Source organism: Mesorhizobium sp. M1328 (assembly GCF_040318075.1).
Classification (GTDB): domain Bacteria; phylum Pseudomonadota; class Alphaproteobacteria; order Rhizobiales; family Rhizobiaceae; genus Mesorhizobium.
On sequence record NZ_JAMYLO010000003.1, the window covers coordinates 217,846 to 331,590 of the forward strand.

The 113,745-nt window shown below is 63.0% G+C and carries 108 protein-coding genes and 1 pseudogene (2 of these 109 cut by a window edge); 58 read left to right on the plus strand and 51 right to left on the minus strand.

All coding sequences use genetic code 11. The features are described from left to right. The 3 genes in view from NKH23_RS09590 to NKH23_RS09600 are tightly spaced (at most 28 nt apart) and all read left to right on the plus strand, a layout consistent with a single transcriptional unit that may run on beyond the window. Positions 1-351 carry the final stretch of a carbohydrate ABC transporter permease gene (locus NKH23_RS09590; RefSeq protein ID WP_352911168.1) on the plus strand. 576 nt of this gene lie to the left of the window's left edge, so the window shows 351 of its 927 coding nt (coding positions 577-927); its start codon lies off the left edge, out of view; its stop codon occupies positions 349-351. Further along, positions 351-1,208 (plus strand): carbohydrate ABC transporter permease, encoded by an 858-nt coding sequence (locus tag NKH23_RS09595; RefSeq protein ID WP_352911166.1) that lies wholly within the window; start codon positions 351-353, stop codon positions 1,206-1,208. Before NKH23_RS09590 ends, NKH23_RS09595 begins: the two co-directional genes overlap by 1 nt. Positions 1,209-1,236: 28 nt before the next feature. Next, positions 1,237-3,219 carry a glycoside hydrolase family 127 protein gene (locus NKH23_RS09600; RefSeq protein WP_352911164.1) on the plus strand — a complete coding sequence of 661 codons (1,983 nt, stop codon included), beginning with the start codon at positions 1,237-1,239 and terminating at the stop codon, positions 3,217-3,219. On the opposite strand, the gene NKH23_RS09605 is transcribed toward NKH23_RS09600, so the two are convergent. After that, the gene (locus tag NKH23_RS09605) at positions 3,206-3,952 is read right to left on the minus strand and encodes a gamma-glutamylcyclotransferase (RefSeq protein WP_352911162.1); all 747 of its coding nucleotides are present in this window, start codon (positions 3,950-3,952) and stop codon (positions 3,206-3,208) included. The two genes, NKH23_RS09600 and NKH23_RS09605, sit on opposite strands and share 14 nt — an antisense overlap. A gap of 92 nt (positions 3,953-4,044) precedes the next feature. On the opposite strand from NKH23_RS09605, the gene NKH23_RS09610 reads away from it, so the two are divergent. The 3 genes from NKH23_RS09610 to NKH23_RS09620 are packed head-to-tail and all read left to right on the plus strand — an operon-like array spanning position 4,045 to position 6,195. Continuing rightward, positions 4,045-4,395: a hypothetical protein gene (locus NKH23_RS09610; protein ID WP_353025002.1), complete on the plus strand. Its 351-nt coding sequence runs from the start codon at positions 4,045-4,047 to the stop codon at positions 4,393-4,395. 17 nt (positions 4,396-4,412) lie between these two features. After that, positions 4,413-5,576, plus strand: coding sequence for a putative hexosyltransferase (locus NKH23_RS09615; RefSeq protein ID WP_353034600.1), 1,164 nt, complete (start codon positions 4,413-4,415; stop codon positions 5,574-5,576). Continuing rightward, positions 5,563-6,195, plus strand: coding sequence for a hypothetical protein (locus tag NKH23_RS09620; protein WP_352911155.1), 633 nt, complete (start codon positions 5,563-5,565; stop codon positions 6,193-6,195). The genes NKH23_RS09615 and NKH23_RS09620 overlap by 14 nt, the downstream gene beginning before the upstream one ends. On the opposite strand, the gene NKH23_RS09625 is transcribed toward NKH23_RS09620, so the two are convergent. The 4 genes from NKH23_RS09625 to NKH23_RS09640 form a co-directional block, all read right to left on the minus strand. Then, entirely contained in the window at positions 6,192-6,647 is a 456-nt protein-coding gene (locus NKH23_RS09625; RefSeq protein WP_353025004.1) for a GtrA family protein, read from the minus strand. The genes NKH23_RS09620 and NKH23_RS09625 overlap by 4 nt on opposite strands. After that, positions 6,625-7,317 (minus strand): class I SAM-dependent methyltransferase, encoded by a 693-nt coding sequence (locus tag NKH23_RS09630; RefSeq protein ID WP_352911152.1) that lies wholly within the window; start codon positions 7,315-7,317, stop codon positions 6,625-6,627. Before NKH23_RS09630 ends, NKH23_RS09625 begins: the two co-directional genes overlap by 23 nt. Then, positions 7,292-8,332 carry a glycosyltransferase family 2 protein gene (locus tag NKH23_RS09635; RefSeq protein ID WP_352911149.1) on the minus strand — a complete coding sequence of 347 codons (1,041 nt, stop codon included), beginning with the start codon at positions 8,330-8,332 and terminating at the stop codon, positions 7,292-7,294. The genes NKH23_RS09630 and NKH23_RS09635 overlap by 26 nt, the downstream gene beginning before the upstream one ends. Positions 8,333-8,809: 477 nt before the next feature. Beyond that, positions 8,810-10,192, minus strand: coding sequence for an FAD-binding oxidoreductase (locus NKH23_RS09640; RefSeq protein WP_352911146.1), 1,383 nt, complete (start codon positions 10,190-10,192; stop codon positions 8,810-8,812). A 226-nt stretch (positions 10,193-10,418) separates the two neighbouring features. Here NKH23_RS09640 and NKH23_RS09645 point away from each other — a divergent pair, with 226 nt between their 5' ends. After that, positions 10,419-11,426: an AraC family transcriptional regulator gene (locus tag NKH23_RS09645; RefSeq protein ID WP_352911144.1), complete on the plus strand. Its 1,008-nt coding sequence runs from the start codon at positions 10,419-10,421 to the stop codon at positions 11,424-11,426. A 143-nt stretch (positions 11,427-11,569) separates the two neighbouring features. On the opposite strand, the gene efp is transcribed toward NKH23_RS09645, so the two are convergent. Beyond that, entirely contained in the window at positions 11,570-12,136 is a 567-nt protein-coding gene (gene efp / locus NKH23_RS09650) for an elongation factor P (protein ID WP_292661679.1), read from the minus strand. Between the two features lie 114 nt (positions 12,137-12,250). On the opposite strand from efp, the gene epmA reads away from it, so the two are divergent. Then, on the plus strand, positions 12,251-13,312 hold the full coding sequence (gene epmA, locus NKH23_RS09655) for an EF-P lysine aminoacylase EpmA (RefSeq protein ID WP_352911141.1): 1,062 nt from the start codon (positions 12,251-12,253) through the stop codon (positions 13,310-13,312). A gap of 314 nt (positions 13,313-13,626) precedes the next feature. Next, positions 13,627-14,301, plus strand: a complete 675-nt coding sequence (locus NKH23_RS09660) for a DUF8692 domain-containing protein (protein WP_352977375.1) — start codon at positions 13,627-13,629, stop codon at positions 14,299-14,301. An 82-nt stretch (positions 14,302-14,383) separates the two neighbouring features. On the opposite strand, the gene NKH23_RS09665 is transcribed toward NKH23_RS09660, so the two are convergent. Genes NKH23_RS09665 through NKH23_RS09680 form a run of 4 tightly spaced genes read right to left on the minus strand, consistent with a single transcriptional unit; the run spans position 14,384 to position 18,721 of the window. After that, on the minus strand, positions 14,384-15,208 hold the full coding sequence (locus NKH23_RS09665; RefSeq protein ID WP_352911135.1) for an ABC transporter permease: 825 nt from the start codon (positions 15,206-15,208) through the stop codon (positions 14,384-14,386). A 2-nt stretch (positions 15,209-15,210) separates the two neighbouring features. Beyond that, the gene (locus NKH23_RS09670) at positions 15,211-16,491 is read right to left on the minus strand and encodes an ABC transporter permease (protein ID WP_352911132.1); all 1,281 of its coding nucleotides are present in this window, start codon (positions 16,489-16,491) and stop codon (positions 15,211-15,213) included. A gap of 5 nt (positions 16,492-16,496) precedes the next feature. Then, a complete protein-coding gene (locus tag NKH23_RS09675) occupies positions 16,497-17,546 on the minus strand; it encodes an ABC transporter substrate-binding protein (RefSeq protein ID WP_352911130.1) in 1,050 nt (349 codons plus the stop codon). 5 nt (positions 17,547-17,551) lie between these two features. Further along, positions 17,552-18,721, minus strand: coding sequence for an ABC transporter ATP-binding protein (locus tag NKH23_RS09680; RefSeq protein WP_352911128.1), 1,170 nt, complete (start codon positions 18,719-18,721; stop codon positions 17,552-17,554). 310 nt (positions 18,722-19,031) lie between these two features. On the opposite strand from NKH23_RS09680, the gene NKH23_RS09685 reads away from it, so the two are divergent. The 8 genes from NKH23_RS09685 to lpxK all read left to right on the plus strand — a co-directional run bounded on the left by NKH23_RS09685 (position 19,032) and on the right by lpxK (position 27,517). Then, positions 19,032-20,420, plus strand: coding sequence for an aminotransferase-like domain-containing protein (locus tag NKH23_RS09685; RefSeq protein ID WP_352911126.1), 1,389 nt, complete (start codon positions 19,032-19,034; stop codon positions 20,418-20,420). A 9-nt stretch (positions 20,421-20,429) separates the two neighbouring features. After that, positions 20,430-21,680: an NAD(P)/FAD-dependent oxidoreductase gene (locus tag NKH23_RS09690; protein WP_352911124.1), complete on the plus strand. Its 1,251-nt coding sequence runs from the start codon at positions 20,430-20,432 to the stop codon at positions 21,678-21,680. 252 nt (positions 21,681-21,932) lie between these two features. Beyond that, positions 21,933-23,276 (plus strand): TldD/PmbA family protein, encoded by a 1,344-nt coding sequence (locus tag NKH23_RS09695; protein ID WP_352911121.1) that lies wholly within the window; start codon positions 21,933-21,935, stop codon positions 23,274-23,276. Then, positions 23,263-24,069, plus strand: coding sequence for a 3'(2'),5'-bisphosphate nucleotidase CysQ (locus tag NKH23_RS09700; protein WP_352911118.1), 807 nt, complete (start codon positions 23,263-23,265; stop codon positions 24,067-24,069). Before NKH23_RS09695 ends, NKH23_RS09700 begins: the two co-directional genes overlap by 14 nt. Positions 24,070-24,143: 74 nt before the next feature. Then, the gene (locus NKH23_RS09705; protein ID WP_352911116.1) at positions 24,144-24,389 is read left to right on the plus strand and encodes a DUF4170 domain-containing protein; all 246 of its coding nucleotides are present in this window, start codon (positions 24,144-24,146) and stop codon (positions 24,387-24,389) included. 5 nt (positions 24,390-24,394) lie between these two features. Beyond that, positions 24,395-25,174: a lysophospholipid acyltransferase family protein gene (locus NKH23_RS09710; RefSeq protein WP_352911113.1), complete on the plus strand. Its 780-nt coding sequence runs from the start codon at positions 24,395-24,397 to the stop codon at positions 25,172-25,174. Continuing rightward, positions 25,171-26,487, plus strand: coding sequence for a lipid IV(A) 3-deoxy-D-manno-octulosonic acid transferase (gene waaA, locus NKH23_RS09715; protein ID WP_352714994.1), 1,317 nt, complete (start codon positions 25,171-25,173; stop codon positions 26,485-26,487). The genes NKH23_RS09710 and waaA overlap by 4 nt, the downstream gene beginning before the upstream one ends. Position 26,488: 1 nt before the next feature. Then, positions 26,489-27,517 carry a tetraacyldisaccharide 4'-kinase gene (gene lpxK, locus NKH23_RS09720; RefSeq protein ID WP_352911110.1) on the plus strand — a complete coding sequence of 343 codons (1,029 nt, stop codon included), beginning with the start codon at positions 26,489-26,491 and terminating at the stop codon, positions 27,515-27,517. Between the two features lie 251 nt (positions 27,518-27,768). Here lpxK and NKH23_RS09725 read toward each other — a convergent pair whose 3' ends face one another. Then, positions 27,769-28,002 (minus strand): DUF2093 domain-containing protein, encoded by a 234-nt coding sequence (locus NKH23_RS09725; RefSeq protein WP_353034603.1) that lies wholly within the window; start codon positions 28,000-28,002, stop codon positions 27,769-27,771. A 235-nt stretch (positions 28,003-28,237) separates the two neighbouring features. Beyond that, positions 28,238-29,164 carry a LysR family transcriptional regulator gene (locus NKH23_RS09730; protein WP_352911107.1) on the minus strand — a complete coding sequence of 309 codons (927 nt, stop codon included), beginning with the start codon at positions 29,162-29,164 and terminating at the stop codon, positions 28,238-28,240. 90 nt (positions 29,165-29,254) lie between these two features. On the opposite strand from NKH23_RS09730, the gene NKH23_RS09735 reads away from it, so the two are divergent. Continuing rightward, a complete protein-coding gene (locus NKH23_RS09735; RefSeq protein ID WP_352911105.1) occupies positions 29,255-30,148 on the plus strand; it encodes a DMT family transporter in 894 nt (297 codons plus the stop codon). A 241-nt stretch (positions 30,149-30,389) separates the two neighbouring features. Here NKH23_RS09735 and mutL read toward each other — a convergent pair whose 3' ends face one another. Beyond that, a complete protein-coding gene (gene mutL / locus NKH23_RS09740; RefSeq protein ID WP_352911102.1) occupies positions 30,390-32,249 on the minus strand; it encodes a DNA mismatch repair endonuclease MutL in 1,860 nt (619 codons plus the stop codon). 80 nt (positions 32,250-32,329) lie between these two features. Next, a complete protein-coding gene (locus NKH23_RS09745) occupies positions 32,330-33,232 on the minus strand; it encodes a LysR family transcriptional regulator (RefSeq protein WP_352911100.1) in 903 nt (300 codons plus the stop codon). 103 nt (positions 33,233-33,335) lie between these two features. Between NKH23_RS09745 and NKH23_RS09750 the strand changes: the two genes are divergently transcribed. After that, entirely contained in the window at positions 33,336-34,325 is a 990-nt protein-coding gene (locus NKH23_RS09750) for a zinc-dependent alcohol dehydrogenase family protein (RefSeq protein ID WP_352911097.1), read from the plus strand. A gap of 17 nt (positions 34,326-34,342) precedes the next feature. Here NKH23_RS09750 and NKH23_RS09755 read toward each other — a convergent pair whose 3' ends face one another. After that, positions 34,343-35,245: a LysR substrate-binding domain-containing protein gene (locus NKH23_RS09755; protein WP_352911095.1), complete on the minus strand. Its 903-nt coding sequence runs from the start codon at positions 35,243-35,245 to the stop codon at positions 34,343-34,345. Between the two features lie 92 nt (positions 35,246-35,337). On the opposite strand from NKH23_RS09755, the gene NKH23_RS09760 reads away from it, so the two are divergent. The 5 genes from NKH23_RS09760 (at position 35,338) to NKH23_RS09780 (ending at position 40,907) form a co-directional block, all read left to right on the plus strand. Then, positions 35,338-36,888, plus strand: coding sequence for a trimethylamine methyltransferase family protein (locus tag NKH23_RS09760; protein WP_352911092.1), 1,551 nt, complete (start codon positions 35,338-35,340; stop codon positions 36,886-36,888). A 41-nt stretch (positions 36,889-36,929) separates the two neighbouring features. Beyond that, complete coding sequence (locus tag NKH23_RS09765) at positions 36,930-38,579, plus strand: ABC transporter substrate-binding protein (RefSeq protein ID WP_352911089.1); 1,650 nt, start codon at positions 36,930-36,932, stop codon at positions 38,577-38,579. Between the two features lie 105 nt (positions 38,580-38,684). After that, positions 38,685-39,164, plus strand: coding sequence for a DUF3828 domain-containing protein (locus tag NKH23_RS09770; protein ID WP_352977377.1), 480 nt, complete (start codon positions 38,685-38,687; stop codon positions 39,162-39,164). Positions 39,165-39,168: 4 nt separating this feature from the next. Continuing rightward, entirely contained in the window at positions 39,169-39,711 is a 543-nt protein-coding gene (locus tag NKH23_RS09775; protein WP_352911086.1) for a hypothetical protein, read from the plus strand. 11 nt (positions 39,712-39,722) lie between these two features. Further along, positions 39,723-40,907: a mandelate racemase/muconate lactonizing enzyme family protein gene (locus NKH23_RS09780; protein ID WP_353034605.1), complete on the plus strand. Its 1,185-nt coding sequence runs from the start codon at positions 39,723-39,725 to the stop codon at positions 40,905-40,907. 29 nt (positions 40,908-40,936) lie between these two features. Here NKH23_RS09780 and queF read toward each other — a convergent pair whose 3' ends face one another. Then, complete coding sequence (gene queF / locus NKH23_RS09785) at positions 40,937-41,398, minus strand: preQ(1) synthase (protein ID WP_023674394.1); 462 nt, start codon at positions 41,396-41,398, stop codon at positions 40,937-40,939. A gap of 114 nt (positions 41,399-41,512) precedes the next feature. Between queF and NKH23_RS09790 the strand changes: the two genes are divergently transcribed. Beyond that, positions 41,513-43,558 (plus strand): oxidoreductase, encoded by a 2,046-nt coding sequence (locus tag NKH23_RS09790; protein ID WP_352911083.1) that lies wholly within the window; start codon positions 41,513-41,515, stop codon positions 43,556-43,558. A 140-nt stretch (positions 43,559-43,698) separates the two neighbouring features. Here the strand turns inward: NKH23_RS09790 and NKH23_RS09795 are convergent, their stop codons facing one another. Then, positions 43,699-44,067, minus strand: a complete 369-nt coding sequence (locus tag NKH23_RS09795; RefSeq protein WP_292656273.1) for a hypothetical protein — start codon at positions 44,065-44,067, stop codon at positions 43,699-43,701. A gap of 156 nt (positions 44,068-44,223) precedes the next feature. Between NKH23_RS09795 and NKH23_RS09800 the strand changes: the two genes are divergently transcribed. Beyond that, on the plus strand, positions 44,224-44,652 hold the full coding sequence (locus NKH23_RS09800) for a MarR family winged helix-turn-helix transcriptional regulator (RefSeq protein WP_352714969.1): 429 nt from the start codon (positions 44,224-44,226) through the stop codon (positions 44,650-44,652). Positions 44,653-44,680: 28 nt separating this feature from the next. Continuing rightward, positions 44,681-44,913 (plus strand): annotated as a pseudogene (locus NKH23_RS09805) (type II toxin-antitoxin system Phd/YefM family antitoxin). 5 nt (positions 44,914-44,918) lie between these two features. Here NKH23_RS09805 and NKH23_RS09810 read toward each other — a convergent pair. Then, positions 44,919-46,991 carry a putative bifunctional diguanylate cyclase/phosphodiesterase gene (locus tag NKH23_RS09810; RefSeq protein ID WP_352911081.1) on the minus strand — a complete coding sequence of 691 codons (2,073 nt, stop codon included), beginning with the start codon at positions 46,989-46,991 and terminating at the stop codon, positions 44,919-44,921. Between the two features lie 264 nt (positions 46,992-47,255). On the opposite strand from NKH23_RS09810, the gene NKH23_RS09815 reads away from it, so the two are divergent. Both NKH23_RS09815 and tdh read left to right on the plus strand, forming a co-directional pair. Beyond that, positions 47,256-48,443, plus strand: a complete 1,188-nt coding sequence (locus NKH23_RS09815) for a glycine C-acetyltransferase (RefSeq protein WP_353034607.1) — start codon at positions 47,256-47,258, stop codon at positions 48,441-48,443. Between the two features lie 67 nt (positions 48,444-48,510). Continuing rightward, positions 48,511-49,545 carry an L-threonine 3-dehydrogenase gene (gene tdh / locus NKH23_RS09820; protein WP_352911078.1) on the plus strand — a complete coding sequence of 345 codons (1,035 nt, stop codon included), beginning with the start codon at positions 48,511-48,513 and terminating at the stop codon, positions 49,543-49,545. Between the two features lie 206 nt (positions 49,546-49,751). On the opposite strand, the gene NKH23_RS09825 is transcribed toward tdh, so the two are convergent. Then, positions 49,752-50,195 (minus strand): MarR family winged helix-turn-helix transcriptional regulator, encoded by a 444-nt coding sequence (locus tag NKH23_RS09825; RefSeq protein WP_352911075.1) that lies wholly within the window; start codon positions 50,193-50,195, stop codon positions 49,752-49,754. Positions 50,196-50,348: 153 nt separating this feature from the next. On the opposite strand from NKH23_RS09825, the gene hmgA reads away from it, so the two are divergent. From hmgA to NKH23_RS09855, 6 genes are read left to right on the plus strand one after another with little or no spacing between them, the layout of a single operon-like run. Beyond that, positions 50,349-51,662 carry a homogentisate 1,2-dioxygenase gene (gene hmgA / locus NKH23_RS09830; protein ID WP_352911072.1) on the plus strand — a complete coding sequence of 438 codons (1,314 nt, stop codon included), beginning with the start codon at positions 50,349-50,351 and terminating at the stop codon, positions 51,660-51,662. Positions 51,663-51,672: 10 nt separating this feature from the next. Continuing rightward, positions 51,673-52,560: an MBL fold metallo-hydrolase gene (locus NKH23_RS09835; protein ID WP_352911070.1), complete on the plus strand. Its 888-nt coding sequence runs from the start codon at positions 51,673-51,675 to the stop codon at positions 52,558-52,560. After that, positions 52,557-53,579, plus strand: a complete 1,023-nt coding sequence (locus NKH23_RS09840; protein WP_353034610.1) for a fumarylacetoacetate hydrolase family protein — start codon at positions 52,557-52,559, stop codon at positions 53,577-53,579. Before NKH23_RS09835 ends, NKH23_RS09840 begins: the two co-directional genes overlap by 4 nt. A gap of 44 nt (positions 53,580-53,623) precedes the next feature. Next, a complete protein-coding gene (locus NKH23_RS09845; protein WP_352911065.1) occupies positions 53,624-53,869 on the plus strand; it encodes a hypothetical protein in 246 nt (81 codons plus the stop codon). A gap of 30 nt (positions 53,870-53,899) precedes the next feature. After that, positions 53,900-54,187, plus strand: coding sequence for a hypothetical protein (locus tag NKH23_RS09850; protein WP_352911062.1), 288 nt, complete (start codon positions 53,900-53,902; stop codon positions 54,185-54,187). A gap of 1 nt (position 54,188) precedes the next feature. Next, positions 54,189-54,749: a DinB family protein gene (locus NKH23_RS09855; RefSeq protein ID WP_352911059.1), complete on the plus strand. Its 561-nt coding sequence runs from the start codon at positions 54,189-54,191 to the stop codon at positions 54,747-54,749. Here the strand turns inward: NKH23_RS09855 and NKH23_RS09860 are convergent. The 3 genes from NKH23_RS09860 to hppD form a co-directional block, all read right to left on the minus strand. Continuing rightward, the gene (locus tag NKH23_RS09860; protein WP_352911057.1) at positions 54,728-55,102 is read right to left on the minus strand and encodes a type II toxin-antitoxin system VapC family toxin; all 375 of its coding nucleotides are present in this window, start codon (positions 55,100-55,102) and stop codon (positions 54,728-54,730) included. The two genes, NKH23_RS09855 and NKH23_RS09860, sit on opposite strands and share 22 nt — an antisense overlap. After that, positions 55,099-55,326 carry a type II toxin-antitoxin system Phd/YefM family antitoxin gene (locus NKH23_RS09865; RefSeq protein ID WP_352662998.1) on the minus strand — a complete coding sequence of 76 codons (228 nt, stop codon included), beginning with the start codon at positions 55,324-55,326 and terminating at the stop codon, positions 55,099-55,101. Before NKH23_RS09865 ends, NKH23_RS09860 begins: the two co-directional genes overlap by 4 nt. A gap of 69 nt (positions 55,327-55,395) precedes the next feature. Then, on the minus strand, positions 55,396-56,511 hold the full coding sequence (hppD, locus tag NKH23_RS09870) for a 4-hydroxyphenylpyruvate dioxygenase (RefSeq protein WP_353034612.1): 1,116 nt from the start codon (positions 56,509-56,511) through the stop codon (positions 55,396-55,398). Between the two features lie 141 nt (positions 56,512-56,652). Here hppD and NKH23_RS09875 point away from each other — a divergent pair, with 141 nt between their 5' ends. Next, positions 56,653-57,120, plus strand: coding sequence for an Lrp/AsnC family transcriptional regulator (locus NKH23_RS09875; protein WP_023674409.1), 468 nt, complete (start codon positions 56,653-56,655; stop codon positions 57,118-57,120). Between the two features lie 13 nt (positions 57,121-57,133). Here NKH23_RS09875 and NKH23_RS09880 read toward each other — a convergent pair whose 3' ends face one another. The 4 genes from NKH23_RS09880 to aztA form a co-directional block, all read right to left on the minus strand. Further along, positions 57,134-57,472 carry a protein tyrosine phosphatase family protein gene (locus tag NKH23_RS09880; RefSeq protein ID WP_023674411.1) on the minus strand — a complete coding sequence of 113 codons (339 nt, stop codon included), beginning with the start codon at positions 57,470-57,472 and terminating at the stop codon, positions 57,134-57,136. Between the two features lie 185 nt (positions 57,473-57,657). Next, the gene (gene aztC, locus NKH23_RS09885; protein ID WP_352911050.1) at positions 57,658-58,599 is read right to left on the minus strand and encodes a zinc ABC transporter substrate-binding protein AztC; all 942 of its coding nucleotides are present in this window, start codon (positions 58,597-58,599) and stop codon (positions 57,658-57,660) included. Between the two features lie 22 nt (positions 58,600-58,621). Continuing rightward, positions 58,622-59,497, minus strand: coding sequence for a zinc ABC transporter permease AztB (gene aztB, locus NKH23_RS09890; RefSeq protein ID WP_254817491.1), 876 nt, complete (start codon positions 59,495-59,497; stop codon positions 58,622-58,624). Next, positions 59,497-60,303 carry a zinc ABC transporter ATP-binding protein AztA gene (gene aztA, locus NKH23_RS09895; RefSeq protein WP_352911047.1) on the minus strand — a complete coding sequence of 269 codons (807 nt, stop codon included), beginning with the start codon at positions 60,301-60,303 and terminating at the stop codon, positions 59,497-59,499. The genes aztB and aztA overlap by 1 nt, the downstream gene beginning before the upstream one ends. 212 nt (positions 60,304-60,515) lie before the next feature. On the opposite strand from aztA, the gene NKH23_RS09900 reads away from it, so the two are divergent. Then, complete coding sequence (locus tag NKH23_RS09900; protein ID WP_352714942.1) at positions 60,516-60,860, plus strand: RidA family protein; 345 nt, start codon at positions 60,516-60,518, stop codon at positions 60,858-60,860. A gap of 124 nt (positions 60,861-60,984) precedes the next feature. Here the strand turns inward: NKH23_RS09900 and hutC are convergent, their stop codons facing one another. After that, positions 60,985-61,746, minus strand: a complete 762-nt coding sequence (hutC, locus tag NKH23_RS09905) for a histidine utilization transcriptional repressor HutC (protein ID WP_352911045.1) — start codon at positions 61,744-61,746, stop codon at positions 60,985-60,987. Next, positions 61,743-63,095, minus strand: a complete 1,353-nt coding sequence (locus NKH23_RS09910) for a formimidoylglutamate deiminase (protein ID WP_352911043.1) — start codon at positions 63,093-63,095, stop codon at positions 61,743-61,745. Before NKH23_RS09910 ends, hutC begins: the two co-directional genes overlap by 4 nt. Before the next feature lie 98 nt (positions 63,096-63,193). Here NKH23_RS09910 and hutI point away from each other — a divergent pair, with 98 nt between their 5' ends. The 8 genes from hutI (at position 63,194) to NKH23_RS09950 (ending at position 81,572) form a co-directional block, all read left to right on the plus strand. After that, positions 63,194-64,429 (plus strand): imidazolonepropionase, encoded by a 1,236-nt coding sequence (gene hutI, locus NKH23_RS09915; protein ID WP_352911041.1) that lies wholly within the window; start codon positions 63,194-63,196, stop codon positions 64,427-64,429. Continuing rightward, complete coding sequence (hutH, locus tag NKH23_RS09920; RefSeq protein ID WP_352911039.1) at positions 64,426-65,961, plus strand: histidine ammonia-lyase; 1,536 nt, start codon at positions 64,426-64,428, stop codon at positions 65,959-65,961. The genes hutI and hutH overlap by 4 nt, the downstream gene beginning before the upstream one ends. A gap of 421 nt (positions 65,962-66,382) precedes the next feature. After that, a complete protein-coding gene (hutG, locus tag NKH23_RS09925; RefSeq protein WP_352977379.1) occupies positions 66,383-67,201 on the plus strand; it encodes an N-formylglutamate deformylase in 819 nt (272 codons plus the stop codon). A gap of 32 nt (positions 67,202-67,233) precedes the next feature. Next, the gene (hutU, locus tag NKH23_RS09930) at positions 67,234-68,904 is read left to right on the plus strand and encodes a urocanate hydratase (protein ID WP_352911035.1); all 1,671 of its coding nucleotides are present in this window, start codon (positions 67,234-67,236) and stop codon (positions 68,902-68,904) included. Positions 68,905-68,912: 8 nt separating this feature from the next. Then, a complete protein-coding gene (locus NKH23_RS09935; protein ID WP_352911032.1) occupies positions 68,913-69,500 on the plus strand; it encodes a HutD/Ves family protein in 588 nt (195 codons plus the stop codon). A 267-nt stretch (positions 69,501-69,767) separates the two neighbouring features. Further along, a complete protein-coding gene (locus NKH23_RS09940; protein WP_352911030.1) occupies positions 69,768-78,338 on the plus strand; it encodes a glycoside hydrolase family 94 protein in 8,571 nt (2,856 codons plus the stop codon). A 364-nt stretch (positions 78,339-78,702) separates the two neighbouring features. Further along, positions 78,703-80,472 (plus strand): glucan ABC transporter ATP-binding protein/ permease, encoded by a 1,770-nt coding sequence (locus NKH23_RS09945; RefSeq protein ID WP_352911028.1) that lies wholly within the window; start codon positions 78,703-78,705, stop codon positions 80,470-80,472. Between the two features lie 344 nt (positions 80,473-80,816). After that, a complete protein-coding gene (locus tag NKH23_RS09950; RefSeq protein ID WP_352911025.1) occupies positions 80,817-81,572 on the plus strand; it encodes a heme ABC transporter permease in 756 nt (251 codons plus the stop codon). A gap of 13 nt (positions 81,573-81,585) precedes the next feature. Here NKH23_RS09950 and NKH23_RS09955 read toward each other — a convergent pair whose 3' ends face one another. Further along, positions 81,586-82,644 carry a D-TA family PLP-dependent enzyme gene (locus tag NKH23_RS09955; protein ID WP_352714927.1) on the minus strand — a complete coding sequence of 353 codons (1,059 nt, stop codon included), beginning with the start codon at positions 82,642-82,644 and terminating at the stop codon, positions 81,586-81,588. 141 nt (positions 82,645-82,785) lie between these two features. On the opposite strand from NKH23_RS09955, the gene NKH23_RS09960 reads away from it, so the two are divergent. Continuing rightward, positions 82,786-83,472, plus strand: coding sequence for a D-lyxose/D-mannose family sugar isomerase (locus NKH23_RS09960; RefSeq protein ID WP_352714925.1), 687 nt, complete (start codon positions 82,786-82,788; stop codon positions 83,470-83,472). A 750-nt stretch (positions 83,473-84,222) separates the two neighbouring features. Here the strand turns inward: NKH23_RS09960 and NKH23_RS09965 are convergent. The 6 genes from NKH23_RS09965 to NKH23_RS09990 form a co-directional block, all read right to left on the minus strand. Beyond that, positions 84,223-85,011 (minus strand): RDD family protein, encoded by a 789-nt coding sequence (locus NKH23_RS09965; RefSeq protein WP_352911023.1) that lies wholly within the window; start codon positions 85,009-85,011, stop codon positions 84,223-84,225. A 64-nt stretch (positions 85,012-85,075) separates the two neighbouring features. After that, positions 85,076-86,107: a stage II sporulation protein M gene (locus tag NKH23_RS09970; RefSeq protein ID WP_352911021.1), complete on the minus strand. Its 1,032-nt coding sequence runs from the start codon at positions 86,105-86,107 to the stop codon at positions 85,076-85,078. Next, positions 86,104-87,411 (minus strand): DUF58 domain-containing protein, encoded by a 1,308-nt coding sequence (locus NKH23_RS09975; protein WP_352911019.1) that lies wholly within the window; start codon positions 87,409-87,411, stop codon positions 86,104-86,106. The genes NKH23_RS09970 and NKH23_RS09975 overlap by 4 nt, the downstream gene beginning before the upstream one ends. After that, complete coding sequence (locus NKH23_RS09980; RefSeq protein WP_352911017.1) at positions 87,408-88,364, minus strand: AAA family ATPase; 957 nt, start codon at positions 88,362-88,364, stop codon at positions 87,408-87,410. Before NKH23_RS09980 ends, NKH23_RS09975 begins: the two co-directional genes overlap by 4 nt. After that, a complete protein-coding gene (locus NKH23_RS09985; RefSeq protein ID WP_353034615.1) occupies positions 88,351-89,550 on the minus strand; it encodes a DUF4350 domain-containing protein in 1,200 nt (399 codons plus the stop codon). The genes NKH23_RS09980 and NKH23_RS09985 overlap by 14 nt, the downstream gene beginning before the upstream one ends. Continuing rightward, the gene (locus NKH23_RS09990; protein WP_352911012.1) at positions 89,547-90,179 is read right to left on the minus strand and encodes a DUF4129 domain-containing protein; all 633 of its coding nucleotides are present in this window, start codon (positions 90,177-90,179) and stop codon (positions 89,547-89,549) included. The genes NKH23_RS09985 and NKH23_RS09990 overlap by 4 nt, the downstream gene beginning before the upstream one ends. A gap of 145 nt (positions 90,180-90,324) precedes the next feature. Between NKH23_RS09990 and NKH23_RS09995 the strand changes: the two genes are divergently transcribed. Beyond that, the gene (locus tag NKH23_RS09995; RefSeq protein WP_352911009.1) at positions 90,325-91,104 is read left to right on the plus strand and encodes a hypothetical protein; all 780 of its coding nucleotides are present in this window, start codon (positions 90,325-90,327) and stop codon (positions 91,102-91,104) included. A 46-nt stretch (positions 91,105-91,150) separates the two neighbouring features. Here NKH23_RS09995 and NKH23_RS10000 read toward each other — a convergent pair whose 3' ends face one another. The 3 genes from NKH23_RS10000 to NKH23_RS10010 are packed head-to-tail and all read right to left on the minus strand — an operon-like array spanning position 91,151 to position 93,887. Then, positions 91,151-91,930, minus strand: a complete 780-nt coding sequence (locus tag NKH23_RS10000; protein WP_352911006.1) for an N-formylglutamate amidohydrolase — start codon at positions 91,928-91,930, stop codon at positions 91,151-91,153. After that, positions 91,930-93,243, minus strand: a complete 1,314-nt coding sequence (locus NKH23_RS10005) for a type I glutamate--ammonia ligase (protein WP_352911004.1) — start codon at positions 93,241-93,243, stop codon at positions 91,930-91,932. Before NKH23_RS10005 ends, NKH23_RS10000 begins: the two co-directional genes overlap by 1 nt. Next, complete coding sequence (locus tag NKH23_RS10010) at positions 93,240-93,887, minus strand: cysteine hydrolase family protein (RefSeq protein WP_352911001.1); 648 nt, start codon at positions 93,885-93,887, stop codon at positions 93,240-93,242. Before NKH23_RS10010 ends, NKH23_RS10005 begins: the two co-directional genes overlap by 4 nt. A 152-nt stretch (positions 93,888-94,039) precedes the next feature. Between NKH23_RS10010 and NKH23_RS10015 the strand changes: the two genes are divergently transcribed. Both NKH23_RS10015 and NKH23_RS10020 read left to right on the plus strand, forming a co-directional pair. Further along, positions 94,040-94,762, plus strand: a complete 723-nt coding sequence (locus tag NKH23_RS10015) for a LuxR family transcriptional regulator (RefSeq protein ID WP_352789657.1) — start codon at positions 94,040-94,042, stop codon at positions 94,760-94,762. 84 nt (positions 94,763-94,846) lie between these two features. Next, positions 94,847-95,506, plus strand: coding sequence for an acyl-homoserine-lactone synthase (locus tag NKH23_RS10020; RefSeq protein ID WP_352910998.1), 660 nt, complete (start codon positions 94,847-94,849; stop codon positions 95,504-95,506). Between the two features lie 295 nt (positions 95,507-95,801). On the opposite strand, the gene NKH23_RS10025 is transcribed toward NKH23_RS10020, so the two are convergent. The 3 genes from NKH23_RS10025 to NKH23_RS10035 all read right to left on the minus strand — a co-directional run bounded on the left by NKH23_RS10025 (position 95,802) and on the right by NKH23_RS10035 (position 99,420). Next, a complete protein-coding gene (locus NKH23_RS10025) occupies positions 95,802-96,848 on the minus strand; it encodes a hypothetical protein (protein WP_352977380.1) in 1,047 nt (348 codons plus the stop codon). A 635-nt stretch (positions 96,849-97,483) separates the two neighbouring features. After that, on the minus strand, positions 97,484-98,629 hold the full coding sequence (locus tag NKH23_RS10030; RefSeq protein WP_353025021.1) for a tyrosine-type recombinase/integrase: 1,146 nt from the start codon (positions 98,627-98,629) through the stop codon (positions 97,484-97,486). A gap of 2 nt (positions 98,630-98,631) precedes the next feature. Then, the gene (locus tag NKH23_RS10035; RefSeq protein WP_352910991.1) at positions 98,632-99,420 is read right to left on the minus strand and encodes a hypothetical protein; all 789 of its coding nucleotides are present in this window, start codon (positions 99,418-99,420) and stop codon (positions 98,632-98,634) included. 104 nt (positions 99,421-99,524) lie between these two features. Here NKH23_RS10035 and NKH23_RS10040 point away from each other — a divergent pair, with 104 nt between their 5' ends. The 5 genes from NKH23_RS10040 (at position 99,525) to NKH23_RS10060 (ending at position 101,304) form a co-directional block, all read left to right on the plus strand. Next, positions 99,525-99,731 carry a helix-turn-helix domain-containing protein gene (locus tag NKH23_RS10040; RefSeq protein WP_287322029.1) on the plus strand — a complete coding sequence of 69 codons (207 nt, stop codon included), beginning with the start codon at positions 99,525-99,527 and terminating at the stop codon, positions 99,729-99,731. Next, positions 99,728-100,297 carry a hypothetical protein gene (locus tag NKH23_RS10045; protein WP_236391415.1) on the plus strand — a complete coding sequence of 190 codons (570 nt, stop codon included), beginning with the start codon at positions 99,728-99,730 and terminating at the stop codon, positions 100,295-100,297. Before NKH23_RS10040 ends, NKH23_RS10045 begins: the two co-directional genes overlap by 4 nt. Before the next feature lie 85 nt (positions 100,298-100,382). Continuing rightward, positions 100,383-100,670: a DUF6074 family protein gene (locus NKH23_RS10050; protein ID WP_352910988.1), complete on the plus strand. Its 288-nt coding sequence runs from the start codon at positions 100,383-100,385 to the stop codon at positions 100,668-100,670. A gap of 110 nt (positions 100,671-100,780) precedes the next feature. Beyond that, complete coding sequence (locus tag NKH23_RS10055; RefSeq protein ID WP_353025022.1) at positions 100,781-101,089, plus strand: hypothetical protein; 309 nt, start codon at positions 100,781-100,783, stop codon at positions 101,087-101,089. Then, positions 101,077-101,304, plus strand: a complete 228-nt coding sequence (locus NKH23_RS10060; RefSeq protein WP_353034618.1) for a hypothetical protein — start codon at positions 101,077-101,079, stop codon at positions 101,302-101,304. The genes NKH23_RS10055 and NKH23_RS10060 overlap by 13 nt, the downstream gene beginning before the upstream one ends. 493 nt (positions 101,305-101,797) lie before the next feature. On the opposite strand, the gene NKH23_RS10065 is transcribed toward NKH23_RS10060, so the two are convergent. After that, a complete protein-coding gene (locus tag NKH23_RS10065) occupies positions 101,798-102,067 on the minus strand; it encodes a hypothetical protein (protein ID WP_352910982.1) in 270 nt (89 codons plus the stop codon). Between the two features lie 266 nt (positions 102,068-102,333). Then, entirely contained in the window at positions 102,334-102,900 is a 567-nt protein-coding gene (locus NKH23_RS10070) for an NnrU family protein (protein WP_352910979.1), read from the minus strand. Positions 102,901-103,715: 815 nt separating this feature from the next. Between NKH23_RS10070 and NKH23_RS10075 the strand changes: the two genes are divergently transcribed. From NKH23_RS10075 to NKH23_RS10090, 4 genes are read left to right on the plus strand one after another with little or no spacing between them, the layout of a single operon-like run. Beyond that, positions 103,716-104,165 carry a thiosulfate oxidation carrier protein SoxY gene (locus NKH23_RS10075; protein ID WP_352910976.1) on the plus strand — a complete coding sequence of 150 codons (450 nt, stop codon included), beginning with the start codon at positions 103,716-103,718 and terminating at the stop codon, positions 104,163-104,165. Positions 104,166-104,186: 21 nt separating this feature from the next. After that, the gene (gene soxZ / locus NKH23_RS10080) at positions 104,187-104,513 is read left to right on the plus strand and encodes a thiosulfate oxidation carrier complex protein SoxZ (RefSeq protein WP_352903451.1); all 327 of its coding nucleotides are present in this window, start codon (positions 104,187-104,189) and stop codon (positions 104,511-104,513) included. Positions 104,514-104,566: 53 nt separating this feature from the next. Next, positions 104,567-104,908: a c-type cytochrome gene (locus NKH23_RS10085; protein ID WP_352910974.1), complete on the plus strand. Its 342-nt coding sequence runs from the start codon at positions 104,567-104,569 to the stop codon at positions 104,906-104,908. Between the two features lie 6 nt (positions 104,909-104,914). Then, positions 104,915-106,183 carry an NAD(P)/FAD-dependent oxidoreductase gene (locus NKH23_RS10090; protein WP_352910972.1) on the plus strand — a complete coding sequence of 423 codons (1,269 nt, stop codon included), beginning with the start codon at positions 104,915-104,917 and terminating at the stop codon, positions 106,181-106,183. Between the two features lie 8 nt (positions 106,184-106,191). On the opposite strand, the gene NKH23_RS10095 is transcribed toward NKH23_RS10090, so the two are convergent. From NKH23_RS10095 to NKH23_RS10130, 8 genes are all read right to left on the minus strand, one after another. After that, positions 106,192-108,318 carry a heavy metal translocating P-type ATPase gene (locus NKH23_RS10095; RefSeq protein ID WP_352910970.1) on the minus strand — a complete coding sequence of 709 codons (2,127 nt, stop codon included), beginning with the start codon at positions 108,316-108,318 and terminating at the stop codon, positions 106,192-106,194. Positions 108,319-108,374: 56 nt separating this feature from the next. Beyond that, a complete protein-coding gene (locus tag NKH23_RS10100) occupies positions 108,375-109,103 on the minus strand; it encodes a sulfite exporter TauE/SafE family protein (RefSeq protein WP_352910967.1) in 729 nt (242 codons plus the stop codon). A gap of 30 nt (positions 109,104-109,133) precedes the next feature. Continuing rightward, positions 109,134-109,256, minus strand: a complete 123-nt coding sequence (locus NKH23_RS10105; RefSeq protein ID WP_352450399.1) for a hypothetical protein — start codon at positions 109,254-109,256, stop codon at positions 109,134-109,136. Between the two features lie 153 nt (positions 109,257-109,409). Beyond that, positions 109,410-109,634 (minus strand): hypothetical protein, encoded by a 225-nt coding sequence (locus NKH23_RS10110; protein WP_023718671.1) that lies wholly within the window; start codon positions 109,632-109,634, stop codon positions 109,410-109,412. 151 nt (positions 109,635-109,785) lie between these two features. Further along, the gene (locus tag NKH23_RS10115; protein WP_352910963.1) at positions 109,786-111,450 is read right to left on the minus strand and encodes a cbb3-type cytochrome c oxidase subunit II; all 1,665 of its coding nucleotides are present in this window, start codon (positions 111,448-111,450) and stop codon (positions 109,786-109,788) included. Continuing rightward, positions 111,447-112,889, minus strand: coding sequence for a cbb3-type cytochrome c oxidase subunit I (locus NKH23_RS10120; RefSeq protein WP_023718669.1), 1,443 nt, complete (start codon positions 112,887-112,889; stop codon positions 111,447-111,449). The genes NKH23_RS10115 and NKH23_RS10120 overlap by 4 nt, the downstream gene beginning before the upstream one ends. A 147-nt stretch (positions 112,890-113,036) precedes the next feature. Then, positions 113,037-113,498 carry a c-type cytochrome gene (locus NKH23_RS10125; RefSeq protein ID WP_352910958.1) on the minus strand — a complete coding sequence of 154 codons (462 nt, stop codon included), beginning with the start codon at positions 113,496-113,498 and terminating at the stop codon, positions 113,037-113,039. A gap of 11 nt (positions 113,499-113,509) precedes the next feature. After that, a protein-coding gene (locus tag NKH23_RS10130; RefSeq protein ID WP_352450402.1) for a metallophosphoesterase family protein crosses the window boundary here: on the minus strand, positions 113,510-113,745 show its end. 910 nt of this gene lie beyond the right edge of the window; 236 of the gene's 1,146 nt are visible here — the last part of the coding sequence; its start codon lies off the right edge, out of view — the gene reads right to left on this strand; it ends in the stop codon at positions 113,510-113,512.

Consider the following 113,745-nt stretch of genomic DNA (forward strand, 5'->3'; position numbering starts at 1 on the left):
ACCGGGCTGCAGTCGATCCCGCCGGATCTGCAAGAGGCGGCGATGATCGACGGGGCAGGGCCATTCGCGCGTTTCCGCGCCATCACCTTGCCGCTGATGCGCCGCACGCTGGCGCTGGCGCTGATCCTGTCGGTGGCCGGCTCGATCCTCGCCTTCGACCAGTTCTACATCATCCTGCGCGGCGGCCCGCGCAACCAGACGCTGACCGCCGTCTACTGGATCTTCAACCAGTCCTTCGTGTCGTTCAAGCTCGGCTACGGCGCGGCCCTTTCGATGATCCTGCTGGTCATCCTGGTGGCGCTCAGCCTCATCCAGCTGCGGCTGCTGCGCCAGCCAGAGGGGGTCGACTGATGGCGCAGGCAAGGAGCCGCAAACGCCGCATCGGCATGCAGATCGCCGAGCATGCGACCGGCATCACCGCATCCATTCTGTTCCTGGCGCCGATCGCCTGGACTGTGCTTTCGGCCTTCAAGCCGGCGCAGGAGGCGCGCCAGCCGCCGCTGCCGCCCTGGCCGACGACTGGGTTTTCGCTTGAGAACTACGCCACGCTCAACACCTTCGGCGATGGCCTGTGGCTGCCGGCGCAAAACAGCATCTATGTCTCGGTGATGACGGTGGTGCTGTCGGTGATCGTCAGCGTGCTCGCCGGCTACGGTTTTTCGCGCTTCCGCTTTCCGCTGAAGAACCTGCTGTTCGTCGTCATCCTGTCGACGATCATGATCCCGTTCCAGTCGATCCTGACGCCGATCTTCCTGGTGCTGACAAAAATCGGCCTGCACAACACACTGACCGGGCTGGTCTGCGTCTACGTCACGCTGCAGCTGCCGTTCTCGATCTTCATGATGCGCAACGCCTTCGACGCGGTGCCGCGCGAGATCGAGGAGGCCGCGCGCATGGACGGCGCCAACAATGTCACCATGCTGCTCAGGGTGATGCTGCCGCTGGTCTGGCCGGGCATCGTCACCATCGCGCTGTTTGCCTTCCTCGGCGCCTGGAACGAGTTTTTGGCAGCCCTGGTGCTGATGACCGACCAGTCGAAATTCACGCTGCCGATCATGATGACCGCACTGCAGTCCGGCCGCTTCGGCGCCATCGACTGGGGCGCCGTGCAGGCCGGCGTCACCGTCATGATGGTACCGTGCCTGGTGCTCTTCCTGCTGCTGCAGCGCTTCTACATCCGCGGCCTGATGGCAGGGGCCGTCAAGTGACCACAAGAAATCGAACCGGAGTAAATTGATGACCGCATCGCAATCCGCCAGTCAGGGCGCCAAGCCGAAACTCGCCTTCCGCCCGCTGCCGGTGCCGCAGGTCGATGTGCGCGGCTTTTGGGGCGACCGCGTCGATGCAGTCGCGAGCAAAACCGCCGGCATCCTCTACGACCGCTGCGTCGAGGCGCGCATGCTCGAGCAGATCGACCCGGACCGGCCATCGCCCGGCGTCGTCATTCCGTTCCACTCACCCTCACCGGACGAGGCGGCAACCGCCGGCAACGAGTTCACCGGATCGACGGTGACCACGCAGATGTTCTGGGACTCGGACTGGGGCAAGACCATCGAGACCGCCGCCTATTCGCTCTACCGCCGCCGCAACGACGAGCTCGAGAAGAAGATCGACGCCGTCATCGACATGTACGGCAAGCTGCAGCAGCCCGACGGCTATCTGTCGAGCTGGTACCAGCGCATCCAGCCCGGCCTGCGCTGGACCAATCTGCGCGATTGCCACGAGCTCTATTGCGCCGGCCACCTGATCGAAGGCGCGGTCGCCTATTACCAGGCCACGGGCAAGCGCAAGCTGCTCGACATCATGTGCCGCTATGTCGACCATATCGCCGAGACGTTCGGTCCCGAGCCCGGCAAGAAGAAGGGCTATTGCGGCCATGAGGAGATCGAGCTGGCGCTGGTCAAGCTGGCGCGGGTGACGGGCGAGCGCAAATACATGGAGCTTGCCAGATACCTCATCGACCAGCGGGGCCAGCAGCCGCATTATTTCGACGAGGAGGCGCGCGCCCGCGGCGCCGACCCCAAGGCCTATCATTTCAAAACCTACGAATACAACCAGTCGCACAAGCCGGTGCGCGAGCAGGACAAGGTCGTCGGCCACGCGGTGCGTGCGATGTACCTCTATTCGGGCATGGCCGACATCGCCACCGAATATGGCGACGACACGCTGCGGGTGGCGCTCGACCGGTTGTGGGACGATCTCATGACCAAGAACCTCTACGTCACCGGCGGCCTCGGGCCGTCCTCGCACAATGAGGGTTTCACCGCCGATTACGACCTGCCCAACGATACCGCCTATGCCGAGACCTGCGCTTCGGTCGGCCTGGTGTTCTGGGCAAGCCGCATGCTCGGCATGGGTCCCAATGCGCGCTACGCCGACATCATGGAGCGGGCCCTCTACAACGGCTCGATCTCCGGCCTGTCGCTGGACGGCTCGCTGTTCTTCTACGAAAATCCGCTCGAAAGCCGCGGCGCCCACCACCGCTGGAAATGGCACCGCTGCCCGTGCTGCCCGCCCAATGTCGGCCGCATGGTCGCCTCGATCGGCAGCTATTTCTACGGCCTGTCGGACACAGCACTTGCCGTCCATCTCTATGGAAACGGCACGGCTCGTTTCGATATCGCCGGGACGCAAATAGAGCTCACCCAAACCAGCAACTATCCCTGGGACGGCGCGGTCTCGATCTCCGTCGAACCGGAAGCTCCGACCGAGTTCACCTTGCATCTGCGGCTGCCGGCCTGGTGCCGCAAGGCGGCGCTTAAGGTCAATGGCGCCGATGTCCATCTGGATGCTATCACCAGCGACGGCTATGCCGCGATCCGCCGCGAATGGCGCAAGGGCGACCGCGTCGAGCTCGACCTCGAAATGGCCGTCGACCGCCTCTACGCCAATCCGCAGGTGCGGCAGGATATCGGCCGTGTCGCACTGGCACGCGGACCGCTGATCTATTGCGTCGAGGAGACCGACAATTCCAGCCAGCTGCACCGCATCGCCCTGCCGCGAACGGCCGACATCGAGGCGCATCAGCAGCCGAACCTTTTGGGCGGTGTCGTCACGCTTTCGGCGATTGCCAAAAAGGAGGCTTTGGAAAACTGGGAAGAGGGGCTCTACCGCACCGAACCGCCGGCGGTCGAGGAAGCAAAAATCACCGCCGTGCCGTATTTCGCCTGGGACAACCGCGACCCCGGCGAGATGCTGGTCTGGCTCAGGGACGAATGAAGCCCGACGGCGGCGCCCGACCGATCTCCTCGGCCACAAGCTCCTGCAGCTGCCAGAGATTGCGGTCGCGGATGCCGCACGCGTCGAGATGGCGAATGGTCTCGAACAGATATTCGGCGCCTGAACCCCAATGGCCGACGGCCGTGGCCAGGGTCGCCGCTATCGCTCGCTTTTCGAGCTTGCCGGCATAGCGCGGATTGGCGGGATCGACAACGAAACCAAGCGCTTGGCCCATGCCGTCGCCCGTCCTGACCTGCAGCCAGCGCGGCACGTTGACGGCCGGCAGGATGGTCATCTCACGGCGCAGCAGCGCTTCGAGATTGGCCGCCACGGGCTCGGCGATCTCGAACACCATGCCCTGACATTGGCCGCCGCGGTCGAGCGCCATCATCAGGCCGGGCTGCTCGACGGTGCCCCTGAAGCGTTGCACCGTAAAACAAAACGAACGGTGCCAGCCCGTCGCCACGGCCCGTTCGCCACCCCTGACCTCGCCGGCCGGCTTCCACAGCAGCGAACCATAGGCGAACAGCTTCACCGGCCCGGCCGGCGCGCCGGCCAGCACCTCGTCGCGAATGCGCGCGTAATCGGCATCGGTCATGTAGACCATGCCCGGCGTCGGCCCGGCGTCCTCGACCGCCCGCAAGGTGCGGGCGACCAGCGCCTCGGTCAGCGCCATCGGTGACTTGCGCGGCGCCGACCGACGCCGCGATGCGGCGGAAATGACCTTACTCATCCTCATGCTCTCAGCTTTGCCGCCATGTTGCCGAAGGCTGGAGGATTCTCAAGGGCCGAATACACCGGCGCGGTATCGGGATTGGAACCGTCATGTACAACAGCTTGCGCGTCGAATTCCAGCCACGGCACCGCATCGCTCTGCCGCGAACCGCTGAGATCGAGACACACAAGCAGCCGAACCATCTGGGCGGCGGCGTCACGTTTTCGGCAATTGCCAAAGAGGAGGCTTTCGAAAACTGGGAAGAGGGGTTCTACCGCACTGAACCGCGGGCTGTGGAGGAAGCGAAAGTCACCGCCGTGTCGTATTTCGCCTGGGACAACCGCGACCCCGGCGAGAGCTGGTCTGGCTCAGTGACGCCGGATAGGCGGTATCGCCAATTTGAGCCGCGCGCACGGCTTGAATTCGCCGGGGGGCGCGTCATAGTGGCGCCTGCCATTTGAACGGGTGGAGGCAGATTTTGGCGCTCGAAGCTGTCGCGCGTCCGAACGCCGGTCGCCGCTTTGTTGCGGTAGCCGTCGTCGCGGTGCCGTTGGCGTTCGTCGTCAGTGGGCTGGCCATTCGCTATGCCGCATTTGCTTCGGTTTCGGCAGAACCCGGCTTCGCGGCCTATGCCCAGGCGCTCTGCCGCTGGGATTGCGCGTGGTATGTCGGCATTTCCGAACACGGCTATGAGCGCTTTCCCATTCCAGGCCAGAGCAATGTCGGACGCTGGGGCTTCTTCCCGCTCTATCCGATGCTGGTGGCGGCCATCCGGTCTGTTTTCCCTTTCCCGACCATCCTGGTCGCATCGATCACATCGATTGCGTGCAGCTATGCCGCCTGCCTGGTGGCGTGGCCACTGCTCGAGAAGAACATGCGCGCTTATGTGCTGTATTGCGCCTTCCTGCTCAGCGGCCCGTTCTCCTATCACTTCACGACTTTCCTGACCGAACCTCTTTTCGTGCTCCTGACTTCGTGCGTTTTTCTGGCGCTCAAACGCTCCAGCTATCTGGCTGCTGGACTGTCATCGGCTCTCCTGTCGGCAACCAGGCTCGTCGGAGTGCTTGTTGTATTCGCGACCGTCATTCAGATGTTCAGGGATTACCGCGCAAAGGGCGGGCCGACGCTGTCGTTCCCGCGTTGGCTGCTTGGCCGACCGGATCTGCTCGTCGCGATCTTCATCTCGCCTGCCGGTCTATTCGCCTACGTCCTGTTCCTCCATCTGACCCTCGGCGACGGCTTTGCCTTCCTGCATGTCCAGCGCGCGTTTGGACGGGTGGCGGGCAATCCGCTCGCTTTTGTATGGGATGGGCTCTCGGTCCTTCCGACAACTAGATGGCTGCCTACGGCGCCGCAATGGAGCGCGCTCGCCGCACTCATAGGACTGGCGCTATCGGCGGTTCTGGCGGTTCGCAGGCAGTATGGCGCCGCGTTGTTCTGCGCCTGCTGCATCATCCTGCCGCTGATCACGAACCTGGCGTCGATGGTCAGATACGTCGTCGGGCTTGCGCCTCTGACAATGTTGCTAGCCATGCTGCTGTCCGTGTCGAAGCTGACTTATCTCGCGGCTCTGGGCCTCTTCCTAAGCGCCTGTTATTTCATGACCGTGGCATGGATCGGAGGCTATCTTGCCCTGGTCTAGCTTTCCGGAGCCATATCGGCGCTCCGCCTCGTTCGGCGGCTACGCGCTGGCGGCGGTTCTGGCGGGAACAGAAACCGTCATTCTTGCGCTTGCTCTTAATCCGAATGTCAACGCCGATTATCGCGCCTATTACATTGACCGGACGACGACCTGCCTCAATCGCGATGCGGTCGGCAGCTATACCCTAGGCGAGACGGTGTCGTTCCGGTCCGACGGCGCCAAAAAGGCAGCCGGCATGAGGGTCTGCGGCTGGTCGGGGCCCGTTGCCGACGGCACCCATTCCCTGGGCGAGACCTCGCGGCTTCGCCTGAAGATACCGCCGCTCCGCGACAGCGTGACGGCCACGCTGCAAATGGCCGCCGTCATTCGCCCGCCGCAGGTCACGCAGCGGGTTATGATTTCGGTGAATGGCGTTCGGGTGCATGCGGTGACGCTGTCCGGCAAAGAGCCGCGAACGGTCTCGTTCGTCGTTCCAACGGCGGCCCTCGCCGAGGCCAGGATACTCGATGTCGCCTTCAACTACCTCGACGGCATTCCGCCAAGTCCGGCCGCCAGCAACATCTACAAGCGCGCCATCAAATTGTTGTCGTTCCGGCTCGATCCTATTGAGCCGGGTTAGGGCAGGCGATCGCGTTGCTTGCCGGGTCTTCGCTGCGCAAAAACCCAGCGATCGAGCACGAGAAAATTGACCGCCGGAACAAGCAAGCATGTAACCAGAATGGCAATGATCGGCGGCAGGCCGAGTTTGGCCGTCAAAAGCGCCGGCGCCGCGTAGGCGACGGCGAAGCCTGTCGCCGTCAGCAAGAAAAAACGCGGAGCTTCCGATCGATGCGATCCGCTCGACGCGAAGGTCACGAACTTATGCGCGAGATAAGAAAACAGGGCGGCTGCGGTGTAAGCCGCGAGCGAGGCACCGACCGGCGAGAGGCCGAACCGTTGCCATTTTACCAAAGCGGTGGCCATCACTGCATAAAGGATCGTTGCGGCGATGCCGACCGACCCGAAGCGCGCCAGCAGCCTCAGCCCGGCGTCGCTGGTCGAACGGCCCTCAGACATGCGCACTGCACGCATACTGCGCTCCAAGCGGCAAAGGCGCGAATACCCGCTCGACCCTTCTGGCCAAGGGCTTTGCCGACGGCAGCAGCAGGAAATGCTCGGATCGGATGTCTGTGAAGCCGGCCTGCTGAAACAGGTACGCTGCGTTGGCGGAGTTGAGCAGGACCGCGTCGTGGTCGAACGGACACCGGAACACAGCAAGGCGCGTCAGTGGATTATAGGGATTGTGCTCGATGATGCAGGCGACGCCGCCCGGCCGCACGACGCGCCGCATTTCTAGGAAGAAATCGAGCCAGGAGGAGGACGGAACGTGATGGACGACGCAACTGGCGAAAGCCAGATCGAACGCGCCATCCTCGTAGGGCAGGCTCGGCGTGGTACAGGCCCTGTAGGTCACACCTGGATTGTCCTTGCCGGCGCGCAAAATTGATTGCTCCGACACGTCGCAACCATCGAGGCTGTCGAAAGCGCCGTCGAGGTGGGGGTGGAGCGAACCGACGCCGCAGCCAACATCCAGCGCTCTTACAGCCGACCCACCCTCCCGAAGCTTTCGCTCGAAGACCAGACGCCGCAGCAGATCCGCCTTGGCGACAAGGAAGAAGTCGTGGCTGAGTCCGGAAAACCGGATGGACCCTTCGACCGCCTCGCCATAGTGGGATTTATAGCTGTCGAAGAGTTCGGCCATTGGCGGGGACTCCACTCCTGGGCTTGTGAAATGACCGGCGGCGCTCACCGGAGCCGGCACGCATCGCCTCGTCGAAGCCGGTGAGCCGATCGATCACATAAAGCGGGCGGCGTTTCACCTCGGCATGGATGCTGCCGACGTAGAGTCCGACCACGCCGGTCATGAAAAGATTGATCCCGCACAGGAGCGACACGATCACCACCGTGGATGTCCACCCGGCAATGATACCGGTTTCAAAAAACCAGGCAAAGATGGCGTAAGCGCCAAAGGCCCCCGCAAGCGCGGAAATGGCCAATCCGCCCCAGAGCGCCAGGCGCAACGGCTTCTCGGAGAAGCTGACGATGCCGTGAACTGCGAGGTGCATCATTTTCCAGAATGGGTATTTGGTCTGGCCCAGGGTTCGCGCGGGGCGCTCAAATGGCACAGCCGTCTGCTTGAAGCCCATCCAGCCGAACATGCCCCTGACGAAGCGGTCATGTTCAGGCATACGCTTGAAGGTTTCCAGCGCCTTGCGGCCGACCAAGCGGAAGTCACCGACGTCGCGCGGAATATCGACCGAGGTCATTTGCTCCAGCAGTCGATAGAATAGACTTGCCGTAAAGACCTTGAACCAGGATTCGCCCTCGCGCTTGACTCGGCGAGCATAGACGATCTCAAAGCCTTCCTTCCACTTAGCCACCAGATCGAGAACGACTTCCGGCGGGTCTTGCAGGTCGGCATCCATGACGATGACGGCATCGCCCGCAGCGGCGTCCATACCGGCGGTAATCGCCACCTGGTGGCCGAAATTGCGGGAAAATTCGATCAGCCGAAAGCGCGGCTCGGCGGCGACCACTTTTTGAAGGTATTCGACGCTTCCATCGACGCTTCCGTCATCGACGAAGATGGCCTCCGTTTCGCCGTCCAGCCTGCCGATAAGCGAACTGATGCGCTCGATAAGCCGAGGCAGCACCTGTTCTTCATTGTATATGGGCAAGACCAGCGAATAGCGCGGCGGTGACCTGTTCACCGTCATTCCAGCCCCTTGGACCACAGACTCTCGCATGCGGTTGAAAATGGAACGCAAGCTACAAAGTTCCAAGGTCACTTAAGAAACTGCTAATTTAGCTAATTCTGAAGGGGATACCGGTCCTCGAGGAGGACTGAAGGGTGTCGTGGTGACGTCGGACGTCCGCATCGAAGCGTGGAATTATCGGTAGGCTGCCGGCGCGATCGGCCTGAAGGGAAGCAGCCGCTGAGGCATAACCCTTTGACCGCATTGCCTCTCCCGGACTTGCCGGTTGAAGCAGCGCTACGGGTGACCTGAGCGTGCGGCCGACCGCTTTTGCTGCATGTCAGACGTGGCTCATGGAACATGGTCGCCGAGCCCGGCCGAGTATCGCGCTTGCAAGGCCGGCGAGCGTCCTGACCGGCAACCTATCGTACCGGGCTGGGCCTAAGCTGGCCGCAGCCGGTACGACACAACGCTTTGCCGGCCTGACGAGGACCGCCGTCAAGCAGCAGGCCGGATGTTTTGGTTCACCCGGAAGAGGTTGTTCGGGTCGTATGTCTTCTTCAGCGAGGCCAGGCGCTCGTAGTTATCGCCATAAGCCGCCTTGAGCCGTCCCTCACCCTCGTCATCCATCATGAAGTTCAGGTAGGCGCCACCCAGATCGAACGGATGCACGGCTTCCCAGTAGGCCTTGGTCCAGCGCGTCACCGGCCCCGCTTTCTGTGGGTCCGGATCGATCCCGGCGATGACCATCGACCAGGTCGCATCACGGTAATTCCAGGGTGTCTCGTCCTTGCCGACGCGATGGACCGCGCCGTCGATCGGATAGAGATGCATGAGCGATAGCTCGCTCGGTGTTTTCGCCGCCTGCTTGAGATGAGCGTCGATCGCCTCGTCGGACAACGTCTTGACGAAATCGCCCCGCCAATACCACTGCATCCCCTTCGGGTAGAGCCCATCGAACATGCTCTGCACCGCGGGATAGGGCATCGTTCCCATCCAATTGAACCAGGGCGCGGGCAGCGCATCGAGCAGCGGAGCCAGCGCCTCTCTGCCCTTTTCCTCAGGGCCGTTGTAGCAGCACATCAGCAGACACATCCGCTTTCCCCAAAACTCTTCCGGGAACGGTGCGCTCGACAGGATGGTCTTGAGCCCGAGAAAGATCCCGAGTTCTTCGGGCGCGTTCGGCAGGAACTCGCGATAATGATGCATGATGGTACGGGCGTGGCGCTGATCCCATGCGATCGGCCCCGCAAAGACCATGCTGACCTGGTGGAGCTTGAACACGAAGCTGGTGACGATGCCGAAATTGCCGCCGCCGCCGCGAAGCGCCCAGAACAGGTTGGGGTTTCGCTCCTTGCTGGCTGTGACGAAGCTTCCGTCGGCAAGCACGACATCGGCCTCGACCAGATTGTCGATGGTCAGGCCATATTTGCGCGTCAGATAGCCATGGCCGCCGCTCAGGGTCAGTCCGGCGACCCCGGTGGTCGAGATGATGCCCGCCGGTACGGCCAGGCCAAAGGCATGGGTGGCATGGTCGAGGTCGCCCTGAGTGCAACCCGGGCCTACCCGCGCCGTACGGGAATCCGGATCGACGCGCACGCCGTTCATCGCCGACAGGTCGATCACCAGACCGTCGTCGCAGCTCCCCAATCCTGGTCCGTTATGGCCGCCGCCACGTACCGCAACCAGCAAATTGTTGTCGCGGCCGAAATTCACCGCTGTGATCACGTCGGCGACGTCGACACAGCGGGCGATGATCAGCGGCCGCTTGTCGATCATGCCGTTGTAGAGCTTGCGGGCCTCGTCATAGCTGGCGTCGCCGGCGCGGATGACTTCGCCCCGCAGGCTTGCTGCGAATTTGGTGATGTCTTCATCGTTCATGACATTCCTCCCTGTTATTGGACCTGTCGGCCGGCCGACGAAACGCTAGTCCCGTCCGCTGCTCCCGCAAATGTCACATCGTCCATTTCTGTTGCCCGATCGTTCAGACTAGGATTAGACCGGATGGGTAGTTGCTCGGGCGGCTGTATTGCCGGATAGTTCGAGATGCCTGGCCGAAAACCTCGTTGTCAAAGGGAGTAGCCGATCGTTTCCGGAGGTGTAGTGCATGGATGTCCTTTCCGATGTGCTCCGAGCCGTTCGCCTCACCGGTGCGATCTATTTCGACGTCGACGCTAGCTCTCCCTGGGTCGGCGAGTCGCCGGGCACGGCCGACATTGCCGCCGCCATCATGCCGGAGGCAGAGCACATCATTTCTTTTCATGCCGTGATGTCGGGCTCGTGCTGGGCCGCGCTGGGAGACGATTCGGTGCCCCCGGTGCTCGTGAACGCCGGTGATGTCGTTGTCTTCCCCGGTGGTGTTCCGAATGTGTTGAGCTCCTCGCCCGGGGCACGGGGCGAACCCAATATGGCGATGTATTATCGACCGATAGACGAGAGCCTGCCGTTCGCGGTGATCCATGGTGGCGGCGGAGACGAGCGGACCCGGTTCATTTGCGGGTATCTTGGCTGCGATGCACGTCCCTTTAATCCTCTCCTCGCCGCATTGCCGGCCATCCTGTGTGCCCGCAAGCCCGCCGATGGAAGCAGCTGGGTTATCGACCTTTTTCGGCTGGCGCTGGCCGAAGGTGGCAGTGGGCGGGCGGGCTGTGAAACGATCCTCGCCAAGCTGAGCGAGCTGATGTTTGTCGAGATCATCCGCCGCCATCTCGAGACCCTCCCCAACGATTCGCGCGGCTGGCTGTCAGGCCTACGGGATCCACATGTCGGCGAGGCGCTCCGGCTCATCCACGCTCGCCCCAGAGAGGAATGGACATTGGACCGGCTCGCCCGCGAAGTAGGGCTCTCGCGCACAGCATTTGCGAGCCGCTTTACCCACTATGTCGAGGTCTCGCCCATGCACTATCTTGCTCGCTGGCGTCTGCAACTGGCAGGACGTTTGCTCGAACGGCCCGAAATGAGCATCGCGCAAGCGGGTGCCGAGGTCGGCTACGAGTCGGAAGCCGCCTTCAATCGCGCCTTCAAAAAGTTCGTCGGCATTCCACCTGGCACCTGGCGAAAGGGACGGTCGGCGTTGCTCGAGGCTCAGAGATTGCCCGCTGGCACCGTCCAATAGGAAAGAATTGGCAGGGCGTTGACGCTTCAGTTTGCGTGCCGCGTCGATATCGTCCCAGAATTCGAAACCCGCTGCTGGCACAAAGCGGTAGACGATGACCGGCCGCCTCGACGCTTTCGGCGAGGCGTTTCAGGCTTCGCGCCTCAATCCTTCGCGCGCTCGACATAGGCGGCATCGGCCGTCATCACCACCACGCGGGTGCCGGCGCTGATGTGTGGCGGCACCAGGGTGCGCACGCCGTTGGACAGCGTTGCCGGCTTGTAGGATGACGACGCCGTCTGGCCCTTGGTCACCGGCTCGGTCTCGACCACCTCGAACGTGGCGCGCTGCGGCAGCACCAGCGAGATGGCGATGTTGTTGTATTGCGAGATCTGTACCGGCATGCCTTCCACCAGATAAGGCGCCATGTCGCCGACCACACTTTCCGGCACCGCGACCTGATCGTAGGTCTCCGGGTTCATGAAGTGAAAGCCTTCGCCGTCGCGGTAAAGGAACGTGTGCTCGCGTTCTTCGACATAGGCGCGCTCGACCTGCTCGGTGGTGCGGTAACGCTCGGAAACCTTTACCCCGTCGGAGATACGCCGCATGTCGAGCTGGGTGACCGGCGTACCCTTGCCAGGATGAATGTTTTCGGCAAAGAGGATCACATAGAGCTTGCCGTCCTTTTCGACGACGTTGCCTTTGCGTAAGGAGCTGGCGATGACCTTCACGGGTTTCCATCCTGATAAAATTTGTTGGCGCAAATCGGCTGGAGAGGCCGTTGCGTGCGGCCTAGCGCATCTTGGCCGCAATCGCCAGCCCTCTGTGCAATTCCCCTGAAGCCGATGACCGCCGCCTCGCCGTGGTGGACGCCGCATGTCCATGCCGACCGCCGGCCGCGGCTGATCCTGCGCAATGCCATTGCCGCCGGCATGCGCGATTGGTTCGCCCGCGGCGACTTCGTCGAGGTGGAGACATCGGCCCTGCAGGTCTCGCCCGGCAATGAAGCGCACCTGTCGGCCTTTGCCACCTTGGCGATCGGGCCCGACGGCGCCCGCCAGCCGCTCTACCTCCACACGTCACCGGAATTCGCCTGCAAGAAGCTGCTTGCCGCCGGCGAGGAGCGCATCTTCAGCCTCGGGGCTGTCTGGCGCAACCGCGAGCGCGGCCCCTTGCACCATCCGGAGTTCACCATGCTCGAATGGTACCGCGTCGGCGAGACCTATGAGAGCCTGATGCGCGATTGCGCCGAGCTCGTCGCGCTGGCGGCCGAACGGGCCGGAGCGAAACGTTTTAGCTTCCGCGGCCGCGAGGCCGACCCGTTTGCCGAGCCGGAACGGTTGAGCGTCGCCGAAGCCTTCATGCGCCATGCCGGCATCGATCTGCTGGCGACGGTTGCAGCCGACGGCAGCACCGACCGCGCGGGCTTGCATGCCGCCCTGGTCCAGGCCGGATTGCGGACCGCGCCCGACGACAATTGGGCCGACCTGTTCAGCCGGGTGATGGTCGAAAAAATCGAACCGGCGCTGGGGCAGAGGCGCGCCACCATTCTTTTCGGATATCCGATCTCGGAGGCGGCATTGGCCCGGCCGAGCGCCGACGATCCGCGCACCGCCGAGCGCTTCGAGCTTTATTGCTGCGGCGTCGAGCTGGCCAACGCCTTTGGCGAGTTGACGGACCCGGCCGAGCAGCACCGACGCTTTGCCGCCGAAATGGACGAAAAGCAGCGTGTCTATGGCGAACGCTACCCGATCGACGAGGATTTCCTCGCCGCGCTTGCCATCATGCCGCAGGCGAGCGGCGCGGCGCTCGGCTTCGACCGGCTGGTGATGCTCGCCACCGGCGCGCTCCGGATCGACGACGTGATCTGGACGCCGGTGGTCGGTTCTGACGATAGGTTTTGCTGACCGGCGCGTCAGATCTGGAACCAATTACATGGTCAGGCCAAGCCTCCGCTGGCGGCGTCGGCCAGAAGATTAGCGAGGACGAGCAGGATGATCGAGAGATCCATCATCAGCGTGCCGGCGGCGGTGATTGCCAGGAGAGCTTTTCGCGCAGGCCGTTGGCATTGCCAGGAACTCCACCACGACGACCTCATCGTGGGCGAAGCGCTGCAACCGTTCCGTGTGTTGCCGCCATCATGGCGGGCCGGCATAGTGCTGGCGGAGTGCTCGGCGCAGCGGAGCTACCGGCCGTCGTACTCAGAATGGGCTTCGGCACAATGCCAGACAAGAATGCGCTGGACACAAAGCATGGCGGCGAATGGAGGATGTCCTGGCGCTTGGTCATGCTTGCGGCCGCAGCGATTAACGTTGTGATGCTCTTGGCCGCGCTGTTCGCCGCGCAAAGTCTTAGTCTGGACGCTACGATCTTCTATCGAGATCCATCTGCAGCCGCCGATGTCGGCTTCTATACGGGGTGGATTTCGTCCCTAGGTGCTTCGCTATGGATCGGCACCGGTGCGGCGACCCTGTTTGCTGGTCTGCTCACGCGCCGATGGGATTGCACGTTTCTCGGCGGCCTTACCCTGGTCATGGGCCTCGATGACCTGTTGTTGATCCATGAGGACGTGCTGCCCGTTTTTGCGATACCAGAGATTGTTACGATGATTGCCTACGCCGTCGCAGGGTTGTTCTGGTTCTTTCGGCTGCGACGGAAGACATTCGACGGCACGATCGTGTTTGTGGCCGCGGGCTCCCTACTCGCGATGTCAGCAGCGATCGACCAGCTGGGAGAGCTGTTTCCTACCCCGGGTTCGGCGGTCGACATCGCCGAAGACGCCGTCAAAGAGCTTGGCATTTTCCTTTGGGCGGCAGGTGCCGTTGGGTACGCGGCGATGGTGACACGATTGGGTCACCCGTGGGTGGACCCAGCCGATCCCAACTCTACAGGCTGACTGTCGCACACGCCGCATCTTCGACTAGCGCCGACGCCTGACAGGGCTCGTATGCCTTCACCCGACCGCCGCAAGGACATTCCTACTCAATGCGCGGTCGCTGCTTGCCACGGCGAGCCAGAAGATTAGCGACGACGAGCAGGATGATCGACAGCCCCATCATCAGCGTGGCGGCGGCGGTGATTGCCGGGGAGAGCTTTTCGCGCAGGCCGATGAACATTTCGAGCGGCATGGTGCGTTGATTGGCACTGGCCAGGAACTGCACCACGACGACCTCGTCGAACGAGGTGACAAAGGCGAAGGCGGCCCCTGACAGCACGCCGGGCAGGATCAGCGGCAGCATCACCCTGAAGAATGATGTGATGGGCTTTGCTCCGGAGATGGCGGCAGCGCGCATCAGATTGCGGTCGAAGCCGGTGAGGCTCGCTCCCACCGTGACAACGACGAACGGGCTGGCGAGCGCCGTGTGCGCCAGGATGATGCCGGCATAGGTGCTGGCTAGGCCGACGCGGGCATAGAACAGATAAGAGCCGACGGCGGTGATCACCACCGGCACGATCAGGGGCGACAGCAGCAGCGGCATGACGATGCGGCGGCCGGGAAACTTTTCGTCGGAAAGCGCAATCGCTGTCAACGTGCCGAGTATCGTCGCGATCAGCGTCGTCCCGAACGCAACGATCAGGCTGTTGCCGATCGCGGATTGCCAGCGTTGGGTGCCGAGCACGACCGCGTACCAGCGCGTCGAAAATCCCTCCAGCGGAAAGATGAAGAAGGCGCCGCTGTTGAACGACAAGGGAACCGGAACGAGGATCGGCACGAGGAGGAACAGGATCACCATGCCGCACCACAGCCAGAGCAGGGTGATGCGGATTCTTTCGCCTGTCGTCGGATAGGGAGACAGCAGCATGGCTACACCAGCTTGAGACGGTCGAGGCCGAGGATGCGGGCGAAGATACCGAACAGCGCCAGGGTGAAGACGAGCAGGATGAAGCTCAGTGCTGCCGCCATCTCCCAGTTCAGCTCGACATTGACGTAGTTGGCGATGAAATTGCTGATCAGCTGGTCGCTTGCCCCGCCGATAAGCGCCGGCGTGATGTAGTAGCCCAGGCAGAGAATGAAGGTGAGCAGGCAACCGGCCATGACGCCCGGAAAAACCTGTGGAAGATAGACGCGGCGGAACGCGGTGAAGGGTTTTGCGCCGAGCGAATAGGCGGCCTTCATCTGCGAGGCCGGGATCGTGCGCATGACGCTATAGATCGGCAGCAACGTGAACGGCAGCTGGATGTGGGTCATGGCGATGATCAGGCCTATGCGGCTGTACATCAGGTCGAGCCGGTCGTCGGCAATCCCGAGCCACAACAGCAAATCATTGACCAGGCCGAATTTCTGCAGGAGCACTGTCCACGCCGCTGTTCGCACCAGGATTGACGTCCAGAATGGCAGTAGCACCGCGACGATGAGGATGGCGGCGAGGCCCTTGGGCACGGAGGCGATGAGGTAGGCGAGGGGGAAGCCCAGTATCAGCGTGGCCAGCGTCACCGCCGCGGCGACGAAGAATGTGCGCATGAACACCTGCAGGAAGATCGCCTGTTCCGGCGGCACCTTTTCAATGCCGCCGTCGGCATTCCAGCGCAGATCAAGCGCGCTCAGCAGGTAGAACGACGTCACGCTGTGGGTGCCGCTCTCGATGACCGGCCACGTGCCGGGCGCCGACCAGAACGGCACGGCTTTCATCACCTCCAGCGGCGGCCTGTCGGCAGCCTCCAGTTGGCGTACCGTCTTGAGCACCTGGCTGCGCGCACCGGGCAGGCGGGCGTTCAGGCTTTTGGCGAGTTCATATGCCGTGCCCCTGGCCTGATTGTCCCTGAGGTCGGCGGCAAGGGCCAGGAAGGCGGCATCGCCTGGCAGTCCCGCGCCGTTCCAGCCGCGCAGCGCCTGGCTGGTCTGCGGCAGGGCGTCGGCAATCGTCGGATCATAGACGGCGCGCGACAGCAGCAGGACGATCGGGATGCCGAAGCTCAGCGCCAGCAGCACAAGCAAAGGTGCCGCCAGCGCCAGCGACCGCAGCCGGTCGCCAAACTCGGCGCGCCGAAGTTTTGCCGTGACGGATTTCGCCGCCTTGGCATCGGCGGCCGACCGGTCGCGCTCGATGCGCGGCCGATCCAGTTCCGTGGGCTCAAGCGCCGTCATTTTTCCTACTGCGCGAGCCAGGCGTTGAAGCGCTTGACCAGATCCTCGCCATAGTCGCCCCAGAATTCGGTGTCGGCGACCAGATAAGCGCTCATATGGTCGGGCGCGTTCGGCAATTTGGGCAGCGCGTCCGGCGCGACAAAGGCAGCTGCATCGGTGCGCACCGGCCCGTAGGTGATGTAGCTGGCGAGCTTGGCGTTGTTTTCCGGCTGGCTGATATAGGCAAGATATTTGTAGGCCAGCTCTGGGTTCTTGGCGCCCTTCGGAATGGCGATCATGTCGTATTCGAGGATCTGGTTGTTCCAGACGATCTTGAATGGCGCCCCGTCCTTGTCGATCGCATTCTGGATACGGCCGTTCCAGGCGGTGGTCATCACCACTTCCTTGGATGCCAGGAGCTGCGGCGGCTGTGCGCCGGCATCCCACCACACGATGTCTTTCTTGATGGTGTCGAGCTTCTTGAAGGCGCGGTCGACGCCTTCCGGCGTTGCCAGCACCTTGTAGACATCGGCCGGCGCGACGCCATCGGCCATCAGCGCCCATTCCAGATTCTGCGCCGGGAACTTGCGCATCGCGCGCTTGCCCGGAAACTTGGTCGTGTCGAAGATATCGAGCACCGAGGTCGGCGCCTCTTTCAGCACGTTGGGGTCATAGGCGAGCACGTCGCCATAGGCGTCGAGGCCGACGCCGCAGTCGAGCGCGGAGCCTTCAAGGAATTTTTCGCGCGGCGCGATCTTGGAATAGTCGAGGCGCTCGAGAATGCCGGCGTCGCAACCCTGCAGCACGGTCGCGGTCTCGACCGTCACCAGGTCGATCGGCACGTTGCCGGTGTCGACCATGGCTTTGACCTTGCCGAGATCGCCAAGATATTCCTGCTCGACGATCTTGGCACCGGTCTCCTTGCTGAACGGCTCGAACCATGCCTTGCGCTGGGCATCCTGCCAGGCGCCGCCGCTGGCCATGATCGAAAGCTCGTCGGCGAAGGCGACATGTCCTGAGGTGATGAATGCTGTGGCTGCCGCAAAGGCGAACAGCCGTGCTTTGGTGATTTTCATTGTTGTTATTCCCCTGTTTTCGAGATGGAACCGCCCGTTCCGGCATCTGCCGGAAAGGCGCGGCAGTCGTTGGGCGTGCAGGAAACCGTGACCGGTTCCCCGTTGCCCATGGTCGCTTCGGGGCCGACCTTGACGGTCAGCACCTGTCCGTTTTCCAGCTTGGCCAGAAGACGCTGGTGGTCGCCGAGATAGATGCGGCCATCGACCGTGCCGGCCAACGCATTTGCTCCGTTCGAAGCGGGCGCAAGCTTCAGCCGCTCCGGGCGGATAGCGACATGGCAGGCCGCGCCCTCCGCAACACCGATGGCCAGCGCGGTTACCGAACCGCCGCCGTCCAGCGCAACGCGGCACTCCTTGCCAGAGACGCGGTCGACCTTGCCGAGCAGCGTATTGTTCTCGCCGATGAAGCTTGCGACAAACGAAGTTTGCGGCGCGTTGTAGAGATCATCCGGCGAACCGAGCTGGGCAATCCCGCCATTGTTGAAAACGGCGACGCGGTCCGACATGGTCAGCGCCTCGCTCTGGTCGTGTGTCACATAGACGATGGTGACACCGAGCATCGTGTGCAGTTGCTTGATCTCGAGCTGCATATGCTCGCGCAGCTTCTTGTCGAGCGCACCGAGTGGCTCGTCCATCAGCACCAGGCTCGGCTCGAACACCAGCGCGCGGGCAAGCGCGACACGCTGCTGCTGGCCGCCCGAGAGTTGTGCCGGCCGCCGGTCGCCGAACTGCCGCAGACGCACCATGTCGAGCGCGCGGCCGACGCGGGATGCAACGTCCGTCTTGGTGATCTTGCGGACGGAGAGCGGGAAGGCGACGTTCTCCTCAACGCTCATGTGCGGAAACAGCGCGTAGTTCTGGAACACCATGCCGATGTTGCGTTCGTAGGGCGGCAGCCTGTCGACCGACCGGCCCTCAAGCGTGATGACGCCGCTGGTCGGCCGTTCGAACCCTGCAAGCATGTTGAGCGTCGTCGTCTTGCCCGAACCGGAGGGTCCGAGAAGGGTAAGGAACTCGCCGCGCGCAACGCCGAGGTTCAGCCGCGTTACCGCGAAGGTGCGGCCGTCATAGGATTTCTCGACATCGATGAATTCGACAAATCCATGGCTGCCGGCATCGGCTGCCCGTGCAGGCTCGGCACTGTCGCGTGACAAGGCTGTCGCTTCGGCGGTCACGGACGGAAATCCGTCGAGCTGCGGCAGAGGCTGCTTGTTGAAACGAGGTGATGCTTGCCGTGCATGTGTCGGTCTCGCGTGACGCTGCCGCACAAGGCGGCAAACCAAACTTGTATGCTCACACAATCGATCTCTAAAGGACCATAGATGCAGACAAGTTTGGCCGTCAAGCGGCTTTCGTCGGGATTGTGTGAGATTTTTCAGCCGGATTTTGGAAATATGTACCGGACAAGTACTATTGTCCGGAGCATTGTCTTATGCTAGATGCGCCGGTAGCCAGAGCGTCAACACACCGAATCCGCCAATCCGCATGCTTCAGGACCTGCAACTCGCCTCGGATGAAGGCCCGGTCTACCGGCGCCTTGCCGACGCTATTGCCGAACGGATCACGGCTGGCACACTTGCTGTTGGAGACCGGCTGCCGCCGCAGCGCGAGATCGCCCGCGCACTGGGCATCAATGTCACCACGGTGACGCGCGCACTGTCGACGCTGCAGCAGCGCGGCCTGCTCGAAGCGCGGCCCGGACGCGGCACAACGGTCGCGGCCCGCAATGGCGGCGAAAGGCCAGGTTTCGTGTCGGCGCCGAGCGACGACACCGGCGTTATCGACCTCTCCGTCAACAGACCTGCGACCTCGGCCTATCTCGATGCGCTCGGGCTGCTGCTGCCGCGCCTGTCCAAGGACCGGCACTATGCCACGCTTCAGGACTATCATCCGCCGGAGGGGCCGCTTTGGGCGAGGACGGCAATCGCCGAGTGGATGCGCCCGGTGGCGGGGGAAGGCGATCCCGGCCGTGTGGTGCTGGCGGCGGGCGCCCAGCATGGGCTGGATTGCGTGCTTGGCGCGGTGACCAGGCAGGGCGAGGTCGTGCTCGCCGACGAAGTGACCTATCAGGGCATCAACGCGCTGTGCCGGGTGCATGGGCTCGACCTCAGAGGCGTCGCGATGGACCGTGGCGGCATGCGGGCCGACGCGTTCGACGCGGCCTGCGCGCAGCTCCGCCCACGCGCGGTCTTCCTGGTCCCGACCCTGCACAACCCGACGACCATCACGCTATCCGAAGAGCGCCGGCACGAGCTGATAGCTGTCGCCCGCCGCCACAACGTCCTCATCATCGAAGATGACGTCTACCGCCCCCTGGCAGACAATCCGCCGCCATCGCTTGCCAGCCTCGAGCCCGAACTGACGATCCATATCGGCGCCATGTCGAAATGCCTTGCCCCAGGACTGCGCCTCGGTTTTGTGATCGCGCCACGCGCCATAGCCGGCCAGGTCGCAGCGGCTTTGCGCATCAACTGCTGGAGCATCAGTCCTTTGACTGCACTGATCGGCGCGCGGCTGATAGAAGAGGGCTTGGCGGCGCGCATCATAGAAACGCAGAAGCAGGAGCTTCGCCAGCGCCAGGCCATCCTCACCGAAATCCTCGGCCGCTACGATGTCCAGAACCACCCCACTTCGACGCATGCCTGGCTGCGCCTTCCGGAGCCGTGGCGGGGCGCGGGTTTCGCTCGCACCTGCCTGGAACGTGGCGTTGCCGTGCTCCCGGGTGATGCCTTCGCGGTTGGGCGCGAGCCGGTACAGCACGGCGTGCGCATCAATGTCGGCGCCGCGCGCTCGCTCGACGATCTGCGCACGGCCCTGAACACCATGGCCGAATTGCTATCGGCCGGCCATCTGCAATTGCCTGGCTTCGTCTAGGATCTAATGATGGCAACGTCGGAAACGGTCGAAATCGCCATTGTCGGTGCCGGCGTTGTCGGACTTGCGACGGCACTCCGGGTCGCAGTTGAGGGTCGCGAAGTCCTGCTCATCGACCCCAATGAGCCGGGCTCCGGGGCCTCGTTCGGCAATGCCGGAACGATTGCCGAATATGCCTGCATGCCGGTGGGCAATCCGGCTGTGCTGCGCGCGCTGCCAAAGCTGCTTCTCGATCCCGAAAGCCCTTTTTCCTTGCGCTGGCCGGCGCTGTTGCAGCTTGCGCCATGGCTGGTTCAATTCGTGCGGCAGTCGCTTCCGGCGGCCACCCGAGCCAATGCGCTGGCGCTCGCCAGGCTTCTGGCTGAGGCCCTGCCGGCTTGGGTGGAGATGGCGAAGGAGGCTGACATGGCAGACCTGCTGCGCCGCAACGGCTGTCTCTACCTGTATCGTCGCGAGAGCGATTTCGCCAAGGCCGCCGGGGGCAGGGCGCTGCGCGCCGGGTTTGGCGTCCATCAAGAGGTTCTGACACCGGAAGAGGTCGCCGCGCTGGAGCCTGGCCTGCCCGCGACGGGGGCCAGCGGTCTATACTTCCCGGACTCGATGAATGTCACCGATCCCAAGACAGTGATGCGGCGGCTGCTCAATGCCGCGACCGTCCGCGGCGTGTCGGTGGCGCAGGCTGAGATAACCGGACTGCGGGTCGAGGCGGACGGTGTCAGGCTCAGCGGTTCCGGCTTTCGCATCAAGGCGAACACGGTTGTGATCGCCGCGGGCGCGCAATCGCGGGCATTGGCCATGCAGGCCGGCGACAGGATCCCGCTCGAAACTGAGCGCGGTTATCATCTCGAATTCCCGACCGAACCGCCTCTGCTCAATCGTCCGGTCTGTCCGGTCGATCTCGGCTTCTACATGACGCCGATGGCCGACCGGCTGCGCGTTGCCGGAACCGTCGAGCTCGGCGGGCTTGCAGCGCCGGCAAATCCACGCCGGCTGGCGCTGCTCGACCGCGGTGTCAGGCAGTTCTTTCCACAACTCGGCCGGCCGTCATCCGAGTGGCTCGGGTTCCGGCCGTCGCTGCCCGATTCCCGGCCGGTCATCGGTCGGTCGCGCGGCAGCTCCAGGGTGATCCATGCCTTCGGTCACGGCCACCTTGGCCTGACGCTCGCTCCGATCACTGCACGCCTGGTTGCAGAGCTGATCATTGGTCGCGGCGATCCAGCGCGTGTCGCGGCGTTTTCGGCTGATCGCTTCCGCGCCTGATCAATCGAACATTTCGCCTTCGGGTTGAGATCAGGAGTCTGTTTCCGATCAGGCCAGCGTAGGTGCAAAATCAAAGATCTAAGCCGTCCTTTGTGCGTCTAGAAGGACGCACCAGCTCTAGATCGGTCGCGCCGACCTGGGGCTAGATGCCTCCTGATTGCCCGCTTCTCCCATTGCAGAAGCCGCACCGGGACAATAGATGGTGCAGCAGCGGCTGCCCTATAGCCGGCCGCAAGCAACGGGATTATGCGCATGACCGATACGCTTGACGCAGCGAAACTGACCGACCGCGTCGCGGCCCTGGTCGAGGCCGCCAAACGGGCCGGCGCCGATGCCGCCGATGCGGTTGCGGTGCGCGGCCGTTCGACCGGCGTGTCGGTGCGGCTCGGCAAGGTCGAAGGCACAGAGGCGTCCGAGAGCGAGGACGTCTCGCTGCGCGTCTTCGTCGGCAAGCGGGTAGCGAGCGTTTCGGCAACGGCGGCATCCGACCCCAATATGCTGGCCGAGCGCGCCGTCGCCATGGCCAAGGTGTCGCCCGAGGATCCCTATCAGGGGCTCGCCGATCCGGTCCTGCTGGTCAAGAAGCCGCGCGACCTTGATCTGTTCGATGCCACAAAGGTATCGGCGGACCAGTTGAAGGAAGCAGCGCTTGCCGCCGAGGCGGCGGCGCTTGCCGTCAAAGGAGTCACCAATTCGGCCGGCAGCGGCGCCAGTGCCGGGCTGGGCGGCCTGGTGCTCGCCACCTCGCACGGCTTTGTCGGCCATTACGTCGCCTCGCGTTTTTCGCGCTCGACCAGCGTGATCGCCGGCGAGGGCACCGGCATGGAACGCGACTACGAATTCTCCTCGCGCCAGCATTTTTCCGATCTCGACGCGCCGGAAGACATCGGCCGCAAGGCCGGTGAGCGCGCCGTACGCCGCATTGGCGCGCGCAAGGCTGCGACCGGGCCGGTCGACGTGGTGTTCGATCCGCGCGTCGCGCGCGGCATTGCCGGCCATCTCGCCGGTGCCATCAATGGCGCCGCGGTGGCGCGCAAGACCAGCTTTCTGCGCGACATGATGGGCAAGAAGGTGGCCTCGGCCGCAATCACCGTCACCGACGAGCCGCTCCGGCGCCGTGGACAGGCCTCGCGCCCGTTCGACGGCGAAGGCGTCGAGGGCGAAAAACTGTTCATGGTCGACAAGGGCGTGCTCAACCACTGGTTCTTGTCGACCTCGGCGGCACGGGAACTCGGTCTCGTCACCAATGGGCGCGGCTCGCGCAGCGGCTCGTCGGTCTCGCCATCGTCGACCAATCTCGCCATCGAGCCCGGGGAAAATACGCCGGAAGAACTGATCAAGTCGCTCAAGACCGGCTTCTACGTCACCGAAGTGTTCGGCCAGGGCGTCGACATGGTGACGGGCGAGTATAGCCGCGGCGCGTCCGGCTTCTGGATCGAAAACGGCGAGCTGGCCTATCCCGTCGCCGAGGTGACCATCGCCTCCAATTTGAAGACCATGTTCCTCAACATGGTTCCGGCGAGTGATCTCGACCGCAATTTCGGCACTGCCGCGCCCACGCTTTTGATCGAAGGAATGACCCTTGCCGGAGCTTGAGCCGGCCGTCTCGGCCGGCGCTACTGAAGACCTGCAGCTGCTGCGCGACGCCGCCCGCGAGGCGGGGCTCATTGCCATGCAGTACTTCAACAACAATCCGCAAGTGTGGATGAAGGGCGGCACCTCGCCGGTCAGCGAAGCCGATCACGCCGCCGACAAATATCTGCGCGAGACCTTGCTGGCGGCCCGGCCGGACTATGGCTGGCTGTCGGAGGAAACCGTCGACGACCCGGTAAGGCTCGTCGCGCGCCGCACCTTCGTCGTCGATCCGATCGACGGCACGCGCGGCTTCCTCGAAGGTCTGCCGACATGGTGCGTCAGCGTCGCTGTGGTCGAGAACGGCCGCACGCTCGCCGGCGTGCTCGACTGCCCGGCGAAGGGCGAAATCTATTGGGCGCTGCCGGGCGAGGGCGCATTCCTGAATGGCAAGCGCATCAGCGTGCGTCCGCCGTCGGAAACGGCCGAAATCGCCGGACCGAAGCCGATGATCGACCTGCTGCCGGCGAAATGGCACAAGCGGCTGAAGCGAGTGCCTTATATTCCTTCGCTCGCCTACCGGCTGGCGATGATCGCCGGGGGCCAGCTCGATGCCACCTTCGTCAAGGCCAACGCGCATGACTGGGACATCGCCGCGGCCGATCTCATCCTGCGCGAGGCAGGCGGCGCCTTGCTCGATCGGCACGGCCGCGCGCCGCTCTATGCCGGCGAAGTGATCCGTCACGGACCGCTCGCCGCCGGCAGCGGCGAACTTCTCGCCGTGCTCGCCGGCGTCATCGCCGGGCTGGACAATTGACGACTATCAATAGTTCCAAAGTCGGCGGCTTTGGTCTAGACCTGTCCCAAACTCACGATATGTGAAGGATCGACATGGCCGCTGAAGACGGAAAGAAACAGCTTTTGCACCTGGTGTTCGGCGGCGAACTCAAGAAGCTGGGCGGCACCGAATTCCGCGATCTCGACGCGCTCGATATTGTCGGCGTCTATCCGGACTATCAATCGGCGCACGCTGTCTGGAAGGCCAAGGCGCAAGCCAGCGTCGACAATGCCCATATGCGTTACTTCGTCGTTCACCTGCACCGCCTGCTCGATCCCGAAAACAAGGCTGCCGGTTGACATCGATGAACCATGAAGCGGTCAAGCGATCAGCCCCGCGGTCGGCGGTCAGACGTCGCAAGCCGAAGACGTTCTGGCGCAAGATCCGCGAACCGCTGGCGCAGTCGCGATTCGTCAAGAATGCGCTTGCCGCCCTGTTTGCGTATTTCGTCCGCCTTGTCCGCTTGACCAACCGCATGGTCGACGGATCGGCCAAGTTTTCCGGCGGCGCCTATGCGCAGTTCGAGCCTGGCATCATCGCGCTCTGGCACGGCCAGCACCTGCTGACCCCGGCCTATTATCCCAAGGGACGGCCGCTGGTTGCCATGGTGTCGCGCAGCGCCGATGCCGAGCTCAACGCGCTGATGGTCGAGAAATTCGGCATCGAGGCGGTGCGCGGCTCTGGTGGGCGCGAAAGCGCAAGGCATCTCGACAAGGGCGGCGCCAAGGCGCTCATCGCCCTCAAAAAGTCGCTCGCCACCGGCAAGAATGTCGCCATGATAGCTGATATTCCCCACGGCACGCCGCGCGATGCGGGGCTCGGCGTCGTCCTCCTGGCGCGGCTGTCCGGCCGGCCGATCCTGCCTGCCGCAATAGCCACCAGCCGCCGCAAGGTGATCGAGGGCAGCTGGGACAAGACGACGATCAACTTGCCTTTCGGCCGCTCCTCGATTGTCGTCGGCACGCCTGTCTTCGTGCCGGCCAACGCAGACGCCGCGGAAATGGAACGCAAGCGCCAGGAGGTCACGGCCTCGCTCAATGCCGCGACCGCCGAGGCCTATCGCCTTGTGGACGGTTCGAAATGAGTATGCGCTGGGCGCGCGCCTTCCTGACGGCATACCGCTTCGCCGGGGCCGCCGCTTACCCGCTGGTCGGACCTTATGTCGCCTGGCGCACATCCAGAGGCAAGGAGGATCGCATTCGCCGGCGTGAACGCTACGGCGTCGCCGGACGCGAGCGCCCCGAAGGCCCGGTGATCTGGATCCATGCAGCCAGCGTCGGCGAGACCATCGCCGTCGTGCCGCTGGTCGAGAGCATTCTCGATTACGGCGTCAACGTCGTGCTGACGACGGGCACCGTCACCTCGGCGCAGGTCGCCGAAGAACGGCTGGGCGACCGCATCATCCACCAATATGTGCCGCTCGACCTCAAGCCGGCGGTCAGCCGCTTCCTCGACCATTGGCAGCCGGACCTGGCGATCATCGCCGAATCGGAGATCTGGCCGATGACCATCCTGGAACTCGGCGCCCGCCGCGTGCCGCAGGTTCTGGTCAACGGCAGGCTGTCCGACCGCTCCTTCAAATCCTGGAAGAAGCGCGCCAACATTGCCGAAGCATTGTTCGAAAATCTTGCCCATGTCGTCGCCCAGTCGGACCTCGATGGCGAGCGCTTCCTTTCGCTCGGCGCCCGGCCGGTCACCGTGTCCGGCAATCTCAAGGTCGACACCGCGCCGCCGCCGGTCGACGAACGGGCACTGGCGGCGCTGAAACGCCAGATCGGCGGCCGCCCGACCTGGGCGGCGATCTCGACCCATGACGGCGAAGAGGCGGTTGCCGCCGAAGTTCACGCCATGCTGCACAAGCGCCACCACGGGCTTTTGACCATCATCGTGCCGCGCCATCCCGATCGCGCCGGGCAGCTGGCCGCCCAGATTTCCGGAATGGGCCTGAAGCTGGCGCAGCGCAGCAAGGGCGACAGGATCACCGCCGATACCGATATTCTGCTCGGCGACACGATCGGCGAGATGGGGCTTTATCTGAGGCTGACGGAAATCGCCTTTGTCGGCCGTTCGCTGACTTCCGAGGGCGGCCAGAACCCGCTGGAACCGGCCATGCTGGAGACAGCGGTGCTTGCCGGCCGCAACGTCCAGAATTTTCGCGAGGCCTATCAGCGTCTGCTCGACAGTGGCGGCGCCAAGCTGGTGCGCGACCGCGATATGCTGGCCGGCGCCGTCAATTTCCTTTTGACCAACGAGGCGGCTCGTCACGAAATGATGGCGGCGGGTGCGGCGACCGTCGACGAGATGCGCGGTGCGCTGGCACATACGCTCAGGTCGCTCGAGCCCTATATCCAGCCGCTGGTCGTCAAGTCGCGCCTGAAGGGCGCGAACGGGCGCTGACGTGACCTCGGAAGCGCCGCCCTTCTGGTGGGAAGAGCCGGACTGGCGGGTCGCGGCGCTGTCGCCGCTCTCCGCCGTCTATGCGCTTGTCGCCGGTCGCCGCTTGCGGCACGCGCCGCGCGAAAAAGTCGAGGCGCCGGTGCTCTGCGTCGGTAACTTCACCGTCGGCGGCACCGGCAAGACGCCGGTGGCGATCGCATTGGCCGAGCAGGCCAGGCGCATGCAGCTCAATCCCGGTTTCCTGTCGCGCGGCCATGGCGGCTCCTTCGCGCAGCCACATATCGTCGATCCGCACCACGACGCCGCCAAGCATGTCGGCGACGAGCCGCTGCTTCTGGCCGAACACGCGCCGGTCGCGGTGACGCCGAACCGGGCCGCCGGCGCCAGGCTTCTGCTGGAGAAGCTCGGCTGCGATTTCCTGATCATGGATGATGGTTTTCAGAGCGCGCGCATCCACATCGACTATGCGCTGGTCGTCGTCGACGCGCGCCATGGCATCGGCAATGGCCGCGTCATCCCCGGCGGGCCGCTGCGGGCAAACATCGTCGACCAATTGGTCTTCACCAGCGCCTTGCTGAAGATGGGCGAGGGCACCGCGGCCGATACGGTCGTGCGCCAGGCAGCGCGCGCCGGCAGGCCGATCTTCGAGGCGCACACTGCCCCGAGCAGCAACGTGACGCTGGCCGGCAGGCGGTTCCTGGCATTCGCCGGCATCGGCCATCCCGACAAGTTTTTCGACACGGTAACCGAGGCCGGCGGCGAGCTTGCGCTGACCCGACCATTTCCTGACCATCATTTCTACAGTGCGGACGAGCTTGCCGAATTGGCGGCGACCGCACGTAAAGCCGGGCTTGGCCTCATTACCACCGCCAAGGACGCTGCCCGCCTGCGTCACGGCGCAGCACCGCCGGAATTCCTCGACCGGCTCGACGTGCTGGAGATCGACACCGTCTTCGAGCTCGACCATGTGCCGCAACGCATCATCGACGAGACGCTGGATGCCTGGCGGCAGCGCCGGCTCAAAGGCTGACCGGCAGCTCGAGCACCGAGGCGATGCGGGACCGGAATTTGCAGCTTTCCGCCGGTCGAGCGTATTTTGTTCTTGCTTTGTGCCGGCAGCTATGCTATTAATTTAAATATGGTGATCATTCGCCGACGACCCGCCCTCGAGGCGGGTTTTTTATTTCAGGATAATCTCTAAGGTTTCGGTGTTGCCGGCCTGACGCCGCGGCAGAGGCAGGCGCGAAGCGTCGCAACGGGGCGGCTTCCATTTGCGTCGGACTAGCGTCGGCGGCGCAGTTCCGGATGCGCTTCGATCTCGCGACGCAGCGAGGCGGCGGCATTCACATAGGGTTCCTGCCTGGCGACACTCCAGTATTTAAGCTCGTCGAGCGGGATGCTCTCGCCGGTCACCGCACAGCGCACGAAGGCGCCGGGGCTGGTCACCTGGAAGTCGCCATCGAGATAGTGGATGCGGGCTTCCTTGCCGCCGGGGCCTTCGAAACGGTTCATCATGGGGTGGTGCCGAAATTCATGACGATGTCATCGCCACAAATTGCGGCGAGGTCAAGCTTGGTTGGCCTTGCCTGGTTCTGTTTCTGGTGACACTTGCTCGAACAAGCCGGCAAAGCGGATGCCAATGCATGTCGCGCAAAAGTGTGCAGCGGTTTTTGCGATAACGACATGCATAAACACAAGAACCTGAAGCGCGTCGCATGAGGCCGGTCGAACGCGACGCGCTTCAGGCATCTCATTCTTCGGCGATGATAAACTCTTCGATCTTCTCCGCTGCCAGCCCGGCCTGGACTGCGATGCGCCGGGCGAGTTCGGCGGCGGCGGCGCGCGGGCGCCCCAGCGGCCGGTCGAGCCAGTAGGATATCGGGCTGAGCGCGCTGCGTTCGTCTACGGCGACGATGCGGCCCGACTTCAATTGGTCCACCGTCAACGGCGGACGTGCCAGCGCAATGCCGAGCCCGTGCGCGGCGGCGTCGAGCACAAGGTTGTAATCCTCGAAACGGCGGTCGTGCGGCCGCGGCCGATAGTCCATCTCCTGCGCCGCAAACCAGGCGCGCCACGCCGAAGCGTCGGAATCGTTGATCACCGGAAATTCGAGCAGCCGGGCCGGATCGCCGCGGCCGATTTCCCTGGCCAATTCCGGTGAGGCGACCGGGAACACATATTCTTCGAAAAGCTGCACCGAGATCCGGCCCGGAATGCGACCGCGCCCGCAGCGGATCGACAGGTCGATGCCCTCGTCGGCAAGATCGCCCTGGCGGATGTCGACATCGAGCACGATACGCAGCTTGGACGGGTGGTTCTCCAGCGCCGCCATGCGCGGCATCAACCACAGCCCGCTGACCGAAGGGATCGAGGTCAGCCGCACCACCGCCGTGCCGCGCGGCTCGACCCAGCGATCCGAATTGCTGGCGATCAGGGCGAAGGCTTCCGTGGTGCGCAGATGCAGGCGGTTGCCCTCGAGGGTCAGCGAGACGCCGCGCGCGCCGCGATCGAAGACTTTTAGCCCGAGCCAGCCCTCGAGCTTGGCGATCTGCCGGCTGACGGCGCCATGGGTGATGTTGAGCTTCTCGGCCGCCGCCGAAAAGCTGCCGGTGCGTGCCGCGGCGTCGAAGGCGCGCAGCGTTTCAAGCGGCAGCATCGAGTCTGAGCTGTGATCCATAGTCACAGGTGATCCTCGATTTGTTCGTTTGTCAACCGGCCCACAATAGCGTTTCTCTACTTCGTGGCATTGGATCGCGAGGACACCGAGATGAGCGCTTACACCGGCACGTTGAATACGACACAGCGCATGGATGCCACGGCGGCCATCGCGGTGGCGCTGACGGTGATCGGCTGGGCCTCCGCCTTTCCGGCGATCCGCGCCGGCCTTGCCGCCTTCGGGCCGCTGGAACTCGGCGCGCTGCGCTTTGCCATCGCCGCGGTTCCGGCGGCGATCTTCCTCGCGGTCAAGTGGCCGGCGCTGCCCAGGCTCGACGAACTCTGGCGCTTTGTCTTCGGTGGTGCCGTGTTCGTCGCGCTCTACACGGTGATGCTCAATTTCGGCGAACTGACCGTTTCGGCCGGCGCGGCGGGCTTCATCATCAATGTCAGCCCGATCTTCACCGCCATCATGGCCATGGCGCTGCTTGGCGAACGCTTCTCAGGCCTGGCCTGGGCCGGCACATTCCTGTCCTTCGCCGGCATCGGGATCATCGCCATGGGCGAGGGGCAAGGGCTGCATTTCAACAATGGTGCGCTGCTTGTCCTCGGCTCGGCGCTGTGCTCGGCCGTCAACACCATCGTCCAGAAGCCGCTGTTTGGTCGCCACCACCCGCTGACCATCTCGGCCTCGAACATGGTGCTTGGCGCGCTCTGCCTGTCGCCGTTCCTGCCGAACGGTCTGGCGCAGGCGGCGGTCGCCGATACCGCCGGGCTCGGCGCGGTCATCTTTCTCGGCATCGTGCCCAGCCTGATCGCCTATGCCGCGTGGGCAACAGCGCTTTCCCGGCTGCCCGCCGCACGCGCCTCGAACTTCCTCTATCTGGTGTCGCCGGTGGCGACGCTGATCGGCTTCTTCTGGCTGGGCGAGGTGCCGACGCTGCTCGGCATCATCGGCGGCGCACTGGCGCTCGGCGGTGTCATCGTGGTGAATTTGAAGAGGTGAATCAGCGGGTACGAAGGCTTGCGTGAATCAAAAAAGCCGTATCGAACGGCTCTTTTTGATTTCCCCTCTCCGGTTTGCTTCGCAAACCACCTCTCCCCACCTTGTGGGGCGAGGAACCCAAGGTTTCCGAGGTTGCGGCCTTTGGCGATTGGCGTTTCCTCGCCCCCACTAAAGTGGGGGAGAGGTGGCCGCGGAGCGGCCGGAGAGGGGCTGCGCCAGCGGACGTCGTAAGCCGCAGGCCCTACCGCCGCCGGAACAATCTCTCAATATCCGCCAGCTTGAGCTCGATGTAGGTCGGGCGGCCATGGTTGCAGGTGCCGGAGCCGGGCGTCGCCTCCATCTGGCGCAGCAGCGCGTTCATCTCTTCGGCCTTGAGCAGGCGGCCGGAACGCACCGAGCCGTGGCAGGCCATGGTCGCGGCTATTTTGTCCAGCCGCTCCTTCAGCGTGTCGACCGTGTCGTTGTCGGCGATCTCGTCGGCGAGGTCCCGCACCAGCTGCTGGACGTTGGTCTCGCCGAGCATCGACGGCGTCTCGCGCACCGCGACGGCACCGGGGCCGAAGCGCTCGATACCGAGGCCGAAGCGGGCCAGCGTCTCGGAGTGCATGGCGAGCCGTTCGGCGTCTTCCTCCGGCAGATCGACGATCTCGGGCAGCAGCAGCATCTGCGACGGCACCGCGCGTGAGTGGAGGGCGTTCTTCAAGGCCTCGTAGACCAGCCGCTCATGCGCCGCGTGCTGGTCGACGATGACAAGCGAATCCCTGGTCTGGGCAACGATATAGTTCTCGTGCACTTGCGCGCGCGCGGCGCCCAGCGCCGTACCGAGCAGCGTCTCCGCCGCTTCGTTTTGCCCGGCGCGCGCGTCGGCACTGTGCAGCGGTCCGGCGTCGAAGGCCGTCTGCTCGTCCTCGCCGAGCCCGCCATTTGCAGAGCCCATATCGAGCGGCCGCTGCGGCGAACGGGCCGGATCGAAACCCGCAAAGCCGGAGGCCCGATAGGTGGCCTCGTAGCTACGATGGCCGTTGGCCGGGCCGCCATGCGCATAGGATGCGGCGCCTGGCCGGAACGCTGCCATCATGCCGGCGGCCCCTGTGGTGGCGGCGCGGATGCCGGCATTGGCCAGCGCTTCGCGGATGGCGCCGACGATCAGCCCGCGCACCAGCCCCGGGTCTCGGAAGCGCACGTCTGCCTTGGCCGGGTGGACGTTGACGTCGACGATCGCCGAATCGAGCGTCAGGAACAGCACGGTGACGGCATGGCGGTCGCGCGGCAGCACGTCGGCGAAGGCGCCGCGAATGGCGCCGGCGATCAGTTTGTCACGCACCGGGCGGCCGTTGACATAAGCGTATTGCTGCAGCGCGTTGGCGCGGGTGAAGGAGGGGACCGAGACATGGCCGGCGAGACGCACGCCGTCCCGCACCGCGTCGATGGCAATCGCATTGTCGGGAAAGTCGGCGCCCATCACCTGTGCCACCCGACGCAGCCGGCCTTCCGGGCTGTCGTAGGTCGCCGGCAATTCCAGCGTCGAGCGGTCCGGGCCGGCAAGGGTGAAGCGCACGGCGGGGAAGGCAATGGCGATGCGCTTGACCACGTCGCCTATGGCCGAGCTTTCGGCGCGCTCGCCCTTCATGAATTTGAGCCGCGCCGGCGTGGCGAAGAACAGGTCGCGCACCTCGACCGTGGTGCCGCGATTGGCCGCCGCCGGCCTGACGGCGGAGACGCGGCCGCCGTCGATGCCGATCTCGGCGGCGTTTTCACTGGACGCGGTGCGCGAGCGGATCGACAGCCGCGCCACCGAGCCGATCGACGGCAAAGCCTCGCCGCGGAAGCCAAGCGAGCGAATGTCGTGAATGTTGTCGGCGAGCTTGGAGGTGCAATGGCGCGCGATCGCCAGCGCCAGTTCCTTTTCCGGAATGCCCGAGCCGTCGTCGCTGACGCGGATCAGGTTCAGCCCGCCGCCGGCGGTGACGATCTCTACGCGCGTCGCGCCGGCGTCGAGTGCATTCTCGACCAGTTCCTTGACCACGCTTGCCGGACGCTCGATGACTTCGCCGGCGGCGATCTGGTTGATCATCGTTTCGGAAAGCTGGCGGATGGGCATGGGGCACTATAGGCGGATTCGTGGTCGATGCGGGAGGGCGGAATTGAGGAAATCCACGCAGCTGACCGCGGCCGTGCACTTCAACTCATGAGCTTGGGCAGCGCTGCCGCCAAAGCATCGACGGCAAGGCGGACTTTCATCGGCAGATGAGGCGTCTGCAACCACAGGGCATGAACGTCGTAGAGAAACCGGGATTGTTCCGGCAATAGCGGGACAAGCATGCCCGCCTGGATGCGCTGGCGAACCAGCCAGTAGGGCAGCCAGGCGAGCCCCATGCCGGCGGCCGCGGCATCGGCGATGGCATCGAGGTCGTCGAGCCGCAATCTGCTGACTGGCCTGACCTCAATCGCGGGGTCGCCGTTGCGCGGAAATAGCCACGGCTGAACGGCACGCCCGGACCGGCGGTAGATGATCGCATGATGGCTGCCGAGGTCATCTATTTCCTGTGGCTCGCCGTGCCTGTCGAGATAGGACGGCGACGCGCAGACGACCATGTGCTGGCGCGCGATACGACGCGCTATCACCCCGGCCTGGTCCTCCAGGTCGCCCGTTCGGATGGCAAGGTCGCAGCCGTCCTCTGCGAGGTCGGCGATGGCGTCGCTGAACGACAGGTCAAGTTCCAGCGCCGGATATTGCTGTGCAAGCCCGAACAGGATCGGGGCAACGCAGCGCCGGCCGAAATGCACCGGCATGAGCACGCGCAGCTTTCCGCGCGGTTCGGCAAGCTGGTCGGCGGCAAGCGCATCCGCAGCCTCCGCTTCGGCAAGCACCAGCCGGCAGCGCTCATAATAGGCCCGCCCGAAATCGGTCAGGCTTTGGCGGCGCGTGGTCCGGTTGATGAGGCGCACGCCCAGGCGCTCCTCGAGAAACCGGACATGCTTGCCGATCATCGGCCCGGACAGATCAAGAGCCGCCGCCGCGGCCGCGAACGAGCCAAGGTCGACGGCTTTGACGAACACGGCCATGCTGGTAAGGCGATCCATATTCAAAACTGTCAGTTTCTATTGCTCTACTCAAGCAGCTATTTATCTGCCTGATCGCCGCTGGCATAGCACATTCAGTTCAAATCTTTTGGAGTTATGACCGATGGCGCGTGTCGTTCGTTTTTATGAGCTTGGTGGTCCCGAGGTTCTGCGCATCGAGAATGTTGAAATGCCTGCGCCTGGGCGGGGCGAGGTCCAGATCCGTGTTAAGGCGTTGGGTATAAACCGGGCCGAGGCGCTGCTGCGTTCGGGGACCTACATCCAGACCGCGCCGTTGCCTTCCGGTCTTGGGCTCGAGGCGGCAGGTATCGTCGAGATGGTCGGTGAAGGCGTGGATGGGTTTGCGCGGGGCGATGCCGTCAGCATCGTTCCGCCATTGTCGATGGCCCGCTGGCCTGCCTATGGTGAGATTGCCACGTATCCCGCCGAGCTCGTCGTCAAGCACCCAGCATCGCTGAGTTGGGAAGAAGCCGCCGCCGCGTGGATGCAATATCTCACGGCCTACGGCGCGCTGATCGACATTGCCAAACTTGGCAGGCAGGACTTTGTCGTCATCACCGCGGCCTCGAGCAGCGTCGGACTTGCGGCGATCCAGATCGTCAACCTGGTTGGCGCGACCCCAATCGCGGTCACACGGACATTTGCCAAGAAGCGGGCTTTGCTTGAGTTCGGCGCGGCCCATGTCATCGCCTCGGCAGAGGAGGATCTGGCAGCCAGGCTGAAGGAAATCGCCGGCCCGGACGGCGTGCGCGTGGTGTTCGACGCCGTCGGCGGGCCGATCTTCGAGCCTCTGACGGCAGCGACGTCGCCGGGTGGCATTCTCATCGAATATGGCGGCTTGAGCCTCGACCCGACACCTTTTCCGCTACCTGCAGTGCTGGCCAAGACACTGACGCTGCGCGGCTATCTCGTCCACGAGATCGTGCGCGATCCGGCCCGGCTGCAGGCCGCCAAGACATTCATCCTTGACGGGCTGATCACCGGCTCGCTGAAGCCGGCAATCGCCAGAACCTTTCCGTTCGACCAGATCGTCGAGGCGCACCGTTATCTCGAGTCCAACGAACAATTCGGCAAGATCGTCGTGACGGTGTGACTGGGCATTTATCGGCCTCACGCCTGCGCCGCCAGCCAGTCCCGTACCTTGCGGGCGTTGTCGCTGAGCTCGCGGTTCCTCGACCAGATGACATGAAAGCCCTTGCCGGTCGTCATCGTGTGGCCGGTGACGCGCACCAGCAGCCCTGATGCCAGCAGCCGCTCGGCGAGGTGACCCCAGCCGAGCGCGATGCCTTGCCCTTCCATCACTGCCTGGATCACCAGCGCATAGTCGTTGATACGCAAGCCACGCCCGGCATCGGCGATGTCGACACCGGCCGAGGCGAACCACTCGTCCCAGCTGGCGGCCTCGCGAAACGGCTCTTCGAGATGAATGAGGCGGTGCGATGGAAGGTCCGCGACGCTCTCCGGCAGCCCGAACCGGGCCACATAACTAACGCCGGCGACGGGGAATATCACTTCATCGGCCAGCGGCAGCGAATGATAATCCGGCCATTCCCTGGGCTCGCCGCCGCGGACACCGAGCGGGATATCCTCGGCGATGATGTCGAGATCGCGGTCGGCGGTCTGGATGCGCAGGTCGATGCCCGGCAATTCGTCGCGAAACTGCTGCAGGCGCGGCATCATCCAGAACGAGGCGAAGGCCGTCGAGGCGGCGAGCGTCACATGAGCGCCGACGGCGATCTGGCGCAGATCCTCCGCCGACTTGCGGATGTGCGACAGGCCGAGCGAGACGTCAGCATGAAAGCGGTCGCCGGCTTCGGTAAGGCTGACTTGCCGATGGCGGCGCTGGAAGAGTTTCGCGCCGAGCTGCTGTTCGAGCCCACGGATCGCATAGGAGACGGCAGCCTGCGTCATGCCGAGCTCGCGCCCGGCGGCGGTAAAGCTCGACAGCCGCCCGGCGGCCTCGAAGACGATCAGGCTGCCGGCCGACGGCAGCAGGTGGCGTAAGTTTCGCATAAGCTGAGCTTATACAAGAGATCAGGATTTTCCAGCGTCACAGCTGCATTTTGTCTGACTAGATTGGTTGCCAACAGGAATATGGAGCCTCCATGAACGCACCGGCCGTTGAAGTGAGCGAACACACCAATCGTCGCGCGGGTGGCCGCCTGGGACGCAAGGCGCTGCGGGGAGCTCCCGTAGCGTCATTTCCGACCCTGGTTCGCAAGATTCCGGTGTATCAGATGGTCCCGGACGAGGCGGTGGAGCTCATCCACCAGGAATCGCTCAGCATCCTCGAAGAGGTGGGATGCGAGTTCCGCGACGACGAGGCTATCGCAATGTGGAAGGCGGCGGGCGCCGATGTCTCGGAGACAAGGGTCCGCATAGACCGCGCCCTGCTGATGGACCTCGTATCGAAGGTCCCGTCGGAGTTCACGCTCAATGCGAGGAATCCCCAGCGTTCCGTACGTGTGGGTGGAAACAACTCCATCTTCGTGCCGATGTACGGGGCGCCTTACGTGCGCGACCTCGACAACAACAGGCGCTACGGCACACTCGCCGACCTCAACAATTTCCACAAGCTCGCCTACATGGCGCCGGCACTGCATTCGTCGAGCTCGATCATTTGCGAGCCGATGGAAATCGCGGTGCCGAAGCGTCACCTCCACATCATCCATTCGGCGCTGAAGCACTCCGACAAGCCGTTCATGGGCATCGTGACCTCCAAGGATCGAGCCGAAGACACGATGGCGATGGCAGGCATCGTGTTCGGCGAGGACTATGTCCGCGACAACCCAGTCCTGGTGGCCATCACCAACTGCAATTCGCCGCTGGTCTGGGACGCCACCATGCTGGACGCGATGAAAGTCTATGCGCGCCACAACCAGCCGCTGATCCTCGCGCCGTTCGCCCTTTGCGGCGCCTCGACTTCGGCCTCTGCCGTCGGTGCGGTCGCGCAGGTCAATGCCGAAGCGCTGGCGGGCGTCGCGTTCACACAGCTCTTGCGTCCGGGTTCGCCGCAGATCTACGGACAGTTCATGGTGACGGTCGACATGAAGACCGGCGCTCCCATGGGCGGCACGCCGGAGGCTGCCCAGATGATGTATCTCATGGGCGCACTGGCGCGGAAGTATCGGCTGCCGTGGCGCACGTCCGGTTTCCATGTCGGCTCGAAGCTGAATGACGCCCAGGCGGGCTACGAGGCGAACATGCTGATGCATGCGGCCATCCTTGCCGGCGCCAACTACATCTGGCACTCCGCCGGTTGGCTCGAGGCCGGCCTGACCTGCGGCTATTCGAAATTTGCGACCGACTGCGAGCAGCTTGTCGGCTGGTACAAATATGCTGGCGGGCTGCCATTCGACGATTTCAAGGAGGCTATGGCGGCGATCCGCGAGGTCGGACCGCAGGGCCATTTCCTTGGCACCCAGCACACGCTCGAACATTTCGAGTCCGCCTTCTTCATCCCCAGCATCATGGACTTCAATTCGTACGAACAGTGGAAGGCGGAAGGCGCAAAGGACCACGACACCCGCGGCCGCGAGAAAGCACGCAACATGCTCGCCGATTACGAGGAGCCGAAGCTCGATGAGGGCATCGCCGATGGTCTCAAAGATTTGATTGCGCGGCGCGAGGAGAAACTGCCGGACAGCGTTAGTTGATAACGGGCGAAGACCCGATGGGAACCATAACGGAGGAAAAAATGACACTCTTCAGAAGCAACGGTGATCGCGTACCGAGCGCCATCGAAGCGATGGCCAGCGAGGCTCGTGCAGGTCGTGTGGATCGGCGCGAGTTTCTGGCTCTGGCAAGCGCCTTCGGCGCATCGACGGCCTTTGCCTACGGCATGATCGGCCTTGCCGTGCCGCAGCGGGCTTTGGCTGAAGAGCCGAAGAAAGGCGGCACGCTCCACGTTTCGATGTCGGTGAAGGCACAAAAGGATCCGCGCACTTACGACTGGGTGGAACTTGCGAACATTTCACGCTGCTGGCTCGAGCCGCTTGTCCGCTACACCCGCCAGTTCACATTCGAGCCGGTTCTGCTTGAAAGCTGGGAGGTCAACGACGACGCCACCGAATACGTGCTGCATGTGCGCAAGGGCATAACCTGGAACAACGGCGATGCTTTCGGCGCCGATGACGTGGTCTACAATCTGACGCGCTGGTGCGAGAAGGCTACCGCCGGCAATTCCATGGCCGCGCGCGTTGGTGCGCTGATCGATGCAAAGACCGGCAAGGCCAGGGAAGGGGCGATCACCAAGGTCGACGACAACACGGTGAAGCTGAAGCTGAACGAACCGGACATCTCGCTGATCCCGAACTTCACCGACTATCCGGCGCTCGTGGTCCATCGCAACTTCGACGCCGATGGCGCCAATCCGATCGAGAAGCCGATTGGCACCGGGCCGTTCGAACTGGTGTCCTATTCGGTCGGCCAGAAAGCGATCGTCAAGCGTCGTGAGACTGGCAAGTGGTGGGGCGGTGAAGCGCTTCTCGACGGCGTCGAATTCATCGACTACGGAACCGATTTCAACGCCTCGATAAATGCATTCGACTCCGGCGAAATCGATCTCAACTTCGAGACGCCGGCCGACTTCATAGACATTCTCGACAAGATGGGGCTGGTAAAATCGGAGGTCGCGACAGCGACCACGCTTGTCGCCCGGACCAACATCACGAACAAGCCCTATGACGACAAGCGGGTTCGCAACGCCCTCCAGATGGCCGTCGACAACAAAGCGGTGCTCGAACTTGGCTACGCCGGGCGAGGCACTGTTGGTGAAAACCACCACGTCAGCCCGATTCATCCGGAATACTACGCGCTGCCCAAGAAGACACGCGACGCCGCGGGGGCCAGGAAGCTGATGGCGGAGGCCGGGCAGGCCGACTTCGAGCATGAACTGATCACCGTCGAGGACGATTGGCAAAAGAACACCGGCGACGCTATTGCCGGCCAGTTGCGCGATGCCGGGATCAAGGTGAAGCGCACCGTGCTGCCGGGTTCGACCTTCTGGAACGACTGGACGAAATATCCTTATTCGATGACCATCTGGTACATGCGCCCGCTTGGCGTTCAGGTATTGGCGCTGGGCTATCGCACCGGCGAGGCCTGGAACGAAACCGGCTACTCGAACCCTGATTTCGATGCCAAGCTCAAGCAGGCTCTCTCGCTCATCGACGTCGAGAAGCGCCGCGAGGTCATGAAGGAAATCGAGCAGATCCTCCAGGATTCGGGCGTCATCATTCAGCCGTTTTGGCAGAAGCTGTTCAGCCACATGAACGAGAAGGTGAAGAACTACGGTGTCCACCAAACCTTCGAGATGGATCTCCAGAACGTCTGGCTGAACGCCTGAGTTGCCAGCAGAGGACGCGTTGCAGGATTTCATGGACCGCAAGAAAGCCGACAGGCAAGATGCGTGGTACTGATAGCTTCCGTCAGTGAACAATCGGGGACACGCATGAAACTGGCACTTTTTGTTGCCGCGCTTTCGATGGCCTTGCCGGCGGCCGCGTTTGCCGGCCCTGCTGCCAACGCCGTGAAGTTCTTCTATGTCCCGTCGGTCAAATTCGAGGCCGATGTGCAATATCGCGACCGCTTCACCGCGCCGGTGACGAAACTGTTCGAACTGAACGACAACGCGGCAAAGAACCATCCGGATGAAGTTCCCTGCATCGACTTCGCCCCTGGTCTCGATGCGCAGGACTATGACGAGAAGACCGTGGCCAGGACGCTGACCCTGGCTGAAACGCTCAATGGCGACAGCGCCGAGGTGACGGCGACGTTCAACCTTTTCCCGGAAGGCGATGATTCCAAACGCGAAATGGTCTGGTCGTTGAAAAAGGTCGACGGCCAGTGGAAGATCGCCGACATTACCTCGAAGACCAGCGGCTGGACGCTGAGTGCGCTCGAATGCCTGGCCGGGCAGCCGCCGGAGTGATGCCGTGCTCCGCCGCCGTCCCTGGGTTCTGGCGACTGCGTGGCTGCTGGCCGGATTGAGCAGCGCCGCCGCTCAGGGCTTGTTGGGCGCGCCGGCCGACAGTGCGGCACCTCCGCCGGCAATTTTGCCGCCGGCAGAAAACGCGCCGGCCGCACCCGAGCAGCCTGGCTCGCCGACGGCGGTGGTGAAGCCGTTCTACGAGCACGCCGGGCTCGAGGTCGATCCGGCTCAGCGGGGCCATTTCACCGATCCGGCAAAGTCCGTGCTCGACAAGAGCGACGCGCTGCGGAAGTCGGGGCAGGGCGAGTGCCTCGATCCCAACATGGCGCTCGACAATGCCGAATACGACAAGGCGGAGATCGACAAGAGCCTGAAGACCATCGAAGCGGTCAGGGGCGACGAGGCCAAGGTCGTCGTCGCTTTCGTCGTCTCCGGCAATCCGCACCGGCTGGAATGGAAGTTCAAAAAGGTCGACGGCGACTGGAAGATATCGGACCTGCTCTCGGTGACCGGCGAATGGGCGCTAAGCCAATACCAGTGTGAGTGAGAACGGAACCGATGAAGATCAGCAACATCCGCGTCACCCACGTCAACGTCCCGCTCGATGCTCCGTTCTGGTGGACGGCTGGTCTCTACGGCGGCGCCTCGAAATCGATCATCGAGGTCGAGACGGACGAAGGCGTGGTCGGACTGGGTGAGGCGCCATGGTGGCATTTCGGCGAGGTGATCAAGGCCGAGATCGCGCCGGCGCTGATTGGCGCCGATCCGCTCGACATCGCCGACTGCGAGGCGCGCTGTGTGCCGCCCTGGCAGATCACCGCCAACACCGGCGAGAACGCAGCCACGGTGGCGTTCGGCGCCGTCGAACTGGCGCTGTGGGATATAAGAGGCAAGGTCTTCGGTATGCCGCTCTATAAGCTGCTCGGCGGCGCGGTGCGCAAGGACATTCCGTTTTCGGAATATTTCGCCTTTCGCCCCGCTCAAGGCGGAGCCGGCGGCGAGATGACCGCCGAAGCGATCGTCGACTACTGTCTCGGCATGCGAGATCAGCACGGCTCGACGATCTTCGAGGGCAAGCTGATCATGGGCGATCCCGAGCTCGAGATCAGGACAGTGCGCATGCTGCGCGAGGCGCTTGGCGATAAGGCGCAGATCAAACTCGATTCCAACATGCAGTGGTCGCTGACCACAGCGCGCTGGGTACTGCGCGAGATCGAGCCGTTCAACATCCGCAATTACGAGGATCCGGTCGCGACCTTCGAGGAGATGGCAGCGCTGCGCCAGCATTCGCGCATTCCGTTCTCCACGCACATCCCGGATCTCAGACGGGCAGTCGCGCTCGGTGCGCCGGATTACTTCGTCTGCAATTTCGCAGCACTCGGCGGATTGTCGAAAACTCTGAAATTGATCGCCGCCTGTGAGGCGATGGGCAAGGGGTTCTGGTGCTATTCGAACGATCTCGGCATCATGACATCGGCTTATCTGCACGTCGTGGCGGCGACACCGTGGATCACCGAAGCATCGCAGTCGCTGTTTCGCTGGCAGATCGGCGATATCATCAAGGACGGTCCTTTCCGCCAGACGGGCAATACGGTGCGCGTGCCGGAGGGTGACGGGCTGGGCGTCGAACTCGATCCGGCTGCGATAAAGCGCTGGGCGGGCCACTTCGCCGAACACGGGCCGATGGGCCATTTCAGCGACCCGAACAATCCCGACCGCTACCGGCGGCTCCCGCTCAACTGATGCAACGTGTTTTCCTCAGAAGCTCAGGCTCACCCGCGCCCGCGATAGGGGGCGACGCCGGTGTCGGGCAGCCACACACCTTCCGGCGGCGCGCCGGTTTGCCAGAACACGTCGATCGGAATGCCGCCGCGCGGATACCAGTAGCCGCCGATGCGCAACCACAATGGCTTGGTCGCGGCGATGATGCGGCGGCCGATCATGACGGTGCATTCTTCGTGGAAGGCGCCATGGTTGCGAAACGAGGTCATGAACAGCTTGAGCGACTTCGATTCCACCAGCAGCGCATCGGGTGCGTAGTCGATGACGATATGGGCGAAGTCCGGCTGGCCGGTGACCGGGCAGAGCGAAGTGAATTCCGGGCAGGTGAAGCGAACGATGGCCGGCGGGCCGTCGCCGCGCGAAAACGGCACGGTTTCCAGGACTGCCGCTTCAGGGCTCTGTGGCGCCTCGACGTTGGTGCCGAGCTGGGTGAGGTTTTTCGTATCGGTCATGAGCAGGTTCCTTGCTGCATGTCGCCCAAAACTGCGCAGCGATTTTGGGAGCGCGACATGCGTAAAAACAAAAATTTGCCGCTCATTAGCACAATTTGAAACAGCAGGAAGACGATGACTAGCAACGACCCGCTCCTCCAGCCCTATCAGCTCAAGCATCTGACGCTGAAGAACCGGGTGATGTCGACCAGCCATGAGCCGGCCTATTCCGAGGACGGCATGCCAAAGGAGCGGTACCGGCTCTACCATGCCGAAAAGGCCAAGGGCGGCATGGCGCTGACCATGACCGCCGGTTCGGCGATCGTCTCGCGCGACAGCCCGGCCGCTTTTGGCAATCTGCATGTCTATGACGACCGCATCGTGCCATGGCTCGCCGAGCTTACCGATGCCTGCCACGAGCACGATTGCAAGGTGATGATACAGATCACCCATCTCGGCCGCCGCACCGGTTGGAACAAGGCCGACTGGCTGCCGGTCCTGTCGGCTTCGCCGGTGCGCGAACCGGCGCATCGCGCCTTTCCCAAGATTATCGAGGACTGGGATATCGAGCGCATCGTCGCCGACTATGCGGCGGCCGCCCAGCGCTGCCAGGCAGCCGGTCTCGACGGCATCGAATTCGAGGCCTACGGCCACCTGATGGACGGCTTCTGGTCGCCGGCCACCAACCAGCGCGACGACGATTTCGGCGGCTCGCTCGACAACCGGCTGCGCTTCACCGGCATGGTGCTCGATGCGGTGCGTGCCGCGGTCGGCCAAAAGTTCGTCGTCGGCATCCGCATGGTCGCCGACGAGGATTTCGAAAAAGGCCTGTCGAAACAGGAGGGCGTCGAAATCGCCAGGCGGCTGGCCGACTGCGGCAAGGTCGATTTCCTCAACATCATCCGTGGCTCGATCGAGACCGATGCCGCGCTGACAAAAGTCATTCCGGTGACCGGCATGCGGTCGTCGCCGCATCTCGACTTCGCCGGCGAGATCAGGGCGGCGACCAAATTCCCGACCTTCCATGCGGCGCGGATTTCCGACGTCGCCACCGCGCGCCACGCCATCGCCGCCGGCAAGCTCGACATGGTCGGCATGACGCGTGCCCATATCGCCGACCCGCATATCGTCAGAAAGGTGATGGAGGGCCGCGAGCACGAGATCCGCCCTTGCGTCGGCGCCACCTATTGCCTCGACCGCATCTATGAGGGCGGCGAGGCGCTGTGCATCCACAATGCGGCGACGGGCCGCGAGGCTGATATCCCGCATATTATTCCGAAAACCGAGGGACCGAAGCGGAAGGTGGTCGTCGTCGGCGCCGGCGCCGGCGGGCTGGAGGCAGCGCGCGTCGCCGCCGAACGCGGGCACCAGGTGACGGTGCTGGAAGCATCGAGCCAGGCCGGCGGCCAGGTGCGGCTGGCAACGCAGAACCCGCGCCGCAAGGAATTGATCGGCATCATCGACTGGCGTCTAGCCGAACTCGACCGGCTCGGTGTCGAGATCCGCTACGATACCTGGGCGGAGAAGGACGACGTGCTGGCGCTGTCGCCCGACGTCGTGGTGATCGCCACCGGCGGCCTGCCGCAGAACCCGCCTCTGACGGCGGGCGACAATCTCGTCACCTCGAGCTGGGACATCATGGCCGGCAGCGTCAAGCCGGCCGAGAATGTACTGCTCTATGACGACAATGGCGGCCATCAGGGCATGGGTGCTGCCGAACTGATCGCCAATAGTGGCGCCAAGCTGGAGCTGGTTTCACCAGAGCGCTTCTTCGCCCCGGAAATGGGCGGCATGAACCATGTGCCCTACATGCGCGCCTTCCAGGAAAAGGGTGTCACGGTGACCATCAACACACGGCTGCGTTCGGTGCGACGCGAGGGCAACCAGCTGATCGCCGAGCTCGCCTCCGACTTCGCCGATGGCTGGCGCGGAGAGCGGCGGGTCAACCAGGTGGTGGTTGAGCACGGCACGCTGCCGCTCGACGATCTCTATCTGGCGCTGAAGCCGCTGTCGAAGAACGCCGGCGCGATCGATTACGAAAAACTGATCAATGGCGGCGACATCTTTCCGCTGCGCAATCCGCAGAGTGGCTTCGTGCTCTTCCGCATCGGCGATGCAGTCGCCTCGCGCAACATCCACGCCGCCATCTATGACGGCATCAGGTTCGGCTTGCGAATCTGAGGAATAATTTGGATTGATTGGTGGCGCGCAGCCGAACCTCCGTACGGAGAGCCACCACGGTACTTCGGTCCGGTCTGCGCGCCGCGCACGCCGCCGGCCATCGCCGGGCACCGTACGATCTTGCGATTGCGGCAGGACGCTCAAAACATCCTGGCGGTGGCCATGCAGAACACGGTGATGACCAGCAGCCCGCCGGCGATGCGTTCGCCTTTTGTCATCTTCGCGCGCAACTGGGTTTGCTTCGCCGCATCAGCGCCGGCCAGCTGCCTGCTGGCGGAACCCACCAGTGCGCCCTGAACCGCGGCGGCGATCAACGCAGTCAAGATGCCCAGCGCCAGGACTTTCTCCATGGAGCCGAAAGAGCCGTTGTGGAAGAAATACCAAAGCAGCAAACCCGTGAGGAAAACCACGCCGGCCGCGCCCATTTGCGGCCGGAAGAAACGTTCCGCCCTGATCTCCGGTTCGCGGGCGACCGCGATGGTGGTGCCGGCCCAGAACACGCCCGCCATGACGTGAAGGCCGAGGACGATGATGTAGACATATTGCATGACCGCATTTCCTCTCTTGCCCACCGCTAACCATATGGATAGATATCAAATGATTAGATGTCAACGCATAAGCTCGAGCCGGTTCCATAGGCTTTGCCCTTGTTCTAGTGTTGGACCATGACGCCCTTTGACCGCCCGCCGATCGGGATGAATCTCGCCCGCACCGCCAAGCTGGTTGCGCAGGCGTTCGACGCTGCCTTGGTCGAAGCCGGCGGCACGCTGCCGGTCTGGGTCACTTTGCTGTCGGTCAAGTCGCGGGAGCTGGCCAACCAACGCGAGCTAGCCGGCATGATCGGCATTCGGGGCGCAACGCTGACCCACCATCTCAACGCCATGGAGACGCAAGGCCTGCTGATGCGGCGCCGCGATCCCGAGAACCGCCGGGTTCACCAGGTGGAGCTGACCCAAGCCGGAGAGGCATTGTTCCTGAAATTGCGCACCGCCGCGTTAGCCTTCGACAAGCGGCTGCGGAAAGGACTGTCCGACGACAGGCTGGCGGAGTTTGCAGAGGTGCTGGCCGCGTTGCGGGCCAATGTCGAGGGTTAGAAATTAAGGCTAGCAAAGGCCTGCGCGAATTTCGCTGAAGGATGCCCGGGCTACACTCTCGGCGGTGCTTGATGAGGTCGTCGCGGGAGAACCGGCCGTCATCACCCGGCCTGGGCGCAAGCAGGCGGTCATTTCGTCGTTTCAGGACTACGAAAGACTCCGCGTGTGCCCAGCTTTGGACAATTGCTGGCAGCATTTCCCGGTGATGAGGATGACCTTCCGCCTCGGCTTATCAGGTCGGTTCGCAAGGCCGGACCATGACGGATCTACGCCCGGCTGCCCTGCAGCACCGTCAGCCTGGCCTTCTTGGGCGCCCGTGCCACCAACCATTCGCGCACCCTGTCGGGGGGCATCGGGAAAGCGATGGAATAGCCTTGCACCTGGTCGCAGCCGATCGCCATCAGCGAGTCGAGCTCGGCTTCGGTTTCAGCGCCCTCGGCAACGATCGAGATGCCGAGACCACGAGCGAGTTCTGTGAGGGCACGCACGATCTTGGTGTTGCCGCCGTTCTCGTTGATGTTCTGGACGAAACGGCGGTCGATCTTCAGCCGGTCGATCTCGTTTGGATTGACATGGCTGAGCGATGCGTAGCCGGTGCCGAAATCATCAAGCTCAAGATGGATGCCGGCGGCGCGGATGTGCCGCAGCTTTGCCGCGATACCGGTCTTCTCGTCGTCGAGAATGACGGATTCGACGATCTCCAGCGATAGTTTGTGCGCTGGCAGGCCGGCCCTCTCGAGCGTATCGAACAGGAAGACTTCGAAATCTGTCTCGCGCAGCTCCGAACCGGACACGTTGACGGCGATCCGTCCGAAGGTGATGCCTGCGCGGTTCCATTCGGCTGCTTCGTCGATCGCTTTGGCAATGACGATGCGGCCAATCTCGGACATCAAGCCGCATTTTTCTGCGATTGGAATGAACTCGCCCGGCGCGATCATGCCGCGTTCGGCATGCCTCCAGCGAACCAAAGCCTCGATACCACTGATGGCGCCGTCCGACAGCGACACCTGCGGCTGGAAATAGACTTCGAACGCCTTCTCAGAGATGGCGACCCTGATGTCGAGCTCGAGCTGCTTTCGACTGTCGAGTTCGCGCCTCAGCTCATCGGAGAAGAACGACAAACTGCCGCCGCCCTGCTTCTTGGCTGAATACAGCGCCAGGTCGGCATGGACGAGCAGGTCCTCCGCATTGTCGGCATCGATCGGGTAGACCGCAATCCCGGCACTTACGCCCGGATGGATCGTCGTACCTCGGAATATGACCGGCTCATTGAGTTTGGCCAGCATGCGCCTGGCGACGATATCGATGTCCTCGGTGCTGCCGGCATCGTTGAGGACGACGACGAATTCGTCGCCTCCGAGACGCACGTTGAGATCCGACGTCCGGCAGGAATCGCGCATACGCTGCGCGGCCACCACCAGCACATAATCGCCGGCGGCGTGGCCGAGCGCGTCGTTGATCTGCTTGAACCGGTCGAGGTCGAACTGCACTACGGCAACCCGTTCACGCCTTCGCCGCGCACAACTGATGAACGTATCGAAATGATCGGTCAGGAAAGTGCGGTCGTGCAGGCCGGTCAGCCCGTCATGTACGGCAATAAAGGCCATGGAATTGCGCGCATCGACCAGCTCGCGCGTCCGGCGCAGGATGGCATTCGACATCGGCCGGAAAATGAAAAGTGCCACCAGCAGGATGACGCCGATGGTCGAGTAGAACAATGTGCGATGAAGATCGAGGAGCCTTTCGGAGCGCTGGTCCGCGTAGGCGCTGATGCGCTGGCCGAGTGCTGCGTAGCCCGACAATGTTGCATTGGCAACGGAAGCGTCCAGGTTGACGCGCTCCTCGCCGCCCTTGTAGCCGCCGCTGCCGGTCGTGTTGAGCCGCGATTCGAATGAAGAGATCAGGCGCTCGCCGTTGGCGATAAGCCCAACCGAGAAATAGTCGAGATGGTACGGCTTGGCGAAAAGCACGCTCTCGATCGATTTCGGATCGAACCTTGCCGGCGACACCGGATCGGCGGCGGTCCGCTCGAGCAGCAGATCGTAATTCTTCTCGAACTCCACCGTCGCTTGCTTGAGCGCGATAACCAGAGCGCGCTGTTTATCGCGCTGAGCGCTGCCTGTCGCGCCGGCAAGAAAGACGATGCGCTGCGACAGGGCTTTTTGTGTGCTGACGATATCGAGCAGCGCCTGATTGTGCCGTTGGGTCGCCATCACCTGTTGCAGCAGGATGAAGGAGGCCATGACCATGGCGGCTATGATCAGCAGAGCCAGCCAGTATCCGGATTTGATGAGGAGTATGAGCCTGCCCGAAACGGCGTGCACCGGCTGCTGCGACATTTTCTGACGCGGCCTCTCGCCAACGAATTCTTGTGCGATAACCTTTGGCTTCAAAGTGTTAACAGGTTTGGGACGGCAGCAGGCCGGCGGTGGCGACCGTGGCGGGAAATCCGCAAAGTGGTTATTGCAATCTTTCGCGGCACCTCCGCATTCGAACATCGTTGCCTCTGACGTGCCATTGCCGCCACCGAAGCGGTCGCTTTTGCGATGGATTTTTCGTCCGCGCGGCGCGACAGTCCTCGTCGATCTCAACAGGGCCCGATCATGACCGAAGCATTCCTTTCCCACATCGACAGCGAGCTCGAAGGACTGAAAACGGCAGGCCTTTACAAATCCGAGCGGGTGATAACCTCGACCCAATCGGCCGAGATCGAGGTCGGTGGCGAGAAGGTGCTGAATTTCTGCGCCAATAATTATCTCGGCCTCGCCGACAGCGCCGAACTGCGCGGTGCGGCCAAGCAGGCACTCGACCGCTACGGCTACGGCATGGCGTCGGTGCGCTTCATCTGCGGCACGCAGGAAGAACACAAGCAGCTCGAGGCGACCATTTCTGATTTCCTCGGCATGGAGGACACCATCCTCTACGGCTCCTGCTTCGACGCCAATGGCGGCCTGTTCGAGACGCTGCTCGGCGAAGAGGATGCGGTCATCTCCGATGCGCTGAACCACGCCTCGATCATCGACGGGGTACGGCTGTCGAAGGCAAAGCGCTTCCGCTACGCCAACAACGACATGGCCGATCTCGAAGCGCGGTTGAAAGAGGCGCGCGACTGCCGGTTCCGGCTGATCGCCACCGACGGCGTGTTCTCGATGGATGGCATCGTCGCCAATCTGAAAGGCGTCTGCAACCTCGCCGACAAATACGATGCGATGGTCATGGTCGACGACAGCCATGCAGTTGGTTTCGTCGGCAGGAATGGCCGTGGCTCGGCCGAACATTGTGGCGTCGAGGGCAGAGTGGACATCATCACCGGCACGCTCGGCAAGGCATTGGGTGGCGCGTCCGGCGGCTACACTTCGGGCAGGAAGCAGGTGGTCGACTGGCTGCGCCAGCGCTCGCGGCCCTATCTTTTTTCCAACACGCTGATGCCGGCGATCGCCGGCGCCTCGATCCGGGTGTTCGAACTGATCCGCAATGGCGACGCGTTGCGTCAGCGCCTATATGCCAACGCAGCGCGGTTTCGCTCCGAGATGGGCAGGCTCGGCTTTACACTGGCCGGCGCCGACCATCCGATCATCCCGGTGATGCTGGGCGACGCGACGCTGGCGCAGGAGATGGCGGCCCGCATGCTGAAGCGCGGCATCTATGTCATCGGCTTTTCCTTCCCGGTGGTGCCGAAGGGCCAGGCGCGCATCCGCACGCAGATGTCGGCCGCCCATTCCAGCGCAGATATCGATCGTGCGGTTGAGGCGTTCGCCGCAGTCGGTCGCGAACTCGGCGTGATTTCCTGAACGGCCGGGACCGAAAAGCGATTCCGGATCAAGAGATTCAAGCGACTAAGGTTCTGGGGACAAAAGAATGTCGAATATGATGAAGGCGCTGGTCAAGGCCAAGGCCGAGCCGGGCATCTGGATGGAACAAGTGCCGGTGCCGGAAATCGGTCCGAACGACGTGCTGATCAAGATCAGGAAGACTGCGATCTGCGGCACCGACGTCCACATCTACAATTGGGACCAGTGGGCACAAAAGACCGTGCCGGTTCCGATGGTGACCGGCCACGAATTTGTCGGAACCGTCGCCGATTTCGGCACGGCGGTGACCGAGTACAAACTCGGCCAGCGCGTTTCCGGCGAAGGCCATATCGTCTGCGGCCATTGCCGCAACTGCCGGGCGGGCAGGGGGCATCTGTGCCGCAACACGCTAGGCGTCGGCGTCAACCGGCCTGGCGCCTTTGGCGAATACCTTGCGATTCCGCAGCACAATGTGGTGCCGATCCCCGACGACGTGCCCGACGAGATCGCCGCGATCTTCGATCCCCTCGGCAATGCGGTTCACACCGCATTGTCCTTTGATCTCGTTGGCGAGGACGTGCTGGTCACCGGCGCCGGGCCGATCGGCATCATGGGTGCGCTCGTCGCCCAATGCGTCGGGGCGCGAAAAGTCGTCATCACCGACATCAATCCGGTGCGCCTGGCGCTGGCGAAAAAGCTCGGCGTCCAGCATGTCGTCGATGCATCGAAGGAGAAGCTGCGCGACGTGATGCCGGCGCTCGGCATGACCGAGGGTTTCGACGTCGGCCTCGAAATGTCTGGCGCCGCACCTGCGTTCCGCGACATGATTGATACCATGAACAATGGCGGCAAGATCGCCATTCTCGGCATCGCGCCGACCGGCTTCGAGATCGACTGGAACAAGGTCATCTTCAAGATGCTGCATCTGAAGGGCATCTACGGCCGCGAGATGTTCGAGACCTGGTACAAGATGATCGCGCTGGTGCAAGGTCCTCTCGATGTCAGTGGCCTGATCACCCACCGCATCGGCATCGACGACTACATCTCCGGCTTCGAGGCAATGAAGAGCGGTAACTCCGGCAAGGTGGTGATGGACTGGTAACGATCAGAAATGTTGGCGGGACAGCACCCCCCTCTGGCCTGCCGGCCATCTCCCCTCAAGGGGGGAGATTAGCAGCTTCGCTGACATCGCTCTTCTTTGGAGATTGGCGAAAGCCGAAGCGACGTCCAATCTCACCCCTTGAGGGGGAGATGGCCGGCAGGCCAGAGGGGGGTGCTGTCCCGCCTGCATCAAAAGTTGCTGAGGACCTAATCCCCATACAAAGCCGTCTCAAGCGCGGCCACCCCTTCCGCGACTGCTATACGTTCATCTGCGCTCAGCCTTGCCAGCAACTCCCGCTCGAAGGCTTTCGCCAGCGGCACCATCTCGCGATAGGCGGCAACGCCAGCCTTGGTCAGCGTCAGATGCTCGACACGGCGGTCCTTTTCGTCTGGCGTCCGGATGAGCCAGCGGCGGCGCTCGAGTTCGGCGACCGCGCGCGAAACCTTGGTCTTGTGCATGGCCGATTGCTCGCCGAGTGCCGTCGCCGTCATCGTGCCGTGCTGTCCAAGTCCCGCAAGCGTGCGCCATTCGGGCCGGGTCAGGCCGTGACGGTCCTTGTATATTCTTGAGAATTCGCGGCTGACGGCATCGGCAAGACGGTAGAGCCGATAAGGCAGGAAGGATTCCAGCTCGAGGATTTCGGGTTCCATTTTGGCCTTCACTGGGCAGGCTCGCGGCCCGCGCCGAAATCACCATTGATGGTTACATTTTCGATGGTTACAAATGAAACCACTCTGGTCAACTCGGAGCATCTTTCGGAATGCGTAGACGATGCTCCGGGACTATGAATTCGGGAGGATTCCATGGCCTATTCCTACATGCCGGGTTTCGGCAACGACTTCGAGACAGAGACATTGCCGGGCTCGCTGCCGCAAGGGCGAAACTCGCCGCAGCGGCCGGCCTACGGCCTTTATGCCGAGCAGCTTTCGGGCTCCCCTTTCACCGCGCCGCGCGGCACCAATGAGCGCTCCTGGCTTTATCGGATAAGGCCGAGCGTCAGGCACACCGGCCGCTTCAAACCGGCGAATTATCCGCTGTGGAAGAGCGCGCCGAATGTCGGCGACCACCAGCTCGCTCTCGGCCAGTACCGCTGGAGCCCAGTGCCGATGCCGAAGGAGCCGACCGATTTTATTGCCGGCATGCGCTCGATCACCACCGCCGGCGACGTGCTCGGCCAGACCGGCATGGCGGCACATATCTATGTCGCCAACCGTTCGATGGTCGACGACCATTTCTTCAATGCCGACGGCGAGTTGCTGGTCGTGCCACAGGTTGGAGCCTTGCGCTTCGTCACCGAGATGGGCGTCATCGACCTCAGGCCGGGCGAGATCGCCGTGCTGCCGCGCGGCCTGGTTTTCAAGGTCGAACTGGTCGATCCGCAAGTGCGCGGCTATGTCTGCGAGAATTACGGCGCCAAGCTGACGCTGCCGGATCGCGGCCCGATCGGCGCCAACTGCCTGGCCAATCCGCGCGATTTCAAGACGCCCTGTGCCTGGTTCGAGGACAAGGAGACGCCGTGCCGGCTGATCGCGAAATGGTGTGGCCAGTTCCATGTCACCGAGATCGACCATTCGCCGCTGGATGTGGTGGCGTGGCACGGCAATTATTCGCCCTACAAATATGATCTTGCGACCTTTTCGCCGGTCGGTGCGATTCTGTTCGACCACCCCGACCCGTCGATCTTCACCGTGCTGACCGCGCCGAGCGGCGAGAAAGGCACCGCCAATATCGATTTCGTCCTCTTCCCGCCGCGCTGGCTGGTCGCCGAAGATACGTTCCGACCGCCCTGGTATCACCGCAACATCATGAGCGAGTTCATGGGCCTGATTCATGGTCAGTACGATGCCAAGGAAGAGGGCTTCGTGCCCGGCGGCATCAGTCTGCACAACATGATGCTGGCTCACGGACCCGATGCGTCTGGCTTCGAAAAAGCCTCGCGCGCGGAGCTGAAACCGGTCAAGCTCGACAACACCATGGCCTTCATGTTCGAGACACGCTTTCCGCAGATGGTGACCCGCTATGGCGCCGAGCTCGAAACCCGGCAGGACAATTATATCGACTGCTGGGCCGATCTGAAGAAACGCTTCAACGGCACGCCCGAGGGCGACTGGTCTTGAGCGCCGTCGCATGACAGATCGTCTGGTGCTTCTTGGCTCGAAGGGTGGTCCGGCGCTCCGGCCGGGCGGACCGTGGCCGAGTTCGTCGCTGCTGGAGATTGGCGGCCGCACCCTCGTCGTCGATTGCGGGCTGGGCATAACGCGCGGGCTGACCGATGCCGGTGTCAGCCTGAAGGCGCTCGACCTGATCTTCATCACGCATTTGCATTCAGACCATGTGCTGGAACTCGGACCATTGATCCACACTGCATGGACGGCCGGCCTGGCGACAGCGGTCAGCGTCTTCGGCCCGCCCGGCATCGGCCATTATTGGCAGCGCTTTTGCCAGGCAATGGAATTCGACATCGAGATCCGCATCGCCGACGAAGGCAGGCCGGATCTCCACGACCTGGTCTCGATTGTCGAGTTTGGCGAAGGCAAAGTAGTCGAAGAGCGCGGTCTCAAAATATCGGCCTTGCGCGTCGATCATCCGCCGGTGACGGACTGCTTTGCGCTGCGCTTCGAGCAAGCCGTGCAAAGCATCGTCTTCTCGTCCGACACCGCATTCTTTCCGCCATTGTCGGATTTCGCCCAACGCGCCGACGTCCTGGTCCACGAGGCCATGTTGGCAGAGGGCATCGAGCGGTTGGTCGCCAAGACCGGCAACGGCGCAAGGCTGAGGGAACACCTGCTTGCCAGCCACAGCTTTGCCGAGGAAGCGGGCCGCATCGCCAGTGATGCAGGCGTCAAAAGACTGGTCCTCAACCACCTCATTCCCGCCGACGATCCGGAGATCGGCGAAGCCGACTGGATTGCCGCCGTCAGGAAAACATGGGCCGGCGACTTGACGATCGGCCGCGACGGCCTTGTTGTGGAATTAAGCAGCACCAAAGCTGCGCCAGGAGAGGAAACCGCATGAAGCTTGCCACCTTGAAGGACGGGACGCGCGATGGAAAGCTCGTCGTCGTCTCGCGTGACCTGACGCGGTTTACCGATGCGTCGTTCCTTGTGCGGACGCTGCAGGCGGCGCTCGACGACTGGCGTCGCATCGCGTCGCATCTCGCTGCCATGGCCGAATCGCTGGAGAACAATGCGGTGCCGTCTGCCCGCTTTCACGAGCATGACGCTCATTCGCCGCTGCCGCGTGCCTACCAATGGGCCGACGGCTCGGCCTATGTGAACCATGTCGAGCTGGTGCGGAAGGCGCGCGGCGCCGAGATGCCGGCAAGCTTCTGGACCGATCCGCTGATCTACCAGGGCGGCTCGGACGCTTTCCTCGCACCGCGCGACCCAATCCGCATGACCGACGAGACACTTGGCATCGATATGGAAGGCGAGGTCGCCGTCATCGTCGACGACGTGCCAATGGGTGCTGGCCTCGATGAGGCGCGGGCAGCGATCCGGCTGGTCATGCTGGTCAACGACGTGACGCTGCGCGGCCTGACCGGACCCGAGCTCGCCAAGGGGTTCGGCTTCTTCCAGTCGAAACCGTCATCGGCCTTTTCGCCGGTAGCGGTGACGCCGGACGAATTGGGCGACGCCTGGGATGGCGGCAAGGTCAGCCTGCCGCTGCTGGTCGATCTCAACGGCAAACCGTTCGGCCGGGCGAACGCCGGCATCGACATGACCTTCGACTTTCCGGTGTTGATTGTTCATGCCGCCAGGACGCGGCCACTGGCTGCCGGCACCATCGTCGGTTCGGGCACCGTCTCCAACAAGCTCGACGGCGGGCCGGGCAAGCCTGTCTCGGCAGGCGGCGCCGGCTATTCCTGCATCGCCGAGTTGCGTATGATCGAGACCATCGAAGCCGGCGAACCGAAAACGCCGTTCCTGCGCTTTGGTGATACCGTGCGCATCGAGATGAAGGACAGGGGCGGGCATTCGATCTTCGGCGCCATCGAGCAGAAGGTCGAGAAATACGAGGGGGCAAGAGAATGACGGGCGAGACATTCTATCTGCTGTGCGGTGTCTGGGCCCTTGTCATGCTGGCGATCTTCATCCTGGCGATCCGCCTGAGCTATCGCATCGAGGCGCGCTCGCCCGACCTGACCAACCGCAGCGGCTTTCCGCGCAAGGCGATGATGTTTCACACCGTCACCAACACGAATGTCGCGCTGGACCAGGAAACGCAGGCCATGCGGCGGCGCATGATCGGGCTGCTGCTGATTGTTTTGGCTGGATTCCTGCTAATGTGGGCAGGCTTGTCTTTGGTCCGGTCACCGGCGTGATCAATCGTTCCTAGCGCTGGTGGACCCAAGATGCCTTACACCGCTACTTACCTTTGGTTTGTGGGAATTTCTGGCATCGCTGCTGCCTGGCTTTTGATTTCGGCCATCCGGCTCTGCCGTCAGGTCGAGGATCGATCTGAAGGACTGCGTAACTTCAGTAGCGTGGCGCATCGGCCGAAGCTTGCTGACGTCGCTATGAATCGGGATGTTGCGAGCGATGTTGAAACGCAAGCGCTGCGCCGCGGTATGATCGCTCGTCTGCTAGCCATAGGTGCTATCGGTATCGCTGTGAATTTGATTGCCTGGGCTGGTGTGTAACATGGACCTGCTGAACCATTTCCGCCGCATGGCGCGCAACAATCTGTGGTCCAACGACCGGCTCTATCGTGCCGTGCTGCAGCTTGAGCCCGGCGAATTCGAGGCTGAAAGGATAAGCTTCTTCCCATCGATCAAGGCAACGCTCAATCACATCCTGGCCGTCGATTATCTCTATCTCGATTTTCTCGAAGAGGGCGGCGTCGGCGCCGCGGCCTACGATGAGTTCTTGCTCTTCGACGAAGCGGACGCGCTCTTTGGCAAGCGGACGGAGGCCGACCGGCGGCTGATCGCTTTTTGCGACCGCCTGTCGACGGACGACCTCGATCGCCGCGTCGTCACCGACCGGCGCGAGGACGGCATGATACCGGAACGGATCGGCGACCTGCTCGCCCATCTCTTCATCCACGACATCCATCATCGCGGCCAGGTGCACGCGATGCTGTCCGGCACCTCGGTGAAACCGCCGCAACTCGACGAGTTCTTCCTCGATTACGATGTGAAGTTGAGGAAAGCCGAAGTCGAGCGGCTGGAGCTGGATGATCAGACCAACGCGACGTCGTAGGCTGAGAAATGTCGATCCGCAGTGACCACCGTCAGACCTTCAATTTGAGCCTGTGCGATGAGCAGACGGTCGAAGGGATCGCGATGATGGAACGGCAGATGCTCAAGCCTGGCTGCGTGTAGTTCATTCACACTGAGGATCGGAATGCCGTTCGATCGCAGGATTTCCACGATGTTGCCTGTGAGCGTGACTTTGCCGAGCGATTTCTTAATGGCGATCTCTGCTACCGAGACGGCGCTGACGACCACATCCTCGCCCGCAAGAAAGATGTCGCGATGGTGATCCGAAAGGCGTGAATCCGCGTTGAGTACCCAAAGCAGAATATGAGTATCCACCAGATATTGGCGGCTCATTTAATGTACTCGTCCCATTCGGGACCGAGTTCATCAAAATCATCCGATATCCGAATTTGGCCTTTCAGGGCCCCAAAAAGGCCTTTGCTCCCGCCAGCCCGGGTGGGCGCGCTCAAGGTCGCCACCACCTCTCCATGCCGCGTCAGATGGATCTCTTCGCCGGCCTGGGCACGTTTCACCAACTCGGAGAGTTGGGCCTTCGCTTTTGCCATCGGAACATTCATGGTCAGACCTCTTATGACCAGAATTTAGGTCATAACTGATCAAACCACAAGGCATCTCGGCCGAGCTGGCTACGCTGCCTTGCCGTCCACCTTCAGCACGCCGCGCTTGATCTGGTCCTGCTCGATCGACTCGAACAAGGCGCGGAAATTGCCCTCGCCAAAGCCTTCGTCGCCCTTTCTCTGGATGAACTCGAAGAAGATCGGGCCGATCACGGCTTTCGAAAAGATCTGCAGCAGGATCTTGGTCGTGCCGCCGTCGACGACGCCTTCGCCGTCGATCAGGATACCGTGCTTCTTCATGCGATCGATCGGCTCTTCATGGCCGTTCACGCGGGCAAAGGACATGTCGTAATAGGTCTCGGGCGGTCCCGGCATGAACTTCAGGCCGTTGGCGGCCAGCCTGTCGGTGGCGCCGTAAATGTCGTCGGTGCCGACCGCGATGTGCTGGATACCCTCGCCATTATACTTCTTCAGATATTCGGCGATCTGGCTGGTCTCGTCCTTGGACTCGTTCAGCGGGATGCGGATCTTGCCGCAGGGCGAGGTGATGGCGCGGCTGACCAGGCCGGTGATCTTGCCGTCGATGTCGAAGAAATGGATCTGCTTGAAGCCGAACAGGTCGCGGTAGAAATCCCACCATTTGTCCATCTGGCCGCGATAGACATTGTGGGTCAGGTGGTCGAGATAATAGAAGCCGACGCCTTCCGGCCTGGGATCGCGCTCGCTGAGCCAGTCGAACTCGGCGTCATAGGCCGAGCCCTTCTCGCCGTACGTTTCGATGAAATAGAGCAGCGAGCCACCGATGCCGACGATCGCCGGCACGTCGAGCGTCTTGTCGTTACCTTCATAGGGCGTCGCGCCCTTGGCCACAGCGTGATCGAAGGCGTGCCTGGCATCGACCACCCGCCATGCCATCGAGGCGGCGCAAGGCCCGTGCTTGTCGACGAATTTCATGGCATGCGAGCCGGGTTCGGCATTCACGACATAATTGATGTCGCCCTGCCGCCAGACGGTGATGTTCTTGCTGCGGTGCTTGGCGACCGGCACATAACCCATGCGGGTGAACAGCTCGGCGAGTTTTTCCGGCTCGGCATGCGCGAATTCGACGAATTCGAAGCCGTCGGTGCCGGCGGGATTGGCTTTGCTGATCTTGGCGGGCGGTGCGTCGTGCGGGAAGGGACCCATGGCATTGCTCCGAAATCTGGCATCGGCCGCGTCGGCCGTATCTGGGCGCAATCATAGCGCGGAGCGGATGCAAATTGCTTGCATTCAAACGCTTGAAATGGTCTGATCATGCGCGAGTTGTGCACTGCGGAGCTGAAATTCATGGATGAGGCGCGCATCGACCAGTTTGACCGCAAGATAATGGCTCTGCTGCAGGGCGATGCACGGCTGACCAACAACGATCTGTCGGAACGGGTGAACCTATCCGCTTCGCAATGCTCGCGTCGTCGCCAGCGGCTGGAGGAGGACGGCTATATCAAGGGCTACCGGGCGGTGCTCGACCGCGACAAGCTCGGCTTTTCCCTGGTCAACGTCATCTCGGTGACGCTCGCCACCCACAACCGCGACAATGCGCGGCGTTTCGGCGAATTGGTGGCGCGGCTGCCGCAAGTGCAGGAAGCGCACGCGCTGACCGGCGAGATGGATTATATATTGAAAGTCGTGACGCCCGACCTGAAGTCGCTGTCGGAATTCGTCAACGGCGTGCTTCTCCCGCACGAATCGGTGCAGCACGTGAAGACGGCGATCGTGCTGGAGACGCTGAAGGAAACCGGCGCGCTGCCGATCTGAGGGGCGCGAACGTTCACCCCTTCGACTGCTGGATCAGCCCATAGAGATTGGTGCAGCGGGCGCCGGAACGGCAATAGGCGAAGACCGGGCCTTCGAGTTCGTCAAGCGCCTCGGCCTGGTCCTCGACATTCTCGGCCGTGATCTGGCCGCTGATGACGGGGATGTAGCGGAAGGCGAGCCCGGCGCCCTCGACCGCCGCCTTGACGGTGTCGGCCGATGGCTGTCCAGGCTGCTCGTCGTCCGGCCGGTTGCAGATCACGCTCTTGAAGCCGGCCGCCTTGATGGTCGCGACATCCTCTGGCTGGATCTGGCCCGAGACCGAATAGTCCTCGCTGATCTGACGGTATTCCATGGCGGTGTCCTCGCAATCTGGTTAGCGGCAGTCTTGCCACTCCCTGACCCGGTCGGCAATCCGCGCGAAAAGAAATCCATCCGCGCAGATAGAGATTTCGATGCCGGAAATCCAGCCGGGCTAACGCCGCATGTCGCCAGGACGCATCATGCGCCAGCCCGGCTGGATGAACCGGATCGGTCGGCTCAGCTGCCGAGGATCGCGCCTTTGATCTGGGCGATGTTGTTGTGCATCAGGTCGATATAGGTCGAGGCCGGGCCGTCGGGCTGCGACAGCGCATCGGAATAGAGCGTGCCGCCCACCTTGATGCCGGTCTCGCTGGCGATCTGCTCGATCAGCCGCGGGTTGGTGATGTTCTCGACAAAGATCGCCGCCGCCTTGTCCTGCTTTATCTGGCTGACCAGCTTGGCGACGTCGGCGGCGGAAGGTTCCGACTCGGTCGACACGCCTTCCGGGGCCAGGAAGGTCAAGCCGTAGGCCTTTTCGAAATAGCCAAAGGCGTCGTGCGAGGTGATGACGACGCGCTTCTCTTGCGGGATCGACTGGATCGCCGCCTGCACTTCGCCCTCAAGCGCATCGAGCTTTTGCGTATAGGCGGCTGCATTGGCCTTGTAGCTGTCGCAACCCGCAGCGTCGGCCGTGCAGAAGGCGTCGGCGATGTTCTTCACATAGATCTTGGCATTGGCGATCGACTGGAAGGCGTGCGGATCGGTGACCGTCTTGCCGCCATCGGTTTCCGCGCCTTCGGCGGCGTCGGCTTCGGCGAATTCGGGTTTGAAATTGATCGGCGTGACGCCCTTGGTCAGCACGGCAATCGAGGCCTTGGTGGCGCTGGCGTCGACCAGGCGCTGCAGGAAACCTTCGAAATGCAGGCCGTTGACCAGCACGATGTCGGCCTTGGCCATCGCCACCGCGTCGGCGGGGCTCGGCTCGTAGACGTGGGCGTCGCCGTCCGGCCCGACGATGGTGGTCAGATCGATCCGATCGCCGCCGACATTCTTGGCGAAGTCTCCGATGATGGTGAAGCTGGCGACGACTTTCAACGGCTGAGCGAAGGCCGACGACGCGCCAAGGGCGGTTAATGTTATAACGCTCACGGCCAAGGCGGCGCGGATCGATTTCAGCATTGACGGGTCTCCTTTGTTGGGATCAGGCGGTTCTGTGGCGGTGGTGGACGATACGGGCGCGCAGGATGCCGCGCGTGCCGAACAGGATCGAGGCGAAATAGACGACGCCGGCGGACAGGATGATGGCCGGGCCGGAGGGCAGCGACGCATGGTAGGACAACAGCAGCCCGGCAATGCAGGAGGCAAAGCCGATCACTGTGGCCAGCACGCACATAGGCTCGACGCGGGAGGTCCAGAAACGGGCGGCGGCCGCCGGCAGCATCATCAGCCCGACCGACAGCAAGGTGCCGAGCGCCTGGAAGCCGCCGACGAGGTTGAGCACGACAAGGCCGAGAAAGATGAAATGCACCGGGCTGCCCATCCGGCTGACCGAGCGCAGGAACAAGGGGTCGAGGCATTCGGCGACCAGCGCCCGCCAGAAGATGGCGAGGCTTGCCAGCGTCACCACGACGATGCCGCCGATCAGCGTCAGCGCCTCGTTGTTGAGCGCCAGCACCGTACCGAACAGCACATGCATGAGATCGACGCTGGAGCCGCGGATCGACACCATAAGCACGCCGATGGCCAGCGAAATCAGATAGAAGGCCGCCATCGAGGCGTCCTCGCGCTGGATGGTGAAGCGCGAGACGGCACCGGCGCCGAGCGCCACGATGATGCCGGCGATCAGTCCGCCGATGGTCATCGGCAGGATTTCCAGGCCATAAAACAGGAAGCCGGCGGCAGCACCGGGCAGGATGGCATGCGCCATGGCGTCGCCGGACAGGCTCATGCGCCGCAGCATCAGGAACACGCCGACCGGGCAGGCGCCGAGCGACAGCATCATCGAACCGGCGAGCGCCCGCTGCATGAAGGCGTAGTCGGCGAAAGGAGCGACGAAAAGACCGTAAAGCACGTCCATCATGCCGCCCTCGGCCCGGAGCCGTGATGATGGTCGTGCAAGTGCTCGTGGCCACTGTGCTCGTGATCATGCTCGCCGGGCTCACACCATGGCGCGTTGTCCTCCCAGGCTTCGTGGAAGCGGCGCGCACGCAACAGATTCTCCGGCCGCAGCGTCTCCCTGGTCTCGCCCCAGGCGACCGGCTGGCGCGCCAGCAGCAGTGTTTCGGGGAAATTCTGCCGCACCAGGTCGAGATCGTGGACGACCACCATGATGGTGCGCTCCTCGCCATGCCAGCGCTTGATCAGCGCGATCAGGTCGCCGACCGTCTTCGTGTCGACCGCGTTGAACGGCTCGTCGAGCAGGATGAGCTCGGCATCCTGCAACAGCACGCGGGCAAACAGCGTGCGCTGCAGCTGGCCGCCCGACAGTGTGTCGATCGGGCGCTTCTCGAAGCCGCCGAGGCCGACGGCCATCAGCGCCTTGCTGACCGAGTCGCGATCTTCCCTTGTATAGCGGCCGAGCATACCGCGCCGCGGCCACAGGCCCAGCGAAACCAGGTCGACGACCCGGGCCGGAAAGGAGCGGTCCAGTTCCGATTGCTGCGGCAGATAGGCGGCACGCACGCCCGGCGCCCGGATCACCGCGCCGGCCATCGGCTTCAGGACGCCAACGATGCCCTTCATCAGGGTCGACTTGCCGGAGCCGTTGGCGCCGACGACCGCCGTCAACGATCCCTTGCGGATCGTACCATCGAGGTGGTGGATCGCCGGATGGCTGTTGTAGCCCAGCGTCAGGTCGCGGAAGGTCAGGCAGGTTTGGCTCATGTGACGATCCATGGGGCGACGATCGGTGCTGCAGGGGCGGATTCGATATGTGATGTTATTACATTAGTCAACAAGCCAATCGGGCGGAATTGCGGCCGGGCCGTCATATTGTGTGCTTTGGCTTGGCTCAAGAAGTTCCGCTCGAGCGACCTTGCCCCCGGCGAACCCGGCCCCTAAACAGGCGCAGCTGACAAGAGGAGAAGGAATATCCAATGAGCATTCGTCGCATCGATGTGGGCCCGCGCATGAGCCAGATCGTCATCCACGGCAACACCGTCTATCTGGCCGGTCAGGTCGGCAAGCCGGGCGGAAACGTCGGCGCCCAGACAAGGGACATTCTGGCGGCGATCGACGAATTGCTGGCCAAGGCCGGCACCGACAAGACCAAGATCCTGCAGGCGATCATCTGGCTGGCCGACATGAGCACCTTTGCCGAGATGAACGCGGAGTGGGACAAGTGGATACCGCAGGGCAACACGCCGGCCCGCGCCACGGGCGAAGCCAAGCTTGCCGGACCGGAATATCTGGTCGAGATTATTGTTACCGCGGCGATTTGAGAATGCAGCTCTAACCCTCCCCCTCGAGGGGTGGGGTCGGCGAGGTTGCACCGACCCCACCCCGCGTCACAAAATGCCGCCATGCGGCAATTTGCTCCGCGACCCTCCCCTCAAGGGGGAGGGTTTACCCCTGCGACGGCGTGAACCGCGCGACCAGCGTGTGGTTCTCCGCCGCATAGGTGAACCGGACATGGGTGACGGGGTGCTCCGCGCTCCATGTCCGCCGCTCGATCACCAGGCACGGCGCGCCCGTCTCGATGTCGAGCGCCGCCGCGATATGCCTTTCGGCGGCAACCGCGCGGATGCGATGCTCGGCGGCACTCCACGGCACGCGCCCGATCAGCCACGGACCGGGCGCGGTGTCGAAAAACGCCTCTTCGGCGGCCTCCGGCACGGCAGCCAGGTTGATCAGCCGCTGCTCGTGGGCGAATGGCCGCTTGCCGGCGAAATGCCGGCATTCCAGCACCAGCACCGGCCCAGCGACGTCGAGTTCCAGCAGGGCGCGGTCGTCGGCGCTGCTGCGTCTTCTGTTTCGCGCCACGCGCTCGTAGCGGTAGGGCAGGCCAAGTGCCTCGACCTCGATCCGGATGTCGTGGATTTCGAGAACGGCCGCCTGCGATTGCGGCCGGCGGACAAAACTGCCCGAACGACGCCGGCGCTCGATCAGCCCGGCCTTGGCTAGCTGCGACAGCGCCTTGTTCACCGTCATGCGCGAGCAATTGTACTCAGCCGTCAGTTCATGCTCGAACGGAATGCGGTGGCCGGGCGCCCAGGCCCCAGACAGGATCCGTTCGCTGATGTCCGACAGGATGCGCTGGTGCAGCGAAAGCGCCTCGCCGCCGTCCGCGCTTCCAGAATCCGCGCTTATTGTCTCGATCATGCTCATGCCGAAAGCACCGTCATCACCTTGCGGAACCGCTCGGCGATGGCTTCGCGCCTGGCATGCCTGCCGTCGCTGACCAGTTTCTTGCCATGCACCCAGACGCAATCGACCTTGGTGCCGTTGGCAAAAATCCAGGCGTCAAGGATTGCATCGCCCGTCTTGCCGGCCAGCGATGGATGATTGCCGTCGAGCGAGACGAAATCGGCCGAGGCACCTGCTGCGATCTGCGAGGGGCCGGCGCCAAGCGCGGCACTGCCACCCTCGAGCGCCGCATCGAACAAAGCACGGCCGGTCGAGCCACGGGCCACCGCCAACACGTTGCGGGCGCGGTGAGCGAGGCGCTGCGAATATTCGAGCTGGCGCAACTCATCGGGCAGGCCGATCAGCACGTTGGAATCCGAGCCGATGCCGAAGCGGCCGCCATGCTGCATGAACAGGGGCGCGGCAAAGGTGCCGTCGCCGAGATTGGCCTCGGTGATCGGGCAGAGGCCGGCAACGGCGCCGCTTTTCGCCATCTGGATCGTCTCGGCTTCGGTCATGTGGGTAGCGTGGATCAGACACCAGCGCTGGTCGACGTTGGCGTTGGCAAGCAGCCATTCGACCGGCCGCGCGCCGGACCAGGCAAGACAATCCTCGACCTCCTTCATCTGCTCGGCGATGTGGATGTGGATCGGCCCGTCCGGTGCAAACATTGTGAGCGCGGCGAGTTCCTCCGGTATCACAGCGCGCATGCTGTGCGGGGCGACGCCCACGACGCCTTGATTCAGCGCGCGAATGGATTCGCGGCTTTTCTCAACAAGCCGCGAGAACTGGTTCACATCGTTGATGAATCGCCGCTGGCCTTCATTTGGCGCAGCGCCGCCGAAAGAGGAATGCGCGTAGAGCACCGGCAGCAAAGTCAGCCCGATGCCTGTCTCGGACGCTGCAGCAATGATACGCTCCGCCATCTCGGCGATGTTGGCATAGGGCCGGCCGTCACGGTCGTGGTGGAGATAGTGAAACTCGCCGACGCGCGAGAACCCGGCCTCCAGCATCTCGACATAGAGCTGGGCCGCGACCACTTCGACCTGGTCCGGCGTCATCGCCAGCGCGAAGCGGTACATCACCTCGCGCCAGCTCCAGAAACTGTCGGCGGAAGGCCCGCGCAATTCGGCAAGGCCGGCCATGCCGCGCTGGAAGGCGTGGCTGTGCAGGTTCGGCATGGCGGGCAAGAGGATGGCGTGGCGCTCGTCGCCAGGCAGAGGCGAGGTATTCGCCTCGACCGTGGCGATCCTGCCGTCGGAGATGACGATCCGCACATTGCTGTGCCAGCCGTCGGGCAGAAGCGCCTGTTCCGCAAAGATTGCCGTCACGTTTTTCTCCAAATCCCGGCCTGCCATGCGATGATAGCGCTTGCAGTGCCTTTTGATATGTATATACATAATCGCCACCGATTGAAACGGAAAAGATGATGACTGCACAGAGCAAAAGCCGGGCAGGGGAGCTTCGCCTCTGGCGCAATGCGCGGCTCGCGACCATGGCCGAAAGCAGCGCCGGGTTAGGCGTCGTCGAGCACGGTGCAATCGCCGTGCGCAATGGCCGGATCGTCTATGCCGGGCCGGAAGCCGACATGCCGGCAGCACTCCGCGAGGGCGCCGAGGCGACCGACTGCGAAGGCCGCTGGATCACGCCTGGCCTTATCGACTGCCACACCCATCTGGTCCATGCCGGCAACCGTGCCAATGAATTCGAGATGCGGCTGGCCGGCGCCACCTATGAGGAGGTCGCCAGGGCCGGCGGCGGCATCGTTTCCTCGGTCAAGGCACTGCGCGCCGCCAGCGAGGACGAGCTGGTCGCCCAGTCGCTGCCGCGCCTCGATGCGCTGATCGCCGAAGGCGTCACCACCGTCGAGATCAAATCCGGCTACGGCCTCGACCTCGAAAACGAGAAGAAGTCGCTGCGCGCCTCGCGACGGCTGGGCGGTGAGCGGCCGGTGACGGTCAGAACCACTTTCCTCGGCGCTCATGCGCTGCCTCAAGAAGCAAAAGGTGACAAGGACGCCTTTATCGATCTTGTCGCCAACCAGATTTTGCCGGCCGTCGCGGCCGAGGGCTTGGCCGATGCCGTCGACGGTTTTTGCGAAGGCATTGCCTTTTGGCCCGAGCAGATTGCCCGCGTGTTCGATGCCGCGAAGGCGGCGGGCCTGCCGGTCAAGCTCCATGCAGACCAGCTGTCCAATCTTCACGGCGCGGAACTTGCGGCGCGCTATGGTGCGCTATCGGCCGACCACCTCGAATATACCGACGAGGCCGGTGCGGCGGCGATGGCGAAGGCAGGAACCGTGGCGACCATCCTGCCCGGCGCCTACTACTTCATACGCGAGACCAAGAAGCCGCCGATCACCCTGTTTCGCCAGCATGGCGTCAGGATGGCCGTTGCCACCGATAACAATCCCGGCACGTCGCCGCTGACCTCGCTGCTTCTGACCATGAACATGGCGGCCACGTTGTTCGGCCTGACCGTCGATGAATGCCTTGCCGGCGTTACGCGCGAGGCTGCCCGGGCGCTCGGGCTGCTTGGGCAGACCGGCACGCTGGAGGTCGGAAAATCCGCCGATCTGGCGATCTGGAACGTCGAGCGCCCGGCCGAGCTCGTCTACCGCATGGGCTTCAACCCGCTGCATGCCCGCATCTGGAGGGGACAATGACTGAACTCACGCTAAGGCCAGGCAATGCGACGCTGGCCGATTGGCGCGCCATCTATCGCGGCGCCGCACTGCGGCTCGACGATGCCTGCCGGCCGAAGATCAAGGCCAGCGCCGAGGCCGTCGCCAGGATCGTTGCCAAAGGCGAGCCGGTCTATGGCATCAATACCGGCTTCGGCAAGCTGGCCAGCGTCCGCATCCCCGCCGCCGACCTGGAGACGCTGCAGCGAAACATCGTGCTGTCTCATGCCGCCGGCGTCGGCGAGCCGATGCCCGTCGCAATTTGCCGGCTGATGATGGCGCTGAAGCTGGCCAGCCTGGCACAGGGCGCCTCCGGCGTGCGGCCGCGGACGATCGAACTGCTCGAGGCGATGCTGGCCAACGACGTTATCCCCGTGGTGCCGGCGCAAGGCTCGGTCGGCGCTTCTGGCGACCTTGCGCCGCTGTCGCACATGACCGCGGTGATGATCGGCGTCGGCGAATGTTTTACCCCGCATGGCCGCTTTCCCGCCAAGGTCGCCTTCGTTTCGCACGGCCTGGAGCCGGTGACATTGGGCGCCAAGGAAGGCCTGGCGCTGCTCAACGGCACCCAGTTTTCGACCGCCTATGCGCTGGCCGCTTTGTTCGAAGCGGAAGTGCTCTACCAGTCGGCGCTGGTCGCCGGCGCGCTGTCGACCGATGCCGCCAAGGGCTCCGACGCTCCGTTCGATCCACGCATCCATCTGCTCCGGAAGCATCGCGGCCAGATCGAGACGGCCGAGGCGTTGCGCAATTTGATGGCCGGCAGCGCCATCCGTGAATCGCACCGCGTCGGCGATGAGCGCGTGCAGGATCCATACTGCCTGCGCTGCCAGCCGCAGGTGATGGGCGCAGCGCTCGACGTGCTTCGCAAGGCCGCCGACACGCTCGGCACCGAGGCCAACGGCGTCACCGACAATCCGCTGATCTTTGCCGAGGATGACTCCGCACTTTCGGGCGGCAATTTCCACGCCGAGCCGGTGGCGTTCGCCGCCGACATGATCGCACTCGCCGTCTGCGAGATCGGCTCGCTATCGGAGCGGCGCATCGCGATGCTGGTCGATCCGGCACTGTCGGGCATGCCGGCCTTTCTGACGCCCAAGCCGGGGCTGAATTCCGGTTTCATGATCCCGCAAGTGACGGCGGCAGCGCTGGTTTCTGAAAACAAGCAAAAAGCCTATCCGGCCAGCGTCGATTCGATCCCAACCTCGGCCAACCAGGAAGACCATGTCTCGATGGCGGCGCATGGAGCGCGCCGCCTCATCGGCATGGTCGAGAATGCGACGGCCGTCATCGGCATCGAATTGCTGGCTGCCACACAAGGTTGCGATTTCCATACACCGCTGGTCTCGAGCGCGGCACTCCAGGCGGTGCGCCGGCTGGTCAGGGCAGAGGTGCCGCATCTCGACAACGACCGGCACTTCCACCCCGACATGGAGAAGGCCATCGCCATGGTACGCAGCGGTGCGGCGGTGGAAGCGGCAAGCGCGGTAAAGCTGCCGGGGGTGACGTCGTGAGGCCGTCGTCGCTGCGTTACGCCGGCATGGGTCGTGTTCCGTCGCGCCCCCCTCTGTCCTGCCGGACATCTCCCCCTCCAGGGGGGAGATTGGCAGCTTCGGCCCTGCGTTCATTTCTGCAACGTTGGAGATTGGCGAAAGCAGTCGTGACCGCCAATCTCCCCACTAGAGGGGGAGATGTCCGGCAGGACAGAGGGGGGCGCTGTCCCGCCAACCTCAGCCCGGCAACACCGAAACTTTCAAAGTCAGAAACAAAAAGCCCGCCTCGAGGGCGGGTTGTCGCGCCGAATCAGCACCATACTGAAATTATTAGCATAGCTGCCGGCACAAAGCAAGAACAAAATACGACACGGCCGGCAAAAAGCGAGGTCGGTGTTCACGGACGATTGCAAGGTCGCGTTCTGTCGCGCGGAGACTTCCGATGACCTCACCCTCCTGGCTCACCGTCACCCGAGGCACAGCACCCCTGCTGGTCTCGATCCCGCACACCGGCATCGACCTCGCCGGCCTCGACAGCCGGCTAATCTCGACCTGGCTCGGCCGCCGCGACTGTGACTGGTGGATCGACAAGCTTTATGACTTTGCCGAGAGCCTTGGCGCGACGGTCGTGCATACGGCGATTTCGCGCACCGTCATCGACGTCAACCGCGATCCGTCGGGCGCTTCGCTCTATCCCGGCCAGACGACGACCGGTCTCTGCCCGACCGAGACCTTTGACGGCGATCCGCTCTACCGTGAGGGCGAAGAGCCGGGACCGTCGGAGATCGACGAACGCCGCGAAAAATTCTTCGTACCCTATCATGCCGCTCTGCAGGCCGAGATCGACAGGCTGCGCGCTTTGCATGCGAAGATCGTCGTCTATGACTGCCATTCGATCCGCTCGGTGCTGCCGCGCCTGTTCGAAGGCAAATTGCCGGTCTTCAATCTCGGCACCAATGACGGCAAGAGCGCCGATCCCACGCTGCAGGAGAAAGTCACGCAGAGTCTCGCCGAAACCGGCGAGAGCTACGTCGTCAACGGCCGCTTCAAGGGCGGCTGGATCACGCGCCATTTCGGCCAGCCGCAAGCCGGCGTCCACGCGTTGCAGATGGAGCTCTCCAACCGCGGCTATCTGCGCGAGCCCGAAGGCAAGGGTATGCCCGGCAATTGGCCGGTGCCTTACGATGCCGAATTCGCGGCGCCGATCCGCGTCACGCTGAAGAAGATCCTGGAAACCGCGATCGCCTGGGCGGAGCGGTGATGCGCAGCGCGCCTCACTCGAAAGGGACAATCATGACCGATCCTCGCCACAACATCCGTGAAGTGCGCAGCCCGCGCGGCAACGAACTCAACGCCCGCACCTGGCTGACGGAAGCGCCGCTGCGCATGCTGATGAACAATCTCGACCCGGACGTCGCCGAAAATCCCAACGAGCTGGTCGTCTATGGCGGCATCGGCCGGGCGGCGCGCACCTGGAACGATTTCGACCGCATCGTTGCCTCGCTGAAGACGCTTGCAGACGACGAGACGCTGCTGGTGCAATCCGGCAAGCCGGTCGGCGTGTTCCGCACCCATCCGGACGCCCCGCGCGTGCTGATCGCCAATTCGAACCTCGTGCCGCACTGGGCGACATGGGAGAAATTCAACGAGCTCGATAGGAAAGGCCTGATGATGTACGGCCAGATGACGGCCGGCTCATGGATCTACATCGGCACGCAAGGCATCGTGCAGGGCACCTACGAGACCTTCGTCGAGGCCGGCCGCCAGCACTATGGCGGCAATCTCAGGGGCAAATGGATCCTGACCGGCGGCCTCGGCGGCATGGGCGGTGCCCAGCCGCTCGCCGCGGTCATGGCCGGCGCCTGCTGCCTGGCCGTCGAATGCGATCCCGACCGCATCGATTTCCGGCTGCGCACCCGCTATGTCGACGAGCGCGCCGACACGCTCGACGAGGCTCTCGAGAAGATCGAGCGCTGGACCAAAGCCGGTGAGGCGAAATCGGTCGGCCTGGTCGGCAACACCGCCGACATCGTGCCGGAACTGGTTCGGCGAGGCGTGCGCCCCGACATCGTCACCGACCAGACCTCGGCGCATGACCCGCTCAACGGCTATCTGCCCAAGGGCTGGTCGCTGGCCGAGTGGCGCGAGAAGCGCACCAGCGACCCGAAGGCGGTGGAAAAGGCTGCCCGCGCGTCAATGCGCGAGCATGTCGAGGCGATGGTGGCGTTCTGGAACGCCGGCGTGCCGACGCTCGATTACGGCAACAACATCCGCCAGGTGGCAAAGGAGGAGGGGTTCGAGAATGCCTTTGCCTTCCCTGGCTTCGTGCCGGCCTATATCCGTCCGCTGTTTTGCCGCGGTATCGGCCCGTTCCGCTGGGCAGCACTTTCCGGCGATCCCGAGGACATCTACAGGACCGACGCCAAGGTGCGCGAACTCACGCCCGGTAACACCCATCTGCACAATTGGCTCGACATGGCGCGCGAGCGCATCGCCTTCCAAGGCCTGCCGGCACGCATCTGTTGGGTCGGCCTTGGCGACCGCCATCGGCTCGGCCTCGCCTTCAACGAGATGGTCGCCAGGGGCGAACTGAAGGCACCGGTCGTCATCGGCCGCGACCATCTCGACTCCGGCTCGGTCGCTTCGCCGAACCGTGAGACGGAGGCGATGAAGGACGGCTCCGATGCCGTCTCCGACTGGCCGCTGCTCAACGCCCTGCTCAACACCGCCTCCGGCGCCACCTGGGTGTCGCTGCACCATGGCGGCGGCGTCGGCATGGGCTTTTCCCAGCATGCCGGCATGGTCATCGTCGCCGACGGCACGCGAGAGGCGGCGAAGCGCCTGGAGCGGGTTTTGTGGAACGACCCGGCGACCGGCGTCATGCGCCACGCCGATGCCGGCTATGACATTGCGATCGAATGCGCCAGGGAGAACCAGCTCAACCTGCCCGGCATATTGGGCTGAGCCGCGCCTTGCGCATCCTTCGGGCAGCCGAATACCGGTCGATGCCGTGGAAGAACGGCGGCGGGGTGACGACGGAGATTGCCGTCTCGCCGCCAGGTGCTGGGCTCGACGATTTCGACTGGCGCGTCTCGATGGCGCTGGTCGAGGGCGGCGGCCCGTTTTCCGGATTTCCCGGCGTCGACCGGACCTTGGCGTTGCTGGTAGGCGAGGGCATGGTCCTCGATATCGCCGGCCGGCCGCCGGTCGAAATCACCAAGGCTTCCGCCCCACTTGCCTTTCCAGCCGACGTGCCGACGCAAGCCACGCTGATCGCCGGTCCCATCACCGACCTCAACGTCATGACCCGCCGCGCCCGGGCGGCCCACACGGTCGAGCGCCTGCTGATTTCGGCTCCGACGAAAATCCGGGCTGGAGCCGATGAAACACTCATCCTGTCCCTCGACGGCGAGCTCAGGGTGGCCGGCGCGGCGCCCATGCAACTTAGGCCGCTCGATGCGCTGTTGCTCGGGCCGCAAGCGCCGGAACTGCGCCTGCATCCCGTCCGGCCGGCGATGCTGTTCGTGATCCGCATCGACCTCATTGCCGGCAACGATTAACGCCTGTTTCCAAACATGATCGCGATGCCGGCCAAATATCGCGTAAGCTGGTCGCTGCATCACGAAAAAGCCTGAATCTTCCGCCGATCAGAGGCCGAAACGATGCTCGGAGCGCTCGCCTGGACGTTGTCGAAAGACGACACCTTGTCGTGGTGCGGAAACAAACATTCGGCCAAGTGTTGCGATGCAACCAATTGCATTTGGACCGGTTTTAGGGACATTGCCGTGGCGGTGACGCCGCACTGCGTCCCCAACACGGAACCTTAGATGAATATCCAGACCAATCTCGCACAGATCGAAAAGACGAGCGCCAGCTTCCCGGCTGTCACCGACGAGCCGATACGCTCCCATTTCCTGCCGGAAGATCGGCTGCGAGCGTTGGGCGCAGCCCTTGCCAATGGCGATGCCAAGGATTTGTTCGGTCTGACGCCTTTCGATTTTCAGGCGCGCATCCGCGACAGCGCCAGGAAGATTCTCGATGTCTACCGTTCCACCAACGCTGCCCAGGCGAGGGGCGAAACGATCACGCCCGCGGCGCAGTGGCTGCTCGACAACAACTACCTGGTCGAGGAGACCATTTTTCAGGTCAAGCGCGACCTGCCGCGCCGCTTCTATCGCCAGTTGCCGACGCTGAAACTGTCCGACGGATCCAGCGTGCCGCGCGCGCTGGCGGTCGCATGGACCTATGTCGCGCATTCCGACAGTTCCGTCTCGTCGGCCATGTTCAAGGCGATCGTCGAAGGCTTCCAGTCCGTCGAGCCGCTGAAGATCGGCGAATTGTGGGCGCTGCCGTCGCTGCTGCGCTTCGTCCTGATCGAGAACCTTCGCCGCATCGCGGTCCGCGTCAATCGCACGCGGGAACTGCGCCAGATCGCCAACGAGGTCGCCGACCGTGTGCTGGCGACGGACGACAGCGCCGACCGGCAGGCGATACTTTCCCATTACAGCGCCCATGCGCAGGACACCACCTTCGCCACCCAGTTGCTCTACCGGCTGCGTGACGGCTCGCAAAATGCCGGCAGGGCGCTGGAATGGCTGGAGGGCGAGCTGGAAAGGACCGGCTCCGACGCCGAGGAAATCATCCTCAGCGAGCACCACACGCTGTCCAGCGGCAACGTGACCACCGGCAACATCATCCGCGGCCTGCGCCTCATCAACGACATCGACTGGACGGTGTGGTTCGAGGGCGTCAGCCGCATCGACACCTTGCTGCGCGAACGCACCGATTTCGCCGCGCTCGATTTCTTTTCGCGCGACCAATACCGGACTGCGATCGAGGAGCTGGCACGCCGTTCCGATCTCTCCGAATTTCGCGTTGCCGAAAGGGCGATCGAACTCGCCGGCCATGCTGCCGATGCACCGGGCTCCGAAACCGGCCCGATCGCTCACACCGACGTCGGCTTCTTTCTCGTCGGCCCGCGCCGGATGGAGCTCGAGCGGTCGATCGGCTATCGGCCGACCATCGGCAAGACGATCAGCCGGACATTCCGCAAGACCGGATGGCTGGGCATCGTCGTGCCGGTCTTTGCGCTGACGGTCCTGCTTCTGGTCGTTTCCGGCAATGCGCTTGTCAATCTCGGCCTGTCGGTGCCGTCGATCGTCCTGATGCTGGCCCTGTTCGCAGTGCCGGCCAGCGAAGGCGCGCTCGCATTCTTCAACACCGTCGTCTCGCTGTTTTTGAAGCCGACACGTCTCATCGGCTATGATTTCAGGCACGGTGTGCCGGCCGAGGCACGCACACTGGTCGTGGTGCCGTCGCTGATCGGCTCGCGCGACGATGTCGAGGAGAACATCCGCAACATCGAGGTGCATCACCTCGCCAACACGGCGGGTGAGGTCTATTTCGCGCTGCTTTCCGACTGGCCTGACTCGAAGACCGAGATCGATACGGCGGATGTCGAAATCCTCGAATTCGCACGTGCCGAAATCGCCAGGCTGAATGCCCGCTATCCCTCGGAAGGCGCGCCGCGCTTTTATCTGCTGCATCGGCGCCGGCTCTACAACGCGTCGCAAGGCGTCTGGATGGGCTGGGAGCGCAAGCGCGGCAAGCTGCACGAATTGAACCTCCTGCTGCGCGGCGACAGCGACACCACCTTCCTGCCGTTGGAAGTGCCATTGCCGGAGAGCGTCGTCCACGTGATGACGCTGGACGCCGACACCCGCACCACCCGCGACGCCGTCGCCGCGCTGGCCGGCAAGCTTTGCCACCCGCTCAACCGTCCGCATTTCGACGTGGCCCGGCGCGAGGTCATCGCAGGCAATTCCATCCTGCAGCCGCGCATCACTGCGTCGCTGACCAGCGGCGACGAGGCGTCGTTCTTTCAGCGTGTCTTTTCCGCCAATCGCGGGCTCGACCCGTATGTCTTTGCCGTGTCGGACCTCTACCAGGACATCTTCGGCGACGGTTCCTTCACCGGCAAGGGTCTCTACCATGTCGACGCCTTCGAGGCGGCGCTGAAGGGCCGCATCGAGGAAAACACCATCCTCAGCCATGATCTGCTTGAAGGCGCGCTGGCGCGATCGGCCTTGGTCACCGACGTCGAACTGGTCGAGGACTATCCGACCCGCTATTCGGTCGATGCGTCGCGCCACCATCGCTGGGCACGCGGCGACTGGCAGCTTCTGGGCTTCATCCTCGGCCCGCGCTCAAACGTGCCGGCGCTGTCGCGCTGGAAGATGGTGGACAATCTGCGCCGCTCGGTGACGCCGATCTTCTGGGTGATGGCCGCGATCGCCGGCTGGACGCTGCTGCCCTTCACGCAGGCCGCGCAATGGCAGGCGCTGCTGATCCTTACGCTGTTCATGGCGCCCACTTTCGACATCGTCAACGCCATCCTGCCGAAGAGCGGCGATCAGACGCCGCGCGGCCATTTCTCGGCGCTGGCACGCGACGTTGCATTCGGTACCGCCCTGGTAGCGCTGAAGATCGTGCTGATGGCGCACCTAGCCTGGATGATGGGCGACGCAATCATCCGAACGCTCTACCGCCTGTTCGTCAGCCGCCAGAACCTGCTCGAATGGCGCACCGCCTCGCAGGCACACAAGGGCGGCGACAACGATCTCGGCTCCTATTACAGCATCATGTACGGCGCGGTGATCATCGGCGTCGTCGGCCTCGCCGTCCCGGTGCTGGCCGATTCCACCGGCGCCTTTGTCGCCTTCTTCTTTGCCTTGTTCTGGATCGGCTCGCCCGCGATCGCCTGCTGGATCAGCCGTTCGGCCGAAACCGAGGACCGCCTGCGCATATCGGCCGCCGACATCCACGCGCTGCGCACCGTGGCGCGGCGTACATGGCACTATTTCGAGACCTTCGTGACGGCCGAGCATCACCATCTGCCGCCGGATAATTTCCAGGAAAGCCCGGCCCCCGTTGTGGCGCCCCGCACCTCGCCGACCAATATCGGCGTCTACCTGCTGTCGGTGATTTCGGCGCGCGATTTCGGCTGGATCAGCCTCTCCGACGCCGTCAACCGCATCGACGCGACCATGTCGACCATCGAGAGCATGCCGCGCGACCGCGGCCATCTCTTCAACTGGTATGACACGACGACCCTGAAGCCGCTCTACCCGCTTTACATTTCGGCCGTCGACAGCGGCAATCTCGCCGGCCATCTGGTGGCCGTGGCCGCTGCCTGCGCCGAATGGGCCGAAGCGCCGTCGGTGCATGTGCAGGGCGACTTCGAAGGCATCCTCGACACCGTCACCATCCTCGACGAGAGCCTTGAGGAACTGCCCGACGACCGGCGTCAATTGCGGCCCTTGCGCCAGCGGCTCGCCGACCGTCTCGACGGCATGCGTAGGGCGGTCGAATTGATCAAGGCGCAGCCGGAGATGGCGTCGATCCGCACCATCAACCTGGCCGTCCTGGCCGGCGAGATACGCAAGCTCGCGACAGCCATCCACACCGAAGCCGCATCGACCCAGAGCGACACCATCGCCGATTGGGCGGCCAGGCTCGAAGCCACCTGCGAGGCGCATGTGCACGACGCGCACAGCGACGAAAACGCCGTCGCGGCATTGCGGGCCAAGCTTCTGACCTTGCGCGAGCGCACGCGCCGTTTCGCCTTCGAGATGGATTTCTCGTTCCTGATGCGGCCCGAACGCAAGCTCCTGTCGATCGGTTACCGGGTCGAGGAGCATCAGCTCGACGAAAGCTGCTACGACCTTTTGGCCTCCGAGGCGCGGCTGACCAGCCTGTTCGCCATCGCCAAGGGCGATTTGCCGACCGAGCACTGGTTCCGGCTCGGCCGGCCGATCGTCGAGATCGGCTTCCAGGGCGCACTGATGTCCTGGTCCGGCTCGATGTTCGAATATCTGATGCCGCCACTGGTGATGAAGGAGCCGCAAGGCAGCATTCTCAACCAGACCAGCAAGCTCATCATCAAGCGCCAGATCCAGTATGGCCGTTCGAAGAACGTTCCCTGGGGGATTTCGGAAGCGGCCTACAACGCCCGCGACCGCGAGCTGACCTATCAGTACACCAATTTCGGCGTGCCCGGGCTCGGCCTGAAGCGCGGCCTTGGCCAAAACACGGTGATCGCGCCTTACGCGACCGTCCTGGCAGCGCAGTTCACGCCGCATGAATCCGTCCAGAACCTGGCCAGGCTGAGGCGGCTGGGCGCACTGGGCCGGCACGGTTTTTACGACGCGGTGGATTTCACGCCGCAACGCGTCCCCGAGGGCACCGACCACGCCGTCGTGCTCAATTACATGGCCCACCACTCCGGCATGTCGATTGCCGCAGTTGCCGATGCGATCTTCGAAGGGCGCCTGCGCGACCGCTTCCACAGCGATCCGGTGATCGAGTCGGCCGAATTGCTGCTGCAGGAAAGGGCGCCGCGCGACATCCCGACCGCGACCGTCAGGACCGAGGCCGACGAGCGCTCGAAGGACGAGACCGAGCTGGAAAGCCCGGATACGCGCATCGTGCTCGATCCGCTCAGGGCGCTGCGCTCGACCAGTGTCATGTCCAATGGCCGCTACTCGGTCATGGTCACCGCCACCGGGTCCGGCTACAGCCGCTTGGGCGAACTTGCCGTCACGCGCTGGCAGCCGGATCCGACCGAGGACCGCCTTGGTTCCTATATTTTCCTGCGCGACGCCAGCAACGGCGATTGGTGGTCGGCCACCGCCGAGCCGAAGCGCGCCGCTGGCGAGCGTGCGCAGACGCTGTTTTCCGACGACAAGGCGAGCTTCGTCAAATCGATCGGATCGCTGCGTTCGGAAGTCGAGTGTATCGTCATCTCGGAAGGCAATGGTGAGGGCCGACGGGTGACGCTCCACAATGATGGCCCCGCCGACCGGCATATCGAAGTAACCTCGTTTGCCGAACTGGTGCTGGGCTCCGAGCCCTCGGATAATGCCCATCCGGCTTTTTCGAAGATGTTCGTGGAAACCGAGATCGCGCCGAACAACGGCGCGATCTTCGCCACCAGGCGCAAGCGCGAAAAGGACGAACCCGACGTCACCATGGTGCATTTCGTCACCGACCCGTCTGGATCGGCGCGAGACGCCGAGGCGGAAACCGACAGGCGCGCCTTCATCGGCCGCGGCCGCACCATCACCGAGGCGGCTGCCTTTGATCCCGGCGCCAAGCTTGGCGGCCATTCCGGCTTCACCCTGGATCCGATCGCATCGCTTCGCCGGCAGGTGCGTGTGCCGGCCAACAAGAAGATTTCGTTGACCTTCTGGACCGTCGTCGGTACCCATCGCGCCGAATTGGATGCCGCCATCGCACGGCTCGACCATCCCGAAAGCTTCGCCCGCCAGGCGATGCTCGCCTGGACGCGCTCGCAGGTGCAGACCCGACACCTTGGCCTCAGCCTGTCCGACGCCGCCAATGTGCAGAAGCTGGCGCGCTATCTGATCTATCCCGATCCGTTCCTGCGCCTTCCGGGCGAATCCATCGTCTCCGGGCTCGGCAGGCAGTCCAGCCTGTGGCCGACCAGCATATCCGGCGATTTTCCGATTTTCCTGGTCAGGATCGCCGATGTCGCCGATCTGGAGATCGTCGCCCAGGCGCTTCGCTTCCAGGAATACATGCGTGCCCGCGGCATGATGATCGATTTTGTCGTCGTCAACGAGCAGGCGTCATCCTACGTGCAGGACCTGCAGCGCGCGGTGGAGACGCTGTGCGAAAACAGCCGGTTGCGCGGCAAGGAGCTCGGACCCCGCCAGCACATCTTCGCGGTGCGCCGTGACCTGATGGAGGAAACGACCTACAGGACCTTGCTCGCCGTCGCTCGGGTGGTGCTGCATACGCGCAACGGCACCATCTTCGACCAGATCGAGCGTGCCGAGACCGCGGCACTGCAGGCGCGAGACGCCGCCCTCCAGCCGGCAGACCTTGCAGCCCTTCGCGAGCCGTCCTTGCCGGTGCCGACGTCGCACGCATCTGCCGCCCAGGCACTGATCGAGGGCCGCGTCGACGGCAGCGGGCTCGACCAATGGAACGGTTTCGGCGGCTTCGACAGCGACGGACGCCACTACGTCGTGCGTCTTGCCGGCCGGCGCACGACGCCGCAGCCGTGGATCAATGTCATCTCCAACCCATCGTTCGGTTTCCACATATCGGCTGAAGGCGCTGCCTTCACCTGGAGCCGCAACAGCCGCGACTATCAACTGACGCCATGGTCGAACGATCCGGTCACCAACCGCCCGGGCGAGGGCATCTATATCTACGATCAGGCCAGTGGCAGGGCGTTCTCGCCAATGGCTGCCGTGGTGCGTGATCCGACAATGACCTACGAAACCTGGCACGGGCAGGGTTTTTCGACATTCCGCTCAAAGCGCGGGCCGCTGTCGATGGACCTGACCCATGTCGTCGATCCCGTCGATCCGGTGAAGATATCGCGGCTGCGCATCCAGAATTCGGGTTCGGTGCCGATGCGGCTGCGCGTCTACGCCTATGCGGAATGGGTTCTTGGCGGCCATCGCTCGCGCACCGCTGCAAGCATCGTTCCGTCGAGGGATGCCGCGACCGGCGCTTTGCTGGCGCAAAATCCCTATGGGCTCGATTTCGGCGAGCGGATCGCCTTTCTGGCCGCCGACGGTCCGGTGCATTCGGTCACCGCCGACCGCGGCGAGTTCATCGGCAGGCAAGGCACGAGCGAGTTTCCGCATGCCGTGCTGAGCGGCGCCGGCCTGTCGGGCCGTGTCGAGGCCGGCGACGATCCCTGCGCCGCCATCGCACGCGACATCGACATCGCTGCCGGTGGCGACGTCACGCTGCTCTGGCTGCTCGGCGACGCGGCCTCGCCCGAGGAGGCCAGCGCGCTGGTGCAGACCCATCGCTCCAGGGATTTCGATCAGCGGCTGGCCGACAACCAGCGCACATGGCGCGGCTTTCTCGACACCATCCAGGTCGAGACGCCGGACAAGGCACTCGACGCCATGGTCAATCACTGGCTGCCCTACCAGAGCCTGGCCTGCCGCATCCGTGCCCGCTCTGCGTTCTATCAGGCGAGCGGTGCCTTCGGCTTCCGCGATCAGTTGCAGGACACCTTGGCCTTGCTGGCGCATGACCCCAGGCTGGCGCGTGATCAGATCCTCAACGCGGCGCGGCGGCAATTCCCCGAAGGCGACGTGCAGCATTGGTGGCTGCCGCGCACCGAGGCCGGCGTCCGCACCATGATCTCGGACGACGTGGTCTGGCTGGCCCACGCCACGGCCCGCTACCTGCTGGTGACCGGCGACACCGCGATCCTGAAGGAGCAACTGCCCTTCATCGAAGGGCAGCCGCTGGGCGAAGGCGAGCACGATGCTTTCTTCATCCCGGAAATCTCGAAGAAGACAGCCTCGCTCTATGACCATTGCGCGCGGGCGCTCGATCTTGCCGTCAAGCGCAGCAGCCCGGCCGGGCTGCCGCTGATCCTCGGCGGCGACTGGAACGACGGAATGAACCGCGTAGGCGAGCACGGCAAGGGCGAGAGCGTATGGCTGGGCTGGTTCCTGCTGAAGACGCTGGGCGACTTTGCCGCTGTCGCCAAGGCGGAGCGCGATGCCAAGCGCGTGCAAGCCTGGACGAAGCACGCCGAGGTGCTGAAGCGGGCGCTGGAAAGCACTGCCTGGGATGGCGAGTGGTATCGGCGCGGCAGCTTCGACGACGGCACGCCGCTCGGCTCGCGCAAATCGGACGAGTGCAAGATCGACTCGATCGCCCAGTCCTGGAGCGTGCTTTCGGGCGAGGGCGACCCGGCGCGGTCGACCACGGCAATGGGGCAGGCGATGAAAGCGCTCGTCGACGACGAGCTCAACATCGTCAAACTGTTCACCCCGCCCTTCTCGAAGACGGAAAGGGACCCGGGCTACATCAAGAGCTATCCGCCGGGGGTCCGTGAAAACGGCGGCCAATACACGCACGCCGCGACATGGTTCGTTATTGCGCTCGCCGAGATGGGTCGCACCGACGATGCCTACCGTTGCCTTTCGATGCTAAATCCGGTCAACCATGCTCTCGATGAAGCCGCGGCAGAGCGCTACCGGGTGGAACCTTACGTCGTCGCGGCCGATGTTTATTCCGGGCAAGACAAGGGCGGCCGAGGCGGCTGGACCTGGTATACCGGGTCGGCGGGCTGGCTTTATCGCGCTGCGGTCGAGAGCATTCTCGGCATAGAGCGCCGCGGACAGCGCATCCAATTCACGCCGCGACTTCCCAGCCATTGGGACGGCTATTCGGCAACCCTGAAGATGCTGGGCGCCGAGATCAAGGTACGCGTCGTCCGCGACAAAAAGGCCCGGGCCATCTCACTTGAAGTGAATGGCACGAAGACCAAATCTTCGTCCTTCGAGCCAAAAGCCGGAAACAATGCCGAGGTGGTCGTTAGAATACCGACCTAGATTCAAAGACTTGGAGCGTCGCTCAGGGTTCCCCAGGGCACGCGCGGGCGCTCCAAGTGCCTCTACCGGTTATATTTGCGTTTGACCTTGCTGAATGCCTGCACACGACTTTAGACGTCGTGCCCGGGGTCTTGCTGATTAAAATTGTGGCAGTGCTTTCCAGCTGCCATGATTTTGCCGCAACGCTGACATTTCACCTTTTATCTCAAACTGTTAGACGATCACGGCAAATTTCGAAGCGTCGTCATCTTTTGTTCGCGGAATGGGAACGGAAGAGGTAGACGAGCATTGTTTTGCGACGCGTCAACCGATACGAGTCAAAAAATGACGCACTGCACCATAAATAATTGGCGGAGTAGCTGAAGTGTCACTTCTGCAAATCTACTGGCGAGCGCTCGGTTATCTAGCTGCCGACAGGAAACGCGTTGCGTTTATCTGCGGGGCGAATGTCGCGCTTGCCATTATCGCCATCCTCGAGCCGATCATGTTCGGCCGGGTGATCGATGCCATTTCGGACCGCGGCTCGGTATTCTCGACGCTCGCAATGTGGGCCGGCCTCGGCGCCTTCAACATCATCGCCTTCGTTCTGGTAGCGCGCGGCGCCGATCGCTTTGCCCACCAGCGGCGCAGCGAGGTTCTTTGCCAATCGTTCGAGCGCGTGATCACCATGCCGCTTGCCTGGCATCATCAGCGCGGCACCTCCAATTCCCTGCACACGCTCCTGCGTGCCGTCGAGACCTTGTTCAGCCTCTGGCTGGAATTCATGCGGCAGCATCTGTCGACCGCGGTTGCGCTGGTTCTGCTGGTGCCCACAGCGCTCAGCATGGATATCCGCATGTCGATGGTGCTGCTGGCGCTTGGCGCGCTCTATGTCGGCATCGGACGGCTGGTGATGCGGCGCACCAAGGAAGGCCAGGCGGCCGTGGAGCGGCACTACCACAAGGTGTTTGCGCATGTGACCGACTCGGTCAGCAACGTCGCCGTCCTGCAGAGCTACAACCGCATCGGCCATGAGACCGAGGCGCTGAAGCGCTACGTCAAGAACCTGCTCGACGCACAGAATCCGGTGCTCGACTGGTGGGCGATGGCCAACGCGCTGCATCGCCTGTCGTCGACGATTTCGATGATGGTGGTGCTCTTGATTGGCGCCTATCTGGTGACACACGGCCAGTTGCGCATCGGCGACGTCATCGCCTTTACCGGCTTTGCCACGCTGCTGATTGCCCGGCTCGACCAGATGTCGGCTTTCGCCAACCAGATTTCCGAGGCACGCGCCAAGCTCGAGGAATTCTACTATCTCGAGGACTCCGCTTCCGATGCCGCCGAGCCCGACGGGCTGCGCGAGCTCGTCAACGTCACCGGTCACGTGCGTTTCGAGAATGTCTGCTTCGAGTTCGGCAACTCCGGGCAGGGCGTCGACGACGCGTCGTTCGAGGTCCAGGCCGGCCAGACCGTCGCCATCGTCGGCCCGACGGGCGCCGGCAAGACCACGCTCATCAACCTTTTGCAGCGCGTCTTCACCCCGTCCAGCGGCCGTATCCTGATCGACGGCATCGACACCCGCACGGTGACCCGCAAATCGCTGCGCCATTCGATCGCCACCGTGTTCCAGGATGCCGGCCTGCTCAACCGCTCGATCGAGGACAACATCCGCGTCGGGCGTGCGGAGGCGACCTATGACGAGGTCCATGCGGCGGCCAACGCCGCCGCCGCGCAGGATTTCATCCTGTCGAAGTGCGAGGGCTACGACACGGTCGTCGGCGAACGCGGCGGACAGCTGTCCGGTGGCGAGCGCCAGCGCATCGCGATCGCCCGCGCCGTGCTGAAGGACGCGCCCATCCTGGTTCTCGACGAGGCGACCAGCGCGCTCGACGTCGAGACGGAAGACCGCGTCAAGGACGCCATCGACGAGTTGCGGCGCGGCCGCACCACCTTCATCATCGCCCACCGCCTGACCACCGTTCGCGATGCCGATCTGGTCGTGTTCATGGACAAGGGCCGGGTGGTCGAGATGGGTGGGTTCACCGAACTGTCGCTGCGCAACGGCCGCTTCGCCAGCCTGCTGCGCGCCGGCGGCCTGCTCAACGACGAGGAGGTCCGCCGCCTTAGCCGTCCGGTGAACGAAGCCGCCTGAGTGCTCTCCCTTCTCCCCTTGTGGGAACACAGTGGGAAGGCGGGCTATCGCAGGTGGAAAGCCGCGGCTTTCGCTCTACGATGGACCCCCACCCCTAACCCCTCCCCACAAGGGGGAGGGAGACTTCCGTTGGCGCTGACCTTTGCAAATTGCCTGCCTTTCGGCGCCAAAGCGGAAGTAAAGGCGGGCGGCAGCGTTCCCTCCCCCTTGTGGGGAGGGTTAGGGTGGGGGTCCATCTTCGCAAGAATCCAAATGCGATTGCCCCGCCGTTCACGGGGAGAACGGGAGACCCCGTACGCCGCCTGTGGTTGCCGCAACTCCGCCGGGGGTCTATGTAAAGCCGCATGAGCGACACGACTTCACGCCTCTCCGGCTGGATGGACCTTGCCAACCCGACGCGGTTCGTCGGGCTGGCCGACAAGGTCGTGCCTTGGCTGGCGAGCGTCGCCGCCATCGTCCTCGCTGTGGGTCTCTATATGAGCTTCACGGCGCCTGAGGACTTCCAGCAGGGCATCACCGTGCGCATCATGTATATCCACGTGCCTTTCGCCTGGCTTGCCATGATGTGCTACACGCTGATGGCGGTCTCGGCGCTGGGCACGCTGGTCTGGCGCCATCCGCTGGCCGACGTGGCGCTGAAATCGGCGGCGCCCATCGGTGCCGTCTTCACCGCCCTTGCGCTGATCACCGGTTCGATCTGGGGCAAGCCGATGTGGGGCACCTGGTGGGTGTGGGACGCTCGGCTGACCTCGGTCTTCATCCTGTTCCTGATGTATCTCGGCATCATCGCCCTGACCCGCGCGCTCGACGATGCCGGGCGCGCCGCCTGGGCCGCCGCCATCATCACCCTGGTCGGGTTCATCAACATCCCGATCATCAAATTTTCGGTCGACTGGTGGAACACCCTGCACCAGCCGGCGTCGGTGTTCCGGCTCGGCGGGCCGACCATCGATCCAAGCCTGTTGTGGCCCTTGCTGGTGATGGCACTCGGCTTCACAGTGCTGTTCTTCGCGCTGCATCTGACGGCAATGCGCACCGAGATCCGGCGCCGCCGCGTCATTTCGATGCGCCGGGTTGCCGCGAGGCAAGCCGAGCGTTAGCCAACCGACAGGATCAAGCCATACGTCCTCGCGCCTTGAGCGGCAGCGTCTCGATCACCGTCTCGCCTTCGATCAGATGCACCTCGTCGAACAGGTTGGTGACGACGCAGCAATGGTCGGGCACGACCCGCACGCGCTCGCCGATGCGAAGCTCGGCGTCGCCTGACAGCGTGACATTGCCGTGCTCTTCGCTGAGGCTGGTCACTCTTGCGCCTGAAATGCCCAGCAGCTCGCCGAAATCGGCGAGCCCCAGCGTGTCGCTAGACAGGGCCTTGCTGCCGGCGTCGAGTATGGCGCGCGTCGGCGTTGGACGGCTGACCACCGTCGACAGCACCGTCAGCGCGCAATCGTCGAGGCTGCCGACGCCTTTGGCGACCTGGTAGCGGTCGAGATAGATGTAGGTGCCGGGGCGGTATTCGGTAACGACGGAATGCTCGCCGGAACGCCACATGTCGGGCGTGCCGCCGCTGGAGATACGATCGCAGGCAAGGCCGGATGCGGCAAGCGCTTGCTGCGCATCGGCGAGCCACGCCTCGGTCTCAACGGCGCGGCCCGCCCCCGGGTAGGTCATCAAGCCGCCGAAGACGAGCCCCCGGACCTTGTCGATCTCGCTCGCCAGCGCGACTGCTTCGCCGGCCGACTGCACACCGCAGCGGCCCATGCCGGTGTCGCATTCGACCAGCACCGGCAGGCGGTGGCCGGGATCGGTAAAGGTGGCGGCAAGTCCCATCAGGGTGTCCATGCTGTCGGTCGTCACCGACAGGGTTACGCGGCCGTGCAGCGCCTTGAGGCGCCCCAGCTTGGCCCGCCCGAGGATATTGTAGGGCAGAAAGATGTCGGTCAGTCCGGCATCGGCCATGACCTCGGCCTCGCCGATCTTCTGGCAGGTGATGCCGATGGCGCCCGCCGCGACCTGCTTCTTCGCCCAATAGGGCAGCTTGTGGGTCTTGATGTGCGGCCGGAGCTTCAGCCCATGGCTGTCGGCATGGGCCTGCGCCCGCGCGATATTGGCTTCGGCGCGGTCGGCATCGATCAGGATCGCTGGCGTATCGAGGTCGTCTATGCTGCGCATGGAATGTCACCTTTGGGAATTTGTCGGGACTTATGGCCCTGATCGTCGCCGATGTCATGAGGCCAGAATGCGGTTTACGTCGACACCGGATCGGTGTTCGGTTATGCGCTGTAGGCGCCGCCTGAAGAAGGAACCACGATCATGAAACGCTCCGCCATCAACGACATCATCCGCGACGCCGACGCTTTCATCCGCTCGTTCGGCTACATCATGCCGCCCTTCGCCTACTGGACCCCGGAAGAGATGAAGGCGCGCCGGCAGGATTCGGCGGCGATCTTCTCTTCTCGGCTTGGCTGGGACATCACCGACTACGGCCAGGGCAAGTTCGACGACCTCGGCCTGTTCCTGTTCACCGTTCGCAACGGCCGCTACGAGGACATGAAGAAGGGCATGGGCATGCTCTATGCCGAGAAGATCATGATCTCGCGCAAGGATCAGCTTTCGCCGATGCACCGCCACAACATCAAGGCCGAGGACATCATCAACCGTGGCGGCGGCAAACTGGTGCTGGAGCTGTTCATGCATGATCGCGATGGCGGCATCGATCCGAAGGCCGAAGTATCGGTGCCTGTCGACGGAACCATCCACAGACTACCTGCGGGTGGGCTCCTGAAGCTCGACCCAGGCCAGAGCGTCACTTTGCTGCCGGGTGTCTGGCACGCCTTCTGGGCCGAGGGCAAGGACGTGCTGATCGGCGAGGTCTCGACCGTCAACGACGATCTCACCGACAACGTCTTCCGCGAGCCGATCGGCCGCTTCGCGGACATCGACGAGGACACAGCACCGCTGCACCTGTTGGTGTCCGATTATGAGAAGTGGGTGGGGTAGGGCAGGGTGGCGAGGAACACTTACGCTTGAGAGTGAAGGTCCTCGGCAATCAGCCGCTTCTGTCGCAAGTCGACCCGAGTCGTTGTGCACAGCTGATCCAGCGGCATTTTGACGTGGGCTTCGTCAAGCGGGATTAGCGCGTAGTAATTGCCCTCGCCGGGCTGTGGGATTGGCGCCGGGGCCGACTTGTCATCGTCGGAATCGACTCGTGAGGCAGCAATGATGACGCCTCGGGAATCGTATACCGCGTGAAGCGCTATTGGCATGTCTTGGCTCCTCAGGGAGAACTTATCGCCGCGAATCTTATTTGCATATCGTCTGATACGTTCGTCTGTATTACCTCGGTCTGGCCTGTCTCGTCGATGTAGGTATACAGGCTTTCCCAGCGCAAAGTGGCCGTGCGAAGGACGACTGCCGCACGTACCGAGTACCCCCAGTAGGCATCGCCTGTTCCGAGCTTCCAAAACCACACCATTTGGCTGCCAGCTCGTTGGAAAGTGGATTGAGTGACGAAAGTGGCCAAGGAAGTCTCCTTGCAGCTTGATTTCCGTAGAACCTGGAACTCTCGAGGAGTTTTCTCGCAACATCCGCTTGCGACTGCCAGAGGATAGGGAACACGAGCACCCTCGGAGGGAAAGGCATTTCAACCCCGCGAGACTGAATTTGCGGGAGAAGATGGCACCGGTCAAGCGTCAATCTTCGGTGGCAATGGGCTGCTGCGCACGCTTTTCGTGCATTTCCACTCCTGGTCTAACGCGCATGTTTGTCGGCCCTGCGGTTGCCCAGCAGCAGCTTGCGTTCGAGATGCGCCCGCAACTCCCCATAATACGCCGTCAGGAACGCGCGTGCGTCATGGGCTTGTGGTGCCGCGCCGATCTTGCGTCCGATCGTTTCGGCAACCGTCCGCAATGCGAAATAGTCGTCGCGGCGCAGCACTTCCTCGAGCTTGTGGAGTTCGGCAATTCCGTAGGCATCGAGCTGGGCGTGGCTGAACCGGAACGCGCCGGCCGCCGGATCCTGCCGTGCCGACAGGTCTTCAAGCAAGGCGCGCTTCGGCGCTTCGACCACCCAGGTCCCCGCCAACAGGTCGCCGATCCGCATGCGGTCTCGATTGAACAGCGGGAACAAGGCAAACAGCAGCGTCCACACCAGTCCGAACACGGTCGTCAGCGTGTCGGCGAGGTCGGTCCCGCTGCGTCCGGCGATGATCGACAGCGGCAGGAACACCTCGATCTCGCGCATCAGGTTGCGGGCTATCACCTGGTCGATCGACAGGCCGTCTCCGCTGCGCGACGCGACCCGGATGCCGACGATCCGCTTGCCGGGCGTAGACGCACGCCGGCCCGCTTCGAAGACGGTGAAGTAGGCGTTGCGAAGAAAGAAGATCAGGATGATCCAGACGACGAAGAGCGGCTGAAATCCCTCGCTGCCCAGGCCTCCCACCCCGAACAGCGCGACGATCGTGATCACGATTGCAGCTACGGCGATGAACACGACGTCGAGAAGGAAGGCGGCAGCCCGCGTGCCGGCGTCGGCCAACTTTATCCGGAGATCGACGCCTTCGGGCGTGATCAGCGGTCGTATAGCCGCGAAGGCAGCGCGTTTAACGATCGCCATGCCGCACCGCCCGGAACATATAGAAATAACCGATCCACAGCACCAGCATGCCACCGCCAATGGCGTAGCGCGTGACGTCGCTGGTGATGGTCTGCCTGCCAATGCCCTCGAGCAGCCCGGCAAACAGCAGCATGACCGAGACCCCGACCATGGCGTTCGCGGCGATGCGTCCGGCGCGAGCCGCTGCCGCCATTCGCGTCAATTCGCCGGGAAAGGCGATGCTGGTGCCGATGCGCATACCGGCCGCGCCGGCCAAAGAGATTGCGAGCAATTCGGTGGTGCCGTGGATGGCCAGCCAGCCGCCAAGCTCCATGCCAAGCCCCTTGGACCAATAGACTTGGAACAACGCCCCGATCATGCAGCCGTTGAACAGCATCAGCAGTACCGTCGGCACGGCGAAGGCAAAGCCAAGGGCGAAGGCCAGGATTGCGACCTGGACGTTGTGCGTGAACAGATAGGCGGCAAAGCCTGAGAGAAAGCCATTGTCGCCATCATAAAGCATGCTGCGCAGCAGTTCGGCCGAGGTGTCGGGGCCGCGGCCTCCTGCCAGGCCGGGCGGGATGATCGCGTCGAACCAGCTCTTGTCGGATGCCACCAGCCAGGCGCCTGCACCAATGCCGATCACCATAAGCGCAACCGAAACCAATGTCTCGCGCCACAGGTCGCGAATGGCTTCGGGCCAGTCGTGCAGGAAGAAATCGGCGAGGCGCTGCCGCAGCCCACGCCGCGCGCCGTAGAGATAGAAATAACCGCGCAACGACAGCGCTTCGAGATAGGCGACCAGCGCGTTGTCGAGCGATGTCGCCCGCGCCACCGAAAGAGAAGACAGCGCCGATCGATAGAGCAGGGGCAGCGACAGCAGCTCCTCTTCGGAAAGCGTCCGCGGCGCACGCTTCTCGACACGCGCGAGCAGCGCCTCGAATGCTTTCCAGTCGGCCTCGCGCTCGCGGCGGAAGCTGGCCAGCGACTGGCGTACCGCATCGCCGCCTACAGCATTGCCGGGCACTGGCGCCGTCACAGCAAATCCTCCTGCTTGAACTGCAGATAACGCTCGACCAGCGCCGGACCAAGCCGGGTATGGTCGGCTTCGATCACATGCGCCCCGAGCAGCCGCAGCCGGCCGATGACGACCTGCCTTTCGCGCAAGAGCCCTCCGGCAACGACCGCGCGGGCAACGTCCTCGCCGGAGCGTGGCGGCATGTCGGCCAGGCCCTCCAGTTCGGTGTCCTTCATCATCATGAACAGCACGAGATGCCGCTCGGTGAGCCGGCCCACGGTGCGCAGCATCAATTCGGCACTGATCGGATCGACGAAATCGGTGAAGATGATGACCAGCGAGCGGCGGTCGAGCCGCGCCGCCAGCGTCGTCAATGCCAGCGTGAAATTGGTCTCCTCGCTGGAATAGTCGATCTCGGCGGCCCGTTTCTGGATCATCGCAAAGCTGGCGGGGCCGCGTACCGCGCCGCTTGAAACGCGCGGCCTTGCATCGAAGCCGAACAGGCTGACCATGTCGCCGCCCTTCAGCGCGATGAATGCCGACAGCAAGGCGGCCGTCACCGCCCGGTCCACCTTCGGCACTCCGTCGACCGGCTCGCACATCAGGCGTCCGCTATCGATGGCCAGCACGATGTTGTTGTTCTCCTCGATGCGGAACTCGCGCGCCAAGAGCTTGCCGTGGCGGGCGCTGCGCTTCCAGTCGATCATCCGCCGGCCCATGCCCGGCTGGTAATCCTTGAGCGCGTCGAACTCGCGGCCTTGACCGGCGCGGCGCTGCGCATGGCCTTCGGCAAGCGCCGCATGTTGCAGCAGCGTGATCGCCTCGCCGCGGGCGCTGCTGACGTCGGGCAGCACCGCGACCTTGCTTTCCACTGGCAGCACGACCTGGTTCCAGACCAGCCCGAACGGCCCGCGCCAGCGCACCCATAGACGGTCGAAGCTGGCGACGCCGCGCCGCAGCGCCTGGAAGCGAAGGTCGAGCGACCCGCCTCCGGCCGTCGGCCGCAAAGTCCCACCGCTGCCGCTCACCGGCGCCAGGCGCGCATCATGTCCGACGCGAGCCTCCGCGGCGCGCGACCCCGAGTGACGGGCGGCGATTTGCACGCCGAATTCCCCGCCGACACCGACCTGCTGCGGCGCATCGATGCTGGCATTCAGCGATGCCCGTCCGTGTCCGGCCGCGGCATCCACCGCCAGGAAGGCAAGCAGCAGGCAACTCCACAGCAATCCCAGATACCAGAACGACGGCAGTGCCAGCGCGACCAGGAAGGCCGGCACCGCGCCGGCCGCTGCTGCCCATACCGCTCGGCCGCTGGGATAGATCAACGTGGTGCTTCCGTCTGGTCGACCAGGTCAGAGACGATCTGCTCGACCAGGCGGCCATCGATCTGGGCGGCAGGCGAAAGGATGACGCGATGGCGCAGCGCCGGCACTGCCAGCGCCTTGACGTCGTCGGGGATCACATAGGCGCGTCCGTCCAGCGCCGCCCGGGCACGCGCCGCCCGCGCCAGCATGGCGCCCGCGCGCGGGCTGGCTCCGACTTCCAGATCGGCATTTTCGCGCGTAGCCCGAACCAGCGCCGCTATATAGCCGACGACATCGTCGACGAGGGTGACGGAGCCGACGGTTGCGAGTGCCTCCTGCAGCGTCTCGCGGTCCGTCTGCGCCTTGATGCCATATTGCGCGATGTCGTGCGAGGCGGAGCCGCCGCCGTGATGGACGATAATGGCTCGTTCTTCCTCGGGGCCGGGATAGCTGACGCGGTGCTTGAACAGGAAGCGGTCGAGCTGCGCCTCCGGCAGCGGATAGACACCTTGGTGCTCGATCGGATTCTGGGTCGCGACGACCATGAAATTGCGGCCGAGCGAATGCGTGGTGCCGTCGAAGGTGACCGCATGTTCCTGCATCGCCTCGAGCAATGCGGCTTGCGTCTTGGGCGGCGTGCGGTTGATTTCGTCGGCAAGCAGAAGATCGCAGAAGATCGGACCGCGCGTCAGCGTGAACTGCCCGGTCTGGAAGTTGTAGATGTTCGACCCGACGATATCGCCGGGCATCAGGTCCGGCGTGAACTGGATGCGCCCGTAGGCGATCCCAAGCGCCTGGGCGAAGCAGCGTGCGGTCATGGTCTTGGCCGTGCCGGGAGGACCTTCGAGCAGGATATGCCCGCCAGCAAACAAGGCGGTCAGCATCAGGTCGACCGTATCGTGCTGCCCGGTGATCGCCTTGGCCACTTCTTCCCTGATCCGTGTCGCCAGGGCCTTCACATCATCGACGTTCACCGAGCCTCCTTGCCGTCCAGTCGTGCAGCCGCTCTGCCGCCTGTTGCATCTGGTTCAAATTCTTTGCCTCGCCAGCGGCTTGCGAGCGCATCGTGAATCCGTCGACTTCCTCCTTATCGCGAGAGTCGAGCCAGCGGTCGAGCGCTTTGCCTTGCAACCCTTGCGGTGCCCCGAGCAGCGCGCCGGCGCGCACCCGCATCAAGGCCGCATAGCGGCCTCCCAACTCGTCCAGCCGGCCGGCACGCCGCATGAGCATCGCCGTCGTATCGACCAGCGCACGCTTGCCGAAGGCAATCGCACGCTGGTCAGCGCGCGGCGGGCCGAACCGGCCAAGGCCATGCAGGAACGCCAGCGCCGCGGCGACCAGGATCGTCAGTGTCAACGCCAGGAACGGCGGCTCGACCAGGAGCTTGGCCAGATCATACTTTCGCCCCGCGCCGTGCAGCGTCAGATCGAACATGACCAGACCCTTGCCAGGCCGCAGCCATTGGATCAGGTCGCGCGCCGCGACCGCCTTTTCGGCATCCCCAAGCGCGGAATTATTGATTAGGTCGGGATCGGTCAGGATGAAAAAGGGTTTGTCTTGGAATTCGACGAGGACGGCCTTGCCGCTGCCTGCCGCAATGATCGGGTGATCGTCGGCAACCCATTGCATGTCTTGCGGCGCGGCGACGAGATGGCCCCGGATCTCGAGTTGCTCGACGGTGCTCCTGCCGACACCGAGCTTGGCCTTGACGATCCGGCCGAGCCAACCGTTGACTACGGTGTCGGGCAAACGCTCGATTTTCATCTTCCATTCCTCGTGCTGCTGGAGGGGCAAGGTCTGCCATTTGGGCAGCACGAAGAGAGTCTCGCGGTCATCGCGAAGCTCAAGAATGCGGTCAAGCGCCTCTTGGTCGCTGTCGGGCGAGATGGTGACGATCAGCAGTATATCTCTGGCAAGATCGTCTTCGGTCCGTGCCATCAAGGGCGCCTCGCCGGTAAGCCGCAGCCATTCCGCCAGACCGGCGTAGCCGACGCCGCTTTTCGATAGCGGCGTGGCGCCGCCATTGCCGGGCTGCCGGAAGTCGGGGGCATAGGTGGACAGCAGGAAGAAACCGGCTGCCGCAAGCAGGCTGGCGAAAATTCCCCAAAACAGTGTCTTTCGATTGAACGGCTCCTGTGCCTCGACCGCAGGTGCGCTCACGTCCAGGCATCCCGGAAGGCGAAACGTTCATAGGCGCCGCGTGCTTGCCGCCAGCCTTCCGCGCCGACCGGCCGGCGCGCGAACAGCGCCGCCTCGACAATGCGGGCGATCTCGGTAAACGCATGGCGTGCCCTTGCCGGCAGGGAAGGGGCGGCGGCGATGTCGCGCGCGGTCAGCGACGGGCGCAGGAAATCCGGCAGCCGTCCGGCAATATCGGCGACGCTGCGCCGAAGCAAAAGGTGAACCGCCTCGTCATAGTCGCCGCGCGCAGCCAGCGCGTCCGCTTCCGACAGCAGGACCTGCGCGGCGCCGGCGTCTGGGCGCCAGGTCTCTTCGGCTTCGGCCTCCGGCCGGGCGCGCTGCCAAGGCAGGCGCCAGGCGATGCCTTTCACCTCGAGGAAGACCAGAAGCAGGATGATTGCGACGCCCGATATCACCGCCCCCCAGAACAGATAGATCATGTATGGACCGAGCCACGACAAAAAATCCTGCAGCGGCTTCAGCCACTCGGGCGGCTTTGGCGGCACATAGGCCGGCAGGTCGAATTGGATCGACTCATCGGCGATCAGCTGCTTGTGCAGATTGGTCAGCCGTTCGGCTTCCGCTGTGCCTGGCTGTGCCAACGCCACCCGCTCCCCTGCAACCTGTGGTTCCCGGCCGACACTGACAATGCAGCGGAACAATTGCAAGTGGGCTGGACGGCGACCGTCAATCTTGGCAGATTTGCTGCCGGCGCGGCCAGCGATATGCGGCGGTGGGGCAGGGGGAAGCATCATGACGTCAATGACACTCGAACGGCCTGAGAAATTCCAGATTGGCAGGGTGTTCAACAATAGCTTTGCGGTCATTGGCCGTAATGCAGGGCTCTGCCTGGGGCTTGCCGCAGTATTTTCGGGCTTGCCGACACTTGGTTTTCAGCTTTGGGCTTTGAGTCGGCTCGCAACCGTTACCCCGGTGCCTGCCTCGATTGAGCCAATTTTCGTGTGGAGCTATTCCAACATCGCGATAGGCTTCGGGCTGGTTTCCTACATCCTTTCGTTGTTGCTCCAGGCATCGCTGGTGCGTGCAACCATCGAGGACTTGAATGGCAAGCAGCCTTCGTTCGGTGATTGCATCGCGAAAGCAGTCTCCTTTCTCTTGCCGACACTCGCGATTGCTCTGCTGGTCGGTTTGGGCGCGGGCATCGGTTTTATGCTGCTTATCGTGCCTGGCATCATTTTGGCGCTCCGCTGGTCGGTCGCAGTGCCAGCGCTGGTGCAAGAGCGACTCGGCGTATTCGGTAGCATGGCGCGCAGCCGCGACCTGACCAAGGGAAGCCGCTGGGCGCTGTTCGGCCTGTTCCTTATCCTGATCATCGCCGTGGTGACCATTCAGTTGGCGCTTGGCGCCGCAACCGCCCTGTTTGGAGGAGGGATGGTGGGTGCTGTGGTGGACGCATTGGTGACGAGCGTAACGTCGATGGTGATGTCGATTGCTACTGCGGTTAGCTATGTCGAGTTGCGTCAGGTCAAGGAAGGCACCAGCGTCGAAGAACTGTCGGAAATATTCTCGTAGCGGCAAGGGATCTGCCGCCTTCATCGCATCGGGAAGCCGAACTTGTTCAGGAAGCCTCCTTCTGCTGCGCCGGCAACGCTGCGGCCAGACGCTTCGCCCATTCCTCGATGCCGGAGCGGCTCGCCAGCAAATCCTGTCTGATCTCGATGAGGACGGCGGGAATGCCGCGATCGTCGCCATGGACCGGTATGGCGTAGTCACCGTCGCGGCTGATCACATAAGGCTCGTTTGCCGCGACGTTGAGCCCACTGTCGGTGCTCAGGCCGGCAAGCACTGCCTGGCCGAAATCGATTGCCCGATCGTAAAGCACGCCGGCGTGCCAGGGCCTGCGAACACCGAGGAAGACCGGCGTAAAGGAGTGGATCGTCGCGATCCGCGTCGCTCTGCCCTGCTTCGCCCGCTCGTCGAGGTGGGCGGCCACGCGGTCATGGAACGGCGCGAACATGATTCCGGCACGCCGGCTTCGTTCCTCCGGATCGAGGCCGACATTGCCGGGGATGTCAGTGTCCTCCGATAGCACCGGAATGCTGCCGCTGGAACCAAGCGGCCGGTTGAGATCGATCAAAAGCCGCGAATAGGAGCTGAGGAAAGCCGGAGCATCGAGCAGCTTCGACAGAGTGCGGGTCACTGCGGCGGCGCCGATATCCCAGGCGACATGGCGCTGCAAATGGCTGCTGTCGAGACCGAGCCGCGCATACTCTGCCGGAATATGATTGGAAGCGTGCTCGCATATCAAAACGATATCGGAACGCCCCGTTTCGTTGATTGCATCGACCGCGGGAGGCCAACCTTCAGGTAGGATGGCGTTAGCGAGCGGCTCAGCCATCAATACAGCGTCCGGTAGAGATCGCAGACAGCCACTTGGTCGAGACCGGCGAGGCGCTCGGTCTCATGCCGCTTGAGGCCGACAAAGGTCTCGACAAACACCGGCGCGAACCATCCGGTCACGGTCTTGTCGGCGACGAGCGCGTCGAGTGCCGCCGGCAGCGTTTCCGGCAGTCTTACGAGGCCAAGCTTGTTGCGCTCGGCGGCGCTCATCAGCGTCGGGTCGCCGGTGACCAGCGGCGGCGCCGGCAGCTTGGCCTTCAGCCCTTCCAGCCCGGCGCGCACGATGGCCGCCAGCGACAGATAGGGATTGCCGGTGGCGTCGGCCGCCCGGTATTCGACGTTGTACTGCCGCGCCGGATCGCGCCCGCCGAGCGTCACCGTCGGGCAGATGCGCAGGCTCGCCTCGCGGTCGCGATCGGCAAGCCAGGTGTAGGACGAGCTCCAGCTGTGCGGCTTCAGCCGGTAGTAGGACGATACGCTCGACGCCGTCATGGCGGTAATCGCGGGCAAGTGGCGCAGCACGCCGGCACAGAACGAAGCGGCCTGGCTGGAAAGACTGCCCGGCTGTGCCGGATCGTAGGTCGCCGGCTTGCCAGCCTCGTCGACGAAACTGAAATGGATGTGGACGCCGTTGCCGACGGCATCGGGAGCAGTTTTGGGCGCGAAGCTCGCACGCCAGCCTGCACATCGCGCCACTTCGCGCGTGACCTCGCGGATGGCAACGGCGCGATCGGCCGCGGCAAGCGCATCGGCTGGCTCGCATGTCACCTCGAATTGGTCGGTGCCGAATTCGGCGATCACCACTTCGGGCGCGACGCCGGATTCCGCCAGCGCCGCCATCAGATTGGCGGCGAACGGATCGGTGCGGCGCAGTGCGGCGAGCGACATCGAATGAGCCGGCCCAAAGTCGCCCTCGATATGGAATTCATGCTCGAAGGCGGCGATGACGGAAAGCCCGGTCGCCGCCCTCAATTCCGCCAGCGCATCCTTGAGCATGGTCCGTGTACAGCCGACCCACGGGCTGCCGTCGAGTTCGACGATGTTGCCGGCGACCATATCGAAGGGCGTCGCCGATCCGGTCAGCGCGGTGCGAAATCGCGCGTTGAGATCGGGAATGAGCCGCACGTCGCCGGACGACCCCCACGGATTGGGATCGACGATTGAGTTGAACGGTGTCAGCGACAGGTTGGCCTGCAGCCAGCCGACGCCGGTCGCAGCGATCTTCTGCAGCCTGCTTTCGACGACGGAGCGGCCGCGCGTGATCGCCGAAAGGTCGGTGGTGACGACGGCAACCAGCGGTTCGACGGTCATGCGGCTTTTCCCAAGGCTTCGAAACGGGCCGTAACGGTGGCGGTATCGGCGACCCAGCAATAGCCGCCAAACGCCTTGAGCGCGCCGTCATGGCGCTCCTGCGAGGCGGCGGCGCAAGCATCGGATACGCAGGTGACGAGGTAGCCGCGATCGGCGGCATCGCGCACCGCCATGTCGACGCACTGGTCGGTCATGATGCCGGCGACGATCAGGTAACGCACGCCGAGGTTTTTCAAGACATAGTCGATGTTGGTCGAGTTGAAGACGCCCGACGATGTCTTCGGCAGCATGATCTCGTCGCCAACCGGCGCCAGCGACGGCACCGGCAGGCCCTCCGGCCGGCTCGGCGCGATGTGGATCGGCGTCAGCTTATGGTCGAGCGAGCGATCGCGGCCGTCTTCGGTCAAGCTCTGGATGATCGTATGGATCACCTCGACGCCGTTGGCCCGCGCCGCCGCCAGCAGGCGCTCCTGGTTGGGGATCGTTTGCGACGCCGTCTGCCGGTAGAAATAGTGATCGGGACCACGCTCCGGATGCGCCGGATCTGCGCCGGGCTCCAGCCAGACCCGTTGCATGTCGACCAAGAGCAGCGCGGTTTCGCCGGCCCGGAACGGCTCGTTTCGTTTCGGCAATGCTGGAGTCATGCTTTCTGGTCCTGTGTTGCTGATCATAATCCGGCTGATTTAGCTGATTTTGGTCCACGCGTCCTGCGTGGCGGACACACTTATTGGGAGTATTCGAAGTCGCTAATTTGAGTTAAACTTTGTTTTCGGGCGTGGAGACGGGGGTCTCTGTCATGATCGATTCAGACGTGTTCGACTTTGTCGAACGCTGCAGGAAACATACAGCCACCGGGCCGCTGCTGAGCGACCTTCTTGATACCGTGAGGAATCTCGGCTTCGAGCACCTTATCCTGAGCGGGGTTCCGCTCAGTGGCCAGAAACTTGCGCCGATGGTTGAACTGAATGGCTGGCCGGCCGGCTGGTTCGAACGCTATGTCGAGGCCGAGCACGCCGCCGTCGATGGTGTTTGCATCTACTCGGCAAAAACCCTGAAGCCGTTCCTTTGGTCCGAAGTTCCGGCAAAGTGGTCGGATACGGAAGGTTCACGACGCGTCGCCGGCGAGGCGACGGAGTTCGGCATCTGTAGCGGCTTCGCTGTGCCGATGCTCAGCATTCACCATTGGCAATCCGTGCTGTCGTTCGCCTCTTCCGCGAAGTCCTGCAATCTCTCGCCACGCCATCAAGTGCAACTGGTGACCATGGCGGTCTATGCCGGCATGTCGATCCAGGCGTTGGCGGACGACAATGATGACGATGAAGGCGTGCTGACCGACCGCGAAAAAGAGGTGCTGTTGTGGGCCGCGGCCGGCAAGACCTCGTCGGAAACATCCCAGATCCTCGGCCTGACCGAACGCACGGTCAAATGGCACTCAACGCGGGCCCGCGAGGCTTTTGGCGTCGCAACGACCACGCAGGCGGTCGTCGAGGCAGTGCGCCGGCGCCTGATCCACCCCTAAACGCGTCAATTGTCCTATCGGACAGGTGACGTACATTAGCGAGGCTGCAAATATCCCCCGCGACAACGATCGGGGGATCGCACCATGATAACGGCCCACGTAGTCAACGCGCATAACAAGCATCTCTACGAAAACGAATTCGACGAATTTCTGCGCCGGCGGCACGATTTCTTCGTGCATCAAAAGCGCTGGCGCCCTCCGAGCCCGGATGGTCGCGAACTGGATCAATTCGATACAGACGCGGCGACATACCTGCTGGGCATTGAAGACGATCGCGTAGTGACTTCGGCTCGATTGATCCCAACGAGCGAGCCGCACATGGTCTCGGAGGTTTTTTCTCACATGTGCGAAAAATCGGGCGTCCCAAGACGTCCCGATTGGGCCGAATGGACCCGCACATTTGTCGTTCCCGACAAGCGAACTGCCGGGCTGAGGGGCACGCTGACACAGCTGTGCTGCGCGGTGATGGAATACGCTCTCGACGAGGGCCTCAGCGCCGTCGGCGGCGTCCAGGAAACCTACTTCATGCCCCACCACGGCGCCCTCAAATGGCGGGCCGAGCCGATGGGCATGGCCAGGGAAGAAAACGGCGAATGGTACATCGTCGCATATATCGAGGTGAACGAGGCGGCGCTGGCGAGTGTGCGGAAGATCCTGGGGATTGGGCATTCGCTGTTGGTTCGGCGGGGGAGGCAGCTGCCGTTCTGGGAGAGCAATAACAAGCGATATGCAGCTGTATTGTAATGGTTAGACCTAGACTCGGCAGACGTTGCAGCATTACAGAAGCCTCCTCAACAGGAGCCGTTCCAGTGGCCGCCTCGAATGCGCTTTGTAGTTCCGCAAGCGATATAGGTCCGACGTTTGATGCCTTGGTGCGCGTCAAACGGGCAAGATGTACAAATATTCGCAATATTGTAGGTGCGTCGAAGGAAACATGTATGTTTGCGTCGCGCTGGCACAGAACGTCCATAAAATGGTTCCAGAAGGAGATCTCGTCCCCGTCCTCTCCGAACATTTTTTCAAATTCGTCTGCAGCGAGCTAACCTATAGTCTGACAGATAAGCGGTCGGCGAGGTAACCAGTTTGGCACGTCAACATCAATATCTCTATTCTGAAAGTACTCGAGGAGTTCGCTTTCGCTAAATTCGCTCTTAGAGCGGATTACGACTGTGTTTTGTGGGTTTATCCCCAACGCCGCGAACATCTCATCCGTGCTCGGAAAATAATGCTCGCGCCCGGCCACAAGGCTGCCTCCGGCATTCTTTTGAACAACGTCCTTTACGCCTTCTAGCGACTTTGCTCTAATAAATTTTAGGCGATTGCTATCGTTACTCCAGGACTGAGAGCCTATTTCATCAAAACCATCAAGAAAAAAGATGATAGACTTGGCGTTAAACGCTTTAATTGCGCTGCTTTCTAGAGAATCAAGCCCGAGCTCATTGAAGTGACGCCTAATCAGTTCCCCGCTCTGACGCAGTCCCCATGATTTACGCAGATCGATTGCAATAGGATGGCAGAAGTTCACCGTTGCTGTTTCGCTGAGCAAAGTGAACACCTCTCGAATGCACCGACTCTTTCCACTCCCGTATTCGCCAAGTAAAACGACGTTCTTTCCGCCCAATAAGTATTCAGTTACGTCCTTTGTCGAGATGTCACCCTTTTTGCCATCCACAGAATATCGTACCGGAACATACTTTGTATCATCAGTCTCGCCAGTTAAAGGATTGATGGAGCTACCGAAAGGTGCTGACATCCTAATCGACGAGTAAGAGTCGAAATCAAAAAATTGCTTACTGAATTCGTCAAATGAAAGAACATGAATATGCTGCTCTCTCCCTGCATCTCGCATTGCGGGCGTGATGTTGCCATTTACTATGCAGAAACATCTTGCCATAACCCCCTTTGAGAACATGGTGTTCTTCGCGGTATGGAGCTTTATGACGTCTTCGCGAACTTTTGACAGAGATTTCTCCTCTGTTATTTCAACGAAACATTGCAATTCGGCCTCAAGTATCGTGACGCCGTCAATATTAACTCCGCCGACGCGTTGAGGAGTGCAGGGGCGAGACCATATGAGGCTTGCCATTTCGCGCACTCGATCTTCAAAGTTTGCCCAGTTCCGCTTGACTCATGAAAACCCCGCTGCAATCTCGGGCCATAACGCCCGCAAACAACCCTCTCGTCAACTCTCCCTGCATAGCAGGATTTCCGCCCCTCAGTAGGGCAAGGGGATCGCATATCGTGATTTGGCGATTACGGTGACAGTGCACCATTTCCTTTCGCCACCTGCCTCGTTTTCCAGGTTTCACGGCTTTGCCGGTTTGCCCGGCGATGCTCGGCCCACGGGTGCATCGAAAACCGCGACATCGGCGATGCGGCAATACTCGACGAGCAGTTCTTGTGGAACACATAGTCTTCGGACGTGAAAACACTTCGGTTCGCCCTTACGTACGGTGCTTGGGGATGCGGCAGACCGGGAACGCGGGCAAGGTGCACCATGCGGCGGGGGCGACATGGTAAAAAGTGCACGGTCACCGTATCAAAGAACGACAGCTCGCACGCGGGGTTTAGGCTTTCGGGCAGTTGCGCTTTGATTTCATCCGGGAAGTCGTTGGCTGGAGAACCTGGATTCGAACCAGGACTAACGGAATCAGAGACAGATTGATCCGTTGTTTTCGCTAGGAAATTTCGCCTTGTGTTGCAGCCGTGTTGCAGTCTTCGCTACGAAAGTAGCCGGGCCTCGATCTCGGCAACTGCCGTCTGATCGGCGGCGTCGTCTTCGAAAAGATGGCCGTATGTGTCGAACGTCACCGTGATCGAGCTATGCCCCATGATCGTCTGGACGCGCTTCGGTGAAAGCTTTTGTTCGATGAACAGGCTCGCCGCCGCATGACGCAGGGCATGAAAGTTGTACTTGGCGATTTTGAGCGGGGCGCCGTCGGCGTCGAGCCTGGTCGGGTGAAGGCGGAATAGCCCGGCACCGACGAGCAGGGGCGTCCAGACGCGGGAAAGAATGTTGTGGTGGTCAAGCGGCGTTCCTTCGTCGGAAGGAAACACCAAGCCATCGGGACCGTTCGCGACGGAGAGGCGCTGCTGCTTCAGCGCGTTGATTGCCATCGGCGCCAACGGCACGTCGCGCTCGCCGGCCGATGTCTTCGGCAGCCCGAAATCGCCCCATGCATCGACCCGGCCTTTCACAGTCAGAACGCCGCGCTTGAGGTCGAAAGCGTTCCATCTTAGGCCGCGCAACTCGGAGGCACGCAAGCCGCTGAACAGGGCAGTGACGATCAGTGCGCGGTGCTTGCCTTGGGTGGGGGTGGCGTCGAGGATCGTGCGCAATTCCGCCTTGGTGGGGATCTCTGGCCGCTTCGACTTGCGGCGGTCGTTCGTCTTCACCTTGGCATCTGACACCGGATTCGTCGCCGCCAAGCCACGCCGCCTTGCTTCAACGAAGACCGCGCCGAGCGAACGCACGATGCGCTTGACCATGGCCGGCGATCGATCCTTTGCCAGTTCATCGGCGAAGGCATGGACGTGCGGCGTATTGAACTGCGAAAGCTTCCTGGCGCCGATCAGCGGCACGATGTGGATGTTCACGTGCTCGGCGTAGGCTGTGCGCGTGGAGCGCTCCAGTCCTTTGGCATCACACCTTTCCAGCCACAGCTTAGCTGCCTCTTTGATCGTGATCGAGGCGCTGTCTGCTACATGGACGCCGAGCTGTAGGTCGCGCCGCACCTTGACCAAATAGGCGTCGGCATCCTTGCGCTTGTCGAACTGCTTTGAGCGGCGGTTGCCGCCAGCGTCGAAATAGTCGGCGAGCCAGCGGACTTCGCCGGAGGGGAGGGTGCGTTTGCGGACCTTAGCCATTATCAGGACTCCCCTGTTTTCGAGGTGCTTTTGTGTACAGCACGCTTCAAGCCTCGTCGCTGCATTGCCAGCCACTTCCGCTTTTCTTCGTCTGATAGATCTTCTGGAGGAAAATTCCCGAATACGAGACGTCCATCCTTATCTTCCCCTAGCCATTCTCCAATTTTGGGAGCGTCCTCTTCTCGGAGCGCCTTCCACACGAAAGGCATCAGATACATCTCATCGTGCCAATCGCGCTTGTCACCCAGCGGCGGCGGTTCATCAGGGTAGTCGAGGAAGGGCACTGCCACGGACATGCCCAACGCTTCCGGATTGCGCAAATATGACATCCGCTCTGCCATGTCCGGAGTGGTTTGCTTGAACATTTCCGCCGCTTGCGCGATGTGCTCGTCCACCGCCGGGAGAGCAGCGCTTATATCGTCTGTGTCTCCTTCCGGACGGCACCGGCCCACGGTAGTAGCAATCGCCGAGGCGACTGCGCGATTGGTAAACATGTCTTGGTGCCAGCGCGCCTTCGTGTAACTTTCAATCCTAGTTGTCATGTGGGCCACGAGATAGGCCAGCGCCTTAACGTGATCCTTTCCAAGGTTGCGCTGCATCCGCTTCTGCTCCTCGAAGCTCTCGCGCAGGCGCCGCTCGACAATCTGCGAAACAGACTTTCCGGTTTTCTCACTTTCGCTGTCCAGAGCAGCGCGCAACTCTGGTGTTATCCGCGTGGAAAATGCCGAGGACTTCCCGGCAAACTCTCCCTTGGGTTTCCGTCCGCCGCCGGCGGCCCGCTTTCCTGCCATCGCTCAATCACCTTATTTGTCTTAACATTTGTAACGCAACGTATGGCATTGTGCTGGCACTAGCAAGGACGAATAAGTAAATTGAGGCATCGAAAGGAGCACACATGACCCTCGAAGATGCCTTGAACCGCCCAACACTATCGGTCCCGGACGCCGGCGCCGTGTTTTATGGACTGAGCCGAAATGGCTCGTATGAGGCTGCAAAGCGCGGCGATATCCCCACAATCAAAATCGGCCGGAAAATCATGGTGCCTGTAGCACCTCTTGCCGAGAAGCTCGGCATCCGGGCGAACCTGGGGAGGGCGGCTTGAGCGCTGTCCAGAAAGACCGGACGTGCAAGGGTAAGACCTACAACCTTGTGAGAAAGCACACCAAGCCGTCGGCCGAAGAGAACGGTTGGCAGTGGTTGACGCGCGACTTCATGGAATCCGATGCGTTTCGGACGCTCAGCGGCAACGCCCACAGAGCGCTCTTTCGGATCCTTATAGAACATGTCTCCCATGCGGCGCTTTGCAATGGGCGGCTGATCGTGACCCACACGCAGTTCATCGAATACGGCGTAACCGGCGAATACGTCGCCGACGCGACCGGCGAGTTAGAGTTCAAGGGCATCATCCGGGTCCAGCGCGGCAAAGCTGGCGACGGGACATCGCATCCGAACACATACCGCCTGACCTTCACCGGTGATTATGAGGGCGCGCCAGCGACCAACGAATGGCGGCGCTGCACAATGGCGATGGCAAAGGCGTGGTCAACGACCGTCAGGAAACAACAGGCCGAACAGCGCGGCAAGCTCGGGCGCAAGAAAAAAACGCCGCTTCGGACTTCCGAAATGTCCCCGCTTCGGAGTTCCGAAATGCGCAAGGTGTCGCGATGATTTTCGTACCGAAAAGGTCAAAGATTTCAATATCAGGCACATTTCGGAAGTCCGAAGTCCTATACATATTTTGGAGGGGATACCGATGCGCGGGCTGGGCCCTCATGCTATCGACGATGCGGTGTGCACCGTACTGCCGTTTCCGACCGTTCGACGCGTCGGGAAGATCCGTAGGACCGTCGAAGTGCTGTCTGATCGGACCGCAAAGGGCGGAAACCATTATTGGAAACAAGTCATCGCGGGCATGCGGACGCAAATGGTGTCCGCTGGCCTGGCCGACGAGGTCATTGACCAGGAACTTCGGGCGTTTGCCGACGAGGTTTTCGGCAGAATCCGGAATTACCGTCAACCCGAAACCAATGGTGCAGCATGAAATCGATTGGCCTTCCGGTAACGCTGCATGATCGGGCGGTGGCAAGAGTTCCTGTCCTGCAAGGGCGAGATGCCGCGAATTGCATTCATGAAATATTGGCGGCCTAATCCATGACGGCAAAAACAAAAGTCCTCCCCGCGCCCGATCACGCGCACCAATCGAACCCGTCGCGCCTCTTAAAGATCGACGGAAGCACCGTCACTATCGACCATACGGCAGCCCAGAAAGCGTTCGGATCATCGGACGAAGATTTCATCAATGGCCTCCTGCGCCAGCTGGTGAATGTCGGCAGCCACGGCAAAACGCCAGACGATAAGGGAACGGCCTTTGTCGCCTCGATCGTGAAGGCATTGAACCGCAGGATCAAATCGAAGCTATGCTGGCATCCCAGATGGCTGCGGTGCACATGGCGACAATGACGTTCGCCCGCCGCCTTGCTCACTGCGAAACTATCCCGCAGCAAGACAGCGCCGAACGTGCTTTCAACAAGCTCACCAGGACATTCGTGGCCCAGGTCGAAGCCCTAAAGAAATACCGCACGGGCGGCCAGCAGCACGTCACGGTGAAGCACGTCACGGTGAACGAAGGCGGCCAAGCTATTGTCGGCAACGTCTCGCATGGGGGGGCAGGGTGACGGAAAAAAATAACGTCAACCTCATGAACCTAGCGCCTCGGTGTCATGCTCGGTCGAAGCGGACGGGTTGCCAGTGTCGATCGCCAGCGGTGAGGGGCAGCGCAGTCTGTCGCATGCACGGTGCGGGCGGTGGCGCACCTGAAGGCAAGCGGAACGGCAACTATCGCAACGGAGGCAGGACCAAACGCACAATGGCAGCCTTGGCGGTTGTCCAGGCAATGGCGCGAATATGTCGGCAGTCGATCGATGATCTACCGGATTAACTGGGAACTAGTCGCCATGCTGCTTGTCGCGGCCTTCATTCTGGCGTTGTGCCTGCGTCCCTAGGAAGGTGAAAATATCGACACTTCTCGGACCTTCGCCGAAACGACTGCCTTGTGCTGTTGGGGCGCGACGCCCAGCGAGCGCAGGCGCGACGTTGATGCAGCCTTGTCGCGCCGCAAGGTTATGCTGTACCTCCACGGCGAAGCATGAGTGAACGCGGACCCTTTGGTCAGCCCTCCGAGGATTTGGCGCGTTCCTCGTCGCATGATTTCGCACGGATCAGATTGGGATTGTCCTTGAGTCCGGCAGCCCAGGCTCTGAGTCCGGCCTTTCGCGCTCCCTCCACAAACAGTTCGGCCTCGTGCTCCATCATGCCGCCCGAGCCACTAAGATAGCTTTCCGCGATCCAGATAGGATCCTCGAAACCATCCGGCGGGCCAAGGCGGCCAGACGAGGCAGGGCCAGTTAGCGGGAACTCCCGAGAATCGACGGAGGACATCTGAGCCATCCCGGGGACGCATTCGCTCCGATAATTGTATCCCGTACCGCTCGTGTTTACAGCGTCGCGCGCGGTTGGCAAAGCAAGGCGCGATCCGAGCCGAATTACTGCAACGTTGCCGGCTGGAGCCGTCTATGGATCAAAATTCTGATGTGCCGACCTTATGCCAAGCATTGGTTCCCTGTGGCGTCTGCGAGGCGCTCGATCCGCGGCAACTGGTGGGATTCGCCAGGACATCCTCGAAGGCGCGCCGTCGCTGCCGACGTTCAAGCGAAGGGCGAGACTCCGAACAGCCAGCCGTGCAGCCAGAGCCCGAACAATGCGAAAGCCACCAAGCCGATGCCCACAGCAATCAGGTCGCTACGCGGTCGCACGACCGCGGGTGCCGGATCGCCGCGTGGAATGACGGCAATGAGATCGACAATCGCGTAAACCAGAAACGCTCCGAAGACTAGGAGCGAGGCAAGGTCGCCATTGGCCAGGAGGTGGCCGATGGCCCAAAGGATGATGCCCACCAGCATCGGGTGCTTCAGCCGATGCTTGATTGAACCCGTGGGCAAGTAAGCGGCTGCCAGAAAGACGAATGCGGCGAGCACCAACACCGACGCGACATGGCGGCCCCAAGAGGGCGGCTCGTAGATCTCAGGCGCATTGGGCCGATAAAGACTCCAGCCCCAGACGATCAGCACGAAGCCGATGATCGATAGGAGCGAATAAAGTCCCTTCCAGCGCCGCTCGTTTGTGGCGATTTGCTCATCACGAAAGCTGCCGGCGGCGATCCGAACAGAATGGATTCCGAAGAAGATCACGAGGCCGAAAACCAGTACTAGCATAACACCTCCGAGGTTCGGCGCGTCGGCGGGAAGGAAGGCTTGCTTACGCCCTCGCTCGAGTTGCCGGCTGCATGCGCAAAACGGATCCTGCGAACGAGATGGTCAGAGTAATATATCAGGGACCCGCAATCTTGGAATGGGCAAAGCTGCCGATTGGCACGGCACAGCGGCATCGCCTGCGCGCAGGTTCTTCGCGTTCAGCACGGAACCGCCCCGGTGAATGCCTGTGGCGACGTTCCGTTCACATAAATTGCATGAGGGCAACGGGCGGGCGGCGCAGTAGCGTTCGATATGCCCGTTCTCGTCGTCACGGCATCCAAGGCTGAGCGGTATGCTGCTTCGACCTAATTGCCGGCCCTCCGCACATGGTACACGAAGGTCCGGAAATGGTCGAACACGACCTTGAGTTTGACCAGCCTATAGATCCGTTTCTGGCGCTAGTTGCCCATTCCGGTGGCCAGCTCGAACGGTAAAACCTGACCCTAACCGGTCCTTCTTCAGCCTATCATGAATGTCGCACATGCTTGTAAATCCGACATTGCGCTGGCGCTGTTCAGAGCGCTCCAGTTAGTTCGAGCGTCCGATAGCCGGCCAAGAGCGTGATTAGAAATCCGACAAACGCAGGAGCGTCCTTTCCTGCAATGCCTTGACCGTTTTGAGGGCGGCTAAGAGACCTTGGACACTTCTAAGAGATTTGCTCGCAGCGGTTGGCGGTGCTAAACTTCAAAGCTGCCGCACTGATGTGTCCGATTGCGCCGCCTCCTGCCGCTGTTGATGTGTGTCTTCGGAGTGACGCAAAAAAGGCGGAGACCGGGATGATGAGCTTGACGCGCCGCGATGTGTTGATCGCCGGGAGTGCAGGGTTTGCCGGAGTCGCGCTCTCCTCGCCGCTGAGCGCGCGTGCGAACGATGAAGCGCTGGAACTCGTCAAACAGCTCATCGGGCGGACGGCCACGGAGTCGGACCGCCTTCACCTGATAATGCCGGCGGTCTTCCCGACCGGTTACACCGTGCCTATGAGCCTCGACATCGACAGCCCCATGACGGAGGCCGACCACGTGAGGCAAATCCGCGTGTTCGCGCCGCAGAACCCGATCATCGAAGTGGCCAGTTTCCATTTCGTCCCGCAACGCAGCCTGCCCCGCGTGTCGACCCGCATCCGCCTTGCCAAACCGCAGCATGTCATCGCAGTCGCCGAAATGAATGACGGCAATCTGCTGATGACCACGGCTTGGGTTGACGTCGCCACAAATGGCTGCGCCTGACATCTGAGAGGGAGCCGGACAGTGATCACCCCCACACCACGCGTGATCGTACCAAGCGCTGCGGCGAAGGGCGACGTCTTCCAGGTCAAGACCATCATCAGCCATGAGATGGAAACAGGGCTGCGCCACGATGATCAAGGCAATGTGATCCCGCGCAAGATCATTAACCAGTTTGTCTGCCGCTGTAACGACGCCGTGGTGTTCAGCGTCGATCTACACGAGGCGATTTCGGCTAACCCGTTCTTCGAATTTTCCCTGCGCGCGACAGAGAGCGGCCGGCTCGATTTCGTCTGGGAGGAAGACGGCGGTGCCGTCTATACGTTGTCGCACCAGCTCACGGTCGGTTGAGGTGGCGACGCAATCGACTGCGCGAATTATGGCGTGACAAGTTGAGTGGGAGCGTGACCGGAAAACTCCAAAACAGACGGGTATTCAGCATGCGCCCCGTCGCGAGATCTGCGATTGCAGCGAGCCTCGTGCTTCTCGTCAGTCAATCCGGCGCGGCGGCGGGGGCGGATCAAGGCGCTCAACTCGCCGCGACCTGTGCGTCCTGCCATCGTCTCGATGGCGGCGGCACAGGCATTCCCAGCATCATCCGGCTTGGTGAGGAGAGGCTCACCAACGCCCTGCTTGCCTACCGGGCGAGCGAGAGTCCAAATCACATCATGCACGCTATCGCGCTGTCGCTCAGCGACGAGGAGATCGCGAGCGTCGCGCGCTACGTCGCAGCGCAGGGAAAGTAGCGCGCCATGAAATTCTTGACGCGTCGCGAGTTCGGCCGCCTGACTGGAGCAGCATTGCTAACGGCGCTCAACCAGCCGAAGGCGCGGGGCCAGGCCAAGGCGCGTGTCGTCGTGATCGGCGGCGGCATCGGCGGCGCAACGGTCGCCAGATATCTCGCCGTCAGCGCCACGGCTATCGAGGTGACCCTGGTCGAACCGCGGCAGAGCTACACGACCTGCTTCTTCAGCAATCTCTATCTCGCCGGGCTCCGCCCGTTCAAATCGCTCAGCCATGGTTATGAAGCGCTGGCAAGGCAATACGGCATCACCGTCATTCATAAATCCGCTGAAGCGATTGACCCGGCGGCGAAAACCGTTGCGCTGAACAACGGTTCGAAGCTCAGCTACGACCGTCTCGTTGTTGCGCCAGGCATCGCATTCAGGGATCGGGCGCTTAAGGGCTATGACGAAGCTGCGATGGAGATCATGCCGCACGGCTGGAATGCAGGGCCGCAAACCAGGCTGTTGCGCCAGCAACTGGAAAGCATGGAGGACGGCGGCCTGTTCGTCATCGTCGTCCCGCCGAATCCGTTTCGCTGTCCGCCCGCCCCCTATGAGCGCGCTTCGCTCATCGCCTCCTATTTCCAGCGCAGCAAACCCAGGGCCAAAATTCTGATCCTCGATTCGAAAGACAGCTTCAACGCGCAGGACCTGTTCCAGGACGCTTGGAACCGCCACTATCCGGGAATGATCGAATGGCTACCGGCCCAGTTCACTGGCGGGGTCACGGCGATCGACGCGAAGACCCGGTCGGTGATCACCGAGGGAGCAACATTCAAGGCCGCGGTGGCCAATGTCATCCCGGCGCAAATGGCCGGGCGCTTGGCGCAGCAGGCAGGGCTCGCCAATCAGTCGGGCTGGTGTCCCGTCGATCCGGTCACCTTCGAATCGGCGCTGCAGCCCGGCGTCCATCTGGTCGGCGACGCGATCATCGGCGGGGATATGCCGAAATCCGCCTTCTGCGCCAACAGCCAGGCCAAAGCCTGCGCCTTTGCCATCGCGGCCGATCTCACCGGATCAGCGCGTTTCCCGGCGCATTTGTTCAACACCTGCTACACCTATCTCGCCCCCGACGATGCGTTCAGCAACGCCATCAGCTTCAAGCCCGTCGACGGAAAGCTCAAGAGCGTCATCAGCTTCGTCAGCAAGGTCGAGGAAAGCACCGAGGTCCGCCGGCAGGCTGCGCGCGCCGCGGAAGGCTGGTACGACGCCTTCACGCACGACGTGTTTGGCTGAAACGAAACTCAACTCCGCTCGACGGCCGGGCCGGCCATTGCGGAAATGCCGTCACCATTCTGGGCGCGCTCCGCCTCGGCGCCGGATCGTTGCTCCGGGATCAGCGTTGGAACAGGATCGGGCAGCCGCTCCAGCCGCAGCGAATTCACCACCACGAGGATGCTCGAGCCGGCCATGACCGCCGCCGCAAGGATTGGCTGCAGAAGTCCGAATGCTGCGAACGTCAGGGCGACGAGGTTGTAGCCGAACGCCCACATAAGGTTGGTCAAGATGGTCCTGCGGACCGCGCGGGCCACGTCGACGATCCAGGGCAGCATCCACAATCCCTCCGCAGGCAGCACGAGCGCCGCAGTCTCGCGGGCGAGATCGGTGGCGGAGCCGACGGCAATACCGACATCTGCGGCGGCCAGAACCGGCCCGTCATTCAGTCCATCGCCGACCATCGCCACCGAATCGTGGTCATGGCGGAGCCGATCCAAGGCCAGCCGTTTGGCCTCCGGCGAAAGGCCCGCTTGGACCTCCTTGATCCCGACCAGGGCCGCGATCCGCTCCGCCGCTTGCGCCAAGTCGCCGGTCAACAGCGTGGCGTCGAGCCCGCGCTCACGCAGGGCCGCGATCGCGGCCTGCGCCTCGGGAAGCGGCGAATCATCGAGCGACAGCACAGCGTGAACCCGCTCGCCCCAACCGACATAGACCACCGAATGACCGCTCGCCTCCAGCGACCGTGCACGCTCGGCTAGCGACGGGGGAAGCGGCCAGCCCAGATCATTCATCAATCTGCCGTTCCCTGCCGCCACGGGCCGGCCTTCGGCGTTGCCGCGGATGCCACGGCCGGGAACCATCCGGACCTCGCGGGTGACGAGCGGCGTGATGCCCCGCTGAGCGGCGGCTGCCGCGATGGCCCGCGCCAGACCATGCTCGGAATGGCGCTCCAGACCGGCGGCGCGCGCCAGTACTTCGTCGATGCCGACCTCCTCGCGTTCGACGCCGACGAGACGCGCTTTGCCCGCCGTCAGAGTGCCGGTCTTGTCAAAGGCGAGCAACCGTACACGCGCGAGTGTCTCGAGCACGCCGGGGTCGCGGACGAGGCAGCCGTGCCGCGCCAGCCGGCCGATGCCGAGCGATGTCGCCATCGGAGCAGCGAGGCCGACGGCACAAGGACAGGCAACCACCAGCACCGAGAGGCCAATCAGCAACGCCCGATCGAACGGCAATGACTGGGCCCAGTAAACGGTCGTCAGCCCGCCGAGGGCGAGGACGAGCGGCACGGACACGCCAACGACGCGATCGGCAAGGCGCTGGGTTGGACTGCGACGACCCAGCGCTTCGCGCACCGACCGGCAAATCCGTGCCCAGCGGGTTGCGGTTCCGTCACCGCTGCTTTGGATCAGGAGCGGGCCGTCGATATTGATACTGCCGGCAATCACCTTGGAGCCGGCGCGCTTTGTCACTTGCCGGCTTTCTCCGGTAATTACGGCTTCATCGGTGTTCGATTCCCCCTCGACAACCACGCCGTCGACCGGAATGCGCTCGCCTGGCCGGACCCGCACCAGCATGCCGGCCGTCACCTCCCGCACCGGACGGCGGATCTCTGCCGCGCCATCGACCGCGGTCGCGCTCTCGCTTTCTGCGGCCAGAAGAGGTTCGAGGTCGCGCGCCGCCCTGGCGCGGCCAACAGCCTCGAGATAGCGGCCAACTGTGAATAGCATCAGCACCATCACGGCGGTGTCGAAATAGACATGCGTGCTGCCCTCGAACACGGCAAATGCCGAATAGAGGTAAGCGGCAGCGACGCCAAGCACGATGAGTGCCGACGACGTCACTCGTCCCTGAATGCCATTGAGCCACATGTCGCGCAGATAGGGTCCGCCGAGAATCACCACCGCCGGCGTGGCGAAGATCCAGAGCAAAAAGTGAATCCACGGCAGCACGCCCGCATCGACGCCCGTGAACGCGTCCGAATAGAGGAGGAGGCTGAACATCATGATATTCATGGAGAGAAAGCCTCCCACGCCGAGCTGGATCAGAAGCCAGGCGGCTTCCCACTCTTCGTGTCTGCCGCTCTTCACCTGAAAGGCGATACAACAGCCGTAGCAGCAGAACGCGCAAGCCTCACCGTTGAGCCTGCGCTCCATCGGGCGCAGACCGACGGGCAGCGAACAATGGCTACAGAGGATATCGCCATGCGCAGTCATGCGGGATGCCCACCTGGCCAGGCAAGGCCGATATGCGTGTCGGAAGGCAGGAGACCACGGCCGAGCGTGATGAGACCGAGCAAAAGAATAAAACCACCAGCCAGCCGCACGCCGCGCCGCCGCCAGGCTGGCCCGAGTATCCGGCCAACGCCGCCCATCATCAACATCGCGGGGAAGGTTCCCAGTCCGAACGATGCCATGACGAGAAACCCGGGAAGCGCTCCGGCGGTGCTCGCCGCCTGGGCGGCGAAGGCATAGACCAGGGGACACGGCAGGAAGCCGTTGAAAACGCCAAAGGCGAGCGGTGCGGCGCTGCTCCGGGCCGTCAACAGACCGCGCAGGGACAATGCAAATGTGCTGCCGCCAAATCCGATCGCAAGGCGATGAAAGACCTGCAGCAAGCCGAAGAACTGCAACGCCATGGCAATCATGAGCAGGCCAGCGACGATCGCGAGAATTCGTTGGGCGATGTCGAGGGAGCCGTTCAAGAGCGGCGCCGCCGTTAGCCCTTGCGTGGTGCAGATGACCTGACCGATCGCGCCCGCGAGCCCGCCCAAAAAGCAATAGGTTGTCAATCGTCCGGTATTATAGAGCAGGTGGCGAAGGACGGTTGCGCCTCCCCCTCGCTGATCGCGGCCCAGCGCGCAGGCAAAGCCGCCGCACATGCCGATGCAATGAAAGCTGCCTGCAAATCCAGCGGCGAAGATCACGAGGTAGTAGATCATTGGCGTTTGCGCAGTGGCGCGGACGCGGCGCTATTGCCGCACAAGATACAAAAGAAAGAGGATAAAGCCGACGGTGCAGCCGCCATAGATGAGGAAGCCAAGCATCTGCGGCAAGCCGGCGTCAGCAAGCTTGAAGACGGTGTCCTGTAGCATCCGCTGCTCCTATCTCAGCCGAAATAAAGACGAAGCACGTTTATCGCCAGCTCGAAGCACAGGAAAAGGAGGTTCAATGCGGCGACCCCAAGGAGAATTTTGGCTATCATCGTCTCCATCACTCCTGTCTTACCAGCCCTTGCGACCGTCTACTTAGAACAGACGGCCGGGCCCGAGCCCGCCCCAATAAACATACATGTAGTACAGCCCCCAGGCGAACAGCAGCACGTAGACGACGAGAAGCCATAGCGGAATGAATCCCACACGCGCCTGTATCAGGCCGCCGGCATAGTCCTCCAGTTCAGGGTGCGAGCTTTGACGCACATCCAGTTCCGGATGCGTCGGGCTCTCCGGATCGCTGCTCTGCAGATCGCTCATTCTCCATTTCCCTTTCAAAAAACCCATTGGCGGCTTTGTCGGTGCCGCTCAACGCGCCGGACAGGACGCCCCAGATGAACAAGAACAGGGCCGCCAGGCTCATCAGCATGGCGCCCGCATAGGGTCCGGTGACTTCAAAACCGAGCATGCGCTAACCTCCGGCGGGTGCCTGTTCCTCGCCAGGCGGAGCTGGCGGGCCGGACGCCGGCACCGACGGATCGGGCACATAGGCTCGCTCCGGCTTGTCAGCGACCAGTTCCAGATCGTTCAGCGCCGCGCGGGCCTCCTTCTTGATCGAGAGCGGCTGCAGCGAGAGCGGGTCTTTATAGGCGGAAAGCGCCACCACGAAATAGGAAAGCGCCCACCGGTCCTCGTCCGGAAAGGCATCCCGATAGGACGGCATCGGCGTGCCGCTGAGGCCCGTAGTTATCGTCCGGAAGATGTCTTCGACGGCCGGGCCAGACTTGAACTGGCCGCTGGTGAGGTCGGCCGGCACGATGGCGAACCCGATATCATCCTTGAGGCCGGCCGCCTTCTCGCCGTCGCCCTTGCCACCTTGGCCATGGCACTCCCAGCACTTCGCCACCTGCCAAACCTCCTTACCACGGTCCAGCATCGTCTGGGACGGGGTCGGCGGGCGCCCGATATACAACGGTGGGCCAGGCGGTTCCTCGACGAAGAAAGCGTAAGGGCTGGCGGGATCGGAACGGTCAACCGCTAGCTCATACTTGATGTACTGAATCACCGCCAGCCGATCGTTGAGCGGCAGTTCGTACCAAGGGGGCATTGCCGTGCCGCGGATGCCGCGAGTAATGGTGCGCAGCATGTCGCCGTCCGTGGGCAGGGGCTCCTTTGTCAATCTGAACTTGAAGACTGCAGACGTGAAGTTCCTGGGCCGCTGGTTAAACATAAAGGTGGCGGCCGGCCCGTTGCCGTCGCCTCTGGCACCGTGGCAACCGATGCAGCGGCGCTCATAGACTTCCTTGCCATAAGCAATCCATTCCTCGGAGCGCGGCATCGTCGCATCCATGACCTCCAGGCTTTGCGGCTCGAACAGATCGCGCCATTTACCCCGGTTCGTGCCGAGCTTCTGGACGTAGGAAACAAGCGCTGCCAGCGATTCCGTCTCCGCCGCGATGCTGACGGTTTCGCCTGTGTATTCGTCGTTCGGCGTCAGGATGATCGGCCTTCTTTCGCGCGCCTTCAGCGGCACGAACAGCAACCCGTATGCATTGGGCGTCAGCTGGATCGCTTGCTTGCTGTCGAAGTCGAACAGGCCTTTGGTGACCTCTGTCCTTTCCAGGGTCCGATTGCCAGCGCCGTCGTCAACGATACGGACGGCTGCATCGGGCTCGTGGAAGAGGCCGCGATACGGCGCCATTATCGAGTCCGGCACCAGCATCCGCGGATTGTAGAAGTGCGCCAGGTGCCATTCGTCGCTGTATTTCAGGCCCACGCGCGTCAGGTCCGGTCCGATCCGGCGTGTGCCTAACAGGTGCGGCACGTCATAGGCGTATTCGCCCGCCTCGCTGACCGGTCCCCAGCGGCGGATCTCGCCGGTCACCGGCCGCACGAATTGCGAATGGCAGTACCAGCAGCCTTCGCGCAGGTAAATGTTGCGGCCGCGACGCTGCTGCTCGGTGTAGTCCGTCGCCTCTGAAACCGTCCATTTCAGCTGGCCGAAATCCGTGCGCACCACCGAGGTCACGCGCGTAGTTCGCGAGGACGGCTCCACGAAGGGCAGCACGCCCTGCGTGATCACCGCAAGGGTGATGCAGAAGACGCCGGCGAACAGCGCGAAGAAGCGAACGTTCACTGCGCGGGCCCTCCCGCCGGCGCCGGGATAGGCGCCTCCACCGGCCCGCGGGCGCGTCGCGCCTCAGCCGCCGGGCTGGTCAGTGCGGTCAGCATCAGATTCACCACCAGCAGCGACATACCGATATCCATGCTGATGCCTGCCAGGGTCCGCGCCAGCCAGTAGGGCTTCACCCAGACGAGCGAGTCGAGCCATTCGACCCCATTCATCCATTGATAACCCTGCTGCAGCCCGCCCGCTGTGAGGACCAGGCCCATGGTCGTGATGCCGACGGTGATCAGCCAGAACGACCAGTTGCCGAGCTTGAAGGACCAGAGTTCGCGCCCGAACAGCCGCGGCCAAGTATAGAGGAGGCCCCCCATCGCCCAGACGACGAAGGTGCCGAACACGGTGAGATGCGAATGCGAGATGACGAAATCGGTGAAATGGGTCGGCTGCTGCAGCTGCCGCAGCGCCTCGGTCGAGCCCTGGAAGCAGCCGACGAGATACATGAGCGAGCCCATGATCAGGAACTTCGCCGGCAAGTTCCTGCCGAACTCATGCCACCTGCCCATCATAGTGCCGAAGAAGTTCACCAGCACCGTCCACACCGGAATGATCAGCAGCATCGACGTGACGACGGCCAAGGTCTCGGCCCAGTCCGCGATCGGGCTGTAGAGGTAATGGTGAATGCCGACGAACGGGTAGAACAGTGCCAGGGACCAGAAGCCTACCAGCGAGAGCTTATGGGCATAGAGCGGATTTCGCGCGCTGACCGGCAGGAAATAGTAGATGATCACGTAGCCCGCGGGCGTTATCCACAGCCCAACGATGTAGTGGAGATAGAGGCCATGGAAGGCGGCGCTGTTGATGCCCGAGATCGTGTATGGCAGGATGAAGCTTCCAAGCACGAAGTTCATCGTCGTCCACACGAAAGTGGCGATCAGGTACCATAGCGCGACATAGATCGCCGGCTCGAGCCTTCGACTGATCGTGATCAGGAACTGCGCGGTAGCAACAGCCACCACGATGAAGAATGCGACCTTCGCGTAGAGCGGAAGCTCTCCGGCTTCCAAACCGTCACTGTCGCCGAGCAGCAAGCCGACCAAACCGGCAAGCGTTGCGACGTTCCAGACCCATGCGAGAAGAACCGACCACTCCGACCATATCACCCGCACCCCCGACAGACGCGGCACGAGATAGTAGCAAAGGCCGATGAAAAGCGTCGAGAAGGCGCCGAAGATGACACCATTGACGTGGACCGGGCGCAGCCGGCCGAAGGTGAGCTCGAGGTTCCCCGATCCGAGATAGTCGGGGTAGTTGAAGGTGCCCGAGATCATGACGCCGACGGATGGCGTAACCATCAGCCAGAACATGCCGAAATAAAGCCAGGTCCGCACGACCCGTTTGTCGACCAGCGCATCCAGGTCCACATTCGCGAACTTGCCGCGCAGCTCCATCCCAGTCTCTGCCAACGCATGGCCCTTCCCCGCGCGGTTCCCGGGCCGCACGACTGCTTTAAGCCTACCGTTCCCCATCGAGGTGTCACTCCGATGGCGGACTCGCTTCGCGCTCCCTGAAGCCGGTGCCCCCGGCTATCGTCGAGACTAGTATTTGCCTGGCACCAACACCGAGCCGCTGTTCGACCAAGTGATGTACGCCTCGAGCGCCTTCATCGCCTCCGATTCGGGATCGATCTTCTCGCCCTGGCTTGGTTTCTCGATGCACCAGTTGATCATGTCGCGCAGTGTCGCGAACTTGGCCATCGACGCCTGGAACTTCGGGAACGCCTGCGGATGGGTATCGGATGCCATCGGATGGCACATGGCGCAGGCCCAGCCGGTGTTCGACAGCTTGACGCCCAACTGCTCCTTCATCGCCGCATCACCATGGAACAGGAGGTCTCCTTTCCTGACCTCCTCCATGAACGCTTCTTGATAGAGTTTCAGCTGCTTTGGCGTCACCGGATCCTTGTTGCCACTGGCCGGCCCGACGACAGCAGCTGCGACGACTGCTCCGGCGACGGTGGAACGCCTCAGAATGCAGAGGAATGTCGATGTGTTTATCATAGCCACCACCCTTACGGATTTGCCCATGGGTACTGTTTGTCGGCGATGCGTGACCGTATGACTTCCGCAATGCTCTTGTCGTGGTCCTCCGGCGACTGGACGAACACCTCCTTGCGGCCCCACATGATGTACTCGACATCGACCTTATCGTCGGCGTTGACGTTCACGGTTTCCCAACCGACCCCGTCGAAGGGATCGCCCGGATCGACACGGATCATCGGCTTGGTAAGCTTGGGCAGGCCTTCCG

Bases quoted from the DNA above. Each gene is read 5' to 3' on its own strand.
- NKH23_RS10005 (WP_352911004.1), bottom strand. From the start codon at position 93,243: ATGACCGTCGAACCGCTGGTTGCCGTCGTCACCACCGACCTTTCGGCG.
- NKH23_RS09850 (WP_352911062.1), top strand. From the start codon at position 53,900: ATGCCTTACACCGCTACTTACCTTTGGTTTGTGGGAATTTCTGGCATC.
- NKH23_RS09845 (WP_352911065.1), top strand. From the start codon at position 53,624: ATGCTGGCGATCTTCATCCTGGCGATCCGCCTGAGCTATCGCATCGAG.
- NKH23_RS09760 (WP_352911092.1), top strand. From the start codon at position 35,338: ATGAACGCACCGGCCGTTGAAGTGAGCGAACACACCAATCGTCGCGCG.
- NKH23_RS09660 (WP_352977375.1), top strand. From the start codon at position 13,627: ATGCCAGACAAGAATGCGCTGGACACAAAGCATGGCGGCGAATGGAGG.
- NKH23_RS09815 (WP_353034607.1), top strand. From the start codon at position 47,256: ATGACCGAAGCATTCCTTTCCCACATCGACAGCGAGCTCGAAGGACTG.
- NKH23_RS09875 (WP_023674409.1), top strand. From the start codon at position 56,653: ATGGATGAGGCGCGCATCGACCAGTTTGACCGCAAGATAATGGCTCTG.
- NKH23_RS09995 (WP_352911009.1), top strand. From the start codon at position 90,325: ATGACGTCAATGACACTCGAACGGCCTGAGAAATTCCAGATTGGCAGG.
- NKH23_RS09825 (WP_352911075.1), bottom strand. From the start codon at position 50,195: ATGGAACCCGAAATCCTCGAGCTGGAATCCTTCCTGCCTTATCGGCTC.
- NKH23_RS09735 (WP_352911105.1), top strand. From the start codon at position 29,255: ATGAGCGCTTACACCGGCACGTTGAATACGACACAGCGCATGGATGCC.
- NKH23_RS09705 (WP_352911116.1), top strand. From the start codon at position 24,144: ATGGCCGCTGAAGACGGAAAGAAACAGCTTTTGCACCTGGTGTTCGGC.
- NKH23_RS09675 (WP_352911130.1), bottom strand. From the start codon at position 17,546: ATGAAAATCACCAAAGCACGGCTGTTCGCCTTTGCGGCAGCCACAGCA.
- NKH23_RS10015 (WP_352789657.1), top strand. From the start codon at position 94,040: ATGATCGATTCAGACGTGTTCGACTTTGTCGAACGCTGCAGGAAACAT.
- NKH23_RS10075 (WP_352910976.1), top strand. From the start codon at position 103,716: ATGATGAGCTTGACGCGCCGCGATGTGTTGATCGCCGGGAGTGCAGGG.
- hutH (WP_352911039.1), top strand. From the start codon at position 64,426: ATGACTGAACTCACGCTAAGGCCAGGCAATGCGACGCTGGCCGATTGG.
- NKH23_RS09940 (WP_352911030.1), top strand. From the start codon at position 69,768: ATGAATATCCAGACCAATCTCGCACAGATCGAAAAGACGAGCGCCAGC.
- hutC (WP_352911045.1), bottom strand. From the start codon at position 61,746: ATGAGCATGATCGAGACAATAAGCGCGGATTCTGGAAGCGCGGACGGC.
- NKH23_RS10065 (WP_352910982.1), bottom strand. From the start codon at position 102,067: ATGTCCTCCGTCGATTCTCGGGAGTTCCCGCTAACTGGCCCTGCCTCG.
- hutU (WP_352911035.1), top strand. From the start codon at position 67,234: ATGACCGATCCTCGCCACAACATCCGTGAAGTGCGCAGCCCGCGCGGC.
- NKH23_RS09865 (WP_352662998.1), bottom strand. From the start codon at position 55,326: ATGAATGTTCCGATGGCAAAAGCGAAGGCCCAACTCTCCGAGTTGGTG.
- NKH23_RS09600 (WP_352911164.1), top strand. From the start codon at position 1,237: ATGACCGCATCGCAATCCGCCAGTCAGGGCGCCAAGCCGAAACTCGCC.
- NKH23_RS09690 (WP_352911124.1), top strand. From the start codon at position 20,430: ATGGCAACGTCGGAAACGGTCGAAATCGCCATTGTCGGTGCCGGCGTT.
- NKH23_RS10050 (WP_352910988.1), top strand. From the start codon at position 100,383: ATGCGCGGGCTGGGCCCTCATGCTATCGACGATGCGGTGTGCACCGTA.
- NKH23_RS09645 (WP_352911144.1), top strand. From the start codon at position 10,419: ATGGATGTCCTTTCCGATGTGCTCCGAGCCGTTCGCCTCACCGGTGCG.
- NKH23_RS10125 (WP_352910958.1), bottom strand. From the start codon at position 113,498: ATGATAAACACATCGACATTCCTCTGCATTCTGAGGCGTTCCACCGTC.
- NKH23_RS09610 (WP_353025002.1), top strand. From the start codon at position 4,045: ATGTACAACAGCTTGCGCGTCGAATTCCAGCCACGGCACCGCATCGCT.
- mutL (WP_352911102.1), bottom strand. From the start codon at position 32,249: ATGCCCATCCGCCAGCTTTCCGAAACGATGATCAACCAGATCGCCGCC.
- NKH23_RS09855 (WP_352911059.1), top strand. From the start codon at position 54,189: ATGGACCTGCTGAACCATTTCCGCCGCATGGCGCGCAACAATCTGTGG.
- NKH23_RS09595 (WP_352911166.1), top strand. From the start codon at position 351: ATGGCGCAGGCAAGGAGCCGCAAACGCCGCATCGGCATGCAGATCGCC.
- NKH23_RS10095 (WP_352910970.1), bottom strand. From the start codon at position 108,318: ATGGAGCGCAGGCTCAACGGTGAGGCTTGCGCGTTCTGCTGCTACGGC.
- NKH23_RS09790 (WP_352911083.1), top strand. From the start codon at position 41,513: ATGACTAGCAACGACCCGCTCCTCCAGCCCTATCAGCTCAAGCATCTG.
- NKH23_RS09640 (WP_352911146.1), bottom strand. From the start codon at position 10,192: ATGAACGATGAAGACATCACCAAATTCGCAGCAAGCCTGCGGGGCGAA.
- hutG (WP_352977379.1), top strand. From the start codon at position 66,383: ATGACCTCACCCTCCTGGCTCACCGTCACCCGAGGCACAGCACCCCTG.
- hmgA (WP_352911072.1), top strand. From the start codon at position 50,349: ATGGCCTATTCCTACATGCCGGGTTTCGGCAACGACTTCGAGACAGAG.
- NKH23_RS10035 (WP_352910991.1), bottom strand. From the start codon at position 99,420: ATGGCAGGAAAGCGGGCCGCCGGCGGCGGACGGAAACCCAAGGGAGAG.
- NKH23_RS10060 (WP_353034618.1), top strand. From the start codon at position 101,077: ATGGCGACAATGACGTTCGCCCGCCGCCTTGCTCACTGCGAAACTATC.
- NKH23_RS09670 (WP_352911132.1), bottom strand. From the start codon at position 16,491: ATGACGGCGCTTGAGCCCACGGAACTGGATCGGCCGCGCATCGAGCGC.
- tdh (WP_352911078.1), top strand. From the start codon at position 48,511: ATGTCGAATATGATGAAGGCGCTGGTCAAGGCCAAGGCCGAGCCGGGC.
- epmA (WP_352911141.1), top strand. From the start codon at position 12,251: ATGACCGCCGCCTCGCCGTGGTGGACGCCGCATGTCCATGCCGACCGC.
- NKH23_RS09860 (WP_352911057.1), bottom strand. From the start codon at position 55,102: ATGAGCCGCCAATATCTGGTGGATACTCATATTCTGCTTTGGGTACTC.
- NKH23_RS09835 (WP_352911070.1), top strand. From the start codon at position 51,673: ATGACAGATCGTCTGGTGCTTCTTGGCTCGAAGGGTGGTCCGGCGCTC.
- NKH23_RS10040 (WP_287322029.1), top strand. From the start codon at position 99,525: ATGACCCTCGAAGATGCCTTGAACCGCCCAACACTATCGGTCCCGGAC.
- NKH23_RS10020 (WP_352910998.1), top strand. From the start codon at position 94,847: ATGATAACGGCCCACGTAGTCAACGCGCATAACAAGCATCTCTACGAA.
- NKH23_RS10000 (WP_352911006.1), bottom strand. From the start codon at position 91,930: ATGGCTGAGCCGCTCGCTAACGCCATCCTACCTGAAGGTTGGCCTCCC.
- NKH23_RS10110 (WP_023718671.1), bottom strand. From the start codon at position 109,634: ATGAGCGATCTGCAGAGCAGCGATCCGGAGAGCCCGACGCATCCGGAA.
- NKH23_RS09755 (WP_352911095.1), bottom strand. From the start codon at position 35,245: ATGCGAAACTTACGCCACCTGCTGCCGTCGGCCGGCAGCCTGATCGTC.
- NKH23_RS10055 (WP_353025022.1), top strand. From the start codon at position 100,781: ATGACGGCAAAAACAAAAGTCCTCCCCGCGCCCGATCACGCGCACCAA.
- aztA (WP_352911047.1), bottom strand. From the start codon at position 60,303: ATGAGCCAAACCTGCCTGACCTTCCGCGACCTGACGCTGGGCTACAAC.
- NKH23_RS10025 (WP_352977380.1), bottom strand. From the start codon at position 96,848: ATGGCAAGCCTCATATGGTCTCGCCCCTGCACTCCTCAACGCGTCGGC.
- NKH23_RS09765 (WP_352911089.1), top strand. From the start codon at position 36,930: ATGACACTCTTCAGAAGCAACGGTGATCGCGTACCGAGCGCCATCGAA.
- NKH23_RS10120 (WP_023718669.1), bottom strand. From the start codon at position 112,889: ATGGAGCTGCGCGGCAAGTTCGCGAATGTGGACCTGGATGCGCTGGTC.
- NKH23_RS09665 (WP_352911135.1), bottom strand. From the start codon at position 15,208: ATGCTGCTGTCTCCCTATCCGACGACAGGCGAAAGAATCCGCATCACC.
- NKH23_RS09955 (WP_352714927.1), bottom strand. From the start codon at position 82,644: ATGCGCAGCATAGACGACCTCGATACGCCAGCGATCCTGATCGATGCC.
- NKH23_RS10100 (WP_352910967.1), bottom strand. From the start codon at position 109,103: ATGATCTACTACCTCGTGATCTTCGCCGCTGGATTTGCAGGCAGCTTT.
- NKH23_RS09695 (WP_352911121.1), top strand. From the start codon at position 21,933: ATGACCGATACGCTTGACGCAGCGAAACTGACCGACCGCGTCGCGGCC.
- hppD (WP_353034612.1), bottom strand. From the start codon at position 56,511: ATGGGTCCCTTCCCGCACGACGCACCGCCCGCCAAGATCAGCAAAGCC.
- NKH23_RS09605 (WP_352911162.1), bottom strand. From the start codon at position 3,952: ATGAGTAAGGTCATTTCCGCCGCATCGCGGCGTCGGTCGGCGCCGCGC.
- hutI (WP_352911041.1), top strand. From the start codon at position 63,194: ATGACTGCACAGAGCAAAAGCCGGGCAGGGGAGCTTCGCCTCTGGCGC.
- NKH23_RS09625 (WP_353025004.1), bottom strand. From the start codon at position 6,647: ATGCGTGCAGTGCGCATGTCTGAGGGCCGTTCGACCAGCGACGCCGGG.
- NKH23_RS09750 (WP_352911097.1), top strand. From the start codon at position 33,336: ATGGCGCGTGTCGTTCGTTTTTATGAGCTTGGTGGTCCCGAGGTTCTG.
- NKH23_RS09780 (WP_353034605.1), top strand. From the start codon at position 39,723: ATGAAGATCAGCAACATCCGCGTCACCCACGTCAACGTCCCGCTCGAT.
- NKH23_RS09685 (WP_352911126.1), top strand. From the start codon at position 19,032: ATGCTTCAGGACCTGCAACTCGCCTCGGATGAAGGCCCGGTCTACCGG.
- NKH23_RS09730 (WP_352911107.1), bottom strand. From the start codon at position 29,164: ATGGATCACAGCTCAGACTCGATGCTGCCGCTTGAAACGCTGCGCGCC.
- NKH23_RS09880 (WP_023674411.1), bottom strand. From the start codon at position 57,472: ATGGAATACCGTCAGATCAGCGAGGACTATTCGGTCTCGGGCCAGATC.
- NKH23_RS09630 (WP_352911152.1), bottom strand. From the start codon at position 7,317: ATGGCCGAACTCTTCGACAGCTATAAATCCCACTATGGCGAGGCGGTC.
- NKH23_RS09710 (WP_352911113.1), top strand. From the start codon at position 24,395: ATGAACCATGAAGCGGTCAAGCGATCAGCCCCGCGGTCGGCGGTCAGA.
- NKH23_RS10090 (WP_352910972.1), top strand. From the start codon at position 104,915: ATGAAATTCTTGACGCGTCGCGAGTTCGGCCGCCTGACTGGAGCAGCA.
- NKH23_RS09795 (WP_292656273.1), bottom strand. From the start codon at position 44,067: ATGGCGGGCGTGTTCTGGGCCGGCACCACCATCGCGGTCGCCCGCGAA.
- NKH23_RS09840 (WP_353034610.1), top strand. From the start codon at position 52,557: ATGAAGCTTGCCACCTTGAAGGACGGGACGCGCGATGGAAAGCTCGTC.
- NKH23_RS09725 (WP_353034603.1), bottom strand. From the start codon at position 28,002: ATGATGAACCGTTTCGAAGGCCCCGGCGGCAAGGAAGCCCGCATCCAC.
- NKH23_RS09770 (WP_352977377.1), top strand. From the start codon at position 38,685: ATGAAACTGGCACTTTTTGTTGCCGCGCTTTCGATGGCCTTGCCGGCG.
- NKH23_RS09745 (WP_352911100.1), bottom strand. From the start codon at position 33,232: ATGGATCGCCTTACCAGCATGGCCGTGTTCGTCAAAGCCGTCGACCTT.
- NKH23_RS09635 (WP_352911149.1), bottom strand. From the start codon at position 8,332: ATGACGGTGAACAGGTCACCGCCGCGCTATTCGCTGGTCTTGCCCATA.
- aztC (WP_352911050.1), bottom strand. From the start codon at position 58,599: ATGCTGAAATCGATCCGCGCCGCCTTGGCCGTGAGCGTTATAACATTA.
- NKH23_RS10030 (WP_353025021.1), bottom strand. From the start codon at position 98,629: ATGGCTAAGGTCCGCAAACGCACCCTCCCCTCCGGCGAAGTCCGCTGG.
- NKH23_RS09800 (WP_352714969.1), top strand. From the start codon at position 44,224: ATGACGCCCTTTGACCGCCCGCCGATCGGGATGAATCTCGCCCGCACC.
- queF (WP_023674394.1), bottom strand. From the start codon at position 41,398: ATGACCGATACGAAAAACCTCACCCAGCTCGGCACCAACGTCGAGGCG.
- waaA (WP_352714994.1), top strand. From the start codon at position 25,171: ATGAGTATGCGCTGGGCGCGCGCCTTCCTGACGGCATACCGCTTCGCC.
- aztB (WP_254817491.1), bottom strand. From the start codon at position 59,497: ATGGACGTGCTTTACGGTCTTTTCGTCGCTCCTTTCGCCGACTACGCC.
- NKH23_RS09950 (WP_352911025.1), top strand. From the start codon at position 80,817: ATGAGCGACACGACTTCACGCCTCTCCGGCTGGATGGACCTTGCCAAC.
- NKH23_RS10070 (WP_352910979.1), bottom strand. From the start codon at position 102,900: ATGCTAGTACTGGTTTTCGGCCTCGTGATCTTCTTCGGAATCCATTCT.
- NKH23_RS09960 (WP_352714925.1), top strand. From the start codon at position 82,786: ATGAAACGCTCCGCCATCAACGACATCATCCGCGACGCCGACGCTTTC.
- NKH23_RS09900 (WP_352714942.1), top strand. From the start codon at position 60,516: ATGAGCATTCGTCGCATCGATGTGGGCCCGCGCATGAGCCAGATCGTC.
- NKH23_RS10010 (WP_352911001.1), bottom strand. From the start codon at position 93,887: ATGACTCCAGCATTGCCGAAACGAAACGAGCCGTTCCGGGCCGGCGAA.
- NKH23_RS09810 (WP_352911081.1), bottom strand. From the start codon at position 46,991: ATGTCGCAGCAGCCGGTGCACGCCGTTTCGGGCAGGCTCATACTCCTC.
- NKH23_RS10105 (WP_352450399.1), bottom strand. From the start codon at position 109,256: ATGCTACAGGACACCGTCTTCAAGCTTGCTGACGCCGGCTTGCCGCAG.